This is a genomic window from Flavobacterium sp. EDS (assembly GCF_020991525.1).
Taxonomy (GTDB): domain Bacteria; phylum Bacteroidota; class Bacteroidia; order Flavobacteriales; family Flavobacteriaceae; genus Flavobacterium.
Genome location: NZ_JAJMOZ010000013.1, coordinates 1 through 113,652, shown reverse-complemented (window position 1 = coordinate 113,652; position 113,652 = coordinate 1). Strand labels below are relative to the sequence as shown.

At 31.6% G+C, this 113,652-nt stretch carries 95 protein-coding genes and 1 pseudogene; 66 read left to right on the top strand and 30 right to left on the bottom strand.

Features of this window, described 5'->3' with window-relative positions; genetic code table 11:
* Positions 1-6,319, bottom strand: a pseudogene (locus tag LPB87_RS16925) (hypothetical protein); the annotation flags it as partial.
* Between the two features lie 1,245 nt (positions 6,320-7,564).
* Here LPB87_RS16925 and LPB87_RS16920 point away from each other — a divergent pair.
* Complete coding sequence (locus LPB87_RS16920) at positions 7,565-8,203, top strand: helix-turn-helix domain-containing protein (RefSeq protein ID WP_230728647.1); 639 nt, start codon at positions 7,565-7,567, stop codon at positions 8,201-8,203.
* Positions 8,204-8,243: 40 nt separating this feature from the next.
* Here LPB87_RS16920 and LPB87_RS16915 read toward each other — a convergent pair whose 3' ends face one another.
* The 4 genes from LPB87_RS16915 to rpsF form a co-directional block, all read right to left on the bottom strand.
* Positions 8,244-8,717, bottom strand: a complete 474-nt coding sequence (locus LPB87_RS16915) for a DUF6495 family protein (protein ID WP_129537978.1) — start codon at positions 8,715-8,717, stop codon at positions 8,244-8,246.
* Between the two features lie 109 nt (positions 8,718-8,826).
* Positions 8,827-9,267 carry a 50S ribosomal protein L9 gene (rplI, locus tag LPB87_RS16910; protein ID WP_035628732.1) on the bottom strand — a complete coding sequence of 147 codons (441 nt, stop codon included), beginning with the start codon at positions 9,265-9,267 and terminating at the stop codon, positions 8,827-8,829.
* Between the two features lie 64 nt (positions 9,268-9,331).
* Positions 9,332-9,628 carry a 30S ribosomal protein S18 gene (gene rpsR, locus LPB87_RS16905; protein WP_002987043.1) on the bottom strand — a complete coding sequence of 99 codons (297 nt, stop codon included), beginning with the start codon at positions 9,626-9,628 and terminating at the stop codon, positions 9,332-9,334.
* 5 nt (positions 9,629-9,633) lie between these two features.
* Complete coding sequence (rpsF, locus tag LPB87_RS16900; protein WP_035628733.1) at positions 9,634-9,975, bottom strand: 30S ribosomal protein S6; 342 nt, start codon at positions 9,973-9,975, stop codon at positions 9,634-9,636.
* A gap of 167 nt (positions 9,976-10,142) precedes the next feature.
* Between rpsF and LPB87_RS16895 the strand changes: the two genes are divergently transcribed.
* Complete coding sequence (locus LPB87_RS16895; RefSeq protein ID WP_129537977.1) at positions 10,143-10,841, top strand: LytTR family DNA-binding domain-containing protein; 699 nt, start codon at positions 10,143-10,145, stop codon at positions 10,839-10,841.
* A gap of 4 nt (positions 10,842-10,845) precedes the next feature.
* Here LPB87_RS16895 and priA read toward each other — a convergent pair whose 3' ends face one another.
* The 5 genes from priA to nadC form a co-directional block, all read right to left on the bottom strand.
* A complete protein-coding gene (gene priA, locus LPB87_RS16890) occupies positions 10,846-13,296 on the bottom strand; it encodes a primosomal protein N' (RefSeq protein ID WP_230728646.1) in 2,451 nt (816 codons plus the stop codon).
* Between the two features lie 80 nt (positions 13,297-13,376).
* Positions 13,377-14,132, bottom strand: a complete 756-nt coding sequence (gene bla-B1-FLAV / locus LPB87_RS16885; RefSeq protein WP_230728645.1) for a subclass B1 metallo-beta-lactamase — start codon at positions 14,130-14,132, stop codon at positions 13,377-13,379.
* A gap of 19 nt (positions 14,133-14,151) precedes the next feature.
* Positions 14,152-14,577 (bottom strand): DUF2147 domain-containing protein, encoded by a 426-nt coding sequence (locus tag LPB87_RS16880; RefSeq protein ID WP_230728644.1) that lies wholly within the window; start codon positions 14,575-14,577, stop codon positions 14,152-14,154.
* A gap of 89 nt (positions 14,578-14,666) precedes the next feature.
* The gene (locus LPB87_RS16875; protein ID WP_230728643.1) at positions 14,667-15,596 is read right to left on the bottom strand and encodes a YihY/virulence factor BrkB family protein; all 930 of its coding nucleotides are present in this window, start codon (positions 15,594-15,596) and stop codon (positions 14,667-14,669) included.
* A gap of 28 nt (positions 15,597-15,624) precedes the next feature.
* A complete protein-coding gene (nadC, locus tag LPB87_RS16870) occupies positions 15,625-16,482 on the bottom strand; it encodes a carboxylating nicotinate-nucleotide diphosphorylase (protein WP_230728642.1) in 858 nt (285 codons plus the stop codon).
* 302 nt (positions 16,483-16,784) lie between these two features.
* Between nadC and LPB87_RS16865 the strand changes: the two genes are divergently transcribed.
* The 31 genes from LPB87_RS16865 to rlmH all read left to right on the top strand — a co-directional run bounded on the left by LPB87_RS16865 (position 16,785) and on the right by rlmH (position 47,320).
* Positions 16,785-17,966 carry a DNA alkylation repair protein gene (locus tag LPB87_RS16865; protein WP_230728641.1) on the top strand — a complete coding sequence of 394 codons (1,182 nt, stop codon included), beginning with the start codon at positions 16,785-16,787 and terminating at the stop codon, positions 17,964-17,966.
* Between the two features lie 231 nt (positions 17,967-18,197).
* On the top strand, positions 18,198-18,521 hold the full coding sequence (locus LPB87_RS16860; protein WP_129537971.1) for a DUF6660 family protein: 324 nt from the start codon (positions 18,198-18,200) through the stop codon (positions 18,519-18,521).
* A 95-nt stretch (positions 18,522-18,616) separates the two neighbouring features.
* A complete protein-coding gene (locus LPB87_RS16855; RefSeq protein WP_230728640.1) occupies positions 18,617-22,933 on the top strand; it encodes a CusA/CzcA family heavy metal efflux RND transporter in 4,317 nt (1,438 codons plus the stop codon).
* 11 nt (positions 22,934-22,944) lie between these two features.
* Positions 22,945-24,177 (top strand): efflux RND transporter periplasmic adaptor subunit, encoded by a 1,233-nt coding sequence (locus LPB87_RS16850; protein ID WP_230728639.1) that lies wholly within the window; start codon positions 22,945-22,947, stop codon positions 24,175-24,177.
* 10 nt (positions 24,178-24,187) lie between these two features.
* Positions 24,188-24,799, top strand: coding sequence for a class I SAM-dependent methyltransferase (locus LPB87_RS16845; protein ID WP_230728638.1), 612 nt, complete (start codon positions 24,188-24,190; stop codon positions 24,797-24,799).
* A 2-nt stretch (positions 24,800-24,801) separates the two neighbouring features.
* Positions 24,802-26,820, top strand: a complete 2,019-nt coding sequence (locus tag LPB87_RS16840; RefSeq protein WP_230728637.1) for a heavy metal translocating P-type ATPase — start codon at positions 24,802-24,804, stop codon at positions 26,818-26,820.
* A gap of 378 nt (positions 26,821-27,198) precedes the next feature.
* Positions 27,199-27,798 (top strand): hypothetical protein, encoded by a 600-nt coding sequence (locus tag LPB87_RS16835; protein ID WP_230728636.1) that lies wholly within the window; start codon positions 27,199-27,201, stop codon positions 27,796-27,798.
* A gap of 110 nt (positions 27,799-27,908) precedes the next feature.
* Positions 27,909-28,271, top strand: coding sequence for a hypothetical protein (locus LPB87_RS16830; protein ID WP_230728635.1), 363 nt, complete (start codon positions 27,909-27,911; stop codon positions 28,269-28,271).
* A complete protein-coding gene (locus tag LPB87_RS16825; protein WP_129537964.1) occupies positions 28,271-28,933 on the top strand; it encodes a hypothetical protein in 663 nt (220 codons plus the stop codon). The genes LPB87_RS16830 and LPB87_RS16825 overlap by 1 nt, the downstream gene beginning before the upstream one ends.
* A 359-nt stretch (positions 28,934-29,292) precedes the next feature.
* Positions 29,293-29,625, top strand: coding sequence for a hypothetical protein (locus LPB87_RS16820; protein WP_129537963.1), 333 nt, complete (start codon positions 29,293-29,295; stop codon positions 29,623-29,625).
* Positions 29,626-29,718: 93 nt separating this feature from the next.
* Positions 29,719-30,132 (top strand): hypothetical protein, encoded by a 414-nt coding sequence (locus tag LPB87_RS16815; RefSeq protein ID WP_129537962.1) that lies wholly within the window; start codon positions 29,719-29,721, stop codon positions 30,130-30,132.
* Between the two features lie 202 nt (positions 30,133-30,334).
* Positions 30,335-30,916, top strand: a complete 582-nt coding sequence (locus tag LPB87_RS16810) for a hypothetical protein (RefSeq protein ID WP_230728634.1) — start codon at positions 30,335-30,337, stop codon at positions 30,914-30,916.
* 746 nt (positions 30,917-31,662) lie between these two features.
* Entirely contained in the window at positions 31,663-31,842 is a 180-nt protein-coding gene (locus LPB87_RS16805; protein ID WP_129537959.1) for a hypothetical protein, read from the top strand.
* 313 nt (positions 31,843-32,155) lie between these two features.
* The gene (locus tag LPB87_RS16800) at positions 32,156-32,803 is read left to right on the top strand and encodes a hypothetical protein (RefSeq protein ID WP_129537958.1); all 648 of its coding nucleotides are present in this window, start codon (positions 32,156-32,158) and stop codon (positions 32,801-32,803) included.
* A gap of 864 nt (positions 32,804-33,667) precedes the next feature.
* The gene (locus LPB87_RS16795) at positions 33,668-34,093 is read left to right on the top strand and encodes a hypothetical protein (protein ID WP_230728633.1); all 426 of its coding nucleotides are present in this window, start codon (positions 33,668-33,670) and stop codon (positions 34,091-34,093) included.
* Positions 34,094-34,379: 286 nt separating this feature from the next.
* Entirely contained in the window at positions 34,380-34,748 is a 369-nt protein-coding gene (locus LPB87_RS16790) for a hypothetical protein (protein WP_129537956.1), read from the top strand.
* 730 nt (positions 34,749-35,478) lie between these two features.
* Positions 35,479-36,198, top strand: coding sequence for a hypothetical protein (locus tag LPB87_RS16785; protein WP_129537955.1), 720 nt, complete (start codon positions 35,479-35,481; stop codon positions 36,196-36,198).
* A gap of 491 nt (positions 36,199-36,689) precedes the next feature.
* Complete coding sequence (locus tag LPB87_RS16780; protein ID WP_129537954.1) at positions 36,690-38,015, top strand: hypothetical protein; 1,326 nt, start codon at positions 36,690-36,692, stop codon at positions 38,013-38,015.
* Positions 38,016-38,273: 258 nt separating this feature from the next.
* Entirely contained in the window at positions 38,274-38,606 is a 333-nt protein-coding gene (locus LPB87_RS16775) for a hypothetical protein (RefSeq protein ID WP_129537953.1), read from the top strand.
* Between the two features lie 151 nt (positions 38,607-38,757).
* Positions 38,758-40,050 (top strand): hypothetical protein, encoded by a 1,293-nt coding sequence (locus tag LPB87_RS16770; protein ID WP_129537952.1) that lies wholly within the window; start codon positions 38,758-38,760, stop codon positions 40,048-40,050.
* A 72-nt stretch (positions 40,051-40,122) separates the two neighbouring features.
* Complete coding sequence (locus LPB87_RS16765; protein ID WP_129537951.1) at positions 40,123-40,482, top strand: hypothetical protein; 360 nt, start codon at positions 40,123-40,125, stop codon at positions 40,480-40,482.
* 1 nt (position 40,483) lies between these two features.
* The gene (locus tag LPB87_RS16760) at positions 40,484-40,981 is read left to right on the top strand and encodes an endonuclease V (protein ID WP_129537950.1); all 498 of its coding nucleotides are present in this window, start codon (positions 40,484-40,486) and stop codon (positions 40,979-40,981) included.
* 270 nt (positions 40,982-41,251) lie between these two features.
* Positions 41,252-41,419 carry a hypothetical protein gene (locus LPB87_RS16755; protein ID WP_164998652.1) on the top strand — a complete coding sequence of 56 codons (168 nt, stop codon included), beginning with the start codon at positions 41,252-41,254 and terminating at the stop codon, positions 41,417-41,419.
* A 12-nt stretch (positions 41,420-41,431) separates the two neighbouring features.
* The gene (locus LPB87_RS16750; RefSeq protein WP_230728632.1) at positions 41,432-41,773 is read left to right on the top strand and encodes a hypothetical protein; all 342 of its coding nucleotides are present in this window, start codon (positions 41,432-41,434) and stop codon (positions 41,771-41,773) included.
* 349 nt (positions 41,774-42,122) lie between these two features.
* The gene (locus LPB87_RS16745) at positions 42,123-43,001 is read left to right on the top strand and encodes a pirin family protein (protein ID WP_129537948.1); all 879 of its coding nucleotides are present in this window, start codon (positions 42,123-42,125) and stop codon (positions 42,999-43,001) included.
* Positions 43,002-43,016: 15 nt separating this feature from the next.
* Positions 43,017-43,898 (top strand): pirin family protein, encoded by an 882-nt coding sequence (locus tag LPB87_RS16740; RefSeq protein WP_129537947.1) that lies wholly within the window; start codon positions 43,017-43,019, stop codon positions 43,896-43,898.
* A gap of 4 nt (positions 43,899-43,902) precedes the next feature.
* A complete protein-coding gene (locus LPB87_RS16735) occupies positions 43,903-44,298 on the top strand; it encodes an OsmC family protein (protein ID WP_230728631.1) in 396 nt (131 codons plus the stop codon).
* Positions 44,299-44,303: 5 nt separating this feature from the next.
* Entirely contained in the window at positions 44,304-44,588 is a 285-nt protein-coding gene (locus LPB87_RS16730) for a GNAT family N-acetyltransferase (protein ID WP_035628749.1), read from the top strand.
* Positions 44,589-45,017: 429 nt separating this feature from the next.
* A complete protein-coding gene (locus LPB87_RS16725; protein ID WP_230728630.1) occupies positions 45,018-46,436 on the top strand; it encodes an adenosine deaminase in 1,419 nt (472 codons plus the stop codon).
* A 2-nt stretch (positions 46,437-46,438) separates the two neighbouring features.
* Positions 46,439-46,741 (top strand): antibiotic biosynthesis monooxygenase, encoded by a 303-nt coding sequence (locus LPB87_RS16720; RefSeq protein WP_129537944.1) that lies wholly within the window; start codon positions 46,439-46,441, stop codon positions 46,739-46,741.
* Between the two features lie 105 nt (positions 46,742-46,846).
* On the top strand, positions 46,847-47,320 hold the full coding sequence (gene rlmH, locus LPB87_RS16715) for a 23S rRNA (pseudouridine(1915)-N(3))-methyltransferase RlmH (protein ID WP_129537943.1): 474 nt from the start codon (positions 46,847-46,849) through the stop codon (positions 47,318-47,320).
* Between the two features lie 40 nt (positions 47,321-47,360).
* On the opposite strand, the gene LPB87_RS16710 is transcribed toward rlmH, so the two are convergent.
* Together LPB87_RS16710 and folP are read right to left on the bottom strand one after the other, a co-directional pair.
* Positions 47,361-48,011 carry a hypothetical protein gene (locus LPB87_RS16710; protein ID WP_230728629.1) on the bottom strand — a complete coding sequence of 217 codons (651 nt, stop codon included), beginning with the start codon at positions 48,009-48,011 and terminating at the stop codon, positions 47,361-47,363.
* A 56-nt stretch (positions 48,012-48,067) separates the two neighbouring features.
* Positions 48,068-48,892: a dihydropteroate synthase gene (gene folP, locus LPB87_RS16705; RefSeq protein ID WP_230728628.1), complete on the bottom strand. Its 825-nt coding sequence runs from the start codon at positions 48,890-48,892 to the stop codon at positions 48,068-48,070.
* A 150-nt stretch (positions 48,893-49,042) separates the two neighbouring features.
* On the opposite strand from folP, the gene LPB87_RS16700 reads away from it, so the two are divergent.
* The 10 genes from LPB87_RS16700 to LPB87_RS16655 all read left to right on the top strand — a co-directional run bounded on the left by LPB87_RS16700 (position 49,043) and on the right by LPB87_RS16655 (position 59,347).
* Positions 49,043-49,591 carry a DUF1599 domain-containing protein gene (locus tag LPB87_RS16700; protein WP_230728627.1) on the top strand — a complete coding sequence of 183 codons (549 nt, stop codon included), beginning with the start codon at positions 49,043-49,045 and terminating at the stop codon, positions 49,589-49,591.
* Between the two features lie 43 nt (positions 49,592-49,634).
* The gene (locus LPB87_RS16695; protein WP_129541017.1) at positions 49,635-50,735 is read left to right on the top strand and encodes a BT_3928 family protein; all 1,101 of its coding nucleotides are present in this window, start codon (positions 49,635-49,637) and stop codon (positions 50,733-50,735) included.
* A gap of 110 nt (positions 50,736-50,845) precedes the next feature.
* A complete protein-coding gene (locus tag LPB87_RS16690; protein ID WP_230728626.1) occupies positions 50,846-51,511 on the top strand; it encodes a YqiA/YcfP family alpha/beta fold hydrolase in 666 nt (221 codons plus the stop codon).
* Between the two features lie 7 nt (positions 51,512-51,518).
* On the top strand, positions 51,519-52,136 hold the full coding sequence (locus tag LPB87_RS16685; protein WP_230728625.1) for a hypothetical protein: 618 nt from the start codon (positions 51,519-51,521) through the stop codon (positions 52,134-52,136).
* A 337-nt stretch (positions 52,137-52,473) separates the two neighbouring features.
* Positions 52,474-52,968, top strand: a complete 495-nt coding sequence (locus tag LPB87_RS16680) for a TlpA disulfide reductase family protein (protein ID WP_129537939.1) — start codon at positions 52,474-52,476, stop codon at positions 52,966-52,968.
* A 35-nt stretch (positions 52,969-53,003) separates the two neighbouring features.
* Entirely contained in the window at positions 53,004-53,756 is a 753-nt protein-coding gene (tpiA, locus tag LPB87_RS16675; RefSeq protein WP_129537938.1) for a triose-phosphate isomerase, read from the top strand.
* A gap of 213 nt (positions 53,757-53,969) precedes the next feature.
* Complete coding sequence (locus LPB87_RS16670) at positions 53,970-57,005, top strand: choice-of-anchor I family protein (protein ID WP_230728624.1); 3,036 nt, start codon at positions 53,970-53,972, stop codon at positions 57,003-57,005.
* Positions 57,006-57,264: 259 nt separating this feature from the next.
* Positions 57,265-58,008 (top strand): methanethiol S-methyltransferase, encoded by a 744-nt coding sequence (mddA, locus tag LPB87_RS16665; protein ID WP_230728623.1) that lies wholly within the window; start codon positions 57,265-57,267, stop codon positions 58,006-58,008.
* A 95-nt stretch (positions 58,009-58,103) separates the two neighbouring features.
* Complete coding sequence (locus LPB87_RS16660) at positions 58,104-58,520, top strand: OsmC family protein (protein WP_129537935.1); 417 nt, start codon at positions 58,104-58,106, stop codon at positions 58,518-58,520.
* A 287-nt stretch (positions 58,521-58,807) separates the two neighbouring features.
* On the top strand, positions 58,808-59,347 hold the full coding sequence (locus LPB87_RS16655; RefSeq protein WP_230728622.1) for a biopolymer transporter ExbD: 540 nt from the start codon (positions 58,808-58,810) through the stop codon (positions 59,345-59,347).
* 342 nt (positions 59,348-59,689) lie between these two features.
* Here the strand turns inward: LPB87_RS16655 and LPB87_RS16650 are convergent, their stop codons facing one another.
* Together LPB87_RS16650 and rpsA are read right to left on the bottom strand one after the other, a co-directional pair.
* The gene (locus LPB87_RS16650; protein ID WP_230728621.1) at positions 59,690-62,287 is read right to left on the bottom strand and encodes a leucine-rich repeat domain-containing protein; all 2,598 of its coding nucleotides are present in this window, start codon (positions 62,285-62,287) and stop codon (positions 59,690-59,692) included.
* Positions 62,288-62,790: 503 nt separating this feature from the next.
* Positions 62,791-64,569, bottom strand: coding sequence for a 30S ribosomal protein S1 (gene rpsA / locus LPB87_RS16645; RefSeq protein ID WP_129537932.1), 1,779 nt, complete (start codon positions 64,567-64,569; stop codon positions 62,791-62,793).
* Between the two features lie 403 nt (positions 64,570-64,972).
* Here rpsA and LPB87_RS16640 point away from each other — a divergent pair, with 403 nt between their 5' ends.
* Positions 64,973-65,482, top strand: coding sequence for a hypothetical protein (locus LPB87_RS16640; protein WP_230728620.1), 510 nt, complete (start codon positions 64,973-64,975; stop codon positions 65,480-65,482).
* Positions 65,483-65,572: 90 nt separating this feature from the next.
* On the opposite strand, the gene LPB87_RS16635 is transcribed toward LPB87_RS16640, so the two are convergent.
* The 6 genes from LPB87_RS16635 to LPB87_RS16610 form a co-directional block, all read right to left on the bottom strand.
* Positions 65,573-66,949 carry a nucleoside permease gene (locus LPB87_RS16635; RefSeq protein WP_230728619.1) on the bottom strand — a complete coding sequence of 459 codons (1,377 nt, stop codon included), beginning with the start codon at positions 66,947-66,949 and terminating at the stop codon, positions 65,573-65,575.
* A 68-nt stretch (positions 66,950-67,017) separates the two neighbouring features.
* The gene (cmk, locus tag LPB87_RS16630; protein WP_129537928.1) at positions 67,018-67,710 is read right to left on the bottom strand and encodes a (d)CMP kinase; all 693 of its coding nucleotides are present in this window, start codon (positions 67,708-67,710) and stop codon (positions 67,018-67,020) included.
* A 37-nt stretch (positions 67,711-67,747) separates the two neighbouring features.
* Positions 67,748-68,347 carry a murein L,D-transpeptidase catalytic domain-containing protein gene (locus tag LPB87_RS16625; protein WP_129537927.1) on the bottom strand — a complete coding sequence of 200 codons (600 nt, stop codon included), beginning with the start codon at positions 68,345-68,347 and terminating at the stop codon, positions 67,748-67,750.
* A 4-nt stretch (positions 68,348-68,351) separates the two neighbouring features.
* The gene (porQ, locus tag LPB87_RS16620; RefSeq protein ID WP_129537926.1) at positions 68,352-69,374 is read right to left on the bottom strand and encodes a type IX secretion system protein PorQ; all 1,023 of its coding nucleotides are present in this window, start codon (positions 69,372-69,374) and stop codon (positions 68,352-68,354) included.
* A 190-nt stretch (positions 69,375-69,564) separates the two neighbouring features.
* Positions 69,565-72,018, bottom strand: a complete 2,454-nt coding sequence (gene lon, locus LPB87_RS16615; RefSeq protein WP_230728618.1) for an endopeptidase La — start codon at positions 72,016-72,018, stop codon at positions 69,565-69,567.
* Positions 72,019-72,287: 269 nt separating this feature from the next.
* Positions 72,288-72,995: a hypothetical protein gene (locus tag LPB87_RS16610; RefSeq protein WP_230728617.1), complete on the bottom strand. Its 708-nt coding sequence runs from the start codon at positions 72,993-72,995 to the stop codon at positions 72,288-72,290.
* Positions 72,996-73,265: 270 nt separating this feature from the next.
* Here LPB87_RS16610 and LPB87_RS16605 point away from each other — a divergent pair, with 270 nt between their 5' ends.
* The 4 genes from LPB87_RS16605 (at position 73,266) to LPB87_RS16590 (ending at position 76,246) form a co-directional block, all read left to right on the top strand.
* Positions 73,266-73,847, top strand: coding sequence for an RNA polymerase sigma factor (locus LPB87_RS16605; protein ID WP_230728616.1), 582 nt, complete (start codon positions 73,266-73,268; stop codon positions 73,845-73,847).
* Between the two features lie 66 nt (positions 73,848-73,913).
* Positions 73,914-74,450, top strand: coding sequence for an anti-sigma factor (locus tag LPB87_RS16600; RefSeq protein ID WP_230728615.1), 537 nt, complete (start codon positions 73,914-73,916; stop codon positions 74,448-74,450).
* Entirely contained in the window at positions 74,434-75,495 is a 1,062-nt protein-coding gene (locus LPB87_RS16595; RefSeq protein ID WP_230728614.1) for a hypothetical protein, read from the top strand. The genes LPB87_RS16600 and LPB87_RS16595 overlap by 17 nt, the downstream gene beginning before the upstream one ends.
* Before the next feature lie 19 nt (positions 75,496-75,514).
* Positions 75,515-76,246: a head GIN domain-containing protein gene (locus LPB87_RS16590; RefSeq protein ID WP_230728613.1), complete on the top strand. Its 732-nt coding sequence runs from the start codon at positions 75,515-75,517 to the stop codon at positions 76,244-76,246.
* 255 nt (positions 76,247-76,501) lie between these two features.
* On the opposite strand, the gene LPB87_RS16585 is transcribed toward LPB87_RS16590, so the two are convergent.
* Together LPB87_RS16585 and LPB87_RS16580 are read right to left on the bottom strand one after the other, a co-directional pair.
* The gene (locus LPB87_RS16585) at positions 76,502-77,833 is read right to left on the bottom strand and encodes an MFS transporter (protein ID WP_230728612.1); all 1,332 of its coding nucleotides are present in this window, start codon (positions 77,831-77,833) and stop codon (positions 76,502-76,504) included.
* A 197-nt stretch (positions 77,834-78,030) separates the two neighbouring features.
* Positions 78,031-78,840 carry a M48 family metallopeptidase gene (locus tag LPB87_RS16580; RefSeq protein ID WP_129537919.1) on the bottom strand — a complete coding sequence of 270 codons (810 nt, stop codon included), beginning with the start codon at positions 78,838-78,840 and terminating at the stop codon, positions 78,031-78,033.
* 408 nt (positions 78,841-79,248) lie between these two features.
* Between LPB87_RS16580 and LPB87_RS16575 the strand changes: the two genes are divergently transcribed.
* Genes LPB87_RS16575 through nth form a run of 3 tightly spaced genes read left to right on the top strand, consistent with a single transcriptional unit; the run spans position 79,249 to position 81,195 of the window.
* Complete coding sequence (locus LPB87_RS16575) at positions 79,249-80,115, top strand: alpha/beta hydrolase (RefSeq protein ID WP_230728611.1); 867 nt, start codon at positions 79,249-79,251, stop codon at positions 80,113-80,115.
* A 43-nt stretch (positions 80,116-80,158) separates the two neighbouring features.
* Complete coding sequence (gene msrB, locus LPB87_RS16570; RefSeq protein WP_129537917.1) at positions 80,159-80,551, top strand: peptide-methionine (R)-S-oxide reductase MsrB; 393 nt, start codon at positions 80,159-80,161, stop codon at positions 80,549-80,551.
* 2 nt (positions 80,552-80,553) lie between these two features.
* On the top strand, positions 80,554-81,195 hold the full coding sequence (nth, locus tag LPB87_RS16565; RefSeq protein ID WP_129537916.1) for an endonuclease III: 642 nt from the start codon (positions 80,554-80,556) through the stop codon (positions 81,193-81,195).
* Between the two features lie 117 nt (positions 81,196-81,312).
* Here the strand turns inward: nth and LPB87_RS16560 are convergent, their stop codons facing one another.
* Complete coding sequence (locus LPB87_RS16560) at positions 81,313-82,581, bottom strand: tetratricopeptide repeat protein (protein WP_230728610.1); 1,269 nt, start codon at positions 82,579-82,581, stop codon at positions 81,313-81,315.
* Between the two features lie 46 nt (positions 82,582-82,627).
* Positions 82,628-85,276 carry a DNA gyrase subunit A gene (gene gyrA, locus LPB87_RS16555; protein WP_230728609.1) on the bottom strand — a complete coding sequence of 883 codons (2,649 nt, stop codon included), beginning with the start codon at positions 85,274-85,276 and terminating at the stop codon, positions 82,628-82,630.
* Between the two features lie 258 nt (positions 85,277-85,534).
* Here gyrA and LPB87_RS16550 point away from each other — a divergent pair, with 258 nt between their 5' ends.
* The 11 genes from LPB87_RS16550 to LPB87_RS16500 all read left to right on the top strand — a co-directional run bounded on the left by LPB87_RS16550 (position 85,535) and on the right by LPB87_RS16500 (position 96,984).
* Complete coding sequence (locus tag LPB87_RS16550; protein WP_129537913.1) at positions 85,535-88,081, top strand: ATP-dependent Clp protease ATP-binding subunit; 2,547 nt, start codon at positions 85,535-85,537, stop codon at positions 88,079-88,081.
* 131 nt (positions 88,082-88,212) lie between these two features.
* Positions 88,213-89,583 (top strand): 30S ribosomal protein S6--L-glutamate ligase, encoded by a 1,371-nt coding sequence (gene rimK / locus LPB87_RS16545; RefSeq protein ID WP_230728608.1) that lies wholly within the window; start codon positions 88,213-88,215, stop codon positions 89,581-89,583.
* 285 nt (positions 89,584-89,868) lie between these two features.
* On the top strand, positions 89,869-90,381 hold the full coding sequence (locus LPB87_RS16540; protein WP_230728607.1) for a YetF domain-containing protein: 513 nt from the start codon (positions 89,869-89,871) through the stop codon (positions 90,379-90,381).
* Between the two features lie 314 nt (positions 90,382-90,695).
* The gene (locus tag LPB87_RS16535) at positions 90,696-91,118 is read left to right on the top strand and encodes an XRE family transcriptional regulator (RefSeq protein WP_230728606.1); all 423 of its coding nucleotides are present in this window, start codon (positions 90,696-90,698) and stop codon (positions 91,116-91,118) included.
* A gap of 311 nt (positions 91,119-91,429) precedes the next feature.
* Positions 91,430-92,455, top strand: a complete 1,026-nt coding sequence (locus LPB87_RS16530; protein ID WP_230728605.1) for a hypothetical protein — start codon at positions 91,430-91,432, stop codon at positions 92,453-92,455.
* Positions 92,452-94,056 carry a hypothetical protein gene (locus tag LPB87_RS16525; RefSeq protein ID WP_230728604.1) on the top strand — a complete coding sequence of 535 codons (1,605 nt, stop codon included), beginning with the start codon at positions 92,452-92,454 and terminating at the stop codon, positions 94,054-94,056. The genes LPB87_RS16530 and LPB87_RS16525 overlap by 4 nt, the downstream gene beginning before the upstream one ends.
* A 122-nt stretch (positions 94,057-94,178) precedes the next feature.
* On the top strand, positions 94,179-94,574 hold the full coding sequence (locus LPB87_RS16520) for a tautomerase family protein (protein WP_230728603.1): 396 nt from the start codon (positions 94,179-94,181) through the stop codon (positions 94,572-94,574).
* A 176-nt stretch (positions 94,575-94,750) separates the two neighbouring features.
* Positions 94,751-95,323: an STM3941 family protein gene (locus LPB87_RS16515; RefSeq protein WP_230728602.1), complete on the top strand. Its 573-nt coding sequence runs from the start codon at positions 94,751-94,753 to the stop codon at positions 95,321-95,323.
* Between the two features lie 20 nt (positions 95,324-95,343).
* A complete protein-coding gene (locus LPB87_RS16510; protein ID WP_230728601.1) occupies positions 95,344-95,928 on the top strand; it encodes a hypothetical protein in 585 nt (194 codons plus the stop codon).
* Positions 95,929-96,079: 151 nt separating this feature from the next.
* Positions 96,080-96,220, top strand: coding sequence for a hypothetical protein (locus LPB87_RS16505; RefSeq protein WP_230728600.1), 141 nt, complete (start codon positions 96,080-96,082; stop codon positions 96,218-96,220).
* A complete protein-coding gene (locus LPB87_RS16500; RefSeq protein ID WP_230728599.1) occupies positions 96,220-96,984 on the top strand; it encodes an RDD family protein in 765 nt (254 codons plus the stop codon). Before LPB87_RS16505 ends, LPB87_RS16500 begins: the two co-directional genes overlap by 1 nt.
* 83 nt (positions 96,985-97,067) lie before the next feature.
* Here LPB87_RS16500 and LPB87_RS16495 read toward each other — a convergent pair whose 3' ends face one another.
* From LPB87_RS16495 to hutH, 6 genes are all read right to left on the bottom strand, one after another.
* Positions 97,068-98,444: an SMI1/KNR4 family protein gene (locus LPB87_RS16495; protein ID WP_230728598.1), complete on the bottom strand. Its 1,377-nt coding sequence runs from the start codon at positions 98,442-98,444 to the stop codon at positions 97,068-97,070.
* Between the two features lie 139 nt (positions 98,445-98,583).
* Positions 98,584-99,216: a DJ-1/PfpI family protein gene (locus tag LPB87_RS16490; protein ID WP_230728597.1), complete on the bottom strand. Its 633-nt coding sequence runs from the start codon at positions 99,214-99,216 to the stop codon at positions 98,584-98,586.
* Between the two features lie 46 nt (positions 99,217-99,262).
* A complete protein-coding gene (locus LPB87_RS16485; protein WP_230728596.1) occupies positions 99,263-100,267 on the bottom strand; it encodes a helix-turn-helix domain-containing protein in 1,005 nt (334 codons plus the stop codon).
* 200 nt (positions 100,268-100,467) lie between these two features.
* Positions 100,468-101,808 carry an inorganic phosphate transporter gene (locus LPB87_RS16480; RefSeq protein ID WP_129537908.1) on the bottom strand — a complete coding sequence of 447 codons (1,341 nt, stop codon included), beginning with the start codon at positions 101,806-101,808 and terminating at the stop codon, positions 100,468-100,470.
* Positions 101,809-101,842: 34 nt separating this feature from the next.
* Positions 101,843-102,487, bottom strand: a complete 645-nt coding sequence (locus tag LPB87_RS16475) for a DUF47 family protein (RefSeq protein WP_129537907.1) — start codon at positions 102,485-102,487, stop codon at positions 101,843-101,845.
* A 48-nt stretch (positions 102,488-102,535) separates the two neighbouring features.
* Entirely contained in the window at positions 102,536-104,050 is a 1,515-nt protein-coding gene (gene hutH / locus LPB87_RS16470) for a histidine ammonia-lyase (protein ID WP_230728595.1), read from the bottom strand.
* A 683-nt stretch (positions 104,051-104,733) separates the two neighbouring features.
* Here hutH and thrA point away from each other — a divergent pair.
* The 4 genes from thrA (at position 104,734) to LPB87_RS16450 (ending at position 113,586) form a co-directional block, all read left to right on the top strand.
* A complete protein-coding gene (gene thrA, locus LPB87_RS16465) occupies positions 104,734-107,181 on the top strand; it encodes a bifunctional aspartate kinase/homoserine dehydrogenase I (protein WP_230728594.1) in 2,448 nt (815 codons plus the stop codon).
* A gap of 227 nt (positions 107,182-107,408) precedes the next feature.
* Positions 107,409-108,344, top strand: coding sequence for a homoserine kinase (locus tag LPB87_RS16460; RefSeq protein WP_230728593.1), 936 nt, complete (start codon positions 107,409-107,411; stop codon positions 108,342-108,344).
* Positions 108,345-108,734: 390 nt separating this feature from the next.
* Positions 108,735-110,024 carry a threonine synthase gene (gene thrC, locus LPB87_RS16455; RefSeq protein ID WP_230728592.1) on the top strand — a complete coding sequence of 430 codons (1,290 nt, stop codon included), beginning with the start codon at positions 108,735-108,737 and terminating at the stop codon, positions 110,022-110,024.
* A 130-nt stretch (positions 110,025-110,154) separates the two neighbouring features.
* The gene (locus LPB87_RS16450; RefSeq protein ID WP_230728591.1) at positions 110,155-113,586 is read left to right on the top strand and encodes a leucine-rich repeat domain-containing protein; all 3,432 of its coding nucleotides are present in this window, start codon (positions 110,155-110,157) and stop codon (positions 113,584-113,586) included.
* Positions 113,587-113,652: the final 66 nt, after the last annotated feature.

Below are 113,652 nucleotides of genomic sequence, written 5' to 3'. Positions count from 1 at the left end.
TGTACCAAACAATATTTGCTTCGTTAAACTGAACACTGGCAAAAGTCGGTGCGTTTATCAAACAGAAGTTTTGTACGCCTGCAGTTACGAGTGTTGGGGTGCCTGGATCGGTAACCGTTACGGTTACTACTAATCGTACAGCACTTTCACAATATACTACTGGAGGACCTGCTTTTATTGGGAGAGAAATTGCTCCATAATAAGCTTTACTAGTCAATACAGTAGTACTAGGTAATGGAGTTGTACTAATAAGAGAATCATACCAAACAACATTTGGTTCATTTACCTGAAGACTCGCAATTGTCGGATTACTTGTTAAACAAAAAGTAGGTGTATCATCAAGAGTTGTTGGTGTGGCTGGACTAGTTACAGTTACAGTAGCCACCTTAAGTTCTCCCGCTTTATTTTCGCATGTATTATCACTTGATACTGCAACATAATAAGTAACAGGACTCATAACTGCTGTTAATCCCGAAACTGTTAAAACACCTAAACTACTAGTGGTATAAGTAACACCTGCAATAGTAACAGGACCTGGCCCAGATGGGATAGGCTGTGTTTTATTAGCATCAAAATACCAAAAGAATTTAGGATTTGTTAAAGCACTTTCTGGTGTAAATACGGCATCTGTATCATGACAAACAGAATCATTATTTACGGTAATATCAGTTACAAGAGAATTTGGTAAAATTGTAAATATCACTAGTTTTCTATCTCCAGGTGCCGTTTCACAATATTCATTAGAATTAACTCCTACATAATAAGTATAAGTTCCAGGTGTTAAGCCTGTAAGATTTAACACTGAGCTAGTCTCTCCTGCAATTAGATTACTAGTCGTTCCATCAAAAATATACCAATGATATACAGGAGTATTAAGCACTGGCGTACTAGCTAAAACTGCTTCTAATTTTACTTTACCATCTTCTGCACAAATAGTATTACTAGTATCATCATTAATTTTTACACTTGCTATTGTACCAGCAGGGGTTGTAGCTCTAACTATTACTGTCACTACTCCTCTTTCAAGGGCAGGGCAACCGTAACGAATTGGCTGAACGTAATATTTATAAGTACCTGCTGCTAATGTAGCAGGAAGTGTATATGTCTGTCCTGAGGCTAATTCATTCCCACCTGTTGGTGAGTTATACCATTTATAACTTGAACAATTCGCCGGAGGTACTTGTAGTGTTAAAGTACTACCAGGGCAGACCGTGACGTTATTATCATCATCTCCTCCAATCACTTTGGTATTTGTTACACGGTCGATATTATGAACTCTAAGTTGGTCTAATACACTTGCAACACCTCCAAAAGATATTGTAACTCTATCGTATGGTTGAGTTTGAGGAGCTAAAATTGTCATTGCCATTGTATCTCCCGAAAGTAATTTTAAAGTCAATAAACTACTATCGTTTAGAATAGGAGCACCAACAGGAGTATTTCCTAAATAAAGCTGGATATTAAATCCAGTAAGTAAATTAAGATTTAAGACAATTCCTGGCTTAGAAATTATTATTCTAAGACTATCTCCAACCATAGATGGTGTTCTAAAACTTGTTGTAAGCTGTGCTGCAGCAAGTACTCCTACTCCACTAAACATGGTAGCATAAGTAGCTACATCACCATCGGCTATGTTCCATGCATTCGAAACACCTACCGTAGCTGTTAATGCTCCAACACCTATTTCTTTTACACCAAAGAAAACATCTTCGATATCTCCTTGTCCACAAGTTATCTGAGTAACTGATTTATCATAATAGGCATCGTAAACATTTATATTTTGTGCAACACTTAAAACTGATCCCATTTGCACTCGAATACCATCATAGGCTTTAGGTCCTGTAGCATCCGACGGAACAAATGTGTACTCAAACGAGTTTTGTCCAGATAATAAATTTAATAATGATCCAGACACAGATTGTAAAGTTCCAATATCAATTGGGTTCCCTAGACCGTCACGTTTAGTTCCTATCACTGTAACGCCTTGTCCTAACGCTACCCCACTATACTCCGCACCTAACTTAACTGTTACAGGAGTTCCTTTTGCAATAGTTGTTGGCCATTGCAAATTTTGCCATGTAGTTCCAATACCCAAAAGTCCTAAACCAGTTGTTATTGTAGAATATGTTTTTGGATTACCATCAGCCCCATTAGCGTCATTGGTAACGGTTCCTGTAATAATAGTTCCCCATTGTTGAGTAGTAGCATATTCTCTTTCTAATAACGGATCACAACTAGCAGGGTCTATGACTGTAATTGTAATAGTCTGAGTATTTGTACAAGTTCCGTTACTCGCGATTACTGTATAAGTAAAAACGCCAACAGTATTTAGTACACCAGTATTATTTGACGGTATAGGATTTCCTGCTGGATCATACCAAGTTATAGTTCCATTGGATGTTGCAACTAATGCTACTGAATCGCCTTTATTAACAACTTTAGAAGCAGTTGTAACTACTAAAGTTGGTAAAGGATTAATTGTAACTGTTACTTTTTCTTTCACAGATGGGCAATCAACACCAATTGTTTGGGCCTGAATCCAGTAATCACCTCCTACAATGATATTAGCTGCCGCTTGTTCTGTCATTGGTGCATTAGAGGAATCAAAGAAAGTATAGGTTGTATTTCCTGATGTATCAAGATCTGTAATAGCATCTTTTAAATTTACTTTGGCACAACCAGCCAAAGTTGTAGTAACTGTCAAAGCAGCACCTACAGGGTAATTTACTATAACTTCTTTTAAGGTTCCATTTATATTTTCACAAATACCTTCATTAAGTACTGAAATATAATATTTATAAGGTGAATTAGAAGCAATAAGTCCGCTAATGGTAAGCGCTCCAGTTGTAGCATTTTTTAAATACGTTACTCCAGCTATTTCTCCAGATACAATTTCTATAGTTTTGTTTTGGTCTGTATAATATTTAAATGTCGCTCCTGGTAATGTAGATGTTGGAGTCAATACAGCACCTCCTGCACAAGAAGCAGTTAAAGGAGTTGTTATCACAATATCAGTATCTGTAGGAATAGGCAAAACTGTTACTGTAATAGCTTGACGATTAGTATTCAAACACGGTGTAGTAACTCCACGACTAGCCTCTAAATAAAATATTTCAGTCCCTGTCAATGATCCCGTTCCATAAGTACTTGTATTAGTTGCTAAAGCTGTTCCCCCAGTTGGAACATCATACCAAGAAAATGTTTGTGTACCTGTAGCCGTAGCCGTTAATGTAGTAGATTGTCCTACACAAATTGGAGTTACTGCTCCAGTTATTGTAGCATTTGGATATCTATAAGAAGCTTCATAAATATCTACACCTGCTAATAAAGCAGCTAATCCTTCTAACTTAACCTGAACACTTGTAAATGGCCCAGCAGCTACAAAACTAGCTCTAAAACGATTGCCTCCCAATAACTGAACATTCAAAAGTGAGCTAATGGCAGATTGATCAGCATTAGGCAGGCCTGAATTAAAACTTTGCAAGCTAATATTAGAAAGAGCACTTATATCAAGCAGTCCAACAGGAATCCCTAATTCTACATCTATAATATCACCAGTCTCACCTGCAGTTGAAAAACTTAATACTTGTTGTATATGATCTCCTAATAAACCAAGAGGTATGGTAAGATTTGCTGCAGTTGTATTATTACCATCCACAGAATCACCATCATTTGTTGAGCCACATGTTAAACAATTCGTTGTCCCTCCTTTGGTAGTCACTTGCGAATCAGCTAACAAACAAGAATTAATAGAATTACTTATAACGACATTAATAACAGCTCTTGTAGCGCTTATACAATCTGTTGCTGTACTTCTCGCGGTAATATAAAAACTTTTATTTACTGTTAAAGCTGGCGTTGGCGTGTATGAATTTGTAGCTGAAGCCAATAGATTTCCGTTAATAGGAGCATCGTACCAATCATAATCTATGCCCCCTACAGGATTTGACACTTCCAGAGTAGCACTTTGTCCAGCCTGAATAACAACATTCGTTAATGCTACAGTTGGCACTGCTGGTCGTGCACTGACATTAACTGTAACTTGCGTACGCGTTGCACTTAAACAACTGCCAATCTTAGCTTCTACATAATAACTAGTAGTAGTCGTTAAACTCGGTGTTATAAATGAGGTACCTGTAAATAAAGAAGTTCCGCCAGAAGCAGTACTGTACCAATTATAATCTGTACCAGCAACTGGTGACTGAACCGTTATTGTTGTATTTTGCCCGCTACATAAATTCACAGGACTAGCTACCACCGTTGTTGGAGCAACAGGATTATTTACTGTTACAAGAACAGGAAATCTTTCGCTATTCACACAACCATTACGAGTAACTTCGACATAAAAAGTCGTGTTTGATGTTAGTGCTAATGTAGTATAAGTAGCTGTACTACTTAATAGAGTACCTCCAGTTAAAGCGCTATACCAATTAATAGTTTCATCTAAAGTTGCACTAGATGTTAACGTTGCTATTTGTCCGCTACAAATTGTCGTATTTCCAGTTATAGTCCTTGCTTTAAATTTATACGAAGCACCATAAATGTCAAGACTAGTTAATACTGTGGCCAATCCTCCTAGCCTAATCTCAACACGATCAAAAGCCGCACCTGCTTTAAGACTTGCTTTAAAGCGATTACCTCCTAATAATTCAATATTTAAAAGGGAATTGTTTACAGCTATTCGGTCGTTATTATAAGTAGCTCCATTATAAGTCGCTAATGAAATATAACTTAAGGCGCTTATGTCTAAAAGCCCGGTTGGTATTTCCAAATCAACTGTAATAACATCTCCAGCCTGACCTGGATTATTAAATTGCAATGTCTGCTGAATCCATCCGTCAACTAAACCAACAGGTACTGATAATCTAGCAGCAGTACTGCTACTACCATCAACTGAATTGTCAGAATTAGGTGAAGAACAGAATAAACAAAGTCCATTTTGTGTTGTTTGTTGACTGTTTGCATCCAAACAACCACCTAGCGGATTAGTTACAACAGTTACATTTATCGCCGCTCTAGTTGCACTTACACACCCTCCTGTAGCACTAACTGCCTCAACATAATAGGTCTTATTTGCAGTTAAGATAGGAGTAGTATATGTAGGAGAATTTGCTAGCAACTTAGTTCCTCCCGTAGCTGTATCATACCAATCGAAAGTAACACTTGGATCCGTTGATGAAGCATTTAAAGTTGCATTTTGACCCGAAAGTATAGATACACTCTGTGTTAATACTTTTGGAACATCAGGAACCAGAGTTGAAGTAACACTAACAGGAGTTCGAGTCGGTGTTTTACAAGTTCCAATAGCTGCTTCTACAAAAAAATTAGAAACTCCAATAGGCACTGTCCTAGTCAAGGTATTACCAGAAGCTATGAAAGAACCTACCGCACTATACCAAGTATAAGTTGTTCCTGGTACTGGATTTATTACCGATAAAGTAGTCGATTGTGTAGGTCCTGTAGAACAAATTACCGTTCCAGTAACATCTATAGTAGGCAACACTGGGTTTGTAATATTTATAGTTACAGGCACGCGTTCGTCGCTCTCACAACCTGCAATTCTTGAACTACTTACATAATAAGTTGTTGCAGTTGTTAAAGCTGGTGTAGTAAAAGTATTAATATTTGAAAGTGCTGTAGTCGATGTAGGGGAATCATACCATGCTAGTGTAGTACCAGCCGCGGCGGTGGCAGTAAGTGTTATTGGTTGTCCAGAACATACTGCTTGTGTATTTCCTCCAACAATTGTTGGCTTAGCAAATTGTAAGCGAACTTCATATATTCTTAAACTTAATAATGCGCTTAAAAGTCCTCCACTTTGAATTTGTACACTATTTGCATCTCCGGGTAATGTGTATTTTATCACCCCTATTTTGTTTACATCATCCAATATTTGGAGATTTAATATTCCATTACTTAGTGCTACTGCTGGCCCAACATTAGTTACTCCATTTTTTGCCCGAATGGTTCCGTTCGTGAGCAAATCAGCTTCCAAAACACCATTTCCAGTATTAAAATAAACAACAATTTGATCACCTGCTTTAGCTGTTTGATTAAAATGGAATGTCTCTTGCGCAAAACAAGCTAAACCTAAAACATTTGATATAGAAGCAAAAGTGGCCATGTTTCCGTCAATTGCATCATCTGGAGTAGTTACACTCATACCCACACATAATGCCCCTCCTACAGTATTAGTCTGTGAGTCGGGTCTGCAAAAATTTTGTGAGAACGAGCTCGAAAAGGGAATTAATATCAAAAACAACCACAAATAATTTTGTAAGAATGCCCAATTTTTTATTGTTAAGAAAAATGTTTTCATATTCCTAAGAGATTAATAAAGTGATAAATAAATTCCAATATGGTAAATAAGCGATATCATCTACAATCCCATATTTTAAAAAGAGAGATTATTAAATATAGCTGTACTAACAAATCATCAGATAAACATTCTAATGCTTTGAAAATATCTTAATTTTAAAGACTATAAAAATTACTTCGAATTTGCTACAAATTCAATTTGCGAAGAAGTATATGATCCCATAATTCGACAAAAAATAAAAGTCAAATAAATCTTAAAAAAAGAAAGTTGTTTACTAGGGGAATCGATTAAAGTAGGTTTTAATTTCATAAAAATATTTTTAAGAGATTAATTGTAATTATTTGGAGTTCTACTTTCATTATTTTAGTTAACATCAGGCAACAATAACCTGTATGCGATGTATTTATGTACATCCATAAAAAAATAAAAAATAGGAATTTTAATTCGACGATTTTAAGTACTTGAAAAATTTACACAATAATCATAAGAAATGAATCCTATAGAGATGTGAAAATTAAAATCTATTAAATGGAAAAATAGACTTATGACCAATACCAGAGTAGTCGAGTTGTGCTTCAGGGGATTGAAGACTCAATTAATAATACTATTATGTATTGTTATAGAATAAATGACATCGATAATTATTGCTACATTGATCAAACGGGTTATTTGTTTTAAAAACAAAAAGAACCAATTGATTTATAAAATTATCAAATAAGAAAAACTCTTTTTTACTTGTAGAAGCAAAAAATGATATGGCATTTAATTTTTGATTGAACGACTGTGAAACAAGAAATAAATATGAGAAGAATCTATTCCTTCTGAAAAAAGTAATTATATATTCCATAAGCATCCATATTAAATAATAATTGACAAAAACGTGCAAAAATTCTTCTTATTTAAAGACTCTTTTTAAAAGTCCTCATGCTACTATGTGGTATTATATTATTTTATGACAGAAAAACAAATTAGAATAATAATAAATAATCATTTTTTTATATATTGCTCCACATTTGACATTAGAATATCCCTGATTCTATATAAAATAACCTATTTATACTTAAATCAGAATTATATCTGAGTTTTGGCGTTATGCGATTTGAGCAATGATTTTAAATTTTTAAGATATTAACTTAAAAAATAAAGTAATTAATCTTTTTTCAACTATTTAATCGATAGTGTTAAGATTAATTAACAGTCGTTCAATGATTAATATTTCATAAATGTAAAAATCTTTTTTTGAATATGCAAGCGAAAAAATCACTAAATGCGAATTTAATCTTAAAAAGATTAAAAAAGGCATTACAAATAAATACTGATATTGATCTATCTAAACTATTGAATATCAAACCAAATACTATCTCTACATGGAAAAAAAGAGATACTTTAGATTATAGTGCAATAATCTCAATTTGCAATCTTCACGAAATCGACCTAAATAAAATACTTTCAGAAAAAAGCTACAACGAAAAAGTTAATAATATAACAGTAAACAATACTCCTTTAATAAAAAGAGAGCTTCAATTTGAATATTGTCTTGGAAATGAAGATTTATTAAACAGTTTACCTCAATATCATTTTCCTTTTATACAAAGCAAAATCTCCAGGGCATTTGAGATAGTAAGCAATAACATGAATCCAACTATAAATGCAAATTCTTTTGTAGTATGTGAAATTACAGATATAAAATCTATTGAAGAAAATGCCATTGCAGTAATAATAAGCAAAACAAAAGGACTAATTATTAATAGAGTAATTAATAATAGCCCTTTGGAAAATAATTTTACTTTAAGCAACGATAATACTTTTTTCAGAAATACAACTATTGATTCTGATGACATTAAAGAAATATGGGCTGTAAAAAATATACTAATTAGAATATAAAATCAACCCTTAATTTATTGAATAAAGCAATGATCAATAATTACGATTCTATAATCGTATTTATTTGTTTAAACAATTGCCCATCGCTCAGGAATGCACCTTGTTGAATTAATTCAAAAATAGAAGCATTACGATCATCAGTAAAAACTTTTTTACCAACTTTCATCTCAATAGTTTCAGTAAACATATTATCGCTTAACCATTGTAAACCTTCTTTAGTTAAGAAATCCGTTTCTGGGACTAATGATTTCAAAACTATAGATTGAACATGTGTATCAAAACATTGAAACAGGAAAATATGATTTTTAGAAAAATGCTCTAAAAATTCAGCTCTAGAAAGAACTCCTTCCCAAATTAAATCCGAAAACACATCTAGCTCTTGCTCAGCTACCTCTGGCTTGTTTATTTTGATCGAATCCCACTCTGCTTTATCAATTGCCTGCGTTCCTAAAAAGCTTGCAAATTCAGCATTTAATTCATCAAATTGTTCTTTTGTTAATCTTGCGTATTTCATTTTTAAAACATTTATGGCTTTTATAATATAATTAAATATTTCAAGCCTGTTTAATATTCAAAAAAAAATCCCGATTTACATCGGGATTTCATATTATAAATTAAAACTATTACTTTTCAGCAACAATTTCGTATGGTAATTCAACTACAACATCTCTGTGTAATCTAATGCTTGCAGCATATTTACCAGTACGTTTTACGATACCGCTAGTAATAAATTTTCTTTCGATAGAGTTACCCGCTTTTTCCAAAGCTTCAGCAATATCTATGTTAGTGATAGAACCAAAAAGTTTCTCTCCACCAGCTTTTGCGAAAATTTTAATTTCAAGAGCTTTCAATGCTTCAGCTATTTTCTTAGCGTCATCAACAATCTTAGCCTCTTTGTGTGCTCTTTGTTTTAGGTTTTCAGCCAATACTTTTTTTGCAGAAGGAGTTGCTAAAGTAGCAAAACCTTGAGGAATTAAAAAGTTACGACCGTAACCAGCTTTTACAGATACTACATCATCTTTAAATCCTAGATTCTGTACGTCTTGTTTTAAAATAAGTTCCATGTTGTTGTCCTTATATTTGAGAAGTTAGGTTCGTTTGACGGAAACCAACAACTTTAGTTTAATATTATTTTAATAAATCCGCCACGTATGGCATTAAAGCTAAGTGACGAGCTCTCTTAACTGCTACAGACACTTTTCTTTGGTATTTTAAAGAAGTTCCTGTTAAACGACGAGGAAGAATTTTTCCTTGCTCATTAACGAATTTCAATAAGAAATCTGCATCTTTATAATCGATATATTTGATTCCTGATTTTTTGAAACGACAATACTTTTTAGTTTTGTTAGTTTCGATGTTTAAAGGCGTTAAATATCTGATATCTCCGTCTTTTTTTCCTTTTGCTGATTGCTCTATTGTAGACATAATAATTAAGCTTTTGTAGATTTTAATTTTGTTCTTCTTCTCTCAGCCCAAGAAATAGCGTGTTTATCTAAACTTACAGTTAAGAAACGCATAACTCTCTCGTCACGTCTAAATTCAGTTTCAAAAGCAATTAGAACTTCTCCTGCTACTTTGAACTCAAATAAGTGATAAAAACCACTTTTTTTGTTTTGGATTTCGTAAGCCATTTTCTTTAGGCCCCAATCCTCTTTTGATACCATTTCAGCTCCTCTACTAGTAAGAAATTCTTCAAATTTCGTTACTGTTTCCTTCACCTGAACCTCAGATAAAACGGGATTTAAAATGAAAACAGTTTCATAATGATTCATAAATCTAATATTTATTTGTTAAAATTGGGTGCAAAAGTAACCAATTATTTTATATATACAACACTTTTTTGCTTTTATTCGACGTATGGTAAAAAATAAGCCTAAAATCTAGTTTTAAAAGAAAAATAAATCTATATTTACTATTACATTCCCTAAATTTAAATGTTATGAAACTAAATTGTGTTGTAGTAGACGATAGTTCTATCCAAAGAACCATCATCTCAAAGTTAGTCAATAATCATACGAATTTACACTTGGTTGGAGATTTTTCAAATGCAATCGAAGCTCGAAGCTGTATCTCTTTAAATAATATTGATTTGATATTTTTAGATATCGAAATGCCTGTTATAAATGGTTTTGATTTTTTAGATGGCCTAAAAACAAAGCCCCAAATAATCTTTATTACCTCTAAGGCCGAATATGCTTTAAAGGCCTTTGATTACGATGCTACCGACTATCTCCAAAAACCAATAGCCATAGACCGCTTTAATGCTTCTGTTAAAAGAGCATTAGACTTATATGCCTTACGAACCGATGTAAAAGAAGATGAAGGCGAGCATATTTTTATCAAAAGCAACCTCAAAAAACTTAAAATTTTTACTGCAAAAATTAAGTGGATTGAAGCTTTTGGCGACTATGTAAGAGTAGTAACCGAAGACGATAGTAACTTAGTTCTTTCAACAATGAAATCTTTTGAAAATGATTTATCAAAAGAAAAATTCATTCGCGTACACAAGTCATATATTATAAATATTGACAAAGTAGAACGCTTTAATAGTAAGTTTGCCGAAATCGGTATTACAAAAATTCCATTAAGTCGAAATAAAAAAGAAGACTTAGTTCGCGCATTATCAATAACTCATTAAAGCATTAATAAAAGTCTACATTTATAATTACTTTTATCGCTCTATATTGCGCAACAGCCTCAAAACTATTCAGAATTTTCTGAATAGTTTTTTTTGTACCCCCCAAATGCATTTCTTGTGGTATTTTGATTAAAATTGTTCGAATATACTCATTTCTAATTCGACTAATAGCAGGCTCCTCTGGCCCTAGCACTGGCATATTCAAATTCTGACTCAAAACTTGATACAACCACATAGAACCTTCTTTTAATCTATCAAAATCACGGTGCTTAAGCGTTAACTTAATTATCCTAAAATAAGGTGGGTACCTATAAATTAATCTATCGTATAATTGTTCCCTATACATTCCTGCATAGTCATTATTAGTAACCTGCTGTATTGTGTTATGATTAGGATTATAAGTCTGAATCACAACTTTACCTTGTTTCTCTGAACGCCCAGCACGCCCAGAAACCTGCATCATCATTTGAAAACTACGCTCGAAAGCTCTAAAATCTGGATGAAACAACATATTATCGGCATTCATAATCCCTACCAAACTTACATTATCAAAATCCAATCCTTTAGCAAGCATTTGTGTTCCAACCAAAATATCTATCTCACGATTTTTAAAACTATCAATGATTTTCTCAAATCCAAACTTACCTCGTGTTGTATCTTGATCCATTCTACCTGTTTTGGCATTTGGAAAAAGTGCAAGCAACTCCTGCTCTATTTGTTCTGTACCAAATCCTTTGGTAGTTAAATCAATACTAGAACAACTATGGCAGTTTGTTGGCTTTGCCATACTATATCCACAATAATGACAACGCAGTTGATTTTTATGTTTATGAAAAGTAAGACTCACATCGCATTGCTGGCATTGCGGCACATGCCCACAAGTGATACATTCTATAATAGGTGAATATCCTCGTCTGTTTTGAAACAATATAACTTGCTCACCTAAAGTTATCGCTTCTGAAATTGCCTCGATTAAAACATCACTAAAATGCCCAGTCATGCGTTTTCTAAAATACTTATCTTTTAAATCAACCAACGTAATATCTGGCATTCGAACATTATTATAACGCTCAGTAACTGTTACCAATCCATATTTCTGTGATTGCGCATTAAAATAAGTTTCTAAACTTGGAGTTGCTGATCCCAAAAGCACCTTGGCTTTATGAAAATTTGCCAAAACAATTGCCGCATCGCGTGCATGGTAGCGTGGAGCCGGATCTACTTGTTTAAAAGTCTGCTCATGCTCTTCATCAACAATAAGCAAACCCAAATTTGCAAATGGCAAAAACAAAGCCGACCTCGCCCCTATTATTATTTGAGCATTTTCTACATTCGACAAAGTCTGTTTCCAAACCTCAACTCGCTCATTATTGCTGTATTTAGAATGAAAAACAGCCACCTTATTCCCAAAATGAACTCGCAATCTAGTAACCAATTGTGTCGTTAGCGCAATTTCAGGCAACAAATATAAAATTTGCCTTCCTGTTGCTAAATACTCTTCTATAAGTTTAATATAAATCTCCGTTTTACCACTAGAAGTTACTCCATGAAGCAAACAAACCTCTTTTTCAATAAAGCTATTTTTAATTTCCTCGAAAGCAGTTTGCTGAACCGAACTTAATTGCAGTTCTTTTTCTGTGCTTTTACCTGTAAAATTAATTCGGTCTTGCTGTAAAAAATACTCTTCAAAAATCTCTTTCTCAATTAACGCTTTTACAACCGCCGATGATGATTGCGATGCTTCAACAAGTTTCTTAACCGTAATTGGTTTCTTCTCGACTGCACTTAACTGAAAATATGCCAAAACAATTTCTTTTTGTTTCGCCGCATTTTTAAGCACCTCCAACAACTCATTTAACCCTTGATTTGAATCATATTTGCTATGTAACTTTACATAGCGAACAAGCTTTGGCTTATAACTTTCTTGTATTTCCTGTTCAAGAATAACAATGTCTTTATCAATTAATTTTTGAAGAATAGGGAAAACATTTTTTTTATTTAAAACAGCGACAATATCCTGAACCTTGAGCGAACTCTGATGCTGTAATGCTTCGTAAACTAAATATTCTTCATCGGTTAAAGTAGTTTCATCTACAAAAACACCTGCCTTATGTGTAATTACCGTTTCACTTTCTAATAATAAACCACTTGGGAATGCTCCTCGATATACATCACCAATGGCGCACATATAATAGGATGCAATCCAAAGCCAATGTTTTATTTGAATTTCGGTAGCAATTGGTCTTTCGTCAAGAATTTGGTGAATCTCTTTGGCCTCATACAACGTTGGTTCATTCTGATGTGTTTCGAGTACCAATGCTGTATACATTTTACTTTTACCAAAAGGCACAGCAACCCGCATTCCTTTCTTAATGAAATTAAACTCCGCTTCAGAAATACGATACGTAAACGTTTTAGCTAATGAAAGTGGTAAAATGACTTCTACAAAATGCATTTTAAAGATATATATGTTTTAAAATAATAGCGTTTAGAATATTATTTTTCGTTTATAATTAGCGTAATTTTAAAGCAAATTTACTTTTTATCTAGCTTTTCCGAAGCTTTTGCAGTATTACATTCTTTAACCAATTTTAATGTATGATTAAGCGATTGAGTATTAGTCCAATCATCATGACCTGTAACAATATATATTGGGTTTTTAAATTTTGCCTGTACTTTTTTAATTGACTTCTCCCATTCTTTTACATCCGAATCACCTAAATATCCCAAATCTGTTGCAACTGTACTTTTTACAAAACATCCACCATAAAGAACCTTCTCTTTATTAAACCAAACTACAACATTATCTGACGCATGTCCTTTTCCTGGATAAAATACCTGAAAACGATGTTGGCCAACTGTAAATGTAGTATCATTTGGCATTATAAAATCAGCTCTCTTTTTTCCTTCTTTTTCAAGAATCTGATCTGTTAGTTTTATAGTATACGTTTTTATGCCTTTTTGCCCATAAAATCCTAAACCTCCAGCTCTGTCTTCGTGCGAATGCGTTGCAATATGCACAACAACATCTTTATGATGCTTAGCTTTTATACTATCCAGTAATGGCTGAAACTGTGTTTCATCCCAAGGCGCATCAAACAACACCACTCCTTTATCTGTAACCAAATACATAGAATTAGCAGAAATTAGAGTTCCTTTGTAATCATGAAAGGTTTTATAAACATAAAAGTCACCCGTAAGATGACTTATTTGTAATTTATTATTTTCTGCTTGCCCAAAAGATTTTGTGAATCCTATGAACAACAACAGCAATATTATTATTTTTTGCATTTTTAAATTTCTTTAACCTTTAAATTCTTGACCAATATTGTGTTCTTCCCAGAAGAGAAATCCCAATAAATCCACGTAATTTTAGTTTATCTACACCATCTAGTGTAATGTTACATTTATACGTTTTTCCTGTTGTTGGATCTAAAATAGTTCCTCCTTTGTACTCATCACCATCTTTCTTTAAGCCATTAATGATTACCATTCCTAAAATCGGCTTGTTTTTATTCGCTCCCGGACACAAACTACACACATCATTGACATGCTCTTTACGAAGAATTCTAATAATTTTACCATAAATTTTTCCCGATTGTTCATACACTTCTACAATCGATTTTGCCTCGCCTGTTTCATCATCAATGGTTTTCCATTTTCCGATTACAGTTTGACTTTGCACATTGCCTATTACCAAAAATAATAAGCCCATTGTTAAGATCCAGTTTTTCATGATGTTTGTTTTTTTAGCCCTGATTGTAGCGGCATCCTTTATCCCGATTCTTTAAGGGATAAAGATAGAGCAGAAAGCAGGAACAGCTTCTAAATGTTATTATTATTTTTTTGTCTTAACTTTCTGATTGTGGCATTTAATTCAAATCCCAAAAGCAATATCATACAGTTTATCCAAATATAAAACATTAGTATTAATAATGTACCAATTGAACCGTAAAGTTCATTATATTTTGAAAATTTTATAACCCAAATCCCAAAAAAGTACGAAGATATCACAATTAAGATTGTTGTAAATACAGATCCAATACTTATAAATGGTACTTTATTATATTGTTTTGTTCCGTAACGCAACAATATAGAAGATGTTACCAAAATCATTAAGATTACAAATAAATAACGCCCCATAATAATAAGCGGAATACTATCATTTAACACATCTTGAATCATTGTTTTCTGAATAAGCACCTCAAAAACTACAATTGTAGCAACTGTTACTAGTAACAAAATAGACATTGTAATTGAGATTGCCAATGCCACAAGATATTGACTAAAAAAGCCCCGTTTATCCAACACATGTCGAGATGATTCGAAACCTCCCAGAATTCCGTTAACTCCATTTGACATTAAAAAAACCGACAAAAAGAATCCTGAAGAAAGCAATCCTGAATGACTATTATTTAAGATATCACTAATAATTTTATAAATCGCATCGTAAGTATTTGGCGGAACTCCCTGTTGAACAAACTGTAGAAAATCCTGTTGAAATCCTTCGATTGGGATAAACGGAATTAAATTAAGTATAAACAGTGCAAATGGAAACAATGCCATAAAAAAGCTAAACGCAACTGCGCTTGCATGATATGAAAATGCTCCTTCGATAATACCTATAGTATATAATTCGAGTAAGTCATACAATGAAAAACCATCAAGCCAAGGTAGCTTTATACTTTTTAAGAAACGAACGAGATAACGTACTACTGGCACTCTATCTAGCCGGTTTTCTATTTCTACTGACATATACTTACTGGATTATTGTTTATAATTTTTAAAGTGCCTTTAAACTTAAATCCATATTATAAACCGAATGTGTTAATGCTCCCGAAGAAATATAATCGACTCCACATAATGCATATTCACGAATTGTTTTTTCGTTGATATTTCCTGAAGATTCTGTTTGGCATTTATCTCCAATTAATGCAACTGCTTTTTTGGTATCTTCATAATTGAAGTTATCTATTAAAATACGAAAAACACCATCACTTTGCAAAATTTCTCTAATCTCATCTAAGCTTCTAGCTTCGACTATAATTTTTAAATCTAGTTTGTTTTCTTTTAAATAAGCTTTTGTTTTGGCTATAGCCAGAGTAATTCCGCCTGCAAAATCAATATGGTTATCCTTAAGCATTACCATATCATAAAGTGCAAATCGGTGGTTTTCACCTCCTCCAATTTTTACTGCCCATTTTTCAGCAACACGAAAATTAGGTGTTGTTTTGCGAGTATCTAATATTTTAGTATTTGTACCTTTTAAAAGCTGTACATATTGATTTGTTTTAGTTGCGATTGCTGACATGCGTTGCATAGAATTCAACACAACACGCTCCGATTTTAAAATCGATTGTGAACTTCCTGAAACATGAAATACAACATCTCCATATTTTACGGGGGTTCCATCTTCTATAAACGTTTCAACTTTTAAACTTGGATCAACATAATTAAATATCATTTTAGCAAATGCAACTCCTCCAATTATTCCATCTTCCTTTACCAACAATTTAGCTTTACCTTGCGCATCGGCAGGAATACAAGCTAAGGAGCTATAATCTCCTGTGCCTACATCTTCGCGAATTGCATTAAAAATAAGCAATTGTAACTCGTTCTGAAATTGTACTTCGTTAATCATTTTGTATGAATTTTAATAGAATGCTAAAGTAGCACATATTTTGTGGATTTGAAAATTTAGACGATTTGAAAATTTAAAAACAGCATAAATTCTATCATTTACCTCTAAATCCAAAATACGAATTTCATGAACTAATACTGACGCAAATCATTGTACTTCTTTTTGATTCTACCTAACTCTTTATTTCGTCTGTTCGACTTTCAGTCTCGAATCAAGAAAGTGTTTTTGTTAAAGGACTTTGACAAGCGAGATACCGAACTGATGATGTAAGTCTGTGACAAAAAAGCTAAGCTTTATCTTTTATGAATTTTAATGCCTTAATGGCTAAAAAAAAATCCTATTTATTACAAACATTAAATATCTTTGAACTTCAATATTATTATCAAATGGGATTAATTAAAGATATTTACTCGGTTGCTTTTTACGAAAATTTTACTAATTGCGTTGCCAAAGTCATTCCTGATTTTGATAAACAACAATTTATCACACAAATTTTTGATGCTGATTTTGCTAATAAAGAATGGAAAGAACGCATGCAGCATACTACGATTGTCTTGCATAATTTTATGCCTAATGACTTTGGAGAAGCCGTTTTAACCATTGAAAATATTATCGAAAATCTAAAGAATAATAATTTTACTGATGGAAATCTGGCTTTTATATTTTTTGCTGATTACGTAGAAAAATACGGTATTGATGATTTTAAAACAAGCGCAAAAGCTTTTGTAATGATTACGCAATTTATAAGTTGCGAGTTTGCCGTTCGTCCGTTTATTATTAAATATCCCAAGGACATGATTGATGAAATGACAAAATGGTCATTACATGAAAATCATCATGTAAGACGATTAGCTAGTGAGGGGTCACGCTCTCGATTACCTTGGGCAATGGCAATTCCTGCTTTAAAGAAAGACCCTACTCCTATTTTAGCTATTTTAGAAAATCTAAAAACTGATTCATCAGAATATGTTCGTCGTAGTGTTGCCAATAACCTCAACGATATTGTAAAAGATAATCCAGAAATTGTACTTGACATTGCTACCAAATGGCAAAACATCAGCCCCGAAACCGATGCTATTATCAAACATGGTTGCCGTACTTTATTAAAACAAGGTAATCCTGATATTTTAAAACATTATGGCTTAGAGAGTACTAATATCGAATTATCTAATTTTGAAATTATCACTCCTAAAGTAAAAATTGGAGAATACTTAGAATTCCAATTTTCACTGAACAATACTAATTCTGAGAATAAGACTGTACGTTTAGAATATGCTATTTATTATCAAAAATCAAAAGGGCATTTGGCGAAAAAAGTATTCAAAATTAGTGAACGCATTTATCAGCCTAATCAGTTGGTTAAAATTAAAAGAAACCAATCTTTTAAAGTAATTACAACACGTGTATTTCATTTAGGAAAACATCAATTGTCTGTAATTATAAATGGAACAGAAAGCGAATTACTGGATTTTGAATTGATCTAATCGAGTTAACACATAAAAATCAAACAGTAGCAAAACATAATAAGTAAAATAAGTTTTTCTTAAATGAACTTACATAGCTTACATGGTTCGTTTTTTAATAGTTTTAGATAACTAAAAATAGAAGCTCCTTAAATGAGAACTCAATGTTTTATTTTAAAACTATGTTATTATTCTACTAAAAAATATAATTATTTTTTAAAACATCAGATTTTTATCCTTAATTTTACTGCCGTGAAATGGATTAACCTCATATTATCAATTTACTTAGTCGTTCTATCGTGCTTGCCTTGTGCAGATACGCTGGAAAACGAGACTATTGCGCATACAAGCGAAATAGTTAGTAAGAATAATCAATCTCACGAAAAAGGATTAGATCTTTGTGCTCCATTTTGCAGTTGCAATTGCTGTGCTGTTCAAGTTTTAAACTCAGCTCCTGCCGTTACTTGGATTTTTAATGTAGAAACTACTCTCATTAAAAAACCATTATCCTCTTACCATTCAATTCTTACTTCTAATTTCTACGGAAGTATTTGGCAACCGCCCCAAATAGTATAATGTAGCCCGAGTAATTTCGGGTATATGTGTTGTGGAATACCACAAAAAAAACAGGCGACCTCTCGTCCTGATTTCTCATTCATTATATCCAAAAAATGTTAGATAAGATTATACAATTTAGTATAAAGAACAAGTTCATTATACTATTACTTACCTTGGCTCTTATAGCTTGGGGAAGTTTTTCACTCAAAAATTTACCGCTAGATGCACTTCCTGACATCACTAATAATCAGGTTCAAATTATTACTACTGCTCCTACTCTTGCTAGTCAAGAAGTAGAACAATTGATTACCTATCCGATAGAGCAATCATTAAAAACAATTCCAAAAGTAATAGAACTTCGTAGTATTTCTCGTTTTGGTTTATCAGTAGTTACCGTTGTCTTTGAAGAGGATGCTGATACTTATTGGGCACGTGAGCAAGTGTTTCAAAGATTAAAACAAGCAGAAGAAAACATCCCTAAATATGCTGGAACGCCAGAATTGGCTCCAATTACAACAGGTCTTGGAGAAATTTACCAATACGATGTTTATGCAAAAAAAGGATACGAAAATAAATATAACGCAACCAGTTTAAGAACAATTCAAGATTGGATTATTGTACCTCAATTACAAGGTGTAAAAGGTGTTGCCGAGGTAAGTACTTGGGGGGGTAGCGTAAAACAATACGAAATTGCCGTTGATCCAAACCGATTAAATAGTGTTGGAGTTACTATAACTGAAATTTTTGATGCCCTCGAAAAAAACAATCAAAATACAGGTGGTGCCTACATCGAAAAAGATGAGTTTGCTTATTTCATTCGTGGTGTCGGAATGGCTTCTGGAATAAAAGACATAGGAAACATTGTTATTAAAAACAGAAATGCTACTCCTATTTTAGTCCGTGACGTAGCAACAGTACAATTAGGAAATGCTATTCGTTTTGGAGCTACTACCAAAGATGGAAAAGGCGAAATTGTAGGAGGCTTAACGCTAATGCTAAAAGGTGAAAACTCTAAAGCAGTTGTAGAGCGTGTGAAAGAAAAAATGGTTGAGATAAACAAAATGCTCCCCGAAGGTGTAGTTGCAGAAGCATTTATTGACCGAAGCAAATTAGTCGATAATGCCATCGGAACCGTTACCAAAAACTTACTTGAAGGAGCGTTAATTGTAATTTTTGTACTGATATTATTCTTAGGAAATCTCCGTGCAGGATTAATTGTTGCCTCAGTAATTCCACTGGCAATGTTATTTGCAGTAATCTTAATGAATGCATTTGGTGTAAGTGGAAATCTAATGAGCTTGGGAGCAATCGACTTTGGAATTATAGTTGATGGAGCAGTGATTATTGTCGAAGCTACGATGCATCATTTACAAAAACTCAAGAAAAAAAGAGAATTAACTCAATCTGAAATGGATACTGAAGTATATGCTTCGGCTTCTAAAATCAGAAATAGCGCTGCTTTTGGTGAAATAATTATCTTAATTGTATATCTGCCAATATTAGCATTGGTTGGTACCGAAGGAAAAATGTTTAAACCAATGGCAATGACGGTCGGCTTTGCAGTTATGGGAGCTTTTATATTATCGCTTACCTATGTTCCTATGATGAGTGCACTGTTTTTATCAAAAAACACTGAGCATAAGCCAAACTTTAGCGACCGAATGATGGCTTGGTTTGAAAAAATATATGCTCCTTTTTTAAACAAAGCATTACAATTCAAAAAAGCTGTTCTTGGTATTGCCGTTACCCTATTTCTTTTAGCACTTGTAATTTTTCAGAACATGGGAGGAGAGTTTATTCCAACTATCGAAGAAGGAGATCTAGCTATTAATGCTACTATTATGACAGGAAGTTCTTTAACTCAAATGATAAAAACAACAACCGAATATGAGAAAATGCTTAAAGCAAAATTCCCTGAAATTAAAACCATCGTAACCAAAATTGGAAGTGGAGAAATTCCAACAGACCCAATGCCCATAGAAAGTGGCGATTTGATCATTGTTTTAAAAGACAAAAAAGAATGGACCAGTGCCGACAACTGGCAAGATTTGGCTCACATGATGAAAGAAGAAATGGAAAAAATTCCTGGAGCCAATATCGAAGTTTCTCAGCCTATACAAATGCGTTTTAATGAATTAATGACCGGAAGTCGTAGTGATATTGCTATAAAAATATTTGGTGACAATCTTGATGTATTAGAAAGGAAAGCCAATGAATTGATTTCAAAAATTAATAAAATTGAAGGTATTGGAGACCTTAAAGCCGATAAAGTAAGTGGATTACCTCAAATTACTATTAAATACGATTATGATAAAATTGCATTGTATGGTTTAAACATAGAGGATTTAAATAAGATACTTCGTTCTTCTTTTGCAGGAGAAGCTGCTGGTAAAATTTACGAAGAAAATAGACGATTTGATATTGTTGTTCGAATGAACAAAGACAATCGTAATGACATTAACGATGTGAGTAATTTATTTATTCCGCTACCAAGTGGACAACAAGTGCCTTTATCGCAAGTCGCAACTGTAGATTATGAACAAGGTCCTGTACAAGTAATTCGTGAAGACGGAAAGCGTAGAATAACAATAGGGCTGAATGTTCGTGGCCGTGATGTAAAAAGTGTTGTAGAAGAAATTCAACAAAAGCTTGATAAAAACTTCAAACTTCCGGCTGGATATTATGTCACTTACGGAGGACAGTTTGAAAACCTAATCGAAGCAAACAAGCGTCTTTCTGTTGCGCTACCTATTGCATTGAGTCTAATTTTAGTTTTACTTTATTTTACTTTCAAAAGCACCAAACAAGCGGCGTTAATCTTTACTGCAATTCCGCTTTCAGCAATTGGAGGAGTATTTGCATTATGGTTGCGTGGAATGCCTTTTAGTATTTCGGCTGGAATTGGTTTTATCGCTTTATTTGGAATTGCCGTTTTAAATGGAATTGTATTGATATCCTATTTTAATCAACTTAAAACCGAAGGAATTACCGATCCATTGCAACGTGTTTTAATTGGAACTAAAACAAGATTACGCCCTGTTTTAATGACTGCTGCTGTAGCTTCTTTAGGCTTCTTACCAATGGCTTTATCTACAAGTGGAGGTGCCGAAGTACAAAAACCACTAGCAACAGTTGTAATAGGTGGCTTATTCTCGGCTACATTACTAACATTAATAGTTTTGCCAATACTTTACTTATTATCAGAAAGAGTAATCAAAAGAAAAACAACAATGACAAAATCTATAGTAACAGTACTTTTATTACTGGTTAGCAGTTTTTCTTTTGCACAAAACAGCAAACCTATCGGATTGGATAAGGCAATCGAAATGGCTAAAAATAATAGCATTAATTTAAAAATTGCTGATAAAGAAATAGAAAAACAAACAGTTCTTAAAAAAACAGCGTTTCAGCCCGACCCATTGCAAATAGAATATCAGGGCGGGCAATCTAATAGTAACGTGTACGACAGTAATATTTCGGTACAACAATATTTCCCTATCGGAAAAATTACCAAAGCCAACCGACAATTGCAGGAAGAACTAGTAAAACTTGCCGAAAAGCAAAAGGCTTTGTCTGAATATGAAATTGAAAAAGCAGTAACATTAGCTTATTATCAGTACCTATATGGTCTTTCTGTACAAAAACTGAATACCGAATTATATAATGTATATGCTTTATTTTTAAAAAATGCTGAACTTCGTTTTAAAACTGGAGAAAGTGGAAATATAGAAGTAATTAGTGCAAAAGCTAAATCTAAAGAAATTGAAACTCAGAAAGTACAATTGGACTACGATTTGGCTATTTATCAGAAGCAATTACAGTTTTTTGTTCAAACAAAAGAAAACATTATACCTGATAGTAATACACCACTTCAATTTACTTCTCTTACCGAAGATAACAAATCGAAGGTAGAAGGTTTAATGAACGATTATTATCAGCAACAAATTTCGGTTTTCCAAAAAGAAGCCAATACGTTTAAAGCGCAACGAACACCTAAATTAGGTTTAGGCTATTTTGCTCAAACCATTGATGCTAAATCTTCATTTCAAGGATTTACTGCAGGTTTACAAATTCCGTTATTTGGAGGTGTAAATACAGCTAAAGCCAAAGCTGCTTCGATAAGTATTACACAATCGCAACTGGAATTAGAGAAAAATCAATTTTCCCTAGAATTACAAATGCAGGAATTGAAAAACGAATTTGAAAAACAGGAAAAAGGATTACATTATTACCAAATTGAAGGTTTACTTTATGCCGAACAAATTATTACAACAGCACAAAAAAGTTATGCTAACGGAGATATGAGTTATTGGACATATATCAGTTTTTTAAATCAAGCAATTGACATCAAAAAACAATATGCCGAAACTTTGAACACATACAATCAAAGCGCTATTCGATTACAATTTCCATCAATTTCCAATAACTAATATTCACTACAATGAAAAATATAAAAAATATAATAAGCCACACTACTACTCTACTTCCAATTGCTTTTTTAATGTTGATTTTAACATCATGCAACGAGAAAAAAACCGAAGAAACTCATGATGAAGAAGAGAAAGCAGAAACTGAAGTAGCCTTAACTGAAGCACAATTTAAAACTGTTGGTATTCAGTTTGGTAAAGTAGAAAACCGCAACCTAAAAACCATTATTAAAGCCACTGGATATACAACTGTTCCTCCTCAAAATTCAGCTAAAATTGCTACATTACTTGGTGGTACAGTTAAAGACATCTTTGTTTTAGAAGGTACTTTTGTAAATAAAGGAAAAGTTCTGGCAACCATCCAAAATCTGGAAGTTGTAGGAATGCTTGAGGATTATAAATCGGCTACAGCTAATATCGAATATTTACAATTAGAATACAACCGTCAGAAAACATTGGCTGATGAAAATGTAAATCCTCGAAAAATATTTCAGGAGGTAAAAGCTAAACTAGCTGTAGAAAGAACGAGAGCTCAAGCTGCAAAAAGCAGATTACAGGCATTAAATGTAAGTCCATCTAGCAACAGCGCTTTAATTCCAATCATATCTCCTATAAGTGGCTATGTAGGTGAAATAAACATTGCCAAAGGGGCGTTTGCGGAAACCGGAATTACTTTATTTGAAGTTTCTGATAACAGCCAAATGCACTTGGATTTAAACGTATATGAAAAAGATTTAGGATCGATTTCGATTGGTCAGGAAGTCGATTTTATCTTAACCAATCAGTCTAATAAATCGATAAAAGGAAAAATATTTGGTATCAATAAATCATTCTCTAACGAAAGTAAAACAGTAGCCGTTCACGCAAAAATAAATCCAGATGACGCCAAAGATCTAATCTCTGGAATGTATGTTTCTGCCAACATCAACCTAGATAAAGCAACTGTTCCTGCTTTACCAAAAGGGGCTATTGTAAAAAATGGAGACAAATTTTTTATCTACATAAAAGAAAATGCACATCCTAAAAAAGACACAAAACACGATCATGAAAATGAATCTGAGGGAGCGCATGAAGAAGGACAAGGAGAAATACATTTTAAAGCAATAGAAGTTATTCCTGGTACTACCGATATGGGATATACCGAAATAAAATTTGTAACTTCAATCCCTGAAAATAGTCAAATTGTTACACAAGGTGCTTTCTACTTATTAGCAGCTCAAAAAGGTGGTGGAGAACACACGCATTAAAAAAATTAAAATGAATAATAAGCAACATTGGGAAAATGTATTCACAACCAAAACTCCAAATGAGGTAAGTTGGACTCAAGAATACCCTAAAACTGCAATAGATTATATAGAAGGTTTAAAACTATCAAAAACTGCCAATATCATTGATGTTGGTGGTGGCGATAGTAACTTAGTGGATGCTTTGCTAGAGAAAGGATATCTAAATATCTGGGTATTGGATATTTCGGGAACAGCATTAGAAAAAGTAAAAATGCGCTTAGGAGAAAAAGCAAATTCAGTACACTGGATTGTTTCTGATATTACCGAATTTATTCCCGATGTAAAATTTGACTTTTGGCACGACAGAGCTGTTTTTCATTTTTTAACTGATAATGAAAATATCCAAAAATATACCTCTATTATAACTAATGCAGTCAATCCTAATGGGCATTTTTTATTAGGAGCTTTTTCAGAAAATGGACCATTAAAATGTAGCGGATTAGAAATAAAACAATATTCTGAAAAGGAAATGAAAAATAATTTTCAAAATAATTTTGAAGTATTAAAATGTTTTACCGAAAATCATATTACACCATTTAACACAACACAAAATTTTCAATTTTGTGGCTTTATAAAAAAATAAACATGGAACATCAACATAAACCCGACGAGAATAACAAGGAGGGAGTAGATTGTAAAACGCCCAACAAAAACTCTTCAAAAAAAGGGCACTCAGGATGCTGTTCACACGATGAGCCAGAAACTCATGATGATCATGACGGACACGACCATTCTGGAGGAGACCAAACAGTTTTTCAGATGTTTGCTCCAGCCATAATTAGTTTTGTTTTATTGATTATTGCTATCGTTTTTGATAATTATTTACCGCAAAGCTGGTTTACAGGCTGGATACGTACAATTTGGTATATAATCGCTTATTTACCCGTTGGTTTCCCTGTACTTAAAGAAGCATTAGAAAGTGCCCGAAAGGGTTCTTTCTTTTCGGAGTTTTTACTCATGAGTATTGCTACAATTGGAGCTTTTGCTATTGGTGAATACCCCGAAGGAGTTGCAGTAATGTTGTTTTATGCTATTGGCGAAACTTTCCAAACATTGGCAGTTACCAGAGCAAAAGCAAATATTAAAACACTATTAGACCAACGTCCTGACGAAGTTACTATTTTAGAAAACAATCAGCCAAAAATCATCAAGGCAAAAAGTGTGCAAATCGGATCTATAATTCAGCTTAAACCTGGAGAAAAATTAGGTCTTGATGGCGAATTGCTTTCAGACACTGCTTCGTTTAATACAGCAGCTTTAACGGGTGAAAGCAAACCTGACACCAAAAGTAAAGGCGAAAGTGTTTTGGCAGGAATGATTAATCTAAATTCGGTTGCCCAAGTACGAGTTACAGCTTTATATACCGATAGTAAATTATCTAAGATTCTAGAAATGGTTCAGGATGCAACTGCAAAAAAAGCACCTACAGAACTATTCATTCGTAAATTTGCTAAAATCTATACTCCCATTGTAGTATATTCGGCTATTGCTATTTGTTTATTACCTTACTTATTTGTAGATGATTACATTTTTAGAGATTGGTTATACAGAGCCTTAGTATTCTTAGTTATTTCTTGTCCTTGTGCCTTAGTTATTTCTATTCCGCTGGGTTATTTTGGAGGAATTGGAGCCGCTAGTAAAAACGGAATCCTATTTAAAGGTTCTAGTTTTCTAGATATCATGGCAGCTATAGAAGTTGTTGTAATGGACAAAACAGGAACATTGACTAAAGGTGTTTTTAATGTTCAAAAAGTAGTTGCAATAGGCATTCCTGAAGCTGATTTAGTAAAATACACGGCAGCACTCGAAACCAAATCAACACATCCTGTGGGAACTGCTATTATCGAATATGCAAAAGGTTCTGAAAAAAGCGTTTCAGTTACCGATGTAGAAGAAATCGCTGGTCATGGTTTAAAAGGAAAAGTTGATGGAAATGAAATCTTAGCTGGTAATGTCAAACTAATGAAAAAATTCAATATTAGCTATGACCCTGAGATTGATACTACTCCATTTACCATAATCGTTGTTGCCATCAACCAAAAATATGCAGGTTATTTTTTAATCGCTGATGAAATTAAGGAAGATGCTAAACAAGCAATTCAAAGTTTGCATAGTATAAACGTAAAGACAGTTATGCTTTCGGGTGATAAAACTGCTGTTGTTAATGCTGTAGCAAAAGAACTGAATATCGATGAAGCTTACGGAGATTTATTACCGGAGAACAAAGTCGAGAAAGTAAAAGCTCTAAAAGATAAAAACCTAAAAATTGCTTTTGTTGGCGATGGTGTAAATGATGCTCCAGTTGTTGCACTTGCTCATGCAGGAATTGCAATGGGTGGTTTAGGAAGCGATGCTACAATTGAAACTGCTGATATTGTTATCCAAAACGATCAACCAACAAAAATTTATACTGCTATAAACATTGGTAAAAAAACCAAACAAATCGTTTGGCAAAACATCACTTTAGCATTTGTTGTAAAAGCCGTTGTATTGGTACTTGGTGCCGGAGGTTTAGCAACGATGTGGGAAGCCGTTTTTGCCGATGTTGGAGTTGCTTTACTTGCGATATTAAATGCTGTACGAATTCAAAGAATGAAATTTTAAACAGCTTATTCTATAGTAAAAGGGCGTTTATACGATTTTGTATAGACGCCCTTTTTTATTTTGAAAAATATAATTCCAAAATTAGTTCCTCTGCTTACGCAATCTTCCTGATCATTGACATAAACTATTTCTTATATTAGCTCAATATATAATAGGCTTGAGAGAGCCGAAAAAAAGTAATGTGAAATCAGGCAATTTTGGCAACAAAACAATAAACCTATTGAGATTTGGTCATTAAAAGTTTTCGAGCAAAAATTAAATTATATTCATAGTAATTCTATCTAAACAGGTTTTGTAAAAAATTCAATAGATTGCAAATTATAATTCAATATATCAAGGCAGTACACCTTCTTACAGCATTTTAATCGACATAAATAAATGGAAATAACATATACCAATCTATACGGAAAAACACTTACTGCACAACAAATTGAATCAAGTGACATTTTTATTAAAATATTTAAAGAAGATAATAGACTTAGAAAAAAAGAATTTTATGAAAACAATGTACTTTTTAATCAACTAAATTATATTGAATTAGGTAGTTCGCATCAAGATTTATTATTACAGAATACTGAGTTAATTGGAATAATTGAAATTGAAGATATTGATGCTAACTATACCAAATTTCATTGTTTTACTTATTTCAATAAAATACTTGAGAGTAAGGAATTAGAAATTGAATCAAATGGAGTAATAATAATATCACAAGACTTAAATATTCAAACAAATATTCCTATTTATAATAAAACATATAAATATTATGAAAATCAAGAAGAAGGTTATGAATTTGAATTTCAACATTATAGTTCAGGTGAACTAGCTTCTGTAATTGTATCAAACAGAGTAAAACAGTTCCTTGAGCAATATAGATTTAGCGAATTAAATCTAATTCCTAATTTTGAATGGTGGGATCAGTATTCTTCTTACTACTTGAATGCTGAGCCAGCAATACCTAATGGAATTGTTATTGCATAGGTCATTTATTATATATCTATCTCGACACCCGATTCACAAAGCGTTCGCAATTGCTGTGCATTCCATGATAAAAACTGCGTTCCCAATTTTTTAATATTAAACAAATTTATATGAATCAAAATATTATTAACCTGTACAAAATTGAATTTATAAATAAAATATCTCAATATGACCAAAAAATCACTAAAATATCTAATTTAAAAAATGATACTTTTAGCGCATTTTTGTTTGATTGGAATGCTGATGAAATCAATAAACTCCTTTTACCTGATATTGAAGAAGCTTTATCAAGTGCTACTAGCGAAATTGAAAATGGAAGCGAAACAATTAGCATAATATTATATCAAGACAAAGTTCATTTTTATGATGATAATGGATTCACTTATCAGATTACTACAAAAGATTTTAAAGAAATAGTAATAGGTTGGAGAGATTTTTTATTAACTCCACCATTAAATGGAAATAAAGTCTAATGGAAATACAATATAAAAACATTTCTGACAAATTAATCACTGTTCAACAGGCAGAATTAGAAGGGGCTCATTATAAAGAGTATCTCCAAAATGGAATAGTTAAAATAATAGAAGATAAACTTTACTCGAAAATTGAATCTGTCATTTATTATAAAGACCATGGAGAAACTGATGAAGAAATTTTCACCAAATATAAAGATATACTAACTATTACGGCATTATATATAAAAACTAGAGATAATCAAACACACCCTCCTTATATTATAGAAACTAAAGAAATTTTCTGGAAAGAAGGAGAAACATTTGTTAATCAGCAAGTAACAACAAAAGAACTAATAGATCCTTCAGGCCGAATAGGCGCATGGGAAGGATTTAATCATGAATTAGCCCCAACAGACTCAGAATATCGAGGAATAGGAAAAATATTTTATTTTGGAGCTAAGAACAATGACTATGCATATGAAATTCCTAATTTATCAACAGGATACCAAGGATATGGAAATTCTTTTGAAGTAGCTAGATTTGATCCTGGATTAAGTGATGATGATCAGGACATCGAGCTTTTTGATCGAAATGAGACTATATCATATTTAAGTAACTATTCTCAAAATATTGTAGATTGGCTCCTAAATGATGAATTTTTGCCTCCTATATCTTTTTAATGACTAAAAACAAAAAGTCTATTAAGTGAAGTCCAATTTAACTAGTTTAAAAAACTTTGCTCTTCTTTAAGTTCTAAATACAAACAACAATAACACAGAAAATCATTTTCTGTGTCCAAAAAGATTATTAAACAATGTCTGTTAAATAATCATTCCCTGCTGACGCAAACGTCTCACTCGTGAATATAAGAAAATTGGACAGAGGACATTTTTTTGATGATTGGTTGAAAAATAATGTTTTAGGATACAATAGAAATATTGTTGCAGAACCAGAAAATATAATAATAATAATAATAATGCAAACTTGTGCTGATTGCTTTTATATTACAGATTTAATAACGTTCATAAAATAATAAAATATGATAAGAATTAATTTTAATGATGATAGTATTGAAATAAAACATCCAGATGCAGGAGGAGGAAGTACTTACTTTTATCAAGGAGTTCCCTTTACAGGAATTATTGAAGAATTTCATAATAATGGAAACCTTATAGGTGAAATCGAAGTAAAAAACGGTTATACTGATGGCCGTATTGTACATTATTATGATAATGGTCAATTACAGGAAGAAAAATTTAAAAAATTCAATAGACTATATAATACTTATAAATACTGGGATGAGCAAGGTAATTTAATTCTGCATATTATTCATGATAATAATGGAGATGAGATTCAAAGAGTTATTGGATAATTATCTACATCCCGCTCCACAAAGTGTTCGCAATTGCTGTGTATTCCATGATAAAAACTGCATACGCGATATTTTAATATTAAGGAAAATCATATGAACCAAAATATAATAAATCAATATCAGATATCTTTTATTAATAAAATAATAGACTTTAAAGAATGGGGAAAAGAAATTAGTAAAGTTCCAAAAACTGATGACATTCATTTGACAAACTTTCTAATTAATTATAATCCTAGATGGATTAATGATGTTTTATTACCTGATGTAGAAACAGGCCTCTTAGATCCTAGTAGTGAAATAGAAAACGGCAGTGAGGGTGTTAATATTTCTTCTGCTAAAACTATTGTTACAACCTTACCTGATAAATTTACACAAGATCCGTCTCCTGCGGTATTTAATGGCGGATATAAAATAACTGAGAATGGGGAGTCTTTAATCGCTACAAAAAATAATTTCCAAAATTCAAAAATTTTTAGTGGACCAGGAGGTAATTACTTATCAAATTAAATTTTTTATCGTGTAGCTAAATTAAGAGAAGAATGGATAAAATCAAAATTACCAAATGTAGTAACTAAAGCTACTGGTCACTTTCATGTGGCAATGCTAGCTACAATAGTGTGAACGGAACAACTAAATCTTTTGTAAATTCGTCTACAAAAAATTTAATAGATAAAATTAAAACGGCAATTAATCAAGGGATAACTGGGATATGAAAAATACAGCAATATTATATTTTAGCTTTATATCATTTTTATTTTATAGCTGTAAACCTTTGTCGGTTCCAAAATCATATGATTATAATTATTATATTTTCAACACAGCTACAATTAAAAGCTTTGCTCCAATTGTATACAATAAAAATAAAAATTTACTATTAAAAACAGATAAAGCAAAATACAATTTCGATCCATCTTTTTACAAAAAACAATTTGATTTTATAAAAAATAAGGATACAATGAATATATATTGTTTCTGCCTTGATGCAAACAATTATTATTTTAAAGATCTTGAGTTCAAAAAAGGTTCTTACTTCCTGAATATTCAAAAAAAATTGACAGAAATAAAAGGAGGCGACTTAATAGTTTCTAAAAAAATAAAATCTATAATATTCAAAGATTATTACAAAAATAATGACAATATACAACAGAAAGATCTTCTTTTAAATAATATGACTTTTAATGTTATTGACTTTTCAGACTCATTAAATATACAATTAGTTCCTATGAGTTTTGATGAGTTTAGGGATAATCGTTTTTTACCTAAAACTACAAATAGTGGGAACAATCAATAGCAAAACTATCATATGATTTTTTTCAACAAACTCCTTCACAAATCTTTAAATGCGGGAGTTAATATCTAATCGATAGACTTGTTCAGTAAATTAAATAAACATAATTAAAACACATATTATTTTCTATCTCTCAATGAATAAAATTTAAATAACATCTACTAATGAAGTAGAAAATTATAAACTAATGGATTCCACATATTACGAGATTAATAATCAAGAAGGAACTTACATTACAAGTTCCTCCTGGTTCTCCATTGCCCTTTTCTAACAATAAATATCAGGTTTCATTAATTACAAATCTTTTAAAATAAACCAGATAAAGCAAATAATGGAGCATCAAATACCCAAAAAAATAGGATACAAATAATAACATAAATAGTATTAAAGACTATGCCAACAACGTCAACGAATTATAAATACTATCCCGCTTTATCAGATTTGATAAAGCCAGAGGACTTACCCGATTTTTTAATTTTATTAAAGATGACCTTCAAGGAGTTTTTGACAAAATATACTATAAAGATTACGTAAGGCAAACATGAGTACTGCTAAAGTTGTTCTTGTAAAAATTTTGACGGATATGACTAAGTCAGGGATGCCTGACTCTGATTATTATCCTAATTTTATAGGTAAAAATAAAATAAAACGATTAAAAGACACCTTATTTCAATCATTTGTATATGTCGAAAATTTAGAAACAAGTAAATTTACATTAAACATGTCAGAGGTTCCTGGATTTCAAAAAAATGGTACTTATTATAAAAGAAAAAATAAATGATGTAGAAGTAGATATGGAATATATTCATAATCTTGACAAAAATGGAATGGTGCCAGGAATACAAGATGTTTTAATTGCTAAACTAAATAAAGAAGCACCTCAATTTAGAGATTATATAAAAGTGTTTATTTTGCCGTTAATAGACTAAATTCTGACAACAAACCATTAATGGGAAGGTCAAATGGCATAGGGTCCAAAGCATGTGTAATATACAAAAGACGCAATATACCAGTTCTTATACATGAATTCTTGCACACAATAGACTTATGTCACACACATATAGATGAAAATGGTCTAATAGAAAACCCTCATCAAAAATATGTTTATCCCAAATATAATGCTGATCCAGATAGTGGTCCTCTACATACTACAGATAATATTATGAGCTACAATTTTAATAAAATGAAGTCAACATGGAAAAGGCAGTGGAAAATACTTAAATCAATATGAAATAAAACAATATGAAAAAATTAATCCTTCTATTGATGGGCGTTTGTCTTTTACCAGTAAACTGTAAAAGTCAGGATCGTAACCATAATCCCGTAAATAAAAATAATATCACGAATAAAAAATTAGATGAAAAAATTATAAAGTCACTTCTCCCATTAATAGTAGGCAAAATTGTAAACGATACACTTTTCTTCTTAGGTCAAAACTCTGCAATTAATACTATGAATGATACGTATGTCTACATAACAAAGCCGATTAATAAAAATTTCAAAAAGATATTTGTTTATGACAAGAATACACTCATGCTTAAAAGCGAAGGAGAACTTTTTACTTCAATGCCTATTGGAATTTATAAATTTTATGATGAGAAAGGAAACCTTATCAAAAAAATTGATTACGAAAAAGGCTTTGAGAACTTTACTATAAATGATCTATTGCTTAAAGTAAAAAAAGAATTTAAAATTAACTTAAATGATCCGATAAATGAATTGTCGGTTAGCAGAGATATTGGAAAAAAAGATAAAATTCCAATATATGTAGTTAGAATTCCTGTCACAATTGATTCGTTAATAAAAATAAGATTTATTGGCATAAATGGAATTACTGGAGATATTGCTTATGATAGAGTTTTTAAAGATGTTCAATGGGGAGACGATTAATTAACCACGACTTCCAACGTACCTTTTTGTTTCTCTAATGAACCATCTAGTCTTCCATTATTTTTAATATAAAAATGATTTCACTACAATTTTATATTCTGAGTGAATTTTGTTAAAACAAGTTTCTTAAGCTCTAATTAAAAGTTCCTGCAAAGCGAAACATTTACATAGTAATAATAAGCAAATAATGAAATTGCTTTGCTCCTATTCCTAAACTTTCTCAAGTGAAAATTCACAAAAAAACGCTAGAAGAAAGTAGGATCCGTTAAAATCTAAGCTTACACAATTATTATAAAAACTTTCTACTAACAAGCAGAAAGTTTTTATAATAATCCCAGCAAATACAATTACCCTCGACAAGAAACTTGTACTACAAGTTTCCTTAGCTTTCAATTGGATTATTTGAAATCCAAAAATCAACTCATACTGGCTCTTTTCTAACTCTTCGTTTTTAATTAGACGCCAGTTATTTTTTTCGATAGCACAAAAATTAATAAACACTTTTAAAAAGCTACTTTACATAGTTGTAAAGCAAACGAACAGTTGTTTTTTTTCTACTCAAAAATCGATCAAATTTGCTAAGAACAAACCAATAGATAAGCTTAAAAAAATTGATCTAAGTAATAAAAATATGATAATTGATAGCGAAATTGAAGCTGTTTTTAAACAAGGAAATTATATGACTTTTAGTCATAGTAATGATGGATCTTTTAAAGCTTGGACTAACACTGAATTATTTATATATCAAAAATTGATATTAATTTCGAGCATGGTGGATATAATAAGGATGATATTACGTTTTTGGGTTCATTCCATCTCTATCAACAAATTTCATTTACAGGATTTGAAACTAATCTTGATTTAATGATTCCCAAATCGGCAACAGTACCCGCTTTTCTATTTCATTTTATTGAAGAATACGATCGCTTGGCAGATTTTGATGCTGGAATTTCATTAGCTATTGATTCAACAACTGATGCATTATTAATATACTTTACTGGAGGAGCTAGTGTATTGAGAGATTTACAGTATTTAAAACACACGGCAAAGATTGGCAGGGCTTTACAGAATGGTTTATCTGCAACTGAGGCTGTCGAAGTTTGGAGAGGATTTGAAGTGGGAAGTGAAATTATAACTATCACAGCTGGAGTTTTAGCACAAACAAATAGTTACTTAATAGCTAGTGAAAACAACTTAGAAAAAAGAAAAATTATTAAAAAATATCAAAAATTTATAATTACTACAATGTTTTTGGCTGGTGGAGCCTCAGTAACAGTGAAAGAGGTTTAAATTTACAGATTATATCTGTATTCAAAGAAGAACCGATGACTTAATTAAATATATTGATGAACCAAGTATTAAACCAATATTAACTTCGTTAAGTCATGAAAAAAAACTTAATTTTATTGATACCTTAGGTGATACAGCACTTGGTTTAAGTTTCAGGATAAAGCAAATTCAATATCTCCAGACAATTGGATGGGGTTAATTAATAGACAAAAAAAGATTCCGCCGATAATAACACCACAAGATGAAGAAATACTAGCAAAAGGACATTTTAAAGCAAAATAAAATTATGAAAACAATTGATTTAAGTACAATAAATCCCTACGGATTAACAGAAGCAATACTAATTGAAAAAAAAGTCACTAACGAAATTGTTTTTAAAGTAAAAATTTTTAATACAAGCTTCAATAAAATAGTTGATTGGGTACCATTACATTCAAATTCTAATGTAAATAGTTTAGTTTATCTTTTGAATACAGATTTATATTTTGCTTCAGAATTTACAAAGATTAATCAACTACAAGAGTTTTTTGATCAACTTTTATCTATTAATGAACATATTGATTCTACAATAATAGAAGAATATAATGCCATTAAGCAAATATGTGAATCAGCTCTACAAAATGGGAATTCTCTATTTTTAAAATTGGATGATTAATTATCAGAAATATCTCGCCCCACTAACGTATGAATCGTGTTTTTAATTTTATACCAAGCCAAATTCATTTGATTTTTTTGGTTGAAAAATGGAAATTCCCCACGCTGACATGAGTATCTTGCACATGAACTAAAATTGTTTCCTAATATTAGCTCAAAAAAAGAAATGAGTAGAAAACACAAATTTAGAGAAAAGACTCGTGTTTATTTTATCAGTTTTACTACTGTCTATTGTATAGATATACTTACAAGAGCAGAATACTTTGGAAATGTTATTGAGTCATTAGGTTATTATCGTAAGCATAACTCTTTGGATATTACATCATGCCTAATTCCATTTATTTTTTAAATTAGAAGATAAAATCTTTAGAGTTCTATTTCTGGACATGAGTAAGGTGCTCACACTAAAAGGCGTAAAGTTAGAATACATATAAAATCTACACAATAAAGTTACCCCAAAGCATAAAATAACTTTTACAAACCTAAAATTTAAGCCATCTAAAGGGACTTTTTTATAAAAGTTCCTCATTCATTTGCTACATATAAAGCTTCACAATTTGCGAAATTTACTTATGATCATTGGGCTACTGATAATATCATGGACTATTCAGATGTTCAATCAACTAATCCTTCTACCTTTACTGTAGGATTACCAACTATATCTCTTTATGATTGTCAAGGTAATATAGCTCATCAATATGTTAATCCTGAACCATAAAAAAGGATAAATTATGAAAAGTAAAATTATTGTGTTAATGCTAATAGCAATTGTATCATGTAGTGGTCAAGAAATAAAATACAACTTTAAACTTACTAAAATAAAAATATCACAACTAAATTCAGACTATAAAAAAGTTGACTTAACTCTATATAATCAATATAAAATTAAGCTCGAAAAATCAAATGAAAATGATTTAGCTATCTCAAATAAATCTAAGAGTAGCTTTAAAAATTATTTTTACAAATCCTATGATTCCTATCATCTAGACGAATATGATAAAAATAAAAAATTAAAAGAAACAAAAGTAAATTTTGACAATAGTGTAGATATCACTGAAAATATTGATGAATATTTTGATTATTATGAAACCTATTTTAGTAATGGAAATATTAAATCTAAATTAATCTCTTCATGGTTAGGATTTAGTGTTGGGAAATCATACAAATATGATGAGAATGGAAATATTCTAGAAGTTAAAGATTGGGATGAAGATTATAAATTTACTTTTAATAATGTTTTAGTCTTTTTGGATAAAATGTCTATCAAAATTCAAAAACCATCACCAATTCAGATTAGTAAAACTAATACTAATGGCATAAAAACATGGAGTATATTATTTCCCAACATTGTAATCAAAAAAAATATAACATATATATTAAGTGGTCTCGACGGCAGTGTTATAAATCAACATGAGGAAAGTTTACCTAGTTTTAAGCATAAAGATTTTTAAAAGAACTTATAAATTAATATATATTCTATTAGTTAGATATCTATCTCTTTAAGACAAAAAAAAGTAAATGTAAAATTACCCAAAAGCAACTTAATTATAACGTTTTCTAATATTTTATTGTCCAACGGAATACTTTAACTTAAAATGTAGTAATATAACTTATGATAATAAATTAATAGCTATAAAACGTAGTTCACTGGTTTCTATCGTTATTAATTGTCTTTTTGCAAATCCTCGAATTATCGGTATCACCTTACTTTGCATTTCTCACTTCAAAAAAGCCTATAAAAGAACTGAATATCGATGAAGCTTACGGAGATTTAATATCAGAGAACAAAGTCGAGAAAGTAACAGCTCTAAAAGATAAAAACCTAAAAATTACTTTTTGTTGTTAAATTAGCACTAACAAGCTTTTATTCAATTGATTCAATGCAGTAATTTGATCTTGCTTTGTGTAAAAGCTTTTTTAACCAAAATTTAATCTACCTACTATGAAACACCTATCAATACTTTATTTTGCATTGTTATCATTTTACATCTCTGCTCAGGAAAAAACAACTCATGCAATAAAAATATATGTAGAAGATGCTGAGACTGGAAAAAATATTGATGATACTAAAATAACTCTTGAAGGCTTTGAGATCCCTGCGATTGTAGCTAAATATGATACAAAAAATAGCTATTATTACTTTAATGAAATTCCAACTGGTTATAATACCATTATGAGCTATCATAAAAAATATAATGAAAAAGGATTTCAAAATGTTGCAGGATTACCGAAGGAGTTGAAGTTACAATTACATACTCCTTTTAGAGTCAAAATCTCTGAAGATACCACTAATTTTTATAAAGAAGACGATTATCGTATTTACATATTATTTAATGATCCTATTTTAAATACATTAAAAAGCTGTCCAGATTTCGATTCGAAATCATTGTGTTTTGCTAAGGAATACATAACAGAATTCTACAAAAATCTCATTGTTAAAGATGAATTAAGTTTTGGGGCTTGGAGCTTAAAAGCTATAGCAGTAGAGAAAAAAAATAAAAAAAAGTTTAAACGATTTAATGATCCCGTAATTAAAAAAATAGCAACTGATAAAAATATTTTTGCAATTTATACCATCCTTCTGCTAACAAAAGATAAACAAAAAACATATTTCGATCAAGATGGAACTCCGAAATATATCCCAAAATATATTAAATATATTCACTGTGATAACCTGACAAATAATTATAAAAGCAATCCGTCTTCAGTAATCAAAGCTTCTGAAGTATCACAACAAGAAAAAAGAAATAATTCTTCTTCAAATATATATAGTGATTTTAAAGAAAAATTAAAAAATGGTCTGATAAAAAACAATATTTATAAACGTAACAAGAAAGAAATTGATCTTTTGTCCAATTCTGATGAAATAAGAATTAATAATGGAGAATTATTAGATAATTTTAATACTAGTGATACAATAGTAGTAAGCTGCCCAAAATTAAATACTATGACAAGCATACCTACTGGGCCAAATTATCTAAAACAATACATAGCCACTTCCGATGTTTTATCATACAATGAAATTACAAATCTTATTTATAAAAGCGGTAAATTTTCCTATCAGATTAATTATGATTTAGATGATATTCTTGAATACAAAAAAGAAAATTTTCTTATTGATCTAAAAGAAACAACAAATAGCGAAATACAAATTTATAAACTAAACAATAATATAGCATCTCCAACAGGTACAATGGATTTAATAGAATATTACAATTTATTAGGAATTAAAGCACTTCAAAAAATCGAAAAAAATATTAAAAAATAATTACAATAAATAACAAATTTTTTAATCCCCTCGCTTGTCCTAAAATAGGTTCCCCCTGCTGACGCGAACGTCTCACTCGTGGATATAAGAAAATTAGACAGGGGACATTTTTTTGATGATTGGTTGAAAAATAATGTTTTAGGATGCAATAGAAATATTGTTGCAGAACCAGAAAATATAATAATAATAATAATAATGCAAACTTGTACTGATTGCTTTTATATTACAGATTTAATAACCTTCATAAAATAATAAAATATGATACGAATTAATTTTAATGATGATAGTATTGAAATAAAACATCCAGATGCTGGTGGTGGAGCTTATTACTACTATCAAGAACAACCATTTACTGGTTTTTTTGAAGAATTTTATTCTAATGGTAATCTCATTGGAGAAATCACCGTTGTGAATGGCCACGTAGATGGCCGTCAAACCCAATATTATGAAAATGGGCAAATAAAAGAAGAATGTTTCGAAAAATTTAATACATTATATGATACTTATAAATATTGGGATGAACAAGGTAATTTAATTCTGCATATTATTCATGATAATAATGGAAATGAGATTCAAAGAGTTATTGGATAATTATCTACATCTCGATCCACAAAGCGTTCGCAATTGCTGTGCGAAGTTTCCCGAACCACTTTATATGAAGTTCTTTGCATTCCGATAACTTCAGAACTTAAAAAATTACTTAGTGTAAAACCTTTTTTAACCAAAATTTAATCTACCTACAATGAAACATCTATCAATACTTTGTTTTGCATTATTATCATTTTGCTGCTCAGCTCAGGAAAAAACAACCCATGCTATAAAAATATATGTAGAAGATGCTGAGACTGGAAAAAATATTGATGATGCTAAAGTAACTCTTGAAGGCTTTGAGATCCCTGCGATTGTAGCTAAATATGATACAAAAAACAGGTACTATTATTTTAAAAACAACGACCGCAACAACTACACAATTATATATGTAGATCATAAAAATAAAGAACCGCAAGTTATTAAAATAAAAAAAAATCCTGCTCAAATCAATTTAAAATTATTTAGAAAAGGAACAACTGTTGAAACAGAAACAGAATATATAAAAATTTGGAAAAAAGACAGTATTGATAATAGGCAGAGAGAGGATTCTGTAATCAATACTATACATAAAAGGGTATCGACATTAGACCATCATAAAATATTAATATTATTGAAAAATTCATCTAATTTATCTTACTCTGAAATTAGAGCTCAAATAGATTCTTTAGTAATGCCATATGGGCTAGAATATGTTGATGATCTCGTTCCTAAAATGTATTTTATAAAATTTTACGGATTAGAACATTGTTCATCTCCTGTTGGAGAAAATTCAATTATTTGCAATATTGACAAGAATAAATCTTTAAAGCAATTCTTTAAAGAAAACACAACTCGAATAAGTTTCCTAGGAACTACAATTTGTGGCAGTGAAGATACAATTACGGATTTTTTCAGCGAAAATGACCAACCATATAACAATCAATACGACTGGAAAAAAAACTGTTATATCCTACCTTATCGAAAAAAAAGTAAAAAAGTATTTAGAATAGAAAATGATCCAGTCTTAAATAAAATTATCAGAAATACAACTTACCTTGAATTTGGTAAACTTAAGTACAATGAATTTGAAATCTATGAGCGTAATCTGACCAGTAATAATCAATTGACAGAACAAATAAAAGATTTTGATAAAAAATTATCTTTAGAAGTTAAAGAATTAGATTCTAAAATAATGAATTATAAATTTTTAAGCAAATATGATAATGATTATTCTCGAGTATTGCTTATGGATTACAACATAAAAAACTTATATCTAGATAACTACAATTTAAATGAGCCAAGATATCTTGCTGCGCAAGTAAATCCTCAATTCAACTCCAGTTGGAAACATTCTTTTATACTTGATGAAGAATTATTCTACCCACAAAAACAAACAACAGACTTCCACAACAAAACATACTGTACCCTCCAAAGGTATATAGGTTACACCTTTTTATTTGAATAAAGTCAAGGTGTCTGACTGTTTCTTTATTACAAAAGATTTTAAAATGATAATGTCAAATTAATAAAAAAAGTTATGAGCTTAAAACAATCTGAAAAGTTAAGATTAGATGATACACAAGTGCAGTATGGCGGATGGGATGATGATGGCTATCGCAAAATATTATATAATGAAACTTTTTATACTGGATATTTGGTATTAGATAGAAACCTCAATGGTAGCGTAGCATTTGAAAAAGAATATAAAAATGGAAGCCATTTGGGCTGGGATAATGAATATAATCAAAATGAACAACTTATTAGGACAACTTTAACTGTTGGAGAAACTAGTTTAGCTTTTTATGAATATGATCTCAATGGTAATCAAATTGGAGGCGGGAAATTAACAGATGATGGGTATTACCAAAAAATGGTATCTAAATACAAATTAGACTAGAATGATTTTAGCAATAGATGTTCATTATAAAGAAAACATAGCAAAAATTGTAGCTATTTTGTTTAATTGGCAAGATGAAACTCCTCAAAACATAATTGTCGAGCAAATTGCTAGCATAGAGGAATATATTTCAGGTGAATTTTACAAAAGAGAATTACCTTGTATTGAGAGCATTCTTAAAAAGGTTAATTTAGATGAAATCAAAACCATTATAATTGATGGACATGTATATGTTGACAATAATAGGGAGTTCGGATTGGGTGGTTATACTTGGGAAAGCTTAAGTAAAGAAATCTCTGTTATCGGTGTTGCAAAATCTTCATTTTTTAGAAATAAAAATACCGTAAAAGAAGTGTTCAGAGGTGAAAGTAAAAAACCTCTTTATGTTTCATCAATAGGCATTAATTTAGATATTGCGGCTTCCTTTATAAAAAACATGCATGGTGCATTTAGAATTCCTACTCTTTTAAAAGAACTCGACAGAATTACAAAAGAATAAAATTCTAACCTATCATGTATCCCAACACAACAATAACACAGAAAATCCTTTTCCGTATCTACAAAGATTATTAAACAATGTCTATTAAATAATCTTTCCAACCCACAATTTAAGCCACAATAAAAGAACTTGTTTATACAAGTTCCTAGGCTTTCACTAAATGGTTTAAACTACAAATAAGCCATAATTATTAGCCAAAAAATATACATCCTGAAAACCAAAGTTAATTTAAAGGTGTTCTTATACTATTTAAAAATAATCCTTACTTTTATGGGAACAAATTATGATGTTAGTACAACAACAACATATCGTTCCATATTTTCTGATGGTACAAAAATTGAATTTATACACAGAAGTCATCAATTAGATCCTGTTACAGAAAGATTACAAACAGATCATTTATCTTTGATGACAATTGTTAAACAATATGCCCCTTAAAATACAAAGAGCATGAAAAAACAAGATGAATTAAATTTAAAATTTTATAAAAAAATAGGCCCCTTTAATGAAATCGGATATATTTTAGATTCAAGCAATGCACTTGGTGAATACAAAAAATTAAACTTTATTCAAGTATTGCCTAAAATTGTCATTATTGATTTAATAAACACAATTAATTTAATACAAAATAACCAACCATATGATTTAGATTTTCTTAATAGTGCAGTAGAATTTTCAGTATTTGATGTGGTTTTTTCTAGTCCTTATTTTTCAATTGATGGCTATCAAACAATCCATTTGAATGATTTTAAAATACTCTTACAAGAATGGTTATCATTTAGAAATTTATAATACCTCGACTATTTAGATATCCCAACACAACAATAACACAGAAAATCCTTTTCCGTGTCTACAAAGATTATTAAACAATGTCTATAAAATAATCTTTCCAACCCACAATTTAAGCCACAATAAAGGAACTTGTTGATACAAGTTAGGCTTTCCCTAAATGGTTTAAACTACAAATAAGCCATAATTACTAGCCAAAAAATATACATCCTGAAAACCAAAGTTAATTTAAGGGTGTTTTTATACTATTTAAAAATAATCCTTACTTTTATGGTAACTCACTTCTTAATCTACATTAAGTTACATTTTTCATAATGAGAGTAACTTTGTATAACAATTAAACAAAAGCATTATGAAAACTAAAAATATAGAAATAGTAGTAGCTCCAAGACAACCACATTTTGTTGGTGATGGATTTAGAGTACATAATTTTATTCCAAGTGTACCACAATTAAGTATGAAACGCATGAGTCCATTTATCATGCTCGATTATAATTCAAAGTTTTATTTCCCACCTACAAATACTCCAAAGGGAGTTGGCGTGCATCCGCATCGTGGTTTCGAAACGGTAACAATTGCCTACAAAGGCAAAGTAGCCCATCATGACAGTAGCGGAGGCGGTGGAGTAATTGGTGAAGGCGACGTACAATGGATGACAGCAGCTTCGGGAGTTTTGCACAAAGAATATCACGAAGAAAACTTCAGTAAAACTGGAGGTGATTTCCAAATGGTACAACTTTGGGTAAACTTACCTGCAAAAGATAAAATGTCGAAACCTAAATACCAAGGTATCACCAATGATGAAATTAGTAAATACGAACTTCCTGAAAATGGCGGTCATATCGAAGTAATCGCTGGAGAATACAAAGAGGTAAAAGGAACAGCATCTACCTTTACCCCTTTGCATTTGCTTAACGCAAGATTACTTAAAGGCGGAAAAGCAACATTTAATTTTCCTGCAACTTACAACACAGCTTTATTGGTTATAGAAGGAAGTATTACTGTAAATGATGATACAAATGTGCCAACTGATCATTTAGTTTTATTTAAAAATGAAGGTGAAGATTTTCATATCGAGGCACAAGAAAATAGTATCGTATTAATTTTAAGCGGTGAGCCAATTAACGAACCAATTGCTACTCACGGGCCTTTTGTAATGAACACACACGAAGAATTAATTCAGGCTGTGGATGACTACAATAATGGTAAATTTGGAACATTAGAAGATTAATTTTAAAAATATAACATGTCAAACGTAAATCTAATTATTGAAGAACGCGCTGCCAATATTGGTAATTTTATGGTTGGTAGATTATTGCCTTTCCGTGAGAAAAGAGCCGTTGGACCATTTGTATTTATCGATCATATGGGACCAGCACATTTAAGCGACCATGAAAACATGGATGTTCCGCCACATCCGCACATCGGGTTATCGACACTTACCTTTTTGTTTGAAGGGAGTATCATGCACAAAGACAGTTTAGGAACCGAAATGGAGATTAAGCCTGGAGCTGTAAACTGGATGACTGCAGGAAAAGGAATTGTACATTCTGAGAGAACACCCGAATATTTACGCAAAACAGACAAGATGCTTCATGGTTTACAAATTTGGGTAGCACTGCCTAAAGAATTGGAGCAAATGGATCCTAACTTTGTACATGTCGAAGCTGATGATATTCCAGCTTGGGAGAAAGATGGTGTCTCTTATAAACTAATAGCAGGAGAAGCTTTTGGAAAAAAATCACCAGTACCAGTATATAGTCCGCTTTATTTTATTGAAATCAAAAGTACAACAGCTCAAAAAATAAACATCGGAAAGGATTTATTTGGCGAAAGCGGATTGTATATTTTAGAAGGAAGCATAAAAAGTGGCGAACATACTTACGATCCAAAACAAATCCTGATTGCTAACGACAGTACGTTATGCGAATTTGAAATCGCAGCCAACACTACCGTTTATATATTTGGAGGAACTCCTTTTCCTGAAGAACATTTTATTTTTTGGAATTTCGTTTCCTCAGACAAAGAGCTAATAGAAAAAGCAAAACGAGACTGGACAGCTCAGACTTTCCCTAAAGTTCCTGGCGAAACCGAATTTGTTCCTTTGCCACAACCACAAATACGATAAATTTATGAATACAATAACAGCAAGCATTGACACAAGAAAATATCGGACAGAAATAAAATCGGCAAGTGGTAATATTGTTATCGCCGATGAACCACAAGAAGTTGGAGGGAAAAATTTAGGCTTCTCCCCTTCCGAATTATTGGCATCTGCATTAGCCTCTTGCACCTTGATTACATTGCGTATGTACATCGACCGTAAACAATGGGATGTTACAGAAATTAATATTTCAGTAGATTTTGAGAAAAATACAGAACAAAACGTTTCCTTATTAAGTCGCAAAATAGAGATAATAGGAAATGTAGATGAAGCTCAAAAAGAAAGACTTTTAAAAATTGCCAATAGTTGCCCGATTCACAAAACCCTAACAAACACGATACAAATACAAACCACTTTAGACTAAACATCATGGAAATAGAACAAATAAACGAAGGTAGAAAAGGATATTATAAAGCAGTAGAAGACGGAAAAGAAGGTGGAAGAATGACCTATACTTGGGCTGGAGACACTAAATTTATAATTGACCACACCGAAGTAAATCCCGATTTTAACGGTAAAGGTGTTGGGAAAAAATTAGTTATGGCGGCAGTAACATATGCTCGCGAGAACAATCTAAAAATCATTCCCCTTTGTCCATTTGCAAAAAGCGTATTTGATAAAACAGACGATATAAAGGACGTATTATTTCACTAATTTTTTTTAAGGTGCAAAGGCTCTGAGGTGCAAAGATACAAAGGCTTTGGGCTTCAAGAATGTTGAATTTCTAAGTCACAATCTTGTCAGACTAAACGGAATCGTAGAGCAATGCTGAGTTCTAATTGCACATAATTTGGAACGTGGATGATACTGATTCGCCTTTGGCGAGAACACGGATAAAACGTTTTTTTTCTCATTGTCATTTTAAAAATCTGTTTTTATCTGCTTCTTTACTAAGTAAACCCGTTTCATACGCCTTCAATTTTTTTAAAAAAATTTCTGTAAAGACGCACAACAGTGCGTCTTTTTTTTATAATATTATCATGAATTAAGTCACTTAAAATAATGATTCACAAACCAATTTACATCTATATTTTCAAATGTCCTCCTAATCAATTATATTTGCATGTAATTTAAACCTAGACTATGACAAGGATAATTACAATTTTCTGTTTTCTTATAGCTCAGATTAGCTTTTCTCAATCAACAGCAACTTATTTAGATAAAATTAGAAACAACGAAGCGGCACTAACTGCTTTCTTTTCTCAAATGCCAAAAGGCGGTGATTTACATCATCATTTCTCTGGTTCTATCTATGCAGAACCTTTACTAGAAAGAGCAATTTCACAAGATTTCTTTTTAAATTTAGAAACAATGCAAGTTTTAAAAACAAAATCTGCAAATGGAAATTGGGAAACTTTTTCTTCACTTAAAAATAAAGGAAAACTAGAATATTACAAGCAACAAATCATGCAAACTTGGTCTGTTAAAGACTATAATGGAATATCTGTTCCTTCTGATGATTTGTTTTTTGACTCTTTCGAAAAATTCTCTCCAACTATCGACGGTCATTTTGCTGAAGGTATGCTAGAGCTTAAAAACAGAGCAATTAAAGAGAATGTAAGCTATATCGAAACACAATTAAACACCATTCCTTGTGATATGAATGTGGATGATTTAGCTGATTTTAATACTAAACTAAGACAAGTAGCTGCTCAAAAAGATGAAAAAGCACTTTTCAAATCTTTAGATTTACTTTATAAATCATTACAAGATAAAAATGCTGTAAAATACGCTGAGGATTTCAATACTAATTTCATAGCAAAATTACATAAGGACCTTAAAATCGACGATGCTAATTTTACAATGCGTTATCAAAACTTCGTGTTGCGTTTTATGGAACCTGTCGATTTGTTCAAAAATCTTATGATTGCCTTTATCTCTGCTGACAAAAGTAGACTTGTAGCGGGTGTAAATATCGTTTCTCCAGAACATGGCGAAACTTCTATGAAAGATTATTGGTTACACATGGTAATGTTTAAATACTGCCATTCTCGTTTTCCTGATGTAAAATATACACTTCATGCTGGTGAACTTACATTAGGATTGGTTCAGCCAGAAGAGTTAACATGGCATATTACTGCAGCAATACATACTGCAGGAGCAAACAGAATTGGTCATGGTGTAGATATCGCTTACGAAGAAAACTCGTACGACTTATTACGTTACATGGCAAAGAATAATATTCCGATTGAGATTAACTTAGTAAGTAATGAGTTTATTTTGAAAGTTAAAAATGCTCGTCATCCTTTTACATTGTACAAAGAATTTAATGTTCCAATTGTAATTAGTACTGACGATGCAGGAATCTTAAGAACAAATATGACGGAGCAATACGTTTTATTAGCAAGCAGATATCAGGATGTTTCTTATGCAACTATCAAACAATATGTTTACAATAGTATTAATTATAGTTTCATTCAGGATAATACAGTTAAAAAACAATTACTAAAAGACCTTGATGCTAGATTTAAAACTTTTGAAGCTAAATTTTCAGAGAAATAAATATGATTCAAGAAGCGGCGATTTTATTTGTAAAAAAAGACCAAGAAAAGGATTTTGAGAATGATTTTGCTATAGCAAGTCAGTATATTAGTTCTATTGAAGGCTATTTAGGACACAGTCTTAAAAAATGCATAGAACAGACCAATAAGTATCTTTTATTGGTCGAATGGCGCAATCTCGAAGATCATACAATTGGTTTTCGAGAATCAACGGCATATCTAGAGTGGAAGAAGCTATTGCATCATTATTACGAACCGTTTCCTATTGTAGAACACTTTGAAACTGTTTTTGAGAATAAAATATAATTACCTTTTAACCGCCAAGATTTAAAATCAGTCTAATCTTTTTTATCCCAATAGCTATCGGGAGTGACAAAACTTAAAACTCAAAACAAAATATAATTCCTGAGGATGAATATCAAACTTATTGCCATTGGCAAAACCGACAATAAATCGCTTCAAACTTTAATTGACGATTATACCAAACGTTTGTCTTTTTACATCAAATTTGATTTGGAAATTATTCCTGACATCAAAAACGTAAAAAACTTATCTGAGAGTCAACAAAAAGAAAAAGAGGGGGAATTGATTTTGGCAAAATTAGCGCCAACAGATCAATTAATTTTATTGGATGAAAACGGAAAAAACTTCTCAAGCGTAGGTTTTTCAGAAGAATTACAAAAGAAAATGAACTCGGGTATTAAAACCTTAGTATTTGTAATTGGTGGACCTTACGGATTTTCGGATACTGTTTATAGCAAAGCACAAGGGAAAATTTCACTTTCATTAATGACATTTTCCCATCAAATGGTACGTTTGTTTTTTATTGAACAGCTGTATCGTGGTTTTACAATTTTAAGAAACGAACCTTACCATCATCAATAATACGTTTCTGATTATCGACTACAATCACAAGTATTCAGTATTAATAAATAATATCTTCTTTATAATTTATAAACACTAATCCGGGTTGCTTCATTTCTAACTTATTGATAAGAATCTTACATCTAACATATTCTTCGTAAGTCATATTCTTATCATATGAAAATGTAATTTGAGCTTTTGGGTTTATAATCAAACTATCTAAAAAAGGCTTCAAGTTTTCCTTCGGAAAATCATAAGTCTTTTTTCCTTTATATTCAATTTTTCCGTTTTTCTTAAAATACAATTGACTTACATTCTTACTGGCTTCACCTAGTTTATAATATACATCTGTAAAAGGTAAAAATGCCATATTCTTACCAATTGTATCTGCGTATGTATAATAATTTTGAGCATTTTCGTTTTTATGAGCAGAATCTGCTCGCTTTTTCTCTTGAAGTTTCATTACTTCAGGAATCACTATTCTCAAAGGCAAACGCTTATCGATGTTAAAAAGCCAATTGGTAGAAATAATACTGTTTTTTCTATTTACTTCTGCCAAAGTGTCTTTTCCTTCTGTTCTAAAAAAAATATAAATAGGCGAATGATCCATTACCTCTTTTACAACTGATACATTTGCCTTTGGTAGTAAAACATCTTCCTTTTTTCCACAAGAGAAAAGAATAAAAGCGAAAATTAAACTTAAGTATTTCATATTTTGAATTCTATTTTATTATTGTTTAGCCAAAGATTAAAAGAAATCAATCAATATTAAATGGCTATCTTATTATACAAAGTAACACATTCCATCGCTTCTTTTACATCATGAACCCTTAGAATTTTTGCTCCTTTTGTTAGTGAAATAGTATTTAGTATCGTTGTTCCATTCAACGCTTCTTGCTGACTAGTATTTAATTCTTTATATATCATTGACTTTCTAGAAAATCCAGCCAAAACGGGTAATTCTAATAAATTAAATAATTCCATTTTTTGCAAGACCTCATAATTTTGATCTAGCGTTTTAGAAAAACCAAAACCAGGGTCTAATATAATATCGTTTATACCTAGATTTCTGGCTTGTGCAATTTTTTCAGAAAAATAAAAAAGCATCTCCTTTACAATATCATCATATTCAGTCAGGCTTTGCATCGTTTGTGGCGTACCTCGCATATGCATCAAGATATACGGAACATTGTATTTGGCAATTACTTCGAACATTTTATCATCTAGATTACCTCCCGAAATATCATTGATAATAGCGGCTCCATTTTCGATACAAGCTTTTGCTACTTCACTTCTAAAAGTATCTATAGAAAGGAATGCATCTGGATAATGTTTTAAAATCAATTTTACAACAGGAACAATTCGGTCTAATTCTTCTTCTTCCGAAACAAACTCGGCACTTGGCTTACTCGAATATGCTCCAAGATCGATAAATGTAGCCCCATCAGAAAGCATTTTTTCTACTTGAGAAAGTATCGCCTGATTGCTATTGTATTTTCCGCCATCAAAAAAAGAATTTGGCGTTACATTTAAAATTCCCATTACCTTAGGAACTGACAAATCAATGAGTTGCCCTTTGCAGTTAATCAACATAATTTTATTTTATTTTAGTCTAAAGCTTCAAGTTGCAAAACGTTTTCTAACAGATTTTAACCTGAAACAAACAAAACTTGAAACTTGAAACAAAACTTTTAAAAATTTTATCCTTATTTTTGAAGAAATTTAGACAAATATACATCAATAATGAAGAATACTCCTCAAGAATACGATAATGTAATTGCGATTTGTCGTTCGCTTTTTATCAATAAAATGAAAGACTATGGTAGTGCGTGGCGCATATTAAGGTTGCCTTCATTAACCGACCAGATTTTTATAAAAGCACAACGAATTAGAAGCTTACAAGAAAATGAAATTCGTAAAGTTGACGAAGATGAAAAAGGAGAATTCATAGGAATCATCAACTATTCAGTAATGGCATTAATTCAATTAGAATTAGGAGTTGCTGATCAGCCTGATTTAGATGTAGAAAAAGCAACTGAATTATACGATGCCAAAGTAAAAATCACTAAAGAATTAATGCTAGCAAAAAACCATGATTATGGTGAAGCATGGCGTGATATGCGTGTGAGCTCATTAACTGATATCATTCTTCAAAAATTACTTCGCGTTAAACAAATAGAAGATAATAAAGGTAAAACTTTGGTGTCTGAAGGAATCGATGCTAATTATCAAGATATGATTAACTACGCTGTTTTTGCATTGATATTAGACCCTTTGGAAACAAAAAAATAATTCCTATTTTGTAACCTTCAAAAAACTTAAACTTAAAACCTACATGAAAAATATAATTACACAATTCTCAAGAATATTTGTTGGAGTATTATTTATTATTTCTGGATTAATAAAACTAAATGACCCTGTTGGATTCTCTTATAAATTAGCAGAATACTTTAGCGAACCTGTTTTCAATATCCCATTTTTAGAGCCATTATCACTAGGATTAGCCTTGTTTTTAGTAATTCTAGAAGTAATTTTGGGAGTAATGCTTCTTATTGGCTACAAATCTAAAATTACAATTTGGAGCTTATTAATCCTTATTATTCTTTTTACTTTCCTTACTTTTTATTCTGCATACTTTGATGTAGTAAAAGATTGTGGTTGTTTTGGTGATGCTTTGCATTTAACACCTTGGCAATCGTTCACGAAAGATATCGTTTTACTATTCTTCATTTTAATATTATTCATTAACAAAGAATTAGTTAAACCTTTATTCAGTAACAGCGTTCAAAATATTATTACCTATATAAGTATCTTTTTGTGCATTTTTATGGGAATTTGGGTGTTGAACCATTTACCAATAAAAGATTTCCGTCCATATAAAGTAGGTTCAAACATCGAGAAAGGAATGGAAATTCCTGAAGGAGCTCCACAGTCAGTAGTTGAAATGATTTTTATTTACAATGTAAATGGTGTAAACAAAGAATTTACTGAAAAAGATTTAATGTCTATCCCAGAAGGAGCAACGTTTGTTGACCGAAAAGACAAAGTGATCACAGAAGGTTACGTACCTCCTATTCATGATTTTTCTATGGAAAAAGATGGGGAAGATTATAAAGATCAATTCTTAAAAGAACCAAAACTTATGATTTTTGTTACTTACGATTTAACTCGTTCTGAACCAGCTGGTATGGAAAAATTAGAAAAATTAAATGAAGAAGCTAAAGCAAAAGGATATAAAGTAATTGCAATGACAGCTTCAGGACAAGATGAAATTGCTGCTGCAAAAAAACAATACAAACTAAATGTTGATTTTTACTTTTGTGATGCAATAACTCTTAAAACAATCGAAAGAGCGAATCCTAGTATCGTAATTTTAAATAACGGAACTGTTGCTCAAAAAGTACATTACAATGACATTAAAGATTTAAAATTGTAAAACTTTTTACCGTTTTAAGCAATAATTTTTTGCATCAATAAGCCTAAATAATGGTTTATTGATGCATTTTTTTTATGTACATTTGAAAGTATATCATTAATATTAACATTATGAGTAAAACTCAAAACGTTGCAGTTTTTTTATTTTTTATCCTTTTAAATACTTTTTGTTTTGGTCAACAAAAAGTAAAAGATACAACACAAGCCTATATCTTTTTTTTACACAATAAATTCCTTGAAGAAAACGATTTAAATACTGAACATCCTGAGTATGGAAGAGCAGAATACAATGAAATCATTAAATCGTTTAAAGATGATAATTTTATTGTTTTTAGTGAATTAAGAACTCCAGAAACTGATTTCAATAAATTCGTTAGAAAAACTGTAAAGCAAATTAATAGTTTGATTAAAAAAGGCGTTAAACCTAATAAAATAACAGTAATAGGTACTTCTAAAGGAGGTTATATTGCTCAATACGTTTCTACTTATTTGGCAAATCCCAACGTTAATTTTGTATTTATTGGATGTTTTACTGATGCTGATATAAAACAAATCCCTGATTTAAATTATTGTGGAAACATCTTGACAATCTATGAAAAGTCAGATGTGTATGGTGTTTCGGCAATAAAACGAAAAGAAACTTCGAAGTTGAAAATTAATCATTTTAAAGAAATTGAATTAAATACAAATCTGAAACATGGCTTTTTATACAAAGCTTTAAATGATTGGATTGTACCTTGCAAGAAATGGGCAAATGGCAATTATCAATTAAAATAGATGCATCATGGACTTAGAGAGAATCAAAGCGCTAAGAAATAAAATACCTATTCCCTTAAATACTGCTGTTGAGCTTTTAAGAAAATATGACAATGATATCCTTGTATGTGAAGAACAATTTCATAATGGTAACATCAAAGAAATTAGTAGAATAACAGAATGTGAAGAAGAAATAGTGAAACAAAATTATCTTTTTTGTAATTACGATAAAAATAAAACTATTGAAAAAATCAATTCAAGACAAATAATACTTACTACTCGAAAGAATAAAACTCCAAAAAATGAAATTGGCTTTATTATATGGCCAGAAAATACAAATGGAGAAAATTATAAAACAGTTAAAAGAAATGATGCTTTTATTCCAACAGCTTACTTTGAAGTTATTATAGAAAAATTTAAATCTGTTTTTCCTCTACAAAATCCTTGGAATAAAAATATAGAAGAAAGTTTTGATACTTGTGGGCATAATTATTTTGATAATAAAACTTGCATAACGATCGTAGAGAAAATTAGCCAAACAAAAACCGACGATCCAAATCTCAACTCATTTTTACAAGAAGTAATACAATGGTTTAATGACAAATTAAAATATGCTGATTATATTATAATTTATGGAAATTTATAATCTTAAAAATAAATCAATTACATTAAGAATAAACACTGATTTTAAGAAATAAGCATAGTTCAAATTTATTCCCTCTTTTTATATACTAACCAGACGTTTTTTTCCTTTTAGAATACTTTCAAGAACCAAAATAATATCTCTTTTTTAAGTTTATTTTAGCTCAACTCTTTTTTATTTATTCAAAAAACTAGTTTTCTCACCCAACTATTACGATTTCATTTTATTTTTTGTAACCAAAATTGTTCAATTTGTGACAAAATAAGTACGTCTTCAAATTTTGTTAATCTCTATTTCTGTTTCGATTTGTTTGTTTAACTTTGGTAAAAAATAAACATCTATGAAACAAATAATTCTATTGCTTATTGCTTTTGCTACGTTTTCTTGTACAAATGCACAAAAAACTGCTTTTTCTAAAGAAGCACTATCAGAAAAATTATTATCGACAGATGATAGTCAAATTGCTTTCAAAGACATATTAAAAAAATACAAAGGAAAAACTTTAGTAATCGAAGTTTGGGCTTCATGGTGTGGCGATTGTATAAAAGCAATGCCAAAAGTAAAAGAATTACAAGCTAACAATCCTGATGTAGCTTACCTATTCCTTTCAGCTGATAAAACTGCCGATAAATGGAAAGCTGGAATTGAGAAACACGAAATAAAAGGAGATCATTTTATGATGATCGATGGTATGAAAGGTGTTTTTGGAAAAGCAATTGATTTAGATTGGATTCCAAGATATATTATTGTAGATAAAAAAGGTAAAATTGTTTTGTATCGTGCAATTGAAAAAGATTTCGATAAAATCAATCAAACATTACAAAGCTTAAAATAATAATAAATTTCAAAAAAAATAAAAAACAAACTGAGATGAGAAAGAAAATTGTTGCAGGAAACTGGAAAATGCATAAAAACGCAGAACAAACTGAAGATTTATTAAATGAGTTAATTGCTAAATTACCAACTGTAAGTGAGGCTCAAGTAATTGTTGCTCCTACTTTTGTAAACTTAGCTTCTGCGGTTGCACATTTAGAGTTTACAACTATTGAGGTTGCTGCACAAAACGTACATCAAGCTGAAAGCGGAGCCTTTACAGGTGAAGTTTCTGCGGATATGCTAAAAAGCGTTGGTGTAAACTACGTTATTCTTGGACACTCTGAGCGTAGAGCTATTTTTAAAGAAACTGATGCTCTAATTGCTAATAAAGTTGATACTGCATTGAAACATGAATTAACAGTTATCTTCTGTTTTGGTGAAGAATTAAAAGACCGTCAAACAGGAAATCACTTTAATGTTGTTGAAAACCAATTAACTGATGGTTTATTTCAAATAGAAAAAGAATCTTGGGCTAATGTTATCCTTGCTTACGAGCCAGTTTGGGCTATCGGAACAGGAGAAACTGCTTCGCCAGAACAAGCACAAGAAATGCACGAATTTATTAGAGAAACTGTTCGTAAAGCTTTTGGAAAAGAAATTGCAGAAGAAGTTTCTATCTTATACGGTGGAAGTGTAAAACCTGATAATGCAAAAGAAATTTTCTCTAAACCAGATGTAGACGGTGGTCTTATCGGTGGAGCTGCATTAAAAGCTGATGATTTTGTTGCTATTGTAACAGCAATCTAATATTTCCCATTACATCATATAAAATGGTTTGAGAGTTTTACACTCTCAAACCATTTTTTTTATTCAATTATTTTATAATCATCTGAATAACAATAAAAAATGATAACCTTAAGCAAACATTTAAGATCATGATTTAATTATTCCTTGTTTTTATAATAATCTTATTATAACAGTTTTAAGTGATTTTTGTAGCCTACCATTAAACTACAAACTATGAAAAAACTTTACTTAAAAACGTTATTTTGCATTTCCTTACTTTTCACCTCTTCTTTCTCATGGGGGCAAACATTAATTAATTACTGGTCTTTTAACAATCCTACATCTGTAGCGACTATGACCACTCCAAATGTTGCACTAATTGCAGGAACTACTATAACTGCGATTGCGGGCGGAACTAGTTTTATAGAATTTAATGGCGGAACTGGACAAAATTTCGACCTTTTGAATCTAAACTCTCGTAATAGCGAAGTTTCAGGCACACACTTACGCTTTAGCAATCCTATAGGGGGTGCATTAGTATTTGCTTTACCAACCACAGGTTATAAAGATATAATTGTAAAATTTGCTACACGTCGCTCTGCACAAGGAGCAGGAACTCAAAATTGGTTCTACTCTCTTGATGGAAATTCTTATATTTCATTTACCCCTGTTACTCCAAACAATGGCGATCCTGGATTAGCAACTTTGAATTTCACTGCGATTACAGGCGCAAATAACAATTCTAATTTTAAAATAAAGGTCGAATTTGATCAAGGTCCTGGCGGAACTGGTGGAAACAATCGTTTTGATAATTTTACAACCGAAGGAACTCCTAATGGCGGTGGAGACACAACTGCTCCTGTAACAACTTTTTTGCCTGCAAACACAAGTACAACCATTAGTACTACAGTTAATCCTACCATTACTTTTAACGAAAGTATCCGTTTAATTAATGATAACAGTATAGACAACACTAATGTAGCTGCTTTACTAGAATTACGTTTAAACAATGCAACTGGCTCTTTGGTTACTTTTGCTGCAACAGTAAATGATAAAATCATCACAATTATACCAGCACAAGCATTGTCAAATAATCAAACGTATTATCTGGCATTATTACCAAATACTATCGAAGATTTAAATAACAATGTAATTACTACAACACAATCGTCAACTTTTACAACAGCTAGCCCAACGGTTTCATTTGCTTCTAACTTTGTTACTGTAAACGAAAATACAGGAAATTTAAATTTTGCAATCAATTTAGGAAGTCCAATAATAGGTTCAGTAGACTTAGTTGTAAAAGGAGCCCCTTTTAGTACTGCTGACGCTAATGATTTTACTTTAAGCACACAAACCTTGCATTTTACCAATTCAAGCGCTTTAACGCAAACTATTACAATTCCTATTATCGATGATAATCTAGAAGAACAACAAGCAGAATATTTTGTACTGAGTTTAGAGAATCCTGTTGGTTTTACAATTACAGGAACTCCTACAGCTACAATTTACATTAAAGATAATGACCGTTTAGCTCCAGTTCCTAATAAAGAAATCGAACTAAATTACATCGGCAGTTTTGATCCATCTGGAAGCAATACCAGCACCTGCGAGATTGTTGTTCATGATAAAGATTCTCAACGCTTATTTACTACAAGTGCCGTTGCAGGATTTCTAGATGTAATAAACTTTAGTGATCCTACTGCCCCAAAGGTGATAAAATCTATAGATATGAATGTATATGGCGGCGTAACGAGCGTTGCTGTAAAGAACGGAATCGTAGCTGTTGCTTCGCCAAATACAAATGAAGCCCTTAATGGTTCTGTAGTATTTTTTGATACCAATGGTATTTTCCAAAAACAAGTAATTGTAGGTGCTTTGCCTGATATGATTACATTTTCACCCGATGGAAAAAAGGTTATGACTGCCAATGAAGGACAACCAAACCTTGATTATACTGTTGATCCAGAAGGATCAGTAAGTATAATTGATATTTCTGGTGGAATTGCCACTTTAAGTCAATCGAATGTTACAACATTACTTTTTACTGCTTATAATGCTCAGGAAGCTACATTAATTGCATCGGGTGTTCGAAAACTAAAACTAACCAGTACGCTATCTCAGGATTTGGAACCAGAATATATTACTATAAATTCTGACTCTAAAAAAGCATGGGTAACTTTGCAAGAAAACAATGCCATTGCCGAGATTGATTTGACTAATAATACCATAATCGATATTTGGGCATTAGGAACAAAAGATATCAGTATTCCTGGAAATGGATTTGATGTATCTGATAACAATGGCGAAGTATTAATTGCCAATTGGCCTATGAAAGCCTTTTATCTTCCAGATGGCGTTGCCAATTATACTATTGGAGCAAATACATACTTGGTTACTGCAAATGAAGGCGACGAAAAAGAATACACTGGTTTTGTAGAAAGAACAACTGTAGGCGCAACAAATCTAGATACAGGTATTTTCCCCAATGCAGCCGTTTTAAAACAAACTTATAATTTAGGTCGTTTTAGAACAACCAACCTAAATGGGAATTTAGATGGCGATGCCGATTTTGAAGAGATTAATTGCCTTGGAGGGCGTTCTTTTTCTATTTTTAATGCAACTACCAAACAAATCGTTTTTGATAGTGGAGACGACTTCGAAATGTACACCGCAGCAAATTTGCCATCATTATTTAATGCTGATCACGAAAGTAATGCTACCAAAGCAAGAAGCCGTGCCAAAGGCCCAGAACCTGAAGGAATAACAACTGCGAAAATCGGAAGTGAAACCTTTGCGTTTATATCACTAGAACGTGTTGGTGGTGTTATGGTATACAATGTGACTGACCCCAATAATGTAAAATTTGTAGAATATAAAAATAGCCGTAGCACATCGGCATATGCAGGAGATCACGGACCTGAAGGTATTACCTATATTGCTCCTGAAAATAGCCCTACAGGAAAAGGCTATATACTTGTGGCTAACGAAATAAGCGGTACAATTACCATCTTTGAAGTAAATGCCAAAAGCTTATCAGCTCCCGATTTTGTTTCGGACAGCGCTCCTACTTTTGCATTATTCCCAAATCCATCCCAAAAAGGAATTGTATATTTTAACAGAACTGCCGATGTTCAAGTATTTGATATAAATGGTAAAACTATTTTAACTACCAAAAATGCACAAACCATCAATACATCTCAACTTGAAACAGGAATTTATTTTGTTAAAACCTCTGAAGGAATTGTCAAAAAAATGATTGTGAAGTAGTTGAAGAATACTGTTGTACTCCCCAATACAACAAAAGAAAAAAAGAGTGGTAATTAATTTTATCACTCTTTTTATTTACACAAAAGTAAAATTAGCATTTAAAACCTAGATGAAATTTGATTATATTTGAGATACAATTATTTGAAATTCAAAACAATAAAAAACAACTATCTGCTTCTTGCCATTATTATTCCCTCCTTAAATTCAAAAAAATGAAATAAACTGCTCTTTATTAATCCCCATCATAAAACCTACAAATATGATCAAATCAATCACTTTTCTTTATGGAGTATTTGCTTACCTCCTATTTCTCATTGCTTTTCTTTATGCAATAGGATTTGTTGGCAATTTTATCGTTCCCAAATCAATCGACACAGGAACCGAAACAACTTTTGTACAAGCATTACTCGTTAATGTCCTTTTGTTAAGTCTGTTTGCCCTACAGCATAGCATAATGGCTAGACCAGCATTCAAAAAATGGTGGACGAGTATTATTAGTCCTGTAATTGAGCGTAGTACCTATGTCTTACTCTCCAGTTCGGCATTACTATTAATGTATTGGCAATGGCAGCCTATGCGATTCATAATCTGGGAAATTGAGAATAAAACCGCTACTATGATTATAAATGGTATTTATTTCTTAGGATGGATTATTGTATTACTCTCTACGTTTATAATTAATCATTTTGAATTATTTGGGCTGAAACAGATTATTCAAAACATGAAAAATAAAGATCCACAACCCGAATGCACCACCTTTAAAATAAGTTACTTATACAAAATAGTAAGACACCCTATTATGCTGGGGTTTTTAATTGCATTTTGGGCAACACCTCTAATGACATTGGGTCATTTAGTCTTTACATTAACTACAACCACTTATATTTTTATTGCAGTAAAATTTTTAGAAGAAAAAGATCTTCAGAAGTTTTATGGAGAAGAATATAAAAATTATCAAAAAAAAGTCCCAATGCTGCTTCCGTTTATCCAAAAGGGAAACTAATCTGTTTTTTTTAATCATTTTAAATTCAGTAAAATACACAAAAATCAATTAATTTAGTTATTACAATTTTTACTAAACCCATTAAATTCAAAAAGATGAAATTTACTAGAAAAGCACATGCCAACTGGAAAGGTACCGGAATGGAAGGAAAAGGAACTATTAGTACTCAGAGTACCACACTAGATAATGCCCAACTATCATTCAAGACTCGTTTTGAAAATGGCGTCGGGACCAATCCCGAAGAATTGATTGCAGCAGCGCATTCCGGCTGTTTTACAATGCAATTAAGCTTCTTGTTATCCGAAGCTGGATATACTCCAGAAGATTTGCATACAGAAGCCACAGTTACGTTTGAAGACGGAACAATAACCCAGATTAATTTAGATCTAAAAGGAAAGGTTCCAAATATCTCTGAAGATGAGTTTTCTAAAACAGCTTTAAAAGCCAAAGAAATTTGTCCGATATCTAAATTATTGAAAACGAATATTACTTTATCAGTAAGTTTACTTTAAGAGAAGAGGTTCCGAGGAGCAAAACGCAATCCATACGCATGTTTTACATAAGGATTTCGCTTTGCGCTTTGTGTCTTAGTCCTTTGAACGTTTGTATCTCTGAACCTATAAATAAAGTCCCACAGTAATATGGGACTTTATTTATATCTCTTATTTTGAAACAGCAACACTTAAAAACAAAACCAACTTATTTATCAATCATATTCAAAATTTATTATATTTATGACAACTAAATAACAAAAACACGTAAATTAACTCAGCTCTAATTTATCTAAAAAATACAAGCCATGGAAATCTATAAAAAAGACAAGAAAGTAAGAAGTAAAAAATTAAAAGCACGTGTAGATTTAACTGCTATGGTAAGTGTTTCCTTTTTATTGATTGTATTTTTTATGGTTACGACTGAATTGGGCAAACCAAAAGCGATAGAAATAGGTTTACCAGATAAATACCCGGGTTGTGGTGGCTATGGAGGTTGCAGTAAAGGCACTGAGGAACGTATTCTAACAGTTTTACTTGATGATAATGATAGAATAGTATTTTATAGTGGATTTCCAGAATGGTCAATGGATACAGCTAAATTTCTAAATTATGGAAAGAACGGAATTCGTCAAGAACTTTTTAATAGAAATAAAACTATTTTGGAATATTCAGCAGCAATTGGAAAACCAAAAAATGGTGCAATTGTAATTATAAAACCAAGCAAAAAATCAAATTATAAAAATTTAGTGGACATTTTGGACGAAATGGCAATTGCTAAAATTGAAACGTATACAATTGTAAATGAATTTACACCTGAGGAATCAAAATTATTGGCTGCAAGATAAAATAGAATCAATAGTATCTGTATTCAATACCAACCACTAGTCTAGCCCTGTCCCGATAACTATCGGGAGTAACGACATCCTTTTTATTTTTTCTTTAAGAATAAAAAGATATAGTGGATAGCAGGAAATAGCTCCTGAAAAATGAAATTCAAATTGTTAGGTATTATCTCAGTAAGCTCAAATTGACAGCATTAATTCCCAATAGAAAAGCGCTTCGTCTTCGCTCAGCCTGACAATATAAAACTTGAAACAAAGAAAAGCCTGAAAACCATAAATAAAAATATAAAGCATAAAAAAAGTCCCACATTGCTATGGGACTTTTGTTTTAGAGTAAACTAAGCCTTATTTTTTAATGAACTTCGTACTTGAACTCCCTTTATCTGATTTTACTTTTATAAAGTAATTACCTGTTTTAAGATTTGCAACATCTATATTAGAAACTGATTTTGCATTTGGAACTGCAATTACTAATTGCCCTAAAACATCATAAATAGCAATCGATTGTACTTCAATATCTTTTCTGCTTGTTATATTTAAAACTTCATTTGCAGGAACCGGAAATAAAGCAAAATAATTAGAGAACTCAAAATCAGGAGTTCCTAATGTTGTTTGAAATGTAGAAGTTGCTTTATTGGTTAAAATTGGAAAATTATAATCAAAATAAATATTCGCATCGTTAGTAAACGAATCTCCTACTTTTAATGTTGACTTAGTTTTAATTTTAAATGCTATATATCCATCATTATTGGCATCATCAAAAGGAAGATTGATGTTTTCAAAGATAAACTCTACTTTATTTCCCTCAGTAATGTTAGTTACAAAAGGATGACTTGAACTTGTCGGAGCCAAAGTCGCAATATCAAATTTAGCTAAATCAATCATATCTTTAACTACAATATTCTGTGCCTGATAAGTACCTGTATTCTCAAAACGAATCATATAATGTACATACTCACCAATTAAGTTTGGAGTAATAACTGATCCTTCTAAACACGTTTTATCATTCGGGTCATAAGAACCTACTACAATTTGATTTAGAGTAAATGTATTATCATTTGGCGTATCATCAGTACTTAGAGACTGTATCGTTGCCACAAACGACAAAATATCGCCATTATTAACTGCTGGAGTTGCAGTTGGCGCATTTACTTTTACAGTAAATATAATTTCTTTAGATTCAAATGGTCTTAGGTTTGTAAAATTCCAAAACAAATTATTCGATGCCTGATTTGATACAACTGGATTTGCTGAAACAAAGTCTAAAACTGAATCATTAAAATTCAGATTAACTGAACCTGATTGCACATTATTCCCTTTGTTTTTGTAGACTATTTTATATTGAGCCTCAAAACCAGGTCTCGCTACATTTATCGGTAATAAAGTAACCTCTAAATCAGAGTGCGTACCCTTAGCAGTAATGCAAAAGTTTTGCGTTACTGGACTTGATTGCGCTGGAAAAGTAGCATTAATAAAAGTAGGCCAAATAGAGAAATATTCAGGATTTTCTAAAACTGGAGTTATACTATGTGTTCCAGTTGGCAAAGAAATAGAATAGCTACCAGTAGCATTTGCTATTATACTTCCTGTATTTGTACCGTCTGATAAGTTAAATTTTAAATTTGGGAAACCCAAATCCTGAGCATCACAACCATTTTTATCGCTATCAATTTTACTATTTCCTTGAACCGTAAAATAGGTACCAACAGGTTTAAAAGAACAGTAAGCATTTACATTACAATTGGTATATCCGTATGTTGTTACCAGAGCTTTAACCTGCTCTAACTGATTCTCATCTGCACAAACGTATTGTAGGTTTGGATTTGCAGAGAAATTTAAAAAACCTGCCTCTTTACTACCGTTTCTTATCAATAGAGAAGTAAGTTGGTTTTGAGAGCAATCAAGTCGTGCTAAACTTTTTAAATCACTTAAATCTAATGTTTTTATCTGGTTATTAAAACACTGTAGATTTTCTAAATTTATTAATCCATTTAAGTCTAGTGACGTTATTTCATTATTACTACAGCTCACTCCTTTAAGTTGCGTTAAGTCCCTTACATTTAAATCAGTAAACATATTATTGCTACAATTCAACCACAGCAGTTTCCTTGAAGCACCCAGTTTTAATGAAGAAATATTATTCCCATCACAATATAATTCTTCCAAATTAGATATATTACTTACATGCAAATCTATTATTTCATTAGAAGAACAATTTAAATAGACTAAGTCCCTTAAAAAATCTGTATTTAATTTTACCAATTGATTATTCTGACATGACAAATACTTAAGTTTCACTAAATCAGCAACGTTAAACTCGGTAGATTTTAGCCGATTATCTTCACAACTTAAGCTCTCCAGGTTTGTTAAACTACTCATATCTAATGCTGCCAATTGATTACTTGAGCATCTTAACTTCTTAAGTTGTACTACTCCTAACAAATTTAACGTCGTTAATTTATTATTGGTAGCCACAATCTCAGTCAGGTTTGCAGCGCCATTTAGACTCAATGTTGTGAGCTTAGGATTACCTGTACATTGAACGAATTTCAAGTTTGTCAATCCATCTGCCAATATCGTAGTTAATTCAGGTAAATTTTCAATTTGTAAATATTCTTTACTTTGAATGTTTGAATACCTTAAATGCACCAGTTTCTTTAATTTATTAAAATCAATATCCCTCAAGAGCGGGTTATTACTACAATCTAAAAATTCAAGATTAGTAAAGCTATCTAGCCCCTCCAAAGAAGTAATATTGGAGTTACTCAGATCTAAAAAAGTAATCTTTAAGGCTTCACTAATTTCAATTTCAGAATTTGAATTTGTGTCAACATTCAATGATATCAACTTCATCTTAAGATTAAAGTCTGGAATAATAATATTCTGAGCATATAAACCATTAAAAAAGCATAAAGTCAGAACTAAAAAGTAGATTTTCTTCATATAGTAATTTTTTAAACAAAAATAACTTTTTAATACAATAACACAATTTTTTTTGTTAATATTAAGCGATAAAACTCTTATTTACCATAAAACAAAAGACTCCAATAATCTCACTCCCCTACATTATCAAAATTAAAGAAATTCCGATTCAAGCATCAAACAGGAATTCTCTGCTATTACTTTAGATACTTTTCCATCTAGATAATACTCTTCTAAAAATGACTCTCCTAGCCCTATCGGGAGTAACGACATCCTTTTTATTTTATCTTTAAAAATAAAAAGATATAGTGGATAGCAGGAAATAGCTCCTGAAAAATGAAATTCAAATTGTTAGGTATTATCTAATTGACAGTATTAATTCCCAATAGAAAAGCGCTTCCACTTCGCCCAGCGAGACAATCTAAAACTATAAACAAAGAAAACCATGAAACCTGAAACAAAAATTAGGCATAAAAAAAGTCCCACATTGCTGTGGGACTTTCTATATTAAGAAAAACTAAGAATTATTTTTTCTCTGTTTTTTCCATTTTAGCTTTCAATGCTGCTAATACATCATTACTATCTCCTAAAGTTGCAGCTGGTGCATTTGTAGAAGAGTTAGATGAAGTATTTTCAGTAGCTGTTTTCACATTTTTCTCTTCTTCTTCACGGAAGATAGCAGTGTGAGATGCAACAACTCTTTTGAATTCTTTGTTAAATTCGATTACTTTGAAATCAGCAGATTCTCCTTTTTTCAATTTCTTTCCGTCTTCTTTTTCAAGGTGACGAGTAGGAATGAAAGCAACGATATCATCTCCGAATTCTACAGTAGCTCCTTTGTCAACGATTTCAGAAATTTCACCATTGTGGATAGTTCCTACAGCGAAAGAATCTTCGTATTGATCCCAAGGATTAGCAGTAGTTTGTTTGTGACCTAAAGATAATTTACGTCCTTCAACATCTAATTCTAATACAACTACATCAAGTTTCTCACCAACATTTACAAATTCAGATGGGTGTTTGATTTTCTTAGTCCAAGAAAGGTCAGAAATGTAGATTAATCCATCAATTCCTTCTTCTAATTCTACGAAAATACCAAAGTTTGTAAAGTTTCTAACGATACCTGTATGTTTAGAACCTACTGGGTATTTAGAAGTAATATCAGTCCATGGATCTTGAGTCAATTGTTTGATACCTAATGACATTTTACGGTCATCTCTATCTAAAGTTAAGATAACAGCCTCAACAACATCTCCAACTTTTACGAAATCTTGAGCAGAACGTAAATGAGTTGACCATGACATTTCAGAAACGTGGATTAAACCTTCAACACCTTCAGCAACTTCGATAAATGCACCGTAATCAGCGATTACAACTACTTTACCTTTTACTTTATCACCAATAGTTAAATTAGCATCTAAAGCATCCCATGGGTGAGCGTTTAATTGTTTCAATCCTAATTGAATTCTTGTTTTCTCATCATCGAAATCAAGGATTACAACGTTTAATTTTTGGTCTAATTCAAGAACTTCACTTGGGTGGTTGATTCTACTCCAAGAAAGGTCAGTAATGTGAATTAATCCATCAACACCACCTAAGTCAATAAACACACCATAAGAAGTAATGTTTTTAACAACACCTTCTAATACTTGTCCTTTTTGTAATTGACCGATGATCTCTTTTTTCTGTACTTCGATATCAGCTTCGATAAGCGCTTTATGAGATACAACAACGTTTTTGAATTCGTGGTTAATTTTTACCACTTTGAATTCCATCATTTTGTTTACATATACATCATAGTCTCTAATTGGCTTAACGTCAATTTGAGATCCTGGTAAGAATGCTTCAATTCCGAAAACGTCAACGATCATACCACCTTTAGTTCTGCATTTTACAAAACCATTAACGATTTCTCCTGTTTCGTTTGCAGCAATAACTCTATCCCATGATTTGATAGTACGTGCTTTTCTGTGAGATAATACTAATTGACCTGTTTTGTCCTCACGGATGTCGATTAATACTTCTACTTTGTCACCTACTTTTAAGTTCGGGTTGTAACGGAATTCGTTTAAAGAAATAACACCTTCCGATTTTGCGTTGATATCAACGATAACGTCTCTATCTGTAATTCTAACAACTACACCTTCTACTACTTCTTCTTGATCTGTAGCGATGAAAGTTTTTGATACTAAGTCTTCGAATTCTTGTAAGTTTTTCTCATCTACTGCATCGATACCTTCTTCGAAGTTATGCCAGTTAAAATTTGCTAAAAACTCTTCTTGTGATTTTAATTGTTCAGACATGCTGATAAAAATTTGTATTCTGTTTCTCTCGAGTTTCTTAAAGCGATAGAAAAAACAGAAGTTGTTTTACATAAATAGTTGATACCTAATGGAAACTCTTCTCCACCAAAAGGTCTGCAAAATTAATACATTTATTTGTACTAGCAAAATAAATCAAGATGATTATCAGCCAATTATTTAGAAGCAGAACTTTTAAGCGTTTTCAGAACCTCAAGTCCCGCTATCCGCTTCAATCTTTTGTGCCGAACCCCAGCACAAAAGGATTTTCACTTCTATCGGGGCTAGATTAGAAGTTTAGTCCTTTTTAAGTGCTTATTCAGATTTACTAAACATACCTAATCCACCTTTGTCAAAGTTTAAAAGTTTGACAAAGGTTTATTTTTCTTATTTTTATACTATGGCCATGACACTCGAAGAAATAAAACTAAAAATCGATACTTTCCATAAAAATGGACAGGTCATCAATGCCATTTACTGGCTTTTAAAGAAATACAACCTCAAGAATTCTAACTTAAAAGGATTTGAGTTTAGAGAAAAAGCCGAACCTAGTTTTATCCTAATGACTACCGAAGGCGACTTTGGAAAACCACAAATTATCAGGATTCCAGAAAACACTTTCGAATTTCCGCTAGAATTAATGCTAATATTAATTGCTCATGAAATGGTTCATGTCAATCAAAAGGCTACAAAACCTTATGTTCTGGATAAAAACGAACGAGAATGGCAAGCTTATTACGAAATGAATTTTAATATTCTGTTTCCACATCTACCCGAAATCTCCAACTTTCATAAAAAGTTCTTCGCCAACAAAGGTCTAGAATATTACAACCGAATGGGAGAAGGTTCTGAACTGCAACAAAAATATGCCGAACAGAAAGATCAAGTAGAAAAACTAATTGCTTCGTTGGGATAAACCATAATAACCTCTATTTTAAACTAAACAAAAATAAAAGCCCATTTTCTACAAGTAGAAAATGGGCTTTAAAATATAATTAACGAGTTCTTAATGACTCAAATTCTCAATCTCTTTTGGATCATGTTTGTGTTTAAATAAAATAGCAAAAGCAATTGCAATAACCAATGCATAAGCCGCAAATGACAACCAGATGTTATGCCAATCTTTCATTAATATCTCGCTCCCAAAAACTCCATCAGCAGAAACTGTATTTCCATGACTATTTACAAACTCTAACATCTTAGAATTTGTCGGTTCTGTTTCTAAAAATCCAGCCAGTTCAGTTGTATTACTAAATGACTTTGTAAAGAATCTATCAATTGCCCATCCTGAAGTTAAACTTCCTAAAACAGCACCAACACCATTAGTCATCATCATAAATAATCCTTGCGCCGAAGAACGTATTTTAGAATCGGTATTACTTTCTACAAATAATGAACCTGAGATATTAAAGAAATCAAATGCCATTCCGTAAACAATACACGACATAATAATCATCCATAAACCATTTACAGGATCTCCAAAGGCAAATAATCCAAAACGCAATACCCAAGCAAGCATACTAATAAGCATAACCTGTTTAATACCAAAACGTTTTAAGAAAAATGGAATTGCCAAGATAAATAAGGTTTCTGAAACCTGAGAAATCGACATTATAATTGTTGAATACTGAATTACAAATGAATCAGCATATTTTGGAAAATGCTTGAATTCATCTAGAAAAACATCTCCATAAGCATTCGTAAGTTGCAAAGCACCTCCTAAAAACATAGAAAACACAAAGAACAACGCCATTTTATAATTCCCAAATAACTTGAAAGCCTCTAATCCTAATGTTTCAACCAACGAAGCATCTTCTTTAGTTAAACACTGTGGTTTACATTTTGGCAATGTAAAAGCATAAATCCCTAAAATCAGCGCTCCAATTCCTCCAATATAAAACTGGTATTCATTTGATTTACTTCCGCTTAGATTAGTAATCCACATCGCCACAATAAAACCTATTGTTCCCCATACACGAATGGGTGGAAAATCCTTTACTATATTTTTATTATTTAATTTTAGCGAAGTGTATGAAATTGAATTACTCAACGCAATTGTGGGCATATAGCAACACATTGCTATAAACATCACATATATAAAGTTATCTGGAGTTGTTACTTGTGCTATTCCGAATAATACTAATGCATATACTATATGTAAAGCACCGTATAATTTTTCGGCATTAATCCACCTGTCAGCGATAATCCCTGTAAGAGTTGGCATAAATAAAGAAGCAATTCCCATGGTTCCGAAAACTAAACCAAATTGAGTTCCCTCCCAATTTTTTGTTCCAAACCAATAATTCCCGATTGTAATAAGCCACGCTCCCCAAACAAAAAACTGAAGAAAGCTCATTATAATCAATCTGTTTTTAATTCCCATAACGATGAATTGTCTTTAAAATAAAATTAGGCGGTAAAACTACTATTTAAAATGAAATCTGCAAAGGATTAAACTGTTTTTACAACATCATTCACTAATTCCATAACTGCTGTAAATTGTTCTTCCTTATTTAAGTAAGAATTATCAATTTCTATAGCATCATCGGCAATTATAAGTGGAGAGTCTTCGCGGTGTGAGTCTATGTAGTCTCTTTCTACCACATTTTTCAAAACCTCCTCGTATGATACATTATCTCCTTTTTCTTGTAGTTCATCAAAACGCCTTTGTGCGCGGGTTTCTGCGCTGGCAGTCATAAATATTTTAAGTTCGGCATCAGGAAAAACTACTGTTCCTATATCTCTGCCATCCATAACAATTCCTTTATTTTTTCCCATTTCTTGTTGTTGCTCTACCAATTTAGAACGTACCTGAGAAACTTCGGCAACTTTACTTACAAAACTAGAAACCTCAATAGTCCTGATTTCTTTCTCTACATTTTCGCCATTCAAAAACATTTCTCCAAAACCTAATTCGGCATTGTATTTAAAAACCAATTGAATTGAAGGTAAACTAGCAATAAGCTTTTCTTTATCAAAAGAAGTTGCGTTTATATACTCATTTTGCATTGCATAAAGCGCAACCGCTCTATACATAGCTCCTGTATCTACATATACATATTGTAATTCTTTTGCTAATTCTTTTGCCAAAGTACTCTTGCCAGTCGATGAAAATCCATCGATTGCTATTGTTATTTTTTTCAAAATAGTGTTTTATTATTTTTTATTATTTTATGTTTTTCTAGTAGTAAATATCCATAATGATATTTGATTTAGAAGTATCGATTATTCTTTCGATTCTATTAAAAAACTCTTCATTAACCATTGGACAACCCTGGCTATTTGAGATATAATAGTCCTGTTCTTCACACGGAACAGCCGAATAGTGATGTAAAACTATTGCTCTTTTTAACGCATTATTATTTGTTTGATCTAAACCTAATAGTTTATATGCTTTCCCGAAAATTCCTTTATATGCTTTTTCTACTGAGTACCTCCCTAGCGAAGTCGCTCTTGAATTAGGTACATTACTAAATTTCAAATCTCCCTTAATTCCAGTTTCCGAACCTGATCCGTGAGCCACGAGTCCCTCGTCTAAAATTCTATTATTCACCAAATCATAAACAAAAAAGCGGTTTTTACCTGACTTTATTTTCATATCTAACAGAAAAGCAATTTTAGTATTGTATTTAGGATTACTACTAATCATTGCTCTTAATTCTTTAACCTGCTCATTAAGCCTAACAACCTCATCATCATTAGCACTTTCTTGTTGAAAAGTATTTTGTGAATGGGTAAACAAACCCAAACAAAAAAATACAATTAAATAAAATATTTTCATAAACTTAATCTTGGAAATTAATCGTCAGTCCAAAAAGATTTGTATTTGCTCCCAAACTATATCTGGAGTAAGAATAATTAAACTTTAGTTTATTTAATTTTAATCCAAAACCTAGTGACATTCCCGAAAAATTACGTTGCTCTAAAATTCGCAATTCTTCACCTCTTCTAAAATTATAACCTACACGAAAATTAAATGCTCTTTTAGGAAAAAGCTCTACTCCCACAATTACGTGCCGTAATGCATTATTAAAAAAAGACACTTTTTCATCGGTAGTAGTACCGTCCATATTTGTCGTGCCTCGCTCAGGATTTGAGAAAGCAAGATTCCATTGTTGTAAATTCTCTAATGTAAGATGCCATCTAATAGGCACATTTTCTAGTTCCTGCGAAACTCCTGCCAATATCTCTAATGGCAATTTTTCATGAATTCCTGAATAGGTACTAAATTGAGTTCCTATATTCCGAATTACCAATGCCCAATTTATATCATTTTTCTCATCGATATAAAGCATTCCTAAATCTAGTGCTCCCCCAAAAGAGTGATAACTCTCTAAAGTCGAAGAAATTAATTTAGCATTTGCTCCAATATGTATATCTGTGTATGGAATATTGTAGGCATAACCAAAAGAAAGTGCTGCTTCGCTTCCTGTAAAATCCGAAGTTGCCTGTCCATTTTCGTCATATCCATCAAAACTTCCATAATTCACATAAGTAACCCCTGCCTGAAAAGTTTGCAAATGCTGATCGTATGTATAAGCATAAGAACCACTTCCGTAGGTTACCTCTCCATAATAACTCCCATAATTTAAAGCAAGACGATTACTCATATCCTGATTTAAAGTTGCCGGATTAAACAAAACCTGATTCACATCATCATCATAAATGGTGATTGTCTTACCTCCTAAAGCTGCTTGCCTTGGCGAAGGCATTAAATTTAAAAACTGATAAGTATATTTACCTCCTATTTGTCCGTAAGAAACGGTACAAAAAGTAAATAAATAAAAAAATCCCAGTTTTTTCAGCATACTTATATATCGCTTTTTTCTTTTACTAAAACGCAACTACGAAGATAAAATTATAATATGACAAATAACAAATTGTCGTTTTCAAAATTAAAATAAAAAATTCCAAATCCTAAAACTAAATACAATCAGTTTAAGAATTTGGAATTCTATAATTAATATTGATCAATATTGTAAATCAAAACAAGATTCATTATTTCAATTCTTTAGCATTTTTAACTTTCTGATCTGTTAAAGCCAGCGTTAGAACTTCTCCCATCTCTTTTACGTAATGAAAATTTAACCCTTCTAAGTATTCTGGCTTGATCTCATCAATATCACTTTTGTTTTCATGACATAAAATAATCTCCTTAATATTAGCTCTTTTAGCTGCTAGTATTTTTTCTTTAATTCCACCCACTGGTAATACTTTTCCACGCAAAGTAATTTCACCAGTCATTGCAATGTTTTTCTTTACTTTGGTTTGCGTCAATAAAGACACTAACGAAGTTAACATAGCAATACCTGCACTCGGACCATCTTTAGGGGTTGCCCCTTCTGGTACGTGAATATGGATATTATATTTCTGGAACAATTCTGGATTCAAACCTAATTTCTTAGCATTTGCTTTGATATATTCCAATGCAATTGTAGCAGATTCTTTCATTACAGTTCCTAAATTCCCTGTAATAGTCAAAGCTCCTTTTCCTTCTGATATTAATGATTCTATAAAAAGAATATCTCCACCAACACTTGTCCAGGCAAGTCCTGTAACTACACCTGCTACATCATTAGTTTCGTATTTATCACGTTCTAATCTTGGCACACCTAATATCTTAACAATATCTTCGTCGGTTACTTTTTTATTGTACTCTTCCTCCATTGCTACTGATTTGGCAGCATTACGAATTACTTGTGCAATTTTATTTTCAAGATTACGCACACCTGACTCTCTAGTGTATCCTTCAACAATTTTTTCTAATTGTTTTTTACCAATAGTTAAGTCTTTGGCAGTTAAACCGTGAGCTAAAAGTTGTTTTGGAAACAAGTGCTTACGTGCTATTTCAACTTTTTCTTCTATTGTATATCCAGACATTTTAATTACTTCCATTCTGTCTTTTAATGCTGGTTGAATAGCCGACATATTATTAGAAGTAGCAATAAACATTACTTTCGATAAGTCATATCCCATTTCTAGGAAGTTATCATAAAAAGCACTGTTTTGTTCCGGATCTAAAACCTCTAATAAAGCTGATGATGGATCACCACTATTACTATTTGATAGTTTATCGATTTCATCTAAGACAAATACTGGATTAGAAGTTCCTGCTTTTTTCAAGCTTTGAATTATTCTACCTGGCATTGCTCCAATATACGTTTTTCTGTGTCCACGAATCTCTGCTTCGTCACGTAAACCACCAAGTGAAATACGCACATATTCTCTACCCAGAGCTTCGGCAACAGATCTTCCTATCGAAGTTTTACCAACTCCCGGAGGTCCTGTCAAACATAGAATTGGTGATTTCATATCATTTCGCAATTTTAAAACTGCCAAATGCTCTATCATTCTTTTCTTCACTTCTTCTAAACCAAAATGATCTCTATCAAGAACTTTTTGAGCTTGTTTTAAATCAAAATTATCTTTAGAGAAGGTTCCCCAAGGCAATTCTAAAAACAACTCTAAGTAGTTTCTTTGAATACCAAAATCTGGTGATTGTGGATTCATTCTGCGCATTTTTGACAGTTCTTTCTCGAAATGTTTTTGCGTTTTTTCATCCCAAACTTTCTCTTTGGCTTTTTGGCTCATTTCGTCCATTTCTTCCTCCTGCGAAACGCCTCCCAATTCTTCTTGAATGGTTTTCATTTGCTGATGCAAGAAATATTCACGTTGTTGCTGATCTAAATCAAATCGAACTTTCGACTGAATGTCGTTTTTCAATTCTAATTTTTGCAACTCAACATTCATGTAACGCAATGTTTCAAGCGCACGATCTTTTAAGCCATTTATCGATAATAAATCTTGTTTCTCTTTTACCGACAAATTCATATTCGATGAAACAAAATTGATTAAAAACGATTGGCTTTCAATATTTTTAATTGCAAATGTTGCTTCCGAAGGAATACTAGGACTTTCTTTAATGATTTGAATTGCTAATTCTTTTATCGAATCTACAATAGCATTAAACTCCGTATCGTTTTTCTCTGGACGTGTTTCCTCAACATCTTTTACATTTGCAGTGATATAAGGCTCTTCTGAAATTACTTCAGCAATTTCGAAACGCTTTTTACCCTGCAAAATAACTGTGATATTTCCGTCAGGCATTTTTAGTACTCGAAGAATTCTCGCAACCGTTCCTACCTTATTGATATCATCTTTAGATGGATCTTCATCTTCTTCATTTATCTGAGAAACGACACCAATGATTTTATCTCCAGCATTTGCATCGTTTATAAGCTTTATAGATTTATCTCTACCGGCAGAAATCGGAATAACAACTCCTGGAAATAAAACAGTGTTGCGTAAAGGCAAAATTGGTAACGAAAAGGGCAACTCTTCGTTATTCATTTCTTCCTCATCTTCGGGAGTTAATAATGGTATTAAATCGGCTTCAGAATCAAATTCCTGAAGTGACAAATTGTCAATAGTAAGTATTTTATGATTTGACATAGTATAATATAAGTCGTTTTGTCATTAAAAAATAAATTCATATTACAAATTATGGGATAAGCCCGTTAGGTTTTAAGTAAAACCTCTACAAGCACCCTATTTATTTGCACAACAATAAAAATAGACAATCATTGTGCCAAAACAGATATAAACAAGAATTTTGATTTATAAACTAATCTTAATCATTGTCAGATTATGCAATTTTAAATTAATTTATAGTTCTGAAAAAATTGAAGATACTTTTTTGTTTTTATTTTCAGATATAATAATTATTTCAAACTATAAGTAAGCAACTCTGTAGTACTGTCTTTGGTTGCCATTTTTATAATACCTATATTTTTTGAAACCCAATAATCTACATACGATGTATAAGCTGAGGCTTCTCCTATTTCTACCACTACCTCAATAGTTTGCTGTACAACTCTAAATTTAATCACATCCTTATATTTTACTCCTTTAACTGCTAAGGAAATTCCTTTTTCAAGAATCGTACCTGTATAATCCACTGAAGTATCTACAGTTGGATTTTGTGATGAATTATATGTTGTTTTATAAGTAAAACGCCCAGTCCATGATTTATTTATATCTAAATAGTCTTTTAAGAAAAGAAACTCATATGGGGTTATTTCACCTTTAATGTCTCCTTGCTCAAAATGAAGTTTATCCATTTTAATATAATACTCTCCATTCTCTTTTCGTAAAGAATAAGAAGCTGTACTCATAATTCCTTCGCCTACCCCTACAAATTCATTAAATTTATAATAAGTCTGACCGTTTACACTTTCAGAAGAAATAATTTTCATGGCAGATTCATTTCCATTAAAACTCGATATCCATTGATTTCCTATAGCGGTTGGCCAATAATCTCCTGCAAGACTCTTACTATCAACATCCTCTACAGAATCGCTTTGACAAGAAGTAACAAGAAAAACTGAAATAAAGAACGGCAGAGTAAAAACATTTTTTAAATCTTTCATAAATAGTAATTCATTTATATCCAGCTTCAAAAATAACATGAAAAATTCTATTTTTAAACTATTTTTTAATCAACTTTTTCTTAATGTCATTTTTAACTTAAATCTTTGTAACCAATATCCAATAATCGTTACTAATATAACTATGAAGCACTTAAATGTTTTTTTTTTTGAAATAGAAATAATTAATGATTATATTTTTTAAATAAAAAAATCAAAAAGTGTAACAAACCAAAATAAACAAAGTCATTACTAAAAACCATTAGACGCTACTTGAATATAACTAACCAAAATATCGAAGAATTAATAACATTGTGCAAACAAAAGAATCAAAAAGCACAATTTGAAGTATACAACAGGTACTGTAAGGCTATGTATAATGTTGCCTATCGTATTGTAAAAGACGAACACTATGCTCAAGATGTTATGCAAGAAGGTTTTCTTAAAGCATTTACCAAAATTGATGACTATAAGCAGGAGGTCGCTTTTGGTGCTTGGCTCAAGAAAATCGTAGTAAATTATAGTATAGATTTTTACAAAAAGAATAATAAATTTCAAGTAGAAGATCTTAGCAAAACACTATACAAAATTGAAGAAAATGATAGTTTCTTTCTTGAAAATATAGATTTAGATTCCCTTAAAGTGAAACAAGTCATGGATGCTATTCTGGATTTAAAAGATAACTATCGGATGGTTTTAACCTTATTTTATATTGAAGGGTACGATCAAGAAGAAATAAGTGAAATACTTACTATTAGCTATGCCAATTGCCGGACCACATTGAACAGGGCTAAAAATAGTTTACGGAAAAAGTTAGAAGATAATGAAATTACCTCTAAGAAAAACCTTGTGTAAACAAACATTAACAAATACAAAGAAAGAGACACTAGAAATCTCCTCTAGAAAATAAAATTCAGATACATGAAAAAGGAAAATGACGAATTAGGCCAATTATTTGAAAAATTTGAAAACCAGTGGGATATTCAAGAAATGAAACCCCAGCATGAGGCAGATTTTTTAAGTAAGTTGAATAAAACAAAACCTAAAAAGAATTACACGATTACATATGCTATTGCTGCTTCAATAGTACTTATGTTAGGAGTTTCTGTTTTTTTTAATTTAAATGATAAGCCAAAAGAATTAAAATTTGCATCGCAAGAAACCAAAAGAACAGATTCTATTTTTAGCGTTTTAATTGCTGATGAACTTGAAAAACTTCATGATAAGAAATCTCCAGAAAATGAACAAATCATCGGGGATGCTCTTAAACAAATGAAAACAATGGATAATGATTATGCAAAAATCATTACCGAATTACAAAAAAACGGAGAAAACAAACAGATTATTTATGCTATGATTAGCAATTTACAAACCCGTATTTCATTCTTGCAAAATGTATTGACACGTATTGAAGAAAATGAAAAATTTAAAAACAGCACCCATGAAAAAACACTATAACATACTTATTTTATTTCTGATAATTCCTTTTTTAGGATTTGCAAACGACGATAGTTATTCGACAAAACAAAAAACTATTAAGAAAACCTATATCGTTAATTCTGATGCTGGTATAAACATAGACAATAAATACGGAAATATCTCTGTATCAACATGGGATGAAGATCAGATTGACCTTGAAGTGATCATAAAAGTTTCTGGTAGCAATGAAAAATGGGTAAACGAAAAATTAAACAACATTAATATCGACATTACAGCATTAAAATCAATGGTAACCGCTAGTACCAACATTGGAAAATCAACATACAAAAGCACAGGAAGTAGCAACAATTTTGAGATTAATTATACTCTAAAAATACCAAAAAATGGAACTGTAAAACTGAATAACAAATATGGTAATATTACAATGGGTGATTTAGCGTCAACTGCAAATATCTTTTGTAAATATGGCAAAATAAACCTTGGAAAACTAAACGGAAATACTAATACAGTCGAAATACAATATTGCCAAAACTCTACTATTAGTTATATCAAGAACGGAGATATCAAAGCTAAATATTCTGGATTAAAAATCAATGACGCTCCAAAGATAAACCTTGAGACTAGTTATACTGATGTTACTATTGGTGGCAGTCAAGTTATCAAATATAATAGTAGGTATGGAACATTTAAATTCCAGAAAATGGGCACAGTTACCGGTTCAGGAAACTATTTAACGGTTAATATTGGTGAAATTTTAAATACATTAAGTGTTGATCTTAATTACGGAAGTCTGTCTGTAGGTATCATAAACGAAAAAGCTAACAATATAAATGTTTCCTCTGGCTACTCAGACGTGTCATTAGGATATGATAGTAACTATGCATTTGATTTTGATATTTCAACAAGATATTCTGGCATAAAAACAGATTCTTCAATGCAAATTTCCAATAATGAAGAAAAAAGCAACTCCAAAAAAGTTAGTGGCTTTTATAAGAAAAAAAATCAGAACAAAGTAGTTCTTAGCTCAAACTATGGAAACATCACATTAGTTAAAAAACAATAACCATAAAATCAATCAAAAAATGAAAAAATCAATTCAATTACTCGTTTGTAGCGCATTCTTTTTAACAACAATAGCCCATGCACAATGGTCTAATGAGCGCATAAAAGGAAATGGAAAAGTTGTAACTAACACTCGATCAACTACTAATTATGATGAAATTAAAGTTATGGGATCTTTTGATGTCGATTTAGTTTCTGGAAAAGAAGGTGCAATTGTAGTAAAAGCCGAAGAAAATTTACATCCTTATATTAAAATTGAAGTTGATGGCAATGTACTAAAAGTGTACACTGAAAAAAATAAAAACATTAATGCAAGCATTGGTAAAAAAATTCAGATTACCATTCCTTTCGAGAAAATATCTAATGTTTCCCTTTCTGGTTCAGGCGATGTAACTTCTAAGAATACTATAAAATCTGATGTTTTCTCTGCATCACTATCTGGTTCTGGCGACTTAAATCTAGACGTTGATTTAGATACTTTTAATCTTGTTATAAGTGGTTCTGGAGATGCTGTTGTAAAAGGAAATACAGGAAATTTCAAAAGCAAATTATCAGGCTCTGGTGATATTGATGCCTCTTCATTAAAAGCTAAAAATGTAGACTTTACTATATCTGGGTCTGGTGATAGTAAAATCTTTTGTAGTGAAAACCTAAAAGCAAGGGTATCTGGTTCTGGAGACATAAAATACAAAGGTGACCCTAAAACAAAAGACACCAAAGTAAGTGGATCAGGAAGTATTTCAAAAGCTTAAACATAAAACTAGTAGGAAAGCAATAATTATTAAAATATAGTATTGCTTTTTTATTAAACATCACTTTTTATCCACAACGCTGCTAAAAATTTCGTACCCATAAAATAAAGAGCTAGTAATCGTTTTCTCCAAAAACATTCAAACTAGATTCATTAAGCAAATTAGCCAAGAAATGCTAAAAAGGAATTTTGAATAACTATTTTTTACTTCGCCATGCATAAAAAAATTATGGCGAAGTAATTTTTAAGTAATGATTTATTTATCTAAAGTTACTGTTTTAGGTATTCTTCTCAATAAGAATATTGCTACTATAAAAAATAGCCCTAAAATTACAATTGCTGCACGCGGACTTCCTGTCATTTGATCAATAATACCATACACACACATTCCGATTACAATACCTATTTTTTCAGCAACATCATAAAAACTAAAAAATGAAGTTGTATCTTCTGTTACTGGCAATAATTTTGAATAAGTAGAACGTGATAAAGCTTGAATTCCCCCCATAACAAGTCCTGCCACCGTTGCCATTGCGTAAAAATGTATTGGCAAAGTAACAAAGTAGGCTCCAACGCAACAAAGTATTGCCCAAACAATATTAATAACAATTAAAGTCGGGATATTACCAAATTTAGCCGATGCTCTTGAAGTTATAACTGCCCCAATAACCGCTACTAATTGTATTAATAAAATACAAATAATTAAGCCAATTGTCCCCTCTTCTTTCGTTGGCCATTGCACTTCCTGCGCTCCAAAATAAGTAGCTACAAGCATTACTGTCTGCACAGCCATACTCGAAACAAAAAAACCTCCTAAATAGCGTTTTAATGGAATATTCACACTCAATAAAGCCCAAACCTTCTTTAGTTCTTTAAATCCATTAAATAGTATCTGTTTAGATAATTTCTGACTAGTTTCTCTGCTTCCCTTTGGTAAATAGTAATACGTATATTGGCTGAATAATATCCACCAAACTCCTACCATTAAAAATGAATAGCGCATTGCTTTCATTGCTGCTTCACCATCTGTACCTGTGATTCCAAAAAGCTTTGGCTTCATAATCATAGCCAAATTGATTACCAACAAAATTACACTTCCAATATATCCTAAAGAATATCCTTTAGCGCTAATTTTATCTTGCTGTTCTACAAAAGCAATATCTGGCAAATAGGAATTATAAAAAACTAAACTTCCCCAATAACCCAATAGTCCTAAAAAATAAAATGCCAATCCAACATATATATTTTCCAGATTAAACCAATATAATCCCATACAAGACAAGGCTCCTAAATAACAGAAAAACTTCATGAAAGATTTTTTATTTCCCACATAATCTGCAATTCCTGATAATAAAGGCGAAATAAAAGAAACAACTAAAAAAGCCATTGCAGTCACAAAACTTATCAAAGCCGAATTTTTAAGATCCATTCCAAAAACATGAATATAATGTTCCCCTTCAGAAAATAAAGCTTCGTAAAATATTGGAAATACTGCCGATGCAATAGTAAGAGTATAAACTGAATTTGCCCAATCATAAAATGCCCATGCATTTAGCAGTTTCTTATCCCCTTTTGGTAAGTTTTTCATAGAAATAGTATCGTTAATAGGCTACGAATTTATCTAAATTTTATTATAATCGAATAAATTTTTAAGAAATCAATATATTAAGAAATCATCAATCAACTTAATCAACTGAACAATAGCCTCCTAAAAAACAAAGCTATCTTAAGAAAGATAGCTTGATTGAAAATTAATGATTTTAGAAATCAAAAAATATATTCTCGTTATTTGATTATACCTACTTTAAGCGCCGTTGCTTTTGCTTGAGGAATTAATGTACTTAAATTAGCAACTCTGGTTGCATCAGACGGGTGTGTACTCAAAAACTCTGGTGTTTTCCCAGATGATTGAGCTGCCATTCTTTTCCAAAAAGCAATAGATTCATCTGGATTGTATCCTGCAATTGCCATAAGAGTTAATCCAATTTTATCAGCTTCACTTTCGTTATTTCTGCTAAATGGCAACATCACTCCTACTTGCGATCCTATTCCATAATATTTCTGCCACATTTGTTGTGTCTCTGCACTTTGATTGCCTGTTACTGCAGCAACACCAACAGCACCTAACTGTTGCAACTGGGCCGCACTCATACGTTGTGCTCCGTGATTTGCCAATGCATGTGAAACTTCGTGCCCTAAAACGGTTGCTAAACCTGCATCGTCTTTGGTTACTGGTAGAATTCCTGAATAAACAACAATTTTACCTCCTGGCATACACCAAGCATTTACTTCTTTATTATCAACTAGTTTATATTCCCAGCGGTAATCTTTAAGATATTGTGATTGACCTAAATAGGCTAAATATTTTTCGGCTGCCGCCTTTATTTTCATACCAACATTTTCAACTCTTTTGGCATCGGCAGTACCTGTAATGACTTTATTTTCTTTAAGAAAGGTATTGTACTGCTGAAACGAAGATGGAAACAGCTCGCTATTAGAAACAAAATTAAGACTCTTTTTTCCTGTAACAGGATTAACTGCACATGAATACACCGTAGCTATAGTGAAAATTCCCAATAATAATTTATTTCTCATGACTTTTAGATTTAATAACAAACAAAAATACAATTATTCTAAATTCATTTTTTATACAATTCGTTTAAAAAATATCATAATTAAAATTATTCGCTATAGTTACTGTCTTAACTAGCTAAGTAGAATTCGAAAAAATGGCATTCCCTACACAAAAGTATAGCATCCATACGTATCGAGATAGAACAGATATTCAAAGATTAATCGAGATTTTTTTTTCGCATTGCCTTATTGATTTGTTTTAAGCGGAACGTCTTTTTCAGCCTTTGTAAACTATGTCTCTATGTGTGAAAATAATTCCCCCAAACAGATTGTCTAAATAAACTCCAACTTACCAATACATTTTATTAATTGTCTTACTTTTATATTTTTAAATCCAACTATTCTAAAAGCGCTATAAAACTTATTATAATGTCAAAAAAAACATCTAATCCCACAGAATCACTAAAAATTCCTCGATTTATAATAACTACAGGTAAATTCCTTTCTTTTATTTCGCCTAAACTAGCCACTTCATATGCTACAAAACTTTTTATAACTCCAATAAAGCATAAGGTTCCTAAAAGAGAATTGGAAATGGACCGCAAAAGCATCCAGAATACTATAAAAGTACCCGCAATAAATAGCGAAATTGTTGTCTATAAATATGGAAAAAGCGACAAGAGAGTACTTTTAGTTCACGGTTGGTCTGGTCGAGGCACACAATTATTTAAGATTGCCGACGAGCTCCTTAAACATGGTTACCAAACTATTAGTTTTGATGCGCCTGCTCATGGAAAATCTCCTGGTAAAACCACACATATGGTCGACTTTATTGCTTCAATTTTAGAAATTGAAAAACAATACGGCCCATTTGAAGCCGCCGTTGGACATTCATTAGGAGGCATGTCTGTTTTAAATGCTATAAAACAAGGGTTAAATGTGAATCGTGCAGTTATTATTGGCAGTGGCGACATCGTTCAGGACATTATTGATGATTTTGTCGCTAAACTAGAATTAAAACCAGATATCAGTACTCGCCTACGAAACTATTTTGAAAATAAATACAACATAAAAATGAATGATTTTTCAGCATATGTAGCAGCGGCATCTGTAAATATTCCTGTTTTGGTTATTCATGATAAAGATGATCCAGAAGTTGCTGTAAAAGCTGGAATTCATATAAATGAACATTTAAAAAACAGCACATTGCTATTAACGGAGGGATTAGGACATCGTAAAATTTTAGGCAATTCGAATGTTATTAATAAAACAGTACAATTTATTGAACATAAGTAACTAATTTTGTTAGTCTTACTTTTTGACAAAAAAATAAAAAACAATGAAATATCCAATCGAAAAAACAGAACAGGAATGGAGAGAGCAACTTGGCAATGACCGTTACCATGTACTCCGCCAAAAAGGAACCGAACGCCCACATACTGGAGAATATAACCTTCATTTTGAAAATGGAGTTTATTGTTGTGGAGCTTGTAATGAGCCATTGTTTGAGAGTAATTCGAAATTTGATGCACACTGCGGATGGCCTTCATTTGACGAATCGATACCTGGTAAAGTCGAATATATTTCGGATGTAAGCCACGGAATGAAACGTACTGAAATTTTATGTGCAAATTGCGGAAGTCACTTAGGACATGTATTCGATGACGGTCCAACCAAAACTGGACAACGCTATTGTGTAAACTCTTTATCGATAGATTTTAAAGACAAATAGTCATGGATTTATTTGGCGAAACTCCAGATTGGAAAGTAATTCTAGAACCTATTCTAACAAAATACAAAGGCAGAAAACACCCTTTAGACTATCAGAATACCTATCAATTACTTGTAATGGTAGTATTATCAGCTCAAGATTCTGATGCTAACATCAATTCAATTGCTCCTACTTTCTTTGCAAAATATCCAAACATGGAAAGCCTTGCTAAAACAAATACAGAAGAACTATTTTCTTATATTAGTAAAGTTAGAAACTACAGAACTAAGGCCGAATGGTTAATAGAAATTGCCAATACTGTTCAAAAGGATGAAAATATCCCCATGACAATGAAAGATTTGGTAGCATTAAAAGGTATTGGTCGAAAATCTGCTAATGTGATTCTAAAAGAGTCAAATAAGCCTGCTGAAGGAATTATTGCAGATTTACATGTTATTCGTGTAGCACCAAGAATTGGACTAACAAAAGAATCTAAAGACGGTAATAAAGTAGAAAAAGAATTGATGCAACTTTTACCAAAAGACATTTGGGGAGAGATAGGAATGGCTATTTCATTTTTAGGAAGAGAGACCTGTCGTCCAAAGCCAAAATGCAACGAATGTCTAATTAACCCGCATTGCAATTATTACCTTAGCCTAGAATAATTACTTTTTATAAATAACAAAGAAGATGCACTGCAGTACAGCTCTACAGTACGCCACTATAAAGCATAAAAAAACCGAGATGTATATCTCGGTTTTTTTATGCTTAGCAAAATGATCTTACATTTTTGCTTTCAATGCTTTGTATTCAGCAGTCATTTCAAGTGCGCTGTAAACATTTAAAAGTGTTTTAGAAACATCCTCGTTTTTAGGATCTAACTCAACTGCTTTTTTAAGGTATGGAATTGTGCTTTTGAAAAGGTTGTTTCTCTTAACTTTCAATTCATCATAACGCTTCATGTCTTTAGCTGAATTCCCAAGCTTATTCATTTCGTCAATTATAGCTTTTTCGTTCTCTAATTTTAATGCTGCTAGGTTAATATATGCATTAATATAATCAGGTTTGATTTCGATTACTTTAGTATAATATTTTTCAGCATCTGCAGAATTTTTAGCATTTCCGCTTAATACTCCTAAGTTAAAAAGCAAATCAGCATCGTTTGGATTGTTTTTCAAAACCTCACCGATTAGTTTTTTATAAGTATCATAATCTTTAGTTTCCAAATATAAATTTGCCTCTGTTAAAATCAAAGATTTATCTTCTGGATTAGCTGTTCTAGCTTCAGCGACAGCTTTTTTAGCTTCTTCAATTTTACCATTTTGAACTAAGATAAGAGAGATATTTTTAAAAATCTCACCTCTTTTAGAAGGAGAAACTTCTGTTTTTGGATTCTCATGAGTTCCAATCTTAACAGCTAGATCTCTTTCATTTGCAGTAGCAAAAGCATTATCTTCTCCAGTAGCTTTATTTGTAGCCAAGTACGTTGTACCTTTTCCTGAATAGTTTAATCTTTTCAACTCTTCATAAAGTGGTAAAGCTGCAGTATAATCTCCAGCATTTACATAAGTTGAAGCTGCATAATACAAGTTAACTGTATCTTTTTTGTCTAATAAATAAGCATCATAGATTTTCTTTGCTCCATCTGCATGTTTATTTACTTTAGAATCAGCGATAGCACCATTAATCAATCTTCCTTTGATATCAGTAATTGAAGCAGCTGCTTGAGTTGAATATTTAGTTTTCCCTGATTGTTTCTCAGTTTCAATTAATTTCTTGTATGATTCTGCAGCAAGCAAAAGGTTTTTTCCTTCATCTACTCCTTTTTTAGCTTCTTCTAAGTAAGCATTTCCTTTTACAAAATAATATTGAGCTTGCTCAGTATCTTTTGCATTTGTAATCAGGTAATCTGCTGCGTCTAGAATAGAGATAGCCGATTTAGTATCTCCGCTTTTCAATGCTTTTTCAGCACTCTTAATTTGATCTTTTTGAGCAAAAGTAGCTACTGATATCAATAAAGCTGACGCTAGTATTACATATTTACTTTTCATAGTGTTCAATTTTATATATTTAAATTTGTTTGTTGGGTTCTATTAATTATTCTTCAGATTCTTCTTCTTCCGAGTCGTCTTCTGCATCCTCTTCCTCAACGTCTTCGTCATCATCTTCGTCTTCGTCTTCAACAACACCTTCGTCTTCTAGAACTTCTAAGTCTGGTTTTACTCTTTCGATAACACTTTCGATAACATTTCCGTCCTCATCAACAACAACTTCTGCAACATCATCTTTCATTACTTTAGTTACAGCTGCAATAGAATCTTTACCTTTTAAATTAATCAATCGAACTCCCTGAGTAGCACGACCCATTACACGTAAATCTTCAATAGCCATTCTAATTGTTAATCCAGATTTATTGATAATCATCAAATCATCAGCATCTGTTACTGCATTAATCGAAATAAGTTTTCCGGTTTTTTCAGTAATATTAAGAGTTTTAACTCCTTTACCTCCACGATTTGTAATTCTGTAAACATCTTCACCATCGTCATCAACTAATTTGGTACGTTTTCCGTATCCATTTTCAGTTACAACTAAAATTTGAGAATCGTTAACATCATCTTTATCAACTGTAACCATACCAATTACTTCATCGGTATCATCTTTTAAAGTAATTCCACGAACTCCTGAAGCTGTTCTTCCCATCGGACGGGTTTTAGTTTCTTCAAAACGAACTAATTTACCAGATTTAACAGCCAAAATAATCTGACTTTCTCCATTGGTTAATTTAGCTTCTAATAATTCATCTCCTTCTTTAATAGTAATTGCAGCAACTCCATTTACTCTAGGTTTAGAATATTTCTCTAAAGAAGTTTTCTTAACCTGTCCTTTTTTCGTTACCATAACTAAGTTATGACTATTGATGTAATCTTTGTCTTTTAAGTCTTGAGTACAGATAAACGCTTTAACTTTATCATCGCTTTCTATATTCACCAAGTTTTGGATCGCTCTACCTTTGGCAGTTTTACTTCCTTCTGGAATTTCATACACACGCATCCAGAAACACTTCCCTTTTTGGGTAAAGAACATCATATATTGGTGATTGGTTGCAACAAACATATGCTCAAGGAAATCTTGATCTCTTGTTCCAGCACTTTTTTGTCCAACTCCTCCTCTATTTTGTGTTTTGTACTCTGTAAGATTTGTACGTTTGATGTAACCAGCATGCGAAATTGTAATTACTACATTCTCATCTGCAATTAAATCTTCGATACTAACATCTCCACCAGAATATTCAATCTTAGAACGACGCTCATCTCCGTATTTATCACGGATCTCGATTAGTTCTTCCTTAATTAAATTAGTTCTCAAATCAACATCAGCTAATAATGCTTTCAAGTGATCAATTAATTTCATTAATTCGTCGTATTCAGCTCTTAACTTATCTTGTTCCAGACCTGTTAATTGACGCAAACGCATCTCTACGATAGCACGTGCTTGAATATCTGATAAATTGAATCTTTCGATTAATTTCTCACGAGCTTCTTCCGTATTTTTCGAACCTCTTATTAAAGCAATTACTTCATCAATATTGTCTGATGCAATAATTAAACCTTCTAAGATGTGCGCTCTTTCTTCGGCTTTACGTAATTCAAATCTAGTTCTACGAACTACAACATCATGACGGTGCTCAATAAAATAGTGAATCATATCTTTTAGATTCAACATTTGTGGGCGACCTTTTACTAATGCAATATTATTTACACTAAATGAAGATTGTAATGACGTATATTTATATAAGGTATTTAAAACAACGTTTGGAGTTGCATCACGCTTAAGGATATAAACGATACGCATACCGTTTCTATCAGACTCATCACGGATGTTTGCAATTCCATCGATTTTTTTATCATTTACCAAATCAGCAGTACGCTTGATCATTTCTGCCTTATTGACTTGGTATGGAATTTCGGTTACAATGATACATTCTCTACCATCTACTTCTTCAAAACCAACTTTGGCACGCATTACAATACGTCCTCTACCTGTTTTAAATGCTTCACGAACTCCTTCGTAACCATATATTATACCTCCTGTTGGAAAATCAGGTGCTTTAATATGCGTGATTAATTCGTCTATTTCAATATCGTTATTTTCAAGGTAAGCTAATGTACCGTTGATAACTTCTGTAAGGTTGTGAGGTGGCATATTAGTTGCCATACCTACTGCAATACCAGTTGCTCCGTTTATTAATAAAGTAGGAACTCTAGTTGGCATTACTTTAGGCTCATATAACGTATCATCAAAGTTCAATTGAAAATCAACTGTTTCTTTTTCGATATCAGCCATTATTTCTTCTGAAATCTTACGCATTCTAGCCTCCGTATAACGCATTGCTGCCGGGCTATCTCCATCTACAGAACCAAAGTTACCTTGGCCATCCACTAATAAATAACGCAAACTCCATTCTTGAGCCATACGTACCATGGCGTCGTAAACTGAAGTATCTCCGTGTGGGTGATACTTTCCTAAAACTTCACCGACAATTCTGGCGGATTTTTTATGGGCAGATTTTGAAGTTACACCTAAATCATACATTCCGTATAGAACTCTTCGATGCACTGGTTTCAAGCCATCTCTAACATCAGGAAGCGCTCTCGATACAATTACTGACATCGAATAATCGATGTAAGCTGATTTCATTTCATCCTCTATGTTAATAGGAATTAACTTTTCTCCTTCAGACATAAGTTGTTATATTAAAAAATTATATTAGTTTCAAAACGTGCCAATATACGCATTTTTGAAATTTTTGAAGGTATTTTACACTACTTATTTCAATGATTTATTAACAACTTTATTTTACACATTAGTTAATAATTTAAATCTTATTTAACTCATTTATTATTATTTTTTTCGTCCCTTAGCTGACATGACATTTCTAATGGGTATGGTTTTTGTTTTTAACACACTAATTCACTAAATTTACAATACTAATTATATATTATGGATGATAATTTTTCACCAAGAGTAAAAGATGTTATTACCTACAGTAAAGAAGAAGCCTTAAGATTGGGACACGACTTTATTGGTACTGAACATTTGATGCTAGGCATTTTAAGGGATGGAAACGGAAAAGCCATTCATATATTAAATAACCTAGAAGTTGATTTAGAGCATTTACGTAGGAAAGTTGAAATACTGAGTCCTGCCAATCCTAGTGCCGAAATCAATGTAGAGAAAAAGAATCTCCATCTTACACGTCAAGCGGAGAGAGCATTAAAGACTACATTTCTAGAGGCCAAAGTATTCCAGAGTTCATCTATTAGTACAGCGCACTTACTTTTATGCATCTTACGAAACGAAAACGATCCAACAACCAAGCTATTGAATAAGCTAAAAATAGATTATGACGTAGCTAAAGAACAATACTTAAATATGACTCCAAGCGAAGAAGAATTTTTAGAAAACTTGCCAAGAAACGAATCATATAATGATGATTCAGGACAAGATGACAGTCTTAAAGAAGGAAGTTTTAATAATCCAGCCAATAAGTCCAATAAAAAATCTAAAACACCTGTTTTGGATAATTTTGGGAGAGATTTAACAGAAATGGCCGAGGAAGGAAAACTTGATCCTGTTGTAGGACGTGAGAAAGAAATTGAACGCGTTTCGCAAATTTTAAGCCGTAGAAAAAAGAACAACCCTTTATTAATTGGTGAACCTGGAGTAGGAAAATCTGCTATTGCAGAAGGTCTTGCCTTACGTATTGTTCAGAAAAAAGTATCCCGTATCTTATTTCACAAACGTGTGGTAACCTTAGATTTAGCAAGTCTTGTAGCAGGAACCAAATATCGTGGTCAGTTTGAAGAACGCATGAAAGCAGTAATGAATGAATTAGAAAAAAATGATGACATCATCCTTTTTATCGATGAAATTCATACCATTGTTGGTGCTGGAGGTGCAACTGGTTCTCTAGATGCTTCTAATATGTTTAAACCTGCTTTATCAAGAGGAGAAATCCAATGTATTGGAGCCACTACACTTGATGAGTACAGACAATATATAGAAAAAGATGGTGCGCTAGAAAGACGTTTCCAGAAGGTAATTGTAGAACCAACTTCTATTGAAGAAACAATTGAAATTTTAAATAACATTAAAGACAAATACGAAGATCACCACAACGTGACTTATACACCCGAAGCAATCGAAGCTTGTGTGAAATTAACAAGCCGATATATGTCGGAACGTTTCTTACCAGACAAAGCTATTGATGCTCTTGATGAGGCTGGATCTCGTGTACATATCACTAATATTGATGTTCCAAAACAAATTTTGGATTTAGAACGTCAACTGGAAGAAGTGCGTGAAAACAAAAATGTAGTTGTCAAAAAACAAAAATATGAAGAAGCAGCTAAACTTCGCGATGATGAAAAACGCATCGAAAAAGAATTAGCCGTAGCTCAGGAACAATGGGAAGAAGATTCTAAAAATAACCGAATCCTTGTAACCGAAGATAATGTTGCCGATGTAGTATCTATGATGACAGGAATTCCTGTAAATAGAATTGCACAAACAGAAAGCAACAAATTGGCTAAATTACCTGAATTAATTCAAGATAAAGTAATTGGTCAGAACGAAGCTGTTTTAAAAATTGCGCGTTCTATTCAACGTAACAGAGCTGGTCTTAAAGACCCGAACAGACCTATTGGATCATTCATTTTCTTAGGACAAACTGGTGTTGGTAAAACACAACTAGCAAAGGTTCTGGCAAAAGAATTATTCGATTCTGAAGATGCTTTGGTTCGTATTGACATGAGCGAATACATGGAGAAATTTGCTATTTCTCGTTTAGTTGGAGCGCCTCCGGGATACGTTGGTTACGAAGAAGGTGGACAATTAACCGAAAAAGTTCGTAGAAAACCTTACTGTGTTGTACTTTTAGATGAAATCGAAAAAGCGCATCCAGATGTATTCAACATGATGCTTCAGGTGCTTGATGATGGATATTTAACAGATAGTTTAGGTCGAAAAATTGACTTTAAAAACACTATAATTATCATGACTTCAAATGTTGGAGCAAGACAATTAAAAGATTTTGGTCAAGGAGTTGGATTTGGAACTGCTGCTAAAATAGCTCAAGCCGATGATAATTCGAAAAGCATTATCGAAAACGCATTGAAGAAAACATTTGCACCAGAATTTTTAAACAGAATTGATGATGTTATTGTATTCAACAGCTTAGAGAAAAGCGATATTGATTTGATTATCGAAATTGAACTTAAGAAACTATACGCACGTGTAGAAGAATTAGGATACAAACTAAACCTTACCGATAAAGCAAAAGCATTTATCGCAGACAAAGGTTTCGATAAGCAATTTGGAGCAAGACCATTGAAAAGAGCGATTCAAAAATACGTTGAAGATATATTAGCAGAAGAGATCATTACTTCTAAAATTGCTTCGGGCGATGAAATCTTGATTGATTTAAATGAAGAATCACAAGAACTTACTGTTGATGTTCATAAAGCCGAAGAGCCAACTAATCAATAAAGTAATTTAATTTTTATAACAAAATCTAAACCCGTTACGTTTTTTATAACATAACGGGTTTATTCTTTATATTAAATCGGTAAATTATTAAAAACAAATTTCTATTTTTGATAAGTCAAACAAATCAAATTATGCTTCAAAATAAAGTCATCTTAGGTAGCGAAGAATGGTGTTCTTTTCCAGAATTAGGGATCCCTACAATTAAAGCACGTGTCGATTCAGGTGCAAAAACCTCGGCGATGCATGCCATCAATATCGCTCCTTTTATAAAAAATGATGCCAGTTGGGTTAAATTTGATATTAATCCAATACAAAACAATACCAAAACAATCATACATTGCGAAGCTCCTTTGGTAGATAAAAGAGTAGTAAAAAGTTCTAGCGGTTTTAGAGAACAACGCTATGTTATACAAACAAACTTAAAAATTGGTGACTCTAAATGGCCTATAGAAATGACTTTAACCAATCGGGATTCGATGGGTTTCAGAATGCTTTTAGGTCGTGAAGCCATGAGCGGCAGAGTACTTGTAGATCCTGAAGAAAAATACCTTTTAGGACAGCCTACCTCTGATACGCTGAAAGAATTATATCAAAACTCAGAAAAAGCTACTTCTGGACTACGAATTGGCCTTTTGGCAAGTAATCCTGAATTATACAGCAACAAAAGAATCATGGAAGCTGGTGAAATGCGTGGTCATGACATGCAATTTTTGAATATCAAAGAATGCTACATGAAACTCGACGCTAAAACGCCTGAAATTCATTACCGTGGTGGTAAAATATTAAATCAATTTGATGCTATTATTCCACGTATTCGTCCTAGTATTACGTTTTACGGTTGCGCATTGACACGTCAATTTGAAGCTTTGAAAGTTTTTTGCTTAAACTCCGCTTCTGCAATAACCCAATCACGTGACAAATTATATTCGTTACAATTGTTGCTCAACAGCGGAATAGACATTCCTACAACTGGTTTTGCTAATTCGCCATTAGATACCGATGATTTAATAAAAATGGTTGGAGGCTCTCCTTTAATCGTAAAATTACTAGAAGGTACGCAAGGCAAAGGCGTTGTATTAGCCGAAACAAAAAAGGCAGCAGAAAGTGTTATCAATGCTTTCAAAAGCTTAAATGCCAACATTCTGGTACAAGAGTTCATAAAAGAAGCAAACGGTAAAGACATTCGTTGTTTTGTAATCGACGGAAAAGTAGTTGCTGCAATTCAGCGTGAAGCTATGCCGGGCGAATTTAGAGCAAACATTCATTTAGGTGGAACCGCATCGATATTAAAAATTACAAGCGAAGAAAAAAGAATCGCCATAAAAGCCGCCAAAGCAATGGATTTAAAAGTTGCTGGTGTTGATATTATCCGTTCATCCAAAGGTCCTTTATTGCTAGAAGTAAACTCATCTCCTGGATTAGAAGGAATTGAAGGTGCAACCAATAAAGATGTAGCAGGTGAAATGATAAAAGCTATTGAGAAGAATTTTAAATTTAAATAGCCTGCTAGATGCAATTATTTTAACACATAGAAGCATAGATTTACAAAACTTAGAAAAGACGTTTCACTTAAAATAAATCACATAAGACTATGTGAAAAAAATATATTTTTCTTGAATCACCTTTGATTATCAATTTTATCTCGATACCTATCGCGACTATGTTTCTATGTGTTGAATACCATTTTTACAAGCCAAACGAAGCAAACAGACGCAGTAATAGCAATTAACGAGTTAAAATAAGGCTCTATTAATCATATATTCGATTAAATCATTAAACTAGAAAATATGAATCCATATCTTGATATTGTTATCAGAAGTGCCTCAGTTTACTTTTTTATGGTGATTGCATTACGCGTTTTTGGTAAAAAAGAGTTATCGCAGCTTAATACTGCCGATGTAATTCTGATTTTATTAATTAGTAATGCCGTTCAGAACGCAATGGTAGGCAGTGATACGAGTCTCTTGGGCGGAATTGCAGCCGCCGCTGTATTATTTATCATTAATTACACTTTTAAAAAGCTTACTTATAAATCTAAACTCCTGCACAACCTTTTACTCGAAAAACCAGAAGTTCTGATTCATAAGGGGCATATCGACTTTAAATCGTTAAGCAAATTGAACATCACATCAGATGAACTTGAAGAAGCTATGCGCGAACATGGCGTAGAACATTATAAAGATGTCAAATTAGCCATGCTGGAGATAGATGGTACAATTAGTATTATTTCACAAAATAACGAGCATTTAAAGCAAACGATTTACAAACGAAAACACAATCATAAAAATTTCCAGAAGTAGTTAGCAGACAAGTCAAAAACTTAAAACCTTAACTTGATATCTAAATATCAACTAATTATCAAAACTATATTTAAAAATCTCTCGCCAAGTCGCCAAGCAACAGTTTTAAAAAGTTGTTTTCCTTGTGTCTTTGCGCGAAAATTTCAGTCATAATTGGCTTAGAAAAGCTATTGTGATAATTTACATTTAAACATAAAACAAGGTATTTGTAACGAGGTACAAAATATACAAAAACGGCATTTTACAAAGTAGATTCTATTTTTTACAAGTATTTTGCTACCTTTAACTCATTAGATTATATTAATTTTGAAACCATGACGCACACAAATAGCAATCAAAAAATACACCAAGGCAGAAATATAAAACGTTTCCGTGAAATGTTAGGAATAAAGCAAGAAGTACTTGCATTTGAACTTGGTGAAGACTGGAACCAAAAGAAAATATCTCTACTAGAACAAAAAGAAGCTATAGAAACCAGCATATTACAACAAGTATCTCAAATACTTAAAATACCTGTAGAAGCCATTGAAAACTTTGATGAAGAACAAGCTATAAATATTATAGCCAGTAATTTTCATGGTGATGCAGTTGCATATGCAGAAAATTACAAATGTACAATCAATCCAATCGACAAAATCATCGAACTTCACGATGAAAAAATCGCTCTTTATGAGCGTATGCTTAAAGAAAAAGACGAAATGATGTTGAGGTTAGAGAAGTTGATTCAGAACAAATAGACAACATTAAAAATAGTATATAAAAGCTTAACCTTTGGTTAGGCTTTTTTTGTGGGCTAAAGTGATTATTAATACCAAAGAGTTAAACAATTATTTATAACGATTATTTTTATGTTAATAAACAACAATATTCACCTATTATTTTGATTTAATTACGGAATTACGCATTTATATTAATAAAGTTTTCGATATGTTTGTAAAAATAATTTTACGAAATACATTTATTGTTTCTTTTCAAATAATAGGAGTGTGAAAATTTTGTAGAAAAGAAAGTTAGTGACAATTATAAAAACATAATTAAAGAAAATAAATTGACATACATTTTTAAAAATACCGAAATCAATAATGAAAAAGCTACTGTTTTTGAAACTAAATCATTATTGTATCTAATCGGAAAAAGAAATGACAGTAAAGAAATTGAATATGTCACTTTTGATTGTTTTAACGACGTGAGCGGAATTAACAAAAGGCATAATAAAATTTGGGATATTCAATCAAAAAATGAGGCTTCATTGTCACCAAAGAAAATTGGAACTTATTTTTTCACACTATTTGATAATTTCTCATCAACATTTGCTTTCAAAGAATTTATTTTCTTTTGTCCAATTTTAAAAGATGATTATAAAATAGATTCGAGTCTAAGAAGTTATAATTTCGACAATATTGTAGAGAAAACTAAAACACGTATCAAGAATGGGCTTACAGAGGAAGTAATAAGAGTAAAAAAAGACTCAATCGATTACACTTCGCAAATAGAGCTTTTCTTAGATATTGTAACAATTGTAGAAGATGATCAAGCAGAAAACGAATACATCAAAGCTATAACAAAATTCAAGAAGACAGAAATCAAATCTGATGATTTTTACAAAAGTGTATTTATTGATTTACGCAATATTCAATCATCTAAGAAAATTAGTTATATCGAAAATGCAACAATAACAGAAATAAGAGAGGTTCTATCTTTTAAAAGACACTTATCTGTCAAGGATATTGAATTACTGATTGTCAGCAGAATAATTGGAACCGAAATTTTCAAAAATATATTTTATTATCCTCTATACTTTTCCATTTTTATAGATCATCTTAATATTGAAGATAAAAAAGATGTTTTACAAGATTGCAATTCAAATTTATCAAGAGCTTTTTTTAATAAAAATAGCAACAAAGTCTTTTGGAAAGTATGTGAAGATATTATTACATACTTTTCATTGAACAATAACAAAGATGCTGACCTTGTATATAATACTGTTTTTGGAAGTTACACTCCGAGAATCTCATTCTTAAATGAGATAACAATCAAATACTTAATTTCAATAATAATAGAAGGAATAGAATGATAATAAAGAAGATTGCATTTGGGAATAAGGATGAAGCTTTTATTGAAAGTCGATTCAAAGAAAATACTAATATTATTTTTAGTAATGATAACAATAGAGGAAAGACACTACTTTTACAAAGCATAGTATATTCAATTGGATATGAATCAATATTCCCAAGTGGATTCAATTCAAAATCCTACTATTTTTATGCAAATATTGAATTTGATAAAAAAGAGTTTGAATTTCTTCGAAAAGGTAATTCTATACTTGTACTAAATAATCAAAAGTTAATCATATTCAATAGTATTACTGAATTCAAGTATTATTTCGACAAAGAAATCTTAAAATTACCTAAAATTGACAAAGATGGCGAATTAAAGCTAGTAGACCTAAGCTTACTATACGAACTATTTTTTCTTGGTCAAGACAAAAGAAATACTTCTAATCTTATTGTGAAAGGCTTAAATAATAAGCTAGATTTTCTAAATCTAATCTATTCGTTTTTAGGTGTATCTGTAACTAGAGAGAATAAGTATGATATTGAGAACTTAAAAAAGGAAAAAAAACAATTAGAATCTAAGATTAAAGCAGAAATCAAGAAGATTGCAATCATTAAAAGTAATCCAGAGATTGCCTCTTTTATAAGTTCTGCATCTAACAATATAGACTTTAAAAACACTTCGGATCAGCTTGACGAAATTCATAAAAATATTACAGAATTAAAGAAAAACAGAAATAGAGAGGAAAATAGAAAAGTCAAACTTGAATTATTAATAAGTGAATTAAATTCTTTAAACAGAAGCCTAAATGAGGGCAAAGTTAAATGTTCAGAATGTGGCAGTAACAAAATAATTTTTTCAAATGATGATTTTGATTTTGAAGTAAGCAATAATTTTGTCAGACAAAATATTATTCAATCTATAAAAGAAAATGTTAGCTTAAAGTCTGAAATTATAATTGAATTCAATAATGAAATTATAAAAGAGCAAGAACAACTAAATAAATTACTTGATTCAACAACACCCGAAACAAAAAATTATATTCTTTTTCAAAATGATTTTGTCGATTCTTCTGAAATAGATAAAGTAATAGTACAACTTCAAAATGAACTTAGTTTAATTGAAAAAAAACTTAAAAATAACGAAACTAAAATCGTATCTAATAAAGAGTTACAAAAACAAATAATATCCAGTATTTTAAAAGAAATGGGGAGATATTACAAAATAATTGATCCTCATGGACTACTAAAATTTGAAGATATATTTACCAAAAATGGGGAAACATACTCTGGTAGTGAAGGACAAGAATATTACTTTTGTAAATTATTAGCATTGAACAATATTTTAAACCACAACTTCCCTATTATTATTGATTCGTTTCGAGAAGGAGAACTTTCCTCTTTTAAAGAAGAATTAATGATTGAAGAATATAAAAAATTAAACAAGCAAGTTATTTTAACATCAACCTTAAAAAAAGAAGAATACGATTCCGATAAGTATTTCAATATTGAAGGAATAACTGTAATTGACTTTTCAGAGTTGCCAGACAGTAAAATCTTGCAACAAAGTTTTGTTAAGGAATTTACTAAATTAATTGAAAAATTCGGAGTTAAAGAATAATTTTCCAAGATTAGGTTCTATAGATAGTTTCGAAATTGAAAAAGTTTGTTCTTTAATCCCCAAACACCAAAACGTTATCCTCAATTATACTTACAAAAAAACTAATAAACAAAAAAAATAGTATGCCAGCAATTTTAATAGAAGTTAGAAAAGACTATAACGAAGAAGAAGGTACAAAAATTATCGATGCAGTTCATTCAGCAATGGTAACCGCTTTTCAAATTCCACCAGAAGATAAAACCGTTCGGCTTTTGGTTCATCCACCGCATCGTTTTGCAGTTTCACCCACTAAAACGCAACCTGAATTATACACTTTAATAAGTATTGATGCTTTTTCGGGGCGTTCAATTGATGCGAAGAGAAAATTATTTAGTGAAATCGCTAAAAATTTATCTGAATTAGGCATCCCAAAAGACCATATTTTAATTGTTGTTCGAGACAGTAAAAAAGAAAGCTGGGGTGTACAAGGAGGTCAATCAGGACATGACGTTGATTTAGGATTTAAGGTTGAGGTTTAAAATAACAACTACTTCAACAAAAGTTTCAAGTCAGACAGGCTGACGCTCGAAATTCAATGGGAATGAAGCGATCGTACATTTATATAAACGAAATCAATTACTTCGATTGTCTTACCATCATAGAACTCAAAATATCAAACACAATATTCTCACGTTCAAAAAAAATAAAATAATAAATGGAAAGAATAGAAATTTACTCCAGTAAGAAAAAATCATTTTTATTATTAATTGGTTCTCTTTTATTTGTTGTTGGTGGAATTTATATGTTCATGAATGCAGAAAATTTTACGGATTATAAATTATCAAATCCACTTTTGATAAGGAGTATTGGAATTGCATCCGTTTTGTTTTTTGGATTAGGCATATATGTTTCGATTAAACGACTATTAGCAAATCAATTAATGCTTATAATTAACAGAAATGGGGTAAATGTTAATCCGGAAAAATCGCTCACAGAATATATTAAATGGAAAAACATAAATGGATTTTCTGAATTTAAAACACAAAATCAAAAATTTGTAATAATCGATGTGAATAATTCAGATTATTGGATAAAAAAAGAAGAAAGTACAATACGTAAAAAATTAATAAAATTTAATGCGAATAATTATGGTTCTCCCTTTATTCTTTCCGCAAACTCAATGCAAATGAGTCATATTGAGCTTACGAAAACATTAAACGAAAATTTGAATAAATACAAACAAGAAACAGAACCCTTAAATTCTATAGAAGCTAGGGATTACGCGTAATTGTAAAAGACGACATAGCAATGACAAATCAACCCGATTTTGAGATAAAATCTACAGGTAAAATTTCAAAGGAATTTCTCGACAGAAATATTCTAACTTTTAATGAAGCTGCTGTATTCATAAAAGAACTTGCTTATGGACGCAATCAGGACAAAATCAATTTAGCTTCTGTCTTCACAGATAATTACGGAACCTGCAGTACAAAGCATGCTTTACTAAAAAAACTAGCAGACGAAAATAATTTTGGAACTATAAAACTTATTGTTGGAATTTTTAAAATGAATAGTAAAAATACACCCGAAATAGCATTGACGCTTTTAGAACATAAACTATACTATATCCCAGAGGCGCATTGTTATTTAAAGTTTGAAGACAAAATTATCGACCTGACAAAAATTAATTCTGCCCCGACTGACTTTTTGGATGAGTTAATTGAAGAAATCGAAATTTTACCAGAACAAATCACCGACTATAAAATAAATTATCACAAAAATCATCTTCTAACTTGGCTAGACAAGAACAAGCAAATAAGTTTATCACTTAATGACCTTTGGAAAATTAGAGAGCAATGCATTCAAAATTTGGCAAAAAACACTTTGTCTTAGCATCTTCATCTGATTCTTCGTTCCTCAGAAAGACAAGATTGAGGATAAAAAAATGTGACCAAAAACAGATCTTACTACTCCACAGCTTTCATATTGATTCCAAAAAAAATTAAAAACAACTACACACAAACATATTTAAATGGGGGTATATTTGGCTTTTATTTTAGTAAAAGAAGTTAACCCCAAATCTAAACAACAACAACAACAACAACAACAACAACAACAACAACAACAACAACAACAACAACAACAACAACAACAACAACAACAACAACAACAACAACAACAATAATGACAGAACAAACGACAGAATTGACATTTTTAAAATCAAGTAGAAAAAGGCGAATTGTAGCTTTCCTAATCGACCATTCCGTAATGTCATTTTTAATAGTTTCAATTGTATTTACTGCACTTGGATCAAATTTCATGGACGAAAACAATCCAGTAAAAATGGTAACAACAATGTTCTTTGTGATGGTACCTGGTTTGATTTTATATTTTGCAAAAGACAGCTTCAAAGGAATTAGTCCTGGTAAATGGGTTATGGGAATTATGGTTCGTGATGACAACAATCAAAACGAAATTCCTTCATTTGGTCGTTTATATTTACGAAACTTATTTCTTATCATTTGGCCAGTTGAATTTATTGTTTTAGCGACAAGTGACCAGAAAAAAAGACTTGGCGATAAAGTAACTAAAACAATTGTTGTAAAAAACCCAAATAAACCCAAACAACTTCCTCGAATTTTAGCTTTAGTTACTCTTGGAGTTATATTTTTTGTGTTTGTATTTTTATTTGCAGGAAACGCAATGAAAAACTCAGATGCGTATAAAGTTTCAATAAATGAAATAGAAAAAAATGAAGAAATTATAACTGAAACTGGCGGAATTAAAGGCTACGGAATGATGCCAACTGGAAATATAAGTATTTCTAACGGAAAAGGACAAGCACAATTTGAAATTAAAGTTTTAGGAAACACAAAAGACTTAAACATAAACCTCTATTTAGAAAAAGAACCAAACGGGCAATGGAGGCTAATAGAAATGCAAAAATAAATCGACAGCTTACAAGAAAATACAAAACAAAAAAGAGAGGATATTTTCAATGAAAATATCCTCTCTTTTTTTATAAAATCACTTTAAGCATCTAGAACCAAATCTTTAATCGTTGTATTTGATAATCCAAACGGTTTAAGTCTGTGATTTAAATTCACCAGAATATAATCTTCTTCTACAGGAAATCGTTCTGCAATGCTTTTATAATGTTTCAACAGTCTTTTATCCTCTACTCCATCCAAAGCTTGCAAAGCTGTATGAATAACTCTATTTGCGCCATCATTCAAACCTGCAATAAAAGCTTCCAGATAGCTGTTTTTGTTACTTAATTGCCCAAGCATATAATATGCGGTAACTCGTATGCTCTGATCCTTATTTTGAGTAAAAGGAACTACAAGATACCCATAATCGATATTCATTTCTTTTAGTAGATACACACAAAAACTAAAAGTTTCGTCATCATTTATCCTGTCTATATTCGACTCAATAATACCCAACCAATCTGCGCTATTCTTTTTTGCGTACCAAAATACAAATTGAAAAACATGCAATAAACTCTCATCTGCAAAATCTACTAAATAAGGATATGCCCGTTCGTAATCGAATTTTGTAAGTATCTGAAGTAACTCTTTTTGAATCTCGTCATTACTGTTTTTATATTCTTCTTCAATTATATCTAATGTTTCAGCATCTAATTTTTGTTTTATTAAGATTCCTGTCAAACAATCACTTTTAACCTCATTATCATCAGTCGAGAAGTACATTTTTAGAATATCCTGCACAGCACCTCCTATTCGATACCCAAACCATCCTGCATTATCCTGCATTAAATCACCCGAAATTACTTCGTCAAGCCATCTTTCATACCAATCTAAAAAATTCAACTCAAAGGTAAATTGAGGTTTATATCTTTCGCTATTGATATTTACCACTCTTCCTTTAAACTCTCCGTTTAAAACAAGTGCATGATAGCTTGAGCAACCTTGCGTACCAATTGGCAATAATCCTCCATATATTTTACCTAATTCCTTTTCGTAATCCGCATCAGAAATTGTGTCTTCTTCAATCTTTTCAGTAAGATCCTCCCAATGTTCCTCAGTCATTTTGGGATACAATACACAATCTTCTTTTAAATATTCCTTTGCATTTTCATAGATTAATTCATTTACATTTTCGCCCAACGGATATATTCCATAAAAAGGTCCTACTGCAGAAGATGAGAATGATATTCCCCCATTTCCAATATTCATTAAAAATGCTTTATAACAATTAGGAAGTTGTATGTCATATTCGCTTTCAAATTTTAAAATAGCCTCGCTACTTGCAACTTCTCCCAGAACATACTCGTGACCCGATGCACCAAATACTTTTAAGTCTTTATCTGCGACTTTAGCTTCAACTAGCTTGTTTTTAATTCTTTCTATTTGTTCTGCTGCGAACTTATTATTCGGTTCTTCCATTTTAATCTTTATGCTTTCTTGCTTTTTTAGAATAGAATAAATGTACTCTATTTTATTTTTAAAGCAAATTCATTACATCAAACAAAAAGCTACAAGATTTTTTACTCCTGTAGCTTTCATTTTATAAGTTTACATTTAATTATTCATAAACCGTAGAGCGATTGTAAACCATAATTTTCGAAATGTTATCTGCAATTTCTTTGCCCAATATTTCTTCAATAACATATAATGCTCCGTCTAAACCCGAGGTGATTCCTGCAGTGGTAAGCACTTCATCATCTAAGACGTATCGTACATTTTCAATAATCTCAATGCTTTCATGCATTTTTAAATACTGCATTGCTCCAAAATGGGTAGTTGCTTTTTTATTATCCAAAATTCCAGTTGCAGCAAGAATCACGGAGCCTGTACAAACTGAAAATGTCAATGCAGCTGTTTTATGTTGGCTTTTAATCCATTCAGTAATCTCAATATTACTATCTGCAATCTTCTTTGCTAAAGATGGTTCTGCCCCAGGAATTACTATAATGTCTGCCTGTGGAGCATTAGAAAAATTATAAGTTGCTTTCATCTGAAGGATATTACCTTCAGAATACACCAAATTTTCATTTGGGGAAACCGTATAGAGTTGAAATCGGCTGCCAAAAAAATTAGCTTTAGAAAATACATCTATCGGACCATTCAGATCAAGTGCTTCAACTTGATCAAATACAAGAAACGCAACTTTTATTGTTTTTTTTTCGTTGAATTGTGGAAATTTTTTTGATTCCATTTTAAGTAATTTTAATTGTTATTCTACTATTTTTAAGGCAGCCGTTTTATGACAGCAGATTAAAGTCTGATTTCTGAAACTGTATCCGATAACCAGCGGGAGAAATGTGATAATGTTTCATAAATACCCCTCTCATAGTATCTATTGATGTAAATCCTACTAGATGTGCTATATTTTTCAGTTCATGATCCGTTTCTTCTAAATACTTTTTTGCAATTTCTAATCTTACCTTTTCTACGTATTTGGCAGGAGTAATTCCCGTTTCAGCAGTAAAGACTCTATTAAAATTACGCAGACTCATAGCTGCTTCTTCTGCCATATTTTGAACTATTATTGGCTTATTTAAATTTTCTACTATCCAGAGATGAAGTTTTTTAATAATCATACTACCAACCACAGGCTGTAGGAGAAAATTACTATACTGACTCTGATTACCATGTCTTTGTAAATACATGACTAATATTTTTGCTATAGAAAGGCTTATTTCCTTTCCACAATCTTCTTCAATTAAGGCCAAACACAAATCAATACCTGTTGATGCACCAGCAGATGTATATATTGAATCTTGTTGTATATAAATAGGTTTTGATTCTACCTGAATTAGCGGATACTTCCTTTTTAGTAAGTCGCAATACATCCAGTGTGTAGTTGCCTGTTTACCATTCAGTAATCCTGATCCTGCTAATAAAAATGCTCCAACACAAACGGAACAAACACGTCGTATTTTGCATGCATTTTTCTGTAACCATTCCTGAAAAATTAGATAATCCTGTGGTGGTGTTTTAAAGGAAAATCCACTAATAATAAGTGTATCAATTGGCTCAACAATATCAACAACTTTCTTATCACAACTAAAGTTTAAACCACTAAAATTACCTAAATGCAATTCGTCTGTAGGTGATGCAATTACAACATCATAATTAAAAGATTGAATTTGTTTATCCTGTTCTTCAATCAGGTGTTTTGCAAGGCGAAACGCATCCATAGGACCTGCAAGATCCAGAATAAGCATATCGGGTATTGCAACAATAACTATCAGCTTTTTTTCCATAATTCAAAGGTATAAACTTCAGCTTTGGCAGAAATGCCAATTTCACCCTAATTTATGCCATTCTTTTCAATTAAGAAAAAGGTATACTTCCTAAAAAACATTAAACAAAAAAAAAAGCTAGTTTCAATAAAGAAACTAGCTTTTTATATAATTTTAAAATGCGATTTTACATCTCACATTTTATAAATGTCCTTTTACTTTTATATAAAAATACTAAGCGTATAATATATTATTGCTGCCAAAAGAGCCGAAACTGGTATTGTTAATACCCAAGCCCAAAGTAAACTTACGGTTACTCCCCAACGAACTGCAGATACACGTTTTGTTAATCCAACTCCGATGATAGAACCTGTAATTGTATGAGTTGTACTTACTGGCACTTTAAAATGCTCTGTAAAATATAGCGTTAATGCTCCTGCAGTTTCTGCAGCTACACCTTCAAATGAAGTTACTTTAGTGATTTTAGATCCCATTGTTTTCACAATTTTCCAACCTCCGCTTAATGTTCCTGCAGCAATTGCAGAATAACAAGCTAAAGGAATCCAAGCTGGCATTTTGAACGCTCCATCATCTGACGGAAGTACCACATCTAGCCATTCATCCATATGAATACCTGGATTTGAATGAATATAAACCGCAACTGCTGCTGCAATAATACCCATTACTTTTTGTGAATCGTTACCACCGTGACCTAAACTAAAAGCAGCAGAAGATAGTAATTGCATTTTTTTCAATGCACTATCTGCCTGATGTAGGTTTAAGCTGCTAAATATCAAAGCAAATGCCGAAACTGAATAGATAATAAACCCTACCAAAAACCATTTTATATTGTGCGATTCAAATACAACACTCCAAAAATGAGATGATTCAAAACGTGGTTTCCCTCCGTTTGCTATAATTGTTTCATAAGGAATCATTTGATAATAAATGAAAATACCTGTAAAGATCATTAAAGCAATTGTAAACAATTTTGGTAAAATACTTTTCTTAGAAGAGTTTAATAACCAAATAGAGATAAGATACGAAGCTAATGCTCCTAATAGCGGCGCCAAAACAATAAAAGCAACAATTATGAGGACTCCCGAAGGCATTCCTCCATCTTTTCCTGCTTTGTACCAACTGACTATATCGTACCAATATTGTGTTGTACCGTCTTCACCAACATAACCTGAGAAACCATGTACGGCAATTGCATGAGCAATAGCAGCACCTGCAAAACCTCCAATTAATGTATGTGATGAACTTGAAGGAATTCCGAACCACCAAGTTAATAAGTTCCAACAAATAGCAGCAATAACCCCTGCTAAGATAACAACTAGATCGATTTGCATGGTATTTGCGGTTTTAGCAACAGTATCTGCTACTCCAAAACCGAAAACCCAATATGCCAAAAAATTAAAAAAGGCTGCCCAAACAACGGCCTGAAAAGGCGTCAATACTTTTGTGGCAACAACTGTAGCAATAGCATTTGCTGCATCATGAAAACCATTGATGTAATCAAAAATTAAAGCTAATACTATAATAATTATAAGTAGCGTCATAAAATTATAACTTCAGAATGAAATTGAATTGAATTTAAGAATGTTTTACAGAAATAGATTCTAGTATGTTTGCAACACTCTTACATTTATCTGTAGCAGATTCTAAAACAGATAACACTTCTTTATATTTAATAATATTTTTAGCGTCTGTTTCGTTTTCAAAAATTTCAAAAACTGCTTTGTTATAAACATTATCCGACTTGTTCTCTAGTTTGTTAATTCTAGCACATGCGTCTTTAATGACTTTAAAATTTTCCAAATTTCTCAATTCTTTTACTGCACTATCAATATTCTGACAAGCCTCAAGATTGATTTCGGTCATTTTTCTGATTGATTTTGTAATCTTATCAACTTGGTACAATCTCATTCTACTTGCTGCACCATGCAAATAATCAGCTACATTATCAATAGAAGTAATCAAAGTATGAATATCTTCTCTATCGAATGGAGTAATGAAGTTTCTGCTTAACTCCAAATTTGTCTGACGGGTAATATCCTCGCCTTTTTGTTCCAATTCATCTATCTTTTGAAAAAGTACTTCTCTTTCCTTTAAAGGAAGATTTACTGCTTCGTGTAAATTAGAAGCTAATTCAATTAGATTACTTGATGCTTCTTCAAAAAGTGGAAAGAATTTCTTGTCTTTCGGCACTAAAAATTGGAAAATACTGTTTATTGACATTTTTACGTTTTTAATACTGCAAAATTACTTCATTATTCTTTCGTTATGTTAAGCCATTGTTAACAAATCGTTTTCAATTTGAAAACTATTCAAGAATGAAATTGTTTTTTCGATATCATAATGTAAGATTCTATCCTCAGTAACCAATGGCACTACCTCGCGGTAGCTACTTAAAAACATCTCTATAAAATCGCTAGATTTCAATGGTTTTCTATAAGCAATTGCCTGTGAAGCATTCAGTAATTCGATAGCCAAAATACGCTCTAAATTATCCATAACACGCAATGCTTTTGTAGCTCCATTTGCTCCCATACTCACATGATCTTCTTGCCCATTGCTCGAAACAATACTATCTACACTTGCTGGAGTTGCTAATTGCTTATTTTGACTTGCAATACTTGCTGCGGTATATTGTGGAATCATCAATCCTGAATTTAATCCTGGATTATCTACCAAAAATGCTGGAAGGTTACGCAATCCCGAAATTAATTGATAAGTTCTTCTTTCAGAGATACTTCCTAATTCGGCCAAAGCAATTGCCATAAAATCTAAGGCTAATGCCAAAGGCTGTCCGTGGAAATTACCTCCTGAAATAATCTGATCACTTTCTATAAATATATTAGGATTATCGGTAACTGAATTTATCTCTATTTTAAAAACCTTGCTTACATAATCAATTGCATCTTTTGAAGCTCCATGAACTTGTGGCATACAACGGAATGAATATGGATCCTGAACATGTGTTTTTACTTGTTCAATAATTTCACTTCCTTCTAAAAGTTCTTTGATGCGCTGTGCAGTAACAATTTGTCCTTTATGAGGGCGAATAAAGTGAATTAATTCGTTAAAAGGTTCAATTCTTCCATCAAAACCTTCTAGAGAAATAGCTCCAATTAAATCGGCTAAATAAGAAAACTTATAAGCTTTCATTAATATATGCGCTCCGTAAGCACTCATAAACTGGGTTCCGTTTAATAATGCCAATCCTTCTTTTGATTTTAAGATAATTGGCTCCCAATTAAAATGCTTTAAGATTTCGCTTGAATGCACTTTCTTTCCTTCAAAATATACTTCACCTTCACCTAATAATGGCAATGATAAATGCGCTAATGGCGCTAAATCTCCAGATGCTCCTAGTGATCCTTGTGTATATACAACTGGTAAAACATTATTGTTGTAAAATGATACTAAACGCTCTAATGTTATCAATTGAATCGCCGAATGTCCGTAACTTAAAGATTGTATTTTAAGCAACAACATCAGTTTTACAATTTCTTGTGGTACCTCATCACCTGTTCCGCAAGCGTGCGATTTTACAAGATTTTCTTGTAGTTTAGATAAGTTTTCATTGGATATTTTCACATTACAAAGCGATCCAAATCCTGTATTGATTCCATAAATAGGATCTGAATGCGAAGCCATTTTTTTATCTAAGTAATCTCTACATTTCTGAACATTAACTTTAGCCTCTTCAGACAGTTCTAATGTTTTTTGCTCTACGATAATTTCTTGTAATTGTTCTAAATTCAGTAACTCTGTACTGATATAATGGATATTGCTCATATTACTTTGTATTTGAATGTCAAAATTCAACAAATCAATATTAAAAAGCAACCTTTTTTGCTAATAATTAAAAATACTACATCGATACATCAATAGCAACACATCGCTTTTATCTTACAAAAACCTGTGTTCATCAGTCATTAAACAGAATAGCAAGAGCAACACCTAAAGTATATTAAAAAAACGCATAGAATATAATCTCAATATTTTTTACTGTTTGATCTAAAATTTGCACAAAAATCATGTTTTACAGCAAACTGAATACATTTATTGTCTAATTATTTTAAATTCTCTCTTTATTTCAGAAAAATAACGTTCTTAATCTCAAGTAAATATATGAATCTTCTATTTTGAAGCATTAAATTTTACCAAATAATCAGAATTAGAATATTGTCCTACCTATTATTAAAATATTCGTAAAAATCCGATTAAATTTTTTGCTAACTATAAAAACCTGTACATTTGGAAAATCAAAAATGAAAGATAACAGTATAAAATATCACTCTTCGATAACAACTCAAAACTGGGTTGCAATTACTGCTACAACAACTTCTACAATTACTACTACCCCTTAGGGGTATACATTTTTACATATAATCCAGGCTATCCATACTTTTTTTCTTGAAAGAAAAAAGGCATTGAATACGTATAAACACTTGCATTTATAAAATAACACACACACAATGAAAATATTAAAATTTGGTGGAACTTCAGTCGCCAATGCAGAAAATATAAAACGAGTTTTAGAAATTGTAAATCAAAAATCAGAACAAGATCAATTAATAGTTGTCGTTTCTGCTTTAAGCAAAGTAACTGATTTACTTCAGGCTGCCGCCGCAAAAGCCGCTTCTAATGACGAAAGTTTTAAAGATATAGTTGCCGAAATAGAGAAAAAACATTTAGACACATTAAAAGCATTAATTCCTGTTAGTGAACAAAGTAGCTTATTAAGCCACGTAAAAAGAATTATAAACCATCTCGAAACATTACTTGATGGATGCTTTTTATTAGGGGAGTTATCTAACAGAACTGCCGATACTATCCTTAGTTTTGGTGAATTGCTTTCGTCTTATATTATCGCCGAAGCTTTAAAGCAAACGAATAAAAATAGCGGTTATAAAGATAGCCGTGAACTTATTAAAACGAACAACCACTTTGGAAAAGCTGCTGTAAATTTTGAAGTTACAAATCAATTAATACGCGATTATTTTTCTGAAAACAAAGCTCAAGTTGTTATCATGCCCGGTTTTATTGCTTCCTCTCTTGATGGAATCATTACTACATTAGGACGTGGTGGATCGGACTATTCTGCAGCAATTTTGGCTGGAGCTCTTAATGCCAAAGTTTTAGAAATATGGACTGATGTAAACGGAATGTACACTGCCAATCCTAAAATAGTTAAACAAGCACAACCAATTGTAACAATCTCTTATCAGGAAGCGATGGAGTTATCACACTTTGGTGCTAAAGTTTTGTATCCGCCAACAATTCAGCCTGTTTTAAGAAAAAATATTCCTATTGTAATCAAGAATACTTTTGAACCTGAATCTGAGGGAACTTATATTTCAAATCAAATTTCATCAAAAGATACTATTGTAAAAGGAATTAGCCATATCGATAATATTTCATTAATAACTCTTGAAGGTCCGGGAATGATTGGAGTTTCTGGTTCATCAAAGCGCCTTTTTGAAGTTCTGTCTAACGAGAGTATCAATGTTATTTTTATAACTCAAGCTTCATCTGAGCATTCTATTTGTATTGGAATTTTAAATGCTGATGCCGAAAATGCTGAACAAGCAATAAATGGTGCTTTTGAAGTAGAAATTATTCAAAATAAAGTTGATCCTTGCATCGTAGAGAAAAACCTTTGCATCATTGCTTTGGTTGGCGAAAACATGAAAAACCATCAAGGTTTAAGCGGAAGAATGTTTAGTACTTTAGGGAAAAACAATGTAAATATTCGTGCTATTGCTCAAGGTGCATCCGAAAGAAATATCTCGGTTGTAATTAACGAACGTGATGTAAAAAAAGCGTTGAATACTTTACACGAGAACTTCTTTGAAGAAAACACAAAACAACTTAACCTTTTTGTAATGGGAGTTGGAAATGTAGGTGAGAAATTCATTGAACAGATTCATAGTCAAAGAAAGTTCTTGAAAGAAAACTTAAAGATAAATGTTCGCGTTATTGCCTTATCCAATTCGAGAAAAATGCTGTTTGATGAAGATGGAATTTCTCTTAAAGAATGGCAAGCGGCTCTTGAAAACGGGGAAACTGCCAACAAGGAAGCTTTTATAGCACGTGCCAAAGATTTGAATTTACGTAACAGTATTTTTGTTGATATTACTGCAAATGCAAGTGTTTCTGAAACCTACGAAGAGTTCTTGAAACAAAGTATTGCTGTGGTTACTTGTAATAAAATTGCTTGTTCATCTGAATATGACAATTACAAGAAACTGAAAAATTTATCACGTCAGTTTAACGCTCCATTTTTATTCGAAACTAATGTAGGTGCTGGATTGCCAATCATAGATACTGTAAAAAACTTAATCGCTTCTGGTGATAAAGTGCACAAAATTCAAGCTGTTTTATCTGGAAGCTTAAATTTTATCTTTAATAATTTTGATGAGAACAACTCTTTTCATGATGTTGTAAAAGAAGCTGGAGTACAAGGTTTCACAGAACCTGATCCTAAAATTGACTTAAGTGGAATTGATGTAGCTCGAAAAATCCTGATTCTAATTCGCGAAAGCGGTTACGAAATGGATATTGATGCTATTGCGAATGAATCTTTCATGCCTGCTGAATCTCTTGCTACAACTAACAATGAAGACTTTTTTGCATCTTTAACAAAACATGCTCCACATTTTAAAGCAATCTATGATGAAGCGCTAAGTAAAGATTCTAGATTAAAATATGTAGCGCAATTCGAAAACGGAAAAGCTAGTGTAGGATTACAATTTATACCTAAAGATCATCCGTTCTATAATCTGGAAGGAAAAGATAATATTGTATTGTTTTATACCGATCGCTATGTTGATCAGCCACTGCTTATAAAAGGTGCTGGTGCCGGTGCGGCAGTTACTGCTTCGGGGATTTTTGCAGATGTGATTCGAATTGGGAATAATTAGAGAAAGGTACAAAGGTACTAAGTTGCAAAGGTTCAAAGGTTTTCTCTTTGTCGCTTTGGACATCTGAGCCTTTGCCTCTCTGAACCTTTTAAAAAAAAACACATAGTTGCAAAGGTTCAAAGATTTCTCTCTTTATCGCTTTGAACCTTTGAACCTAAAAATAAAAAACAATGATTGGCAAAACCTTTGAACCTCTGAGCCTTTGCCTCTCTGAACCTTAAAAAAAAATGAAAGAAATAAAACTATTTTGTCCGGCAACAATTGCCAATCTCTCGTGTGGATTTGATGTTCTCGGACTTTGTTTAGAAACTGCGGGCGATGAAATGATTGTTCGTGAATCTGACCAGAAAGGGGTTCGTATCACAAAAATTGTTGGTGCCGATTTGCCTTTGGAAACAGAAAAAAATGTATCAGGTGTTGCTGCTTTAGCAATGCTTGAAGCATATGAAAGAGATTTTAATCCAATAACGATAGGATTTGAAATTGAGATTTATAAGAACATCAAAGCTGGAAGCGGTATCGGAAGCAGTGCTGCAAGTTCTGCTGGAGCGGTTTTTGGAATCAATGAGTTATTAGGAAAACCATATTCTAGAAAAGATTTGGTTCAATTTGCCATGCAAGGTGAGAAATTAGCCAGCGGAAACGCTCATGCCGATAATGTTGCCCCTGCCCTTTTGGGTGGTTTTACTTTGGTAAGAAGCTACAATCCGCTTGATATTATAAAAATTGACAGCCCAGAAGAATTATACGCTACTGTTGTGCATCCTCAAATTGAGTTAAAAACATCAGATGCCCGTTCGGTATTAAAACAAAATGTTTCTCTAAAAAGCGCCATCATGCAATGGGGAAATGTAGGTGGCTTAATCGCTGGATTATATACTAAAGATTACGATTTAATCGGAAGATCTCTTCATGACGAAATTGTAGAACCTCTGCGAAGTGTCTTGATTCCGGGTTTTGATTTAATCAAACAAGCGGCTCTCGAAAATGGTGCGTTAGGCTCTGGAATTTCTGGTTCTGGCCCTTCTATTTTTGCTTTAAGCAGAGGAAAAGAAACTGCTGTAAAAATAGCCAAAGCCATGAGCGAAGTTTATGATAACATCAATTTACCATACGAAATTCATATCTCACAGATTAATCCTGAGGGAGTAAGAATTATATAAAATGTGAAATGTTGTTTGTGAAATGTGAGATGCATTAAATAAGAATAATCAAGCATTAAGACATAGATTGTCAGGCTGAGCGGAGTCGAAGTCCACGCAAAGTAAAGACACAAAGTACAACATGCCCAGTTTGTCATTTCGAGGAACGAGACTCGAGCGATAGCGACTGACGAAGCAAATCTTCACGAGAATCTCGACAAAGATTGGCGATTTAGTTTGCGGAGTCACTTGCGAAGATTTCTCCTTACGTCGAAATGACAAAAATTGAAGATAATTATTGAAATAAAAAATAGTACCACAAAGCTTTGCGAACATAACGTTTTTAAAAGAAACAATTTCCTTGCGCTCTTTGCGGTTAAATAAAATCCAAAAGAAAACAACCAATAAAAAATGAAATACTATAGTTTAAACCATAATGCCCCAAAAGTTTCTTTTCAGGAAGCTGTAATACAAGGATTAGCAAGTGATAAAGGATTGTATTTTCCAGAAATAATCACGCCATTAAACGCTTCTTTTTTTGAGTCAATCGAAAATCTGAGCAACGAAGAAATTGCTTTTGAAGCCATCAAACAATTTGTTGGTGATGAAATTCCAGAAACCGTTTTAAAAGAAATCATTGCAGAAACGTTATGTTTTGATTTCCCTGTTGTCGAAGTCGAAAAAGGAATTTATTCATTAGAATTATTCCATGGCCCTACAATGGCTTTTAAAGATGTTGGTGCACGATTTATGTCACGCTGTCTGGCTTATTTTAATAAAGACAAAGCAGAAAGTAAAAATACGGTTCTTGTAGCAACATCGGGTGATACTGGCGGGGCTGTTGCAAGCGGTTTTCTTGGTGTTGACGGAGTAGATGTTGTGATTTTATATCCATCAGGAAAAGTAAGTGACATTCAGGAAAAACAACTGACAACATTAGGTCAAAATATCAAAGCACTAGAAGTTGATGGTGTTTTTGATGATTGTCAGGATATGGTAAAAAAAGCCTTTTTAGATGAGTCTTTAGCGCATAAAAACCTTACCTCAGCAAATTCTATTAATATTGCACGCTGGTTGCCACAAATGTTCTATTTCTTCTTTGCTTACAAAACCTTGAAAAGTCAAAACAAACCTTTGATTTTTTCTTGTCCTAGTGGAAATTTTGGGAATATATGTGCTGGAATCATGGCAAAGAAATTAGGTTTACCTATTGAACATTTTGTTGCGTCTACTAATGTAAATGACACCGTACCAAGATTCTTAGAAAACGGAAAATACGATCCTAAACCATCTAAAGCGACTATCTCTAACGCAATGGATGTTGGGAATCCGAGTAATTTTATTCGTATTCAGGAAATGTACCAAAACGATTTAAAAGCTTTCGAAAAAGACTTTTCTTCTTATAGTTATACTGATGAAGAAACACTCGAAGCAATGAAACAGATTTATAAAGCTAACGGTTATATTGCTGAACCTCACGGCACCGTTGGCTACCTTGGTTTGAAGAAAGAATTACAAAAACATAACAATGCAATTGGTATTTTCTTAGAAACGGCTCATCCTATTAAATTCCTTGATGTTGTTGAACCTGCATTGGGAATTACACTTCCTATTCCAGAACAAATTAAAAGTGTTATTAATGAAGATAAAGTTAGTGTGAAGATTGGAACTTATGAGGAGTTGAAGGCGTTTTTGGGATGAAAAATAATTTTCAAAAAAACTAAAACGAGTTAAAATTTAACTCGTTTTTTTTATCCTAACAATAAAGCAATTTTTAACCTAAATAATAAATTTAACCTGAATTAATTTATATTTGATAAAAAAAGAAAAAATGAATAAACCTACTCAAATATTAGACCTAGAAGACAAGTATAAGATTACAATTTCTCAGAAAAACAAAAAATATTCTATTCTTGAGTATAAAAATCAAAATACTTTTGAAATAAATGAGAATCTGGAAATAATAGGATTAAATTTAAGTTATAATGAAATTTTAGATTTTTCACCCTTTAATAATTTGAATTTTTTAAGATTTTTAAATTTGCAAGGGAATAATATTACTGATATTTCATTTTTAGAAAATCTAGTACATTTAACCCATTTAAGTTTAGGTTTCAATTCTATATCAGAATGTTTAGTTTTAAAAAGATTTATTAATTTAACCTCTTTAAATCTTAGTAGTAATTCAATTTCAGATTTTTCATCTTTAAAAGAACTTGTAAATTTAACATCTCTTGATATAGAAGGAAACGAAATTTCAGATTTGTCATTTTTAGAAAAGTTAACACAAATAAGCGATTTAGATTTAAGTAATAGTCCTAATATAACTAGCTATAAAATTTTACAAAAACTAAGTTTATTAACCTCAATAAACTTAAGTAACAATTTTATTTCAGATTATTCTTTTGTTAAATCCTTTAAAAAACTCGTTTCTTTAAATCTTAGTAATAATGAAATTTCAGATTTATCGTTCCTCAAAAACTCAAAAGAATTAACTTTTCTAAATTTATCCAATAATAATATTTCAGATATAACCATTTTAAAAAACTTACCAATAACTAATTTAATATTAGGCAATAATAATATTTCAGACATATCGGGCTTTACAGCTTTATCAAGGATAACTACTTTGGATTTACACCGTAATAAAATTAATGATATTACTGCACTAAAAGATCTAACTTCATTAATAAATTTAAACTTAAATCACAATAATATTTCTAAAATTAATGACTTAGAAAACTTAGTTAATCTTAAATATCTGTTTCTATCAGAAAATCCCATATCAGAAATAAGCATTTTAAAAAATCTAAAAGGAATAAATAGTCTAGATCTATCAAATACAATTATTTCAGATATTAAGGTATTAGAAAATTTAATTCATATTAAAAAATTATCATTATCTGATAATCAGATTTCGGATATTACTCCTTTAAAAAAATTAAAAAAAATCACTTCATTAACACTGTGGTCAAACCAAATTAGGGACATTAGACCTTTAAAATATTTAAGTGAATTATTATATTTAGATTTAAGTAATAATCAAATTGAAGATATTAATCCAATTGAAAACTTAACTAAACTTGTGAATCTTTATCTTGATGGCAACAAGATTTCAGACATAGCGGTTCTCCAAAACCATAGAAAATTAAAACTATTAGTTTTAGAAAAGAATAACATATCAGATTTCAGACCTTTAGAGAATCAAATTAGATCGAATGAGATAGTTCTTGATTCTGAGAAACAATTTGATATTGAAGATGGACTTTTTATCTCCAATAATCATTCAACAATTCCGCCATTTGAAGTTCTAGAGCAAGGAAACGAGACAGTCTTACAATATTTTGAAGATGCTAGACAATATGGCTTAAAAGCATTGAATGAATGCAAGTTAATTTTTGTTGGAGACGGAGGCTTAGGCAAAACTAGTTTAATGAAAAAAATAGTTGGTCTACCTTTTACTACAGAAGTAACTACGCATGGTATAAATAAAAAATCGTGGAATGAGGTTATTAATAAAAATAATGAAAAAATAAAAGTAAATTTATGGGATTTTGGAGGGCAACATATCCAGCATTCTCTTCATCAGTTTTTTTTAACAGAAAAGGTCATCTATATTTTACTTCTAGATCCCAGGAATGATACAAATGTTATGTATTGGTTAGATCAAATTGATAAATTAGGCAAAGATTCAGAAGTATTAATTGTTTATAATTATAAAGATCCAAAAGACAAAGATTCTCATAATAATAAAAACTTTTTTGAACTAAGGAAGACTTATCCAAAACTAAGAACGCCATTTTTGTTATCATGCAAAGATGATTATGGTTTTGATGATTTTAAAACTGAGTTGACTAAAACCATTCTAAACCAAAAAGATTTATTAGTTCAATATCCTCTTAATTGGTTTAAAATTAAAAATGAATTAGAAAAGGATGTAACAATTAGTAAAAATTACATTGCATACAATGAATATGATTTAATTTGCAAAAATAATAAATATACTAACGAAATAAATAAAAAAAACCTTCTAAAACAATTGGATAAAATAGGTTCTATTGTGTTTTTTGATAAACCTATCCTTAATGACTTACAAGTATTAAATCCCGATTGGATCACAACTGGTGCATATTCAGTTATAACCTCTGAAATAACACGAAGCAAAAAAGGGCATTTAAATTATAGTAATTTAAAAGAAATTTTTAAAGATGAAAAGTCTCTTTTTGCAAATGAAAGAATTAAATTAAAGTATAAGGAGAAAGATTTTCAATTTATTTTAGCATTAATGACAGATTATGATTTATGTGTAACAAATCCTTTTGAAAAAAATGAATATTTAGTGCCATGTGCATTTGAAGGAGAGAAACCCTTGGAGTTTGATAAGTATAAAAATGGCAGTAGAAGGTATCGTTTTCAATTTGAATCTTCTTTCGAAATGTTAATCATGTATCGATTTATGGCACGTAATATCTCTAATTGCGTAAAAAATGGATATTGGCAATCTGGAATAGTCATAAAAGATCAACACAGTGAAACATTTGCACTTGTAGAAACTAATCAACATTCAAAAATTATAGATTTTTGGATAAAAGGTGATAATATTAGAGGTTTATGGGAAGTATTAAGAAGAGATATTAAAGATATTAATTCTAAATATTCCTTGGAATATAGAGAAGAAGTACTATATATTTCCAAAGAAAATAAAAAACAGGTTTTTTTATCTTATGATGAGATGATTGACAGTTTAAAAAATGGTGTTAGTACAATAGATTATCATCCAACTTATAGGATTCGTAATATTAATGTATTAAATGTAATTGATAATTTTGAAGATTCACAAAAAATATTAAACGCAATGAATAAAGAAGGGCAAATTTTCAATTTTAAAGGCGACTTTATTTCAAATGGAAATACACAAATCGGAGGGAAAAATAATACCCAAAACTCATACATAAACAATTATTCTAATAATTCTCAAATTCAAGAGTTAAAAGATATTTTGGAAGATTTTGAAGATGTATCAAAAGATAATAAGGAATGGCAAGAAAATTTCTGCAATGCCTTAAAAGAATTATATCGTTTGGAGCAAGCTAATGATGAAATAGATGAAAGAAAATCAATTTCCAAACTACAAAAGTTTTTCACAAAAGCAAAAGAGGTAAAAGATTGGGTTGCTATAGGTCTTCTACCAGCAGAAATTGCGACAAAAGGAGCTAAAATGATGGAATTAGGGGAACAGCTATTTAGTTTCATTACAAAGTAATAATTAATAAATTTCATGCGCGACGCTCGCGCCAGCAATTAAACATAAATAAAAAGAGGTCTTATT

Excerpts from the sequence above, each read along its gene's own strand:
- LPB87_RS16920 (WP_230728647.1), top strand. The coding sequence starts at position 7,565 with ATGCAAGCGAAAAAATCACTAAATGCGAATTTAATCTTAAAAAGATTA.
- LPB87_RS16915 (WP_129537978.1), bottom strand. The coding sequence starts at position 8,717 with ATGAAATACGCAAGATTAACAAAAGAACAATTTGATGAATTAAATGCT.
- rplI (WP_035628732.1), bottom strand. The coding sequence starts at position 9,267 with ATGGAACTTATTTTAAAACAAGACGTACAGAATCTAGGATTTAAAGAT.
- rpsR (WP_002987043.1), bottom strand. The coding sequence starts at position 9,628 with ATGTCTACAATAGAGCAATCAGCAAAAGGAAAAAAAGACGGAGATATC.
- rpsF (WP_035628733.1), bottom strand. The coding sequence starts at position 9,975 with ATGAATCATTATGAAACTGTTTTCATTTTAAATCCCGTTTTATCTGAG.
- LPB87_RS16895 (WP_129537977.1), top strand. The coding sequence starts at position 10,143 with ATGAAACTAAATTGTGTTGTAGTAGACGATAGTTCTATCCAAAGAACC.
- priA (WP_230728646.1), bottom strand. The coding sequence starts at position 13,296 with ATGCATTTTGTAGAAGTCATTTTACCACTTTCATTAGCTAAAACGTTT.
- bla-B1-FLAV (WP_230728645.1), bottom strand. The coding sequence starts at position 14,132 with ATGCAAAAAATAATAATATTGCTGTTGTTGTTCATAGGATTCACAAAA.
- LPB87_RS16880 (WP_230728644.1), bottom strand. The coding sequence starts at position 14,577 with ATGAAAAACTGGATCTTAACAATGGGCTTATTATTTTTGGTAATAGGC.
- LPB87_RS16875 (WP_230728643.1), bottom strand. The coding sequence starts at position 15,596 with ATGTCAGTAGAAATAGAAAACCGGCTAGATAGAGTGCCAGTAGTACGT.
- nadC (WP_230728642.1), bottom strand. The coding sequence starts at position 16,482 with ATGATTAACGAAGTACAATTTCAGAACGAGTTACAATTGCTTATTTTT.
- LPB87_RS16865 (WP_230728641.1), top strand. The coding sequence starts at position 16,785 with ATGAATTTTAATGCCTTAATGGCTAAAAAAAAATCCTATTTATTACAA.
- LPB87_RS16855 (WP_230728640.1), top strand. The coding sequence starts at position 18,617 with ATGTTAGATAAGATTATACAATTTAGTATAAAGAACAAGTTCATTATA.
- LPB87_RS16850 (WP_230728639.1), top strand. The coding sequence starts at position 22,945 with ATGAAAAATATAAAAAATATAATAAGCCACACTACTACTCTACTTCCA.
- LPB87_RS16845 (WP_230728638.1), top strand. The coding sequence starts at position 24,188 with ATGAATAATAAGCAACATTGGGAAAATGTATTCACAACCAAAACTCCA.
- LPB87_RS16840 (WP_230728637.1), top strand. The coding sequence starts at position 24,802 with ATGGAACATCAACATAAACCCGACGAGAATAACAAGGAGGGAGTAGAT.
- LPB87_RS16835 (WP_230728636.1), top strand. The coding sequence starts at position 27,199 with ATGGAAATAACATATACCAATCTATACGGAAAAACACTTACTGCACAA.
- LPB87_RS16830 (WP_230728635.1), top strand. The coding sequence starts at position 27,909 with ATGAATCAAAATATTATTAACCTGTACAAAATTGAATTTATAAATAAA.
- LPB87_RS16825 (WP_129537964.1), top strand. The coding sequence starts at position 28,271 with ATGGAAATACAATATAAAAACATTTCTGACAAATTAATCACTGTTCAA.
- LPB87_RS16820 (WP_129537963.1), top strand. The coding sequence starts at position 29,293 with ATGATAAGAATTAATTTTAATGATGATAGTATTGAAATAAAACATCCA.
- LPB87_RS16815 (WP_129537962.1), top strand. The coding sequence starts at position 29,719 with ATGAACCAAAATATAATAAATCAATATCAGATATCTTTTATTAATAAA.
- LPB87_RS16810 (WP_230728634.1), top strand. The coding sequence starts at position 30,335 with ATGAAAAATACAGCAATATTATATTTTAGCTTTATATCATTTTTATTT.
- LPB87_RS16805 (WP_129537959.1), top strand. The coding sequence starts at position 31,663 with ATGGTACTTATTATAAAAGAAAAAATAAATGATGTAGAAGTAGATATG.
- LPB87_RS16800 (WP_129537958.1), top strand. The coding sequence starts at position 32,156 with ATGAAAAAATTAATCCTTCTATTGATGGGCGTTTGTCTTTTACCAGTA.
- LPB87_RS16795 (WP_230728633.1), top strand. The coding sequence starts at position 33,668 with ATGATTCCCAAATCGGCAACAGTACCCGCTTTTCTATTTCATTTTATT.
- LPB87_RS16790 (WP_129537956.1), top strand. The coding sequence starts at position 34,380 with ATGAAAACAATTGATTTAAGTACAATAAATCCCTACGGATTAACAGAA.
- LPB87_RS16785 (WP_129537955.1), top strand. The coding sequence starts at position 35,479 with ATGAAAAGTAAAATTATTGTGTTAATGCTAATAGCAATTGTATCATGT.
- LPB87_RS16780 (WP_129537954.1), top strand. The coding sequence starts at position 36,690 with ATGAAACACCTATCAATACTTTATTTTGCATTGTTATCATTTTACATC.
- LPB87_RS16775 (WP_129537953.1), top strand. The coding sequence starts at position 38,274 with ATGATACGAATTAATTTTAATGATGATAGTATTGAAATAAAACATCCA.
- LPB87_RS16770 (WP_129537952.1), top strand. The coding sequence starts at position 38,758 with ATGAAACATCTATCAATACTTTGTTTTGCATTATTATCATTTTGCTGC.
- LPB87_RS16765 (WP_129537951.1), top strand. The coding sequence starts at position 40,123 with ATGAGCTTAAAACAATCTGAAAAGTTAAGATTAGATGATACACAAGTG.
- LPB87_RS16760 (WP_129537950.1), top strand. The coding sequence starts at position 40,484 with ATGATTTTAGCAATAGATGTTCATTATAAAGAAAACATAGCAAAAATT.
- LPB87_RS16755 (WP_164998652.1), top strand. The coding sequence starts at position 41,252 with ATGGGAACAAATTATGATGTTAGTACAACAACAACATATCGTTCCATA.
- LPB87_RS16750 (WP_230728632.1), top strand. The coding sequence starts at position 41,432 with ATGAAAAAACAAGATGAATTAAATTTAAAATTTTATAAAAAAATAGGC.
- LPB87_RS16745 (WP_129537948.1), top strand. The coding sequence starts at position 42,123 with ATGAAAACTAAAAATATAGAAATAGTAGTAGCTCCAAGACAACCACAT.
- LPB87_RS16740 (WP_129537947.1), top strand. The coding sequence starts at position 43,017 with ATGTCAAACGTAAATCTAATTATTGAAGAACGCGCTGCCAATATTGGT.
- LPB87_RS16735 (WP_230728631.1), top strand. The coding sequence starts at position 43,903 with ATGAATACAATAACAGCAAGCATTGACACAAGAAAATATCGGACAGAA.
- LPB87_RS16730 (WP_035628749.1), top strand. The coding sequence starts at position 44,304 with ATGGAAATAGAACAAATAAACGAAGGTAGAAAAGGATATTATAAAGCA.
- LPB87_RS16725 (WP_230728630.1), top strand. The coding sequence starts at position 45,018 with ATGACAAGGATAATTACAATTTTCTGTTTTCTTATAGCTCAGATTAGC.
- LPB87_RS16720 (WP_129537944.1), top strand. The coding sequence starts at position 46,439 with ATGATTCAAGAAGCGGCGATTTTATTTGTAAAAAAAGACCAAGAAAAG.
- rlmH (WP_129537943.1), top strand. The coding sequence starts at position 46,847 with ATGAATATCAAACTTATTGCCATTGGCAAAACCGACAATAAATCGCTT.
- LPB87_RS16710 (WP_230728629.1), bottom strand. The coding sequence starts at position 48,011 with ATGAAATACTTAAGTTTAATTTTCGCTTTTATTCTTTTCTCTTGTGGA.
- folP (WP_230728628.1), bottom strand. The coding sequence starts at position 48,892 with ATGTTGATTAACTGCAAAGGGCAACTCATTGATTTGTCAGTTCCTAAG.
- LPB87_RS16700 (WP_230728627.1), top strand. The coding sequence starts at position 49,043 with ATGAAGAATACTCCTCAAGAATACGATAATGTAATTGCGATTTGTCGT.
- LPB87_RS16695 (WP_129541017.1), top strand. The coding sequence starts at position 49,635 with ATGAAAAATATAATTACACAATTCTCAAGAATATTTGTTGGAGTATTA.
- LPB87_RS16690 (WP_230728626.1), top strand. The coding sequence starts at position 50,846 with ATGAGTAAAACTCAAAACGTTGCAGTTTTTTTATTTTTTATCCTTTTA.
- LPB87_RS16685 (WP_230728625.1), top strand. The coding sequence starts at position 51,519 with ATGGACTTAGAGAGAATCAAAGCGCTAAGAAATAAAATACCTATTCCC.
- LPB87_RS16680 (WP_129537939.1), top strand. The coding sequence starts at position 52,474 with ATGAAACAAATAATTCTATTGCTTATTGCTTTTGCTACGTTTTCTTGT.
- tpiA (WP_129537938.1), top strand. The coding sequence starts at position 53,004 with ATGAGAAAGAAAATTGTTGCAGGAAACTGGAAAATGCATAAAAACGCA.
- LPB87_RS16670 (WP_230728624.1), top strand. The coding sequence starts at position 53,970 with ATGAAAAAACTTTACTTAAAAACGTTATTTTGCATTTCCTTACTTTTC.
- mddA (WP_230728623.1), top strand. The coding sequence starts at position 57,265 with ATGATCAAATCAATCACTTTTCTTTATGGAGTATTTGCTTACCTCCTA.
- LPB87_RS16660 (WP_129537935.1), top strand. The coding sequence starts at position 58,104 with ATGAAATTTACTAGAAAAGCACATGCCAACTGGAAAGGTACCGGAATG.
- LPB87_RS16655 (WP_230728622.1), top strand. The coding sequence starts at position 58,808 with ATGGAAATCTATAAAAAAGACAAGAAAGTAAGAAGTAAAAAATTAAAA.
- LPB87_RS16650 (WP_230728621.1), bottom strand. The coding sequence starts at position 62,287 with ATGAAGAAAATCTACTTTTTAGTTCTGACTTTATGCTTTTTTAATGGT.
- rpsA (WP_129537932.1), bottom strand. The coding sequence starts at position 64,569 with ATGTCTGAACAATTAAAATCACAAGAAGAGTTTTTAGCAAATTTTAAC.
- LPB87_RS16640 (WP_230728620.1), top strand. The coding sequence starts at position 64,973 with ATGACACTCGAAGAAATAAAACTAAAAATCGATACTTTCCATAAAAAT.
- LPB87_RS16635 (WP_230728619.1), bottom strand. The coding sequence starts at position 66,949 with ATGGGAATTAAAAACAGATTGATTATAATGAGCTTTCTTCAGTTTTTT.
- LPB87_RS16625 (WP_129537927.1), bottom strand. The coding sequence starts at position 68,347 with ATGAAAATATTTTATTTAATTGTATTTTTTTGTTTGGGTTTGTTTACC.
- porQ (WP_129537926.1), bottom strand. The coding sequence starts at position 69,374 with ATGCTGAAAAAACTGGGATTTTTTTATTTATTTACTTTTTGTACCGTT.
- lon (WP_230728618.1), bottom strand. The coding sequence starts at position 72,018 with ATGTCAAATCATAAAATACTTACTATTGACAATTTGTCACTTCAGGAA.
- LPB87_RS16610 (WP_230728617.1), bottom strand. The coding sequence starts at position 72,995 with ATGAAAGATTTAAAAAATGTTTTTACTCTGCCGTTCTTTATTTCAGTT.
- LPB87_RS16600 (WP_230728615.1), top strand. The coding sequence starts at position 73,914 with ATGAAAAAGGAAAATGACGAATTAGGCCAATTATTTGAAAAATTTGAA.
- LPB87_RS16595 (WP_230728614.1), top strand. The coding sequence starts at position 74,434 with ATGAAAAAACACTATAACATACTTATTTTATTTCTGATAATTCCTTTT.
- LPB87_RS16590 (WP_230728613.1), top strand. The coding sequence starts at position 75,515 with ATGAAAAAATCAATTCAATTACTCGTTTGTAGCGCATTCTTTTTAACA.
- LPB87_RS16585 (WP_230728612.1), bottom strand. The coding sequence starts at position 77,833 with ATGAAAAACTTACCAAAAGGGGATAAGAAACTGCTAAATGCATGGGCA.
- LPB87_RS16580 (WP_129537919.1), bottom strand. The coding sequence starts at position 78,840 with ATGAGAAATAAATTATTATTGGGAATTTTCACTATAGCTACGGTGTAT.
- LPB87_RS16575 (WP_230728611.1), top strand. The coding sequence starts at position 79,249 with ATGTCAAAAAAAACATCTAATCCCACAGAATCACTAAAAATTCCTCGA.
- msrB (WP_129537917.1), top strand. The coding sequence starts at position 80,159 with ATGAAATATCCAATCGAAAAAACAGAACAGGAATGGAGAGAGCAACTT.
- nth (WP_129537916.1), top strand. The coding sequence starts at position 80,554 with ATGGATTTATTTGGCGAAACTCCAGATTGGAAAGTAATTCTAGAACCT.
- LPB87_RS16560 (WP_230728610.1), bottom strand. The coding sequence starts at position 82,581 with ATGAAAAGTAAATATGTAATACTAGCGTCAGCTTTATTGATATCAGTA.
- gyrA (WP_230728609.1), bottom strand. The coding sequence starts at position 85,276 with ATGTCTGAAGGAGAAAAGTTAATTCCTATTAACATAGAGGATGAAATG.
- LPB87_RS16550 (WP_129537913.1), top strand. The coding sequence starts at position 85,535 with ATGGATGATAATTTTTCACCAAGAGTAAAAGATGTTATTACCTACAGT.
- rimK (WP_230728608.1), top strand. The coding sequence starts at position 88,213 with ATGCTTCAAAATAAAGTCATCTTAGGTAGCGAAGAATGGTGTTCTTTT.
- LPB87_RS16540 (WP_230728607.1), top strand. The coding sequence starts at position 89,869 with ATGAATCCATATCTTGATATTGTTATCAGAAGTGCCTCAGTTTACTTT.
- LPB87_RS16535 (WP_230728606.1), top strand. The coding sequence starts at position 90,696 with ATGACGCACACAAATAGCAATCAAAAAATACACCAAGGCAGAAATATA.
- LPB87_RS16525 (WP_230728604.1), top strand. The coding sequence starts at position 92,452 with ATGATAATAAAGAAGATTGCATTTGGGAATAAGGATGAAGCTTTTATT.
- LPB87_RS16520 (WP_230728603.1), top strand. The coding sequence starts at position 94,179 with ATGCCAGCAATTTTAATAGAAGTTAGAAAAGACTATAACGAAGAAGAA.
- LPB87_RS16515 (WP_230728602.1), top strand. The coding sequence starts at position 94,751 with ATGGAAAGAATAGAAATTTACTCCAGTAAGAAAAAATCATTTTTATTA.
- LPB87_RS16510 (WP_230728601.1), top strand. The coding sequence starts at position 95,344 with ATGACAAATCAACCCGATTTTGAGATAAAATCTACAGGTAAAATTTCA.
- LPB87_RS16500 (WP_230728599.1), top strand. The coding sequence starts at position 96,220 with ATGACAGAACAAACGACAGAATTGACATTTTTAAAATCAAGTAGAAAA.
- LPB87_RS16495 (WP_230728598.1), bottom strand. The coding sequence starts at position 98,444 with ATGGAAGAACCGAATAATAAGTTCGCAGCAGAACAAATAGAAAGAATT.
- LPB87_RS16490 (WP_230728597.1), bottom strand. The coding sequence starts at position 99,216 with ATGGAATCAAAAAAATTTCCACAATTCAACGAAAAAAAAACAATAAAA.
- LPB87_RS16485 (WP_230728596.1), bottom strand. The coding sequence starts at position 100,267 with ATGGAAAAAAAGCTGATAGTTATTGTTGCAATACCCGATATGCTTATT.
- LPB87_RS16480 (WP_129537908.1), bottom strand. The coding sequence starts at position 101,808 with ATGACGCTACTTATAATTATTATAGTATTAGCTTTAATTTTTGATTAC.
- LPB87_RS16475 (WP_129537907.1), bottom strand. The coding sequence starts at position 102,487 with ATGTCAATAAACAGTATTTTCCAATTTTTAGTGCCGAAAGACAAGAAA.
- hutH (WP_230728595.1), bottom strand. The coding sequence starts at position 104,050 with ATGAGCAATATCCATTATATCAGTACAGAGTTACTGAATTTAGAACAA.
- thrA (WP_230728594.1), top strand. The coding sequence starts at position 104,734 with ATGAAAATATTAAAATTTGGTGGAACTTCAGTCGCCAATGCAGAAAAT.
- LPB87_RS16460 (WP_230728593.1), top strand. The coding sequence starts at position 107,409 with ATGAAAGAAATAAAACTATTTTGTCCGGCAACAATTGCCAATCTCTCG.
- thrC (WP_230728592.1), top strand. The coding sequence starts at position 108,735 with ATGAAATACTATAGTTTAAACCATAATGCCCCAAAAGTTTCTTTTCAG.
- LPB87_RS16450 (WP_230728591.1), top strand. The coding sequence starts at position 110,155 with ATGAATAAACCTACTCAAATATTAGACCTAGAAGACAAGTATAAGATT.